Origin of the sequence: Streptomyces sp. CA-111067, from assembly GCF_050956065.1 — a bacterium.
Classification (GTDB): domain Bacteria; phylum Actinomycetota; class Actinomycetes; order Streptomycetales; family Streptomycetaceae; genus Actinacidiphila.
In genome coordinates, this window is the sequence record NZ_CP192103.1 from 7,443,891 (window position 1) to 7,559,233 (window position 115,343).

The following is a 115,343-nucleotide window of genomic DNA, read 5'->3' on the forward strand; positions in this document are numbered from 1 at the left end:
GCGAGCACCAGGAAGCCGTCCGACATCGGCGCCGAGCAGAACCACTTGTGCCCGGTCAGCGTGTAGGCGCCGTCCTCGGCCAGCGGCGTGGCCCTGGTGGTGTTGGAGCGGACGTCGGAGCCGCCCTGCTTCTCGGTCATGCCCATCCCGAACAGCGCGCCCGGTTTCCCGCCCGGCGCGACCAGCCGCTGGTCGTAGACCCGGGAGCCGAGCCGCGGCTCCCACTCGGCGGCCAGCTCCGGGTCGGTGCGCAGCGCGGGCACCGCCGCGTGCGTCATCGACACCGGGCAGCCGTGCCCGGCCTCGACCTGCGACCAGACCATGAAGCCGGCCGCCCGCCGCAGATGGCCGTCGGGGCGCGACCAGGCGTCGGTCAGACCCGCGCTGACCGCGTGGCCGAGCAGCCGGTGCCAGGCCGGATGGAACTCGACCTCGTCGATCCGGTTGCCGTAGCGGTCGTGGGTGCGCAGCACCGGGGAACTGGAGTTCGCCTGTTCCCCCCACGCCTGCGCCTGGGACGAGCCGGCCGCCAGGCCCAGCTCGGTCAGCTCGCCGGTGATCTCGGCCAGCCGGCCTGGGTCGGCGTGCCTGGCCACGGCTTCGGTGAGCGCCCGGTCGGTGCTGTACACGTCATGGCCGACCAGCGGCGGAACCTGGTTCTCGACGGTGTGAGTGGGGACTGTCATGCCCGCTAACGTAAGGGGGTGCAAGCAGCAGATGAAAGAAGCCATCGGCGGCCGGGCCGTTGGCATCGGGCCCGGGCGTTGTACCGCAACGTCTCCAAGCGGAGGATGGGCTGGCTGCTGCTGAAGGACACGGTGAACTCCTGCGTGGAGTACCGGGTCACCGGACTCGCCGCGGAGGCGGCGTTCTTCGTCCTGCTGTCGCTGCCGCCGCTGATGCTCGGCCTGGTCGGCGCGCTCGGCTACGTGGACACCGTCGTGGGCCTGGACACCATCGACCACATCCGGCAGAACATCCTCACCGCGTCCTCCACCGTGCTGTCCGACAAGGGCGTGAACCAGCTGGTCAAACCGCTGGTCGACGACGTCTTCCACCGCCGGCGGCCGGACCTGATCTCGATCGGCTTCCTGATCGCGCTGTGGTCCGGCTCCCGCGCGGTGAACGTCTTCGTGGACACCATCACGATCATGTACGGCCTGGAGGGGCGGCGCGGGATCGTCCGTACCCGGCTGATGTCGCTCGCGCTGTACGTGGTGGCGCTGATACTCGGCGCGGCGGTGCTGCCCGTGGTGGTGGCGGGACCCGACGCGGTGGTCGGGCTCATGCCGGGCGGGACCGTCGCCGTACAGGTGCTGTACTGGCCGGCCGTCCTGCTGGCCTCGATCGCCTTCCTCACCACGCTGTACCACGTGTCGGTGCCGGTGCGGTCGCCCTGGTACGAGGACGTGCCCGGTGCGCTCATCGCCCTGCTGATGTGGGTGCTGGGCAGCTTCGTGCTGCGGATCTACCTCACGCACACGGTCGAGGGCCCGACCATCTACGGATCGCTGGCCGCGCCGGTCGCCGTACTGCTGTGGATCGGGGTGTCCGCCTTCGCGGTGCTGGTCGGGGCCGCGGTGAACGCCGCCGTCGACCGGGTGTGGCCGTCGCTGAACACGGCCGCGGCGCGCGAGGAGAACGCGCGGCTGCGGGAGGCCGCGGCGGCGGAGGTGGTCGCGGCGGCGGAGGCCCGGCGGGCGGCGCGGGCGGCCGGGTACGACGAGGCGGGTCCGGAGGATCCGCCGGCCGAGTACCCGGAGCGGTGGGCGGAGTTCCTGCCGCCGAGCGATGTGCGGGCGCGGTTGCGGCCGCGGCGGCCGGGGGCGCCGGTGCCGATCCAGCCTTCGGCTGACCGGGAGCCGGGGATGCCGCCTGCGCGGCCTGGTGGGCCGCCGGGTGCGCCGGGTGCGCCGCCTGTCGCGCCGCCGGTGTATCCGCCCCGGCCGCCGGGCGGGACGGCGCCGTGGAACGGGGACGGGCAGGGCCGCTGAGGCGCGGTGTCCGTGGTTGTCAGTGGTTGGGGGCACCATGGGGATGTGGACGCCGGGTATCGGGAGTGCGCCGGGCCGGTCGCCGGGGTCACCGTGTGGACCCGGGGCGAGGGGGCCGGCGGCTACCGCGTGCTGCCCGACGGCTGCATGGACCTGATCTGGTACGACGGCGCGCTGATGGTCGCGGGCCCCGACACGGCCGCGTACGTCGCCGACGACCGCCCCGGCGGCTCGTACGCCGGCCTGCGCTTCGCCCCCGGCACCGGTCCCGCGCTGCTCGGCGCGCCCGCCCACGAGGTGCGGGACCTGCGGGTGCCGCTCGACGCGCTGTGGCCCGGCGGCCCGGCCCGCCGGCTCGGCGAGCGGGCGGCGGAAGGGGACCCGGCGGAGGCGCTGACCGATTGGGTACGGGCGCGCAGCCGCACGACCGGCCCGGCCGACGGTCTGACGGCGGCGGTGGCCGCGGCGCTGGCCGACAACCGCCCAGTGTCGGCGATCGCCGCGGCGGCGGGCCTGGGCGAACGGCAGCTGCGCCGCCGCTGCGAGGCGGCCTTCGGTTACGGCCCGAAGACGCTCGCGCGGGTGCTGCGGATGCAGCGGGCCCTGGAACTGGCCCTCGCGGGCACGGCGTTCGCGACGGTGGCGGTGACGGCGGGCTACGCCGACCAGGCGCACCTGTCCCGCGAGGTGAAGGCACTCGCGGGTGTGCCGCTGGGCGCGCTGGTGCGCGGTCAGGCGTTTCCGGCGCTCGACGCGAACAGCTCCACGGCGTTGCCGTCCGGGTCGTGCAGCACGGCATAGCGCTGCCCCCAGAAGGCGTCCCACGGCTTGAGGTGCCCCGGGTACCCCGCGCCGGTGACCTCGGCGTAGACCGCGTCCACCCCCTCCGGCGTGCCGCAGTCGAACGCGAGCGAGACCCGGGAGCCGGTGGCCGGCGTCCAGTCCGGGTCGAACGACCGGATCGTCTCGACGGTGTCCCAGGCGAGCCGGAACCCGCCTTGGAGCTCGGCGACGACATGCGGCTGGTCGGCGGCCTCGGACTCGGCGGGGAGGTCGACGCCGAGGCGGCGGTAGAAGGCGAGGGATTCGGCCATGTCGGCGACGACGAGGCCGATGAAGTTGAAACGGGGGGTGGGGTGCGGATTCATGTCTCGACGCTAACCGGCCTGCGGCCCGCAGTCTTGAACGAAACGGACAGGAGACGGCCCCTGTACCCCGGTGGCACCGGGCGGGCGGATGCGCCCCGGCATCACCGGGGGCGCGGGGCTGCGTCTGATGTGCGGCTCCGCCGCGTGGGCGCGGTGTGTCCCGGCATCACGAGGGGCGCGGGGAACTGCGCTGCCAGCCCACCACCGGCCGGGGGTCCGGCAACTACCGCAAGTGGCTTGGCGGGCGGCCCGCCTGCGGGCGCGTCCTGGCCGGGGTCCGGCCATGGGCCCTCATCGCGGCCTCGCGGTGGCGGGCCGGTGGGCGGGGCGGAGGCAGTCCAGGACGAGGTTCGCCACGCGGGCGGGGTGGGACGGGTCGGACCGTTGGGCTTGGGCGGTCAGGGCCGCCAGGACGATCGCATGGACGTCCGACGCGTCCACGTCGGGCCGTACTCTGCCGGTGCGCTGCGCCCGTGTCAGCAGCTCCGCGAAGACCTCCCGAAGCTCCGCGGCGGCCCGCAGAGTCCCGTCCCCCAGGGGCGTCCCCGCTCGGGCGAGCGTGTCCGTGAGGTCCTGCTTGGCGTCGGCGTCATCGATCATCTGGCGGAGGAATCCGAAGAACGCCGACCCGGCCTCGTCGGCCCGCAGCGCCGAGCGCGCCTGGTCGGTCAGCTGCTGGAGGTGCTCCGTGACGGCCGCCTCGAACAGCGCCTCCTTCGTGGGGAAGTGGCGGTGCACCGTGCCGGGGCCGACGCCGGCCCGGCGGGCGATCTCGTCCAGTGACACGCCGACGCCCTCGGCGGCGAAAGCGGCTCGCGCCGTCTCCAGGATCCGTGCCCTGTTGCGCCGCGCATCGGCCCGCAGCGGCCGTTCGGTGCTCATCGCCGTCACTTCCCTCAGACGTTCCGTCGCCCCGCAGACAACCGGGGCGGTCGCCCCGTATATTGAAGCGGGGCGCCAGCCCCGCTTACTCTCCCGAGGAGTGTCCCATGCCCGCCGCCACACCACGCGAAGTCGTCGAACACCTCCTTCGCCTCACCGCCGAGGGCCCCGCCGAGAGCATGGCCGACCTGTTCGCCGAGGACGCCGTGTTCGAGATGCCCTTCCTGCCGCCGGGCGCGCCCCGGCCCGAGCCGGGACGAGAGGCGTTCCGGGCCCACCTCAAGGGGGCCGTGGGCCTGCAGGAGTTCGACTCGATCGACGAACTCCATCTCCACCAGACGACCGATCCGGACGTCGTCATAGCCGAGTACCGGCTGCACGGCCGGGCCGTCCTCACCGGAAAGCGCTTCGCGTCCCACCTCGTCCTGGTCGCCCGGATCCACGACGGACTGATCGTCCGGGCCCGTACCTACGCGAACCCGCTCGACAACGCGGTCGCCTTCGACATGGTCGATGACCTGCTCACCGGGCTGACGGCGGCATAGCCCGGCGGTCGCCGCCGGACGTCCTCCGGCCGGGGCCCGCCGCGCCGGCCGGGGGTAACCGGTTTCCCGCGGAGGCGATTGGTCTGGACCGGGGTCATTGACATGAACCTGGTACAGACCTTTGAATTCCTGTGCACGCGCACGTCCCCCACCGTCGCGCACAGGGAAGGCCCCCATGACCGGATCCCGCACGTCCGTTCCGAGAACGCGAGCCCTCATACGGCTGCTCGCCCTCTTCGCCGTACTGCTCGGCCTCCAGGCCGCGCCGGCCCACCACGCCCAGGCGGCGCCGGCGTTCAAGGTGCTGGCGCTCTACGACGGCACCTACGACGCCGCCCACATCAGCTTCGTGCACGAGGCCAACGCCTGGTTCCCGCAGCACGCGGCCGAGTACGGCTTCTCGTACACCTCCAGCAACGACTGGAACCAGCTCAACGCGGCCAACCTGGCCAACTACCAGGCCGTGATGTTCCTCGACAACTACCCGCACACCGCCGCCCAGCAGTCCGCGTTCCAGACGTACATGAACAACGGCGGCGGCTGGATCGGCTTCCACGTCGCCGCGTACAACGACGCCGTGCCGAGCGACTGGTCCTGGTACCACAACACCTTCCTCGGCACCGGCACGTTCAAGAGCAACAGCTGGGGCCCGACCGCCGAGACGCTGAAGATCGAGGACGCCTCGCACCCGGCCACCGCCGGCCTGCCGTCCACCATCGCGTCCTCGGTCAGCGAGTGGTACAGCTGGCAGAACGACCTCAGGCAGAACCCGGACATCGACATCCTCGCGTCGATGGACCAGTCCACGTTCCCGATCGGCACCGACCCCAACCAGACCTGGTACAGCGGGTATTACCCGATCGTGTGGACCAACCGGAACTACCACATGGTCTACAACAACTTCGGCCACAACGCGATGGACTACGCGACCAACACCACCCTGTCGTCCACGTTCGCCAGCGCGCAGCAGAACCAGCTGCTGATCCAGGAGATCCGCTGGGCGGCCGGCCAGTCCGGCGCCGTCACCCCGCCGCCGACCGAGCCCACCGGGGCGATCCACGGCTACGGCGGCAAGTGCGTCGACATCGCCGGGGCGAGCAGCACCAACGGCGCGGCGGTGCAGCTCTACGACTGCAACGGGACGGGCGCGCAGAACTGGACGGTCAGTTCTGACGGGAGCCTGCGGGCGCTGGGCAAGTGCATGGACGTGGCCGCGGCGGGAACGGCCAACGGCACGAAGGTGCAGCTCTACGACTGCAACGGCAGCGGGGCGCAGAAGTGGACCCGGAGCGGGTCCACGCTCGTCAACGCCGGGTCCGGCAAGTGCCTTGACGCCACGGGGCCGAGTTCGGCGAACGGGACGCGGCTCCAGATCTGGACCTGCGGGACGGGCGCGAACCAGCAGTGGACGCTTCCGTCGTGATCCCCGGTTAGGGGCGCGGGGCTGTTGCCGATCTGCGGCTCACCCCGGCTTCACCAGGGGCGCGGGGAACTGCGCGACCAGCCACCGACGGCCGGGTGGTCCGGCTACTGCCGGAAGTGGCTGGGCGGTCGGCCGCCTCCGGGCGCGCTCCGGCTGAGCGCGCAGTTCCCCGCGCCCCCAACGGGGCGCCACCCGGCCGGGGAGCAGCACTCCGCCGCGGGGAGCAGCCCCCAGCCGGGCGGGCGTCAGGCGGCTAGGAAGCGTTGGAGGACGCGGCGGGAGGCCGGGAGGGGGGCGCCGGCGTCGAACTCGAGGACGGAGATCTCGCGCGTCATCGCCGCGAGCAGCTGCGCAGCAGCCTCCGCGTCGGGCCAGCCCATGACCTTCAGATCGGCCACCCCGGCCTCCGCGAGCCGCTCCCGGCGCGCCGCCATGGAACCCTGCATCGTCGGGTCCGAGCGCGCCTCGAGCGCCAGTGCCTTGACGCCCCGGTTCGCGAGGGAGACGTCGAGGTATGCCTCGGTGCTGCGGAAGAGGCGTTCGGGGCCGGGCGGCAGGCCCGCGACCGCCTCGTTGACGGCCTCCTGCACGCGGCCGTGGAAGCGCTCGTGCATGGTGTCGACGAACGCGGACCGGTCCTTGAAGTGCACGTAGAACGTGCCTTTGGCCACCCCGGCCCGCGCCACGACCATGTTCACGCTGACGCCGGCCAGGCCGTGCTGCTCCGCCAGCGCCGCGCCGGCGTCGAGTAGTGCCTCGCGTGTCTGGGAAGCCCCCGGCGTCTGCGCTCCTGCTGCCATGACCTCGGAGTATATGCCCGCGGCGAGGGCCCGGGGGCGAGCGTGATGTGCGGGGTGACCGACCGGTCGGTCACATGCTAGGGTCCCGTCCATGGCCACGATCTCCAGGTCCATCGAACCGATCGCCTACGGCGTCAACGCCGGGCAGGAGCAACAGCGATGAGAGCGGCAGTGATCGACAGAGTCGGCGCGGCACCGCGGGCCACCGTCCTCGCGGACCCGTCGCCGGAGAGCGACAGGCAGGTGGTCGTCCAGGTCGAGGCGACCGCGCTGAACGCGATCGACGTGCACGTCGCGGAGGGGCACCACCGGGCCGGGCCGCCGAAAGTGCCGTACGTTCCCGGCTTCGAGGTGGTCGGGACGATCGTGACCGGACCCGATCAGGGCCTCCGGGTGCATGCGAACGTCCCGGCGGGGCTCGTGCCCGGGGTCGACGGTGGGCTGGCCGAACTCGTACTGGCCGATCGTGCGGCCTGCATCCCCGTGCCGGACGGGCTGAGCAGCGTCGCCGCTGCTGCGATCGGCGCGGTCGGGGTCGGGGCGGATCTGTCGCTGCGCAAGGCGGGGTTGCGGGCGGGCGAGAGCGTGCTCGTGCTGGGAGCGACGGGTCCCTTCGGCGCGGCGGCGCTGCGGCTGGCGAGGCTGGCCGGCGCCGAACGGGTCATCGCGGCCGGCCGCAACCCCGAGCGGCTGGCCCAAGTCCCCGATGCGGACGCGCTGCTGGTGCTCGGCGAGGAGCCGCTGCCGGAGCGACTGGCGTCGCTCGGGGGCCCGGTGGATCTGGTCGTCGACCCGGTGTGGGGGCCGTGGGTGATGCAGGCGATGGGGTGCTTGCGGCTGGGCGGCCGCTACGTGAACGTCGGGGCGGCGGGTGGGGAGGGGGAGTTCCGGGCGGACGCCCTTCGGGCGGCGCAGTTGACGCTGATCGGTTTCAGCGGGACGACCGCGAAGCCGGAGGAGGTCTTCGCGAGCTACACCCGCATAGCCGCCTTGGCGGCGGCGGCCTCCTTCACGCTCCCCACCACGACGTACTCCCTCCCCGAGGCTCCCCACGCCTGGCAGGCCCAGGCATCCTCCCCCGGCCGAAAGATCGTCATCACCCCCTGACCCGACATCATGCATGCGCCCCGCCGGCCACGAGGGCTGCTGGTGATGCCGGTGTGAGTCGTGCGTGTGGCTCTAGCCGCGGGTCCCGGTCGGGTTGTGCCCCGTCAGGGGCGCGGGGAACTGCGCGACCAGCCACGACGTGCCCGCGGGCGGCCGACTGCCCGGCTACTTGCGGTGGTTGCCGGACCCCCGGGCGTTCAGGCCGGGTACGCGTGGGTTTGGGTGGCCTTTAGTTCGGCCCAGACTTCTGCTCCGGGTTCCAGGGCCAGTTCGGCCACTGACACCGTCGTCAGGTCGGCGGCCAGGGGCAGCCCGTCCGCCGTGCTGGTCAGGGCGACCCTGATCTGGTCGCCGTGGGACTCCATGCCCGTGATCCTCGCGGGCCACGCGTTGCGCGCGCTTGTTGTCGGGCGGGTGGTCGAGAGGGTTACCGCGCTCGGGGGGAAGGCCACGAAGGCCGGGCCGGTCAGGGATTCCGTCGTCGTCAGGGTGAGGCCGGGGGAGACCTGCACCGTGTGGGCGGAAGCCTCGCCCTGGTAGAGGTTCAGGCCCACCAGGCGGGCGATGTAGTCCGTGCGGGGGCGGCGGGCGATCTCGGCGGGGGTGCCCTGCTGGACTACCTCGCCGTGTTCGATCACCACCAGCCGGTCGGCCAGCACCATCGCGTCCAGCGGATCGTGCGTGACCAGGACCGCCACCGCCTCGAACGCGGCCAGGTGGCGGCGCAGTTCGGCGCGGACGTCGAGCCGGGCCCGGGCGTCGAGCGCCGCCAGCGGCTCGTCGAGCAGCAGCAGCCGCGGCTCGGTCGCCAACGCGCGGGCCAGCGCGACCCGTTGGGCCTGTCCGCCGGACAACCTGCGGGGTTTGACGCCCGCGTGGTCGGCCAGGCCCATCCGGTCCAGCAGGTCCGCGGCGAGCGCCCGCGCCTCCCGCTTGGGCACGCCGTGGCAGCGCGGGCCGAAGGCGACGTTCTCCAGCGCGGTCAGGTGCGGGAACAGCAGGTAGTCCTGGAAGATCACCCCGACCGGGCGTCCCTCGGGCGGGACGCGCCGGCCGGCGGCCTCCTCCAGGACGGTCCCGTCGAGCCGCAGCGAGCCCCCGGTCAGCGCGGTGAGCCCGGCAAGCGCCCGCAGCGCCGTGCTCTTGCCCGCCCCGTTCGGCCCGAGCAGCGCCACCACCTCGCCGGCCGCGGCCTCGAGCCGCAGGTCGAGCCGGAACGTCCCGCGGTCCACCACCAGATGCGCGTCGAGACCGGTGTCCGTACCGGCGGCGGACTCCGCGGACTTCCGCAGCGCGCTCACGCGATCGCCGTCCAGCGTTCCCGCAGCGCGGCCAGTACGGTGATCGAGACCGCGAGCAGCACCAGGCTCAGCGCGATGGCGGCGGCCGGGTCGTCCTGGAGCGCGAGGTAGACGGCCAGCGGCATCGTCTGGGTGCGGCCGGGGAAGTTGCCGGCGAACGTGATCGTCGCGCCGAACTCGCCCAGCGCCCGCGCCCAGGCGAGCACCGCGCCGGCCGCGACTCCCGGCGCGATCATCGGCAGGGTCACCCGGCGGAAAGCGGTGAACCGGGAGGCGCCCAGCGTGGCCGCGGCCTCCTCGTAGCGCGCGTCGGCCGCCCGCAGCGTGCCCTCTACGGTGATCACCAGGAACGGCATCGCCACGAACGTCTCGGCGACCACCACGCCCGACGTGGTGAACGGCAGCGTGATGCCGAACGCCGAGTCCAGCCAGCGCCCGACCACCCCGTTGCGGCCGAGCGCGAGCAGCAGCGCCACCCCGCCCACCACCGGCGGCAGTACCAGCGGCAGCGTGACCAGCGCCCGGACCAGGCCCCGGCCGGGAAACCGGGTACGGGCCAGCAGCCAGGCCAGCGGCACGCCGAGCACCAGCGCCACCGCCGTGGCGATCGTCGCCGTCTGGAGCGAGAGCCGCAGCGCCTGCCAGACGGCCGCGCCGGCCAGCTGGTGCGGCAGGCTCCGCCAGGGCGCCCTGATCAGCAGCGCGACCAGCGGCAGCAGCAGGAACGCCAGCCCCAGCAGGGCGGGCAGCAGCAGCGCCAGCGGCGCGCCGCCGCGGACCCGTCGAAGCCGCGGCCGGCGCGCCGCCGGTGCCGGCGCTGATGACGGTGAGGACGGTGGTGGTGGTGCGGGATCCGGTGCCGCGGAGGCCGCGGAAGGGGTGCTCACGGCTTCGTCACGGGTTGAGGAAGCCCGCTCCGGACAGCACCTTCTGGCCCTCGGCGGACTTCACCAGTGCGATGAACGCCTGCGCGCCCGCGTCGTTCGGCGCGTTCTTCAGCTCGACGATCGGGTAGTTGTTGATCGCCTTCGCCGACTCCGGGAAGTCCACGCCCTCGACCTTGCCGCCGGCGGTGTTGACGTCCGTCTTGTAGACGACGGCCGCGTCGACCTCCTTCAGCTCCACCTTGGTCAGCGCGGACTTGACGTCCTGCTCGTAGCTGACCGGGGTGAGCTTGAGGCTGCTGGCGGTCAGCGCGGTCTGAGCGGCCGAACCGCACGGCACCGTCTTGGCGCACAGCGCGACCTTCAGGCCGGGCTTGGTGAGGTCCTTCAGCGTGGCGATGTGGTCGGGGTTGCCCGGCAGGGTGGCGATCTCCAGCTGGTTGCGGACGAAGGTGGACGGCGCGCCGTCACCGTCGCCGGCGTCGGTGACCGTCTTCATCGTCTTGGGGCTCGCGGCGGCGAAGACGTCGGCCGGCGCGCCCGAGGTGATGCTCGCGGCGAGGGTGTCGCTGCCGCCGAAGTTGAACACCACCTTCGTGCCCGGGTACGTCGTCTCGAACTGCTTGCCCAGCGTGGTGAAGGTCTCCTTCAGCGAGGCCGCCGCGAAGACCGTCACGGTGCCGGAGACCTTGGGCGCGGCCGACGTCGTCGCGCTCCCGCCGGTGGCCGAGGCCGATGTCGAGGGCGGCGTGGAGGCGTCCGAGGACGAGTCGTCGTCGGATGAGCAGGCGGTGAGTGCCAGCAGCGCCACGGCGCCGATCGCGACCAGCGGCAGGGCGCGGTGACGGGCGGAACGGTTTATCACGGAGGTCTCCCAGCAGTCGGCACTTGCGATCATAGTGCCGCAGCTGCGAGGCGTAAGTCTGCTGTCGCATTGTATAAGCCGCACGATTCGGGCCATGGGCATCGCTTGTGCGATCGTACGATTGCGCCCGCCGCGAGCCTGCCGTGAGCCCGCCCTCAGGCCCCGCCCTCAGGCTCCGGCCGCCCCCGCCGCCCCCACCCGCTCGTAGCGGAGCAGCACCACCCCGTTGTCGAATCTCCGGGTGTCGGTGAGTTCGAGACCGATCCGGGTGTCCAGCTGCGGGAACATCCGGGTGCCGCCGCCGAGCACGAACGGATTGACGTAGACCTGGTACACGTCCACCAGGTCGTGCCGCACGAAGGTCGCGGCCAGGTCGGCGCCGCCCAGCGCGAGGTCGCCGCCCTCCTGTGCCTTGAGCGCCATGACGTCCTCGACCACCACCTCGCGGACGACCGTGGTGTTCCAGTCGGCGCGATCCAGGGTGCGCGAATAGACGATCTTCGGCATCTCGCGCCAGATACGGGCGAACTCCGCGACCGGCTGCTCGGCCTTCGGGTCGGCGTCCGCCGTCGGCCAGAAGCCGGCCATCAGCTCGTAGGTGCGCCGCCCGTCGAGGAACGCGCCCATCTGCTTCAGCTCGTCGTTGAAGTGCTGGTGCAGTTCGTTGTCCACCAGGTGCCAGTCGAGCCGCTGCTGCCGGTCCTCGATGTAACCGTCGAGCGACACCATCATGCTCAGCAGGATCTTTCGCATGTTCCGCCCCTTTCTCCGCCGCCCGCCAGGGCCCGCCGTCGACCTGTGACCGACGTTACGCCGGGGGTACGACAGCGGGCCGCAGCCGCGGCGCGCGGGGCGCTATCCCGCCTCGGGTCTGTCGACCGGATGGCCGCCGTCGCCCTCGATGATGTGCTCCACCTCTCCGTCCTCGTCCTTGTCCACCATGGTCACGTCCACCTGGCCGTCACCTGTGGTGTCGAACTGGTACAGGTCGGCCACGCCGTCGCCGTCGGTGTCGGTCATCCACACATCGGGCTTGCCGTCGCCGTTGGTGTCGGCGGCCAGGATCACGTGGTGCTCGTCGCCACGGGTGGCGATCGGCTCGTCTTGTGTCGTCATGCCGCCCGCTTGCCCCCGGCCCACCGTGCGAAACGGTGTTCGACCACGTGCACCGGCCACGTGCACCGGCCACGTGCACCGACGGGCTCAGACCGCCGGGCAGGTGTCGGTGCTCGACAGCAGCGCCGCCGTCGCGGTGCCCAGGGTGAGCTGGACCCCGGTCAGCAGCGTCACATGCAGGGCGTTGACCGTGATGCCCTTGCCGCCGCCGATCGCGGTCTGCTCGTTGAGCACCACCGAGCCGACCAGCGGCAGCCCGACGGTGGTGTTCGGCGGCGGGTTCGCGCCGACGGCCACCCCGGCCACCCGCAATCCGGTGAGGGTGCTGGTGCCCTGCAACGAGACCGGTCCCGGGCCGCTCGACGTGAGCACGGATCTGGCCTGGGCGCTCGTGTCGACCGCGTCGGCGCTGATCAGGCCGCCGAGCAGGCTCAGATGCGCGATGGACGCGTGCGCGGCCGCGGTACGGGTGCCGTCAGGACCGACGGTCCCGGACGCGTCGGTGCTGATCACGCCGAGCGAGCCGAGCGTGCCGAGCCCGGTACTGACCAGCCCGTGGCTGTCGCTGCCGGGCGCGGTGGTGCAGGAGTGCGCGGAGGGCGCGATCGGTCCCAGCGGCAGCAGCGGCGAGTAGACCCGGGCCGCGTTCGACCGGGCGTCGAAGACCGGCGCGGTGAACGTCACCGAGGCGCAGCCCGGCGGGTCGATGCCGACCCGGTCGGTGACCGCCCCGGCGCACAGCTGGTACGTGCCGGGGTCGGTGGAGGTGACATGGGCGGTCACCGTGCAGGACGCCTGCCCGGCGGCCAGGTCTCCGCCGACCGCGACGCTGTTGCCGGCGCCGGCCGTCAGACTGCCGTTGCCGCAGGTCGTGGTGGTTGCATCGTCCGTGAGCCGCAGCCCGCTCGGCAGCGCGGTGGTGAAGGACCAGCCGTTCTTGGCGGCCAGCTCGCTGGTGTTGGTGAGGGTGAAGGTCAGCGTGGCGGGCGCGCCGACCGGCCGGGTGGCCGGGCTGAAGCCCAGGTCGAGCTGCGGGGTGGCGTCCAGCAGCCGGACGTTGTCGAACGCGCCGTCGTTGCCGTTGCCGCTGGCCTGGTCGTTGATCAGCCTGATGCCCGCGGAGGTGCCGCTGAACAGCACCGATCCGTTGCTGGCATAGGTGCCGACCGAGACGCCGCCGACCACGGAGCCCGGGTTGGCGCAGGCGTTGATCGGCGCGGTGGAGGTGGGCAGCGCGGTCTGCCCGTCGAGCAGGTAGAAGGAAAGCAGCGGCGCGTTGGTGTAGCAACTGGTGGCGGCGACGTCCACCGAGAAGGTCAGGAACCGGTTGGCGGCCGGCAGCGGGATCGGCTCGGCGGTCTGCAACTGGACCTTGCCGCCGCCCGGGTCGGCCTGCGTGTAGGCGGTGACGGCGTGGTTGGCGGCCGGATCGGCGGCGCCCGACCAGGTGCCGAGGGCCGAGGCCAGGTTCTTCACGATCGACCAGGCGCCGGAACCGCAGCCGGCTCCCGCGGGCTCCGTCGTCGGCGCGTCGAGCGACGTCAGATAGCCGTTGCAGTTGCGCAGCCAGGCCGGGTCGGCGGTGTACGTCTGGTGGACCGGGCCGGCGCCGGTGTAGTCGGTGAGCAGGGTCGGCTGGGCGCCCTGGCCGTTCTCGAAGTCCTCGGTGAACACCGCCACCGGCGCGGCGGGGGTGCCCGGGCTGCCGGGCGCGTTGGCCGCGGCCGGGGTCAGGCCGGTCAGCCCGGTCAGTGCGACGGCGGTGAGCGCGGCCAGCGCCAAGGCCGTCGCGGCCCGCCGTCCCGTGCCCGCCGATCGTCCCGTGCCCGCCGATCGTCCGGCGCCCGCCGATCGTCCGGCGCTCTCCGGTCGTCCCGCGCGCGCTGCTGGTCCTGCGCCCGCGGATCGTCCCGCGCCCGCCCACCCGCCTGCGCTCGCCGACCGCCTGCCTGCGCCGGCCGATCTGCCTCGTCGCCGTAACCGGTGCGGTGCCTTCGTCGTCTTCACGGGATCTGTCCCTTCGCGATGGGGAGGCCCGGCGCCCGACCGGGCCCTCGGTGCCCGGTCGAGCCTCCCCACCGCCCGGTCCTCCCCAAGCCGCCGCCCGGCGGCGGCCGGAAGCACTCGGCGCGCGCATCGGCGCCCCGCACGCCCCCGGCTCACCACGAGTCCGCGGCGGGTCCCGTCAGCAGGGCGCTCCCGGCAGCCGGTACTGGGACGTGATCCGGTAGTCGCCGGGCGTCGGCACGATCAGCTGCGCCCAGTCGCCGGCCGGCCGCAGGCACGCGCCGGTCGCGTGCAGCCAGGGGGAGTAGGCGATCCTGACGATCACCGCGCCGGGCCCCGACACCCGCACCACGAGGCTGGCGCTGTCCGAGCTGATCACCGTGCCGTCCCCCGACACCAGCGGCTGGGGGTCGTGCACCCGGTAGATCCGCCAGTTCGCGTCCCGCCACACGGGGGTGAGCCAGCTGGGCGGGTGGTTGACGAGCGCCGCCTCCTCGCCCGCGTGGTCGTCCGGCTTGCCGCTGCTCAGGACGACGAAGCCCACGGCCCGGCTGTCCAGCCACGCCCGGTAGCTGGCCGCCGAGAAGGTGCCGTCGTAGAACAGCCGGCCGCGCTTCATGTCGATCTGCCGGTTCCAGCCGCGCGCCATGTTGACGTACGGGGCCAGCAGGGTGGCCTCGCGGTGGTCGCGGACCGGCACCACCTCCACCCGCGCCTTGTCGGCGCCCAGCACCCGCAACTCGGTCACCACCCCCTGGCTGTGCGCGGCCCAACTCGGCACGTCGGTGGAGACGTTCAGGTCGTCCACGGTCTTCTGCGCCAGCCAGTTGACGGACACCGCGAGCGCCGCGACCAGCGCGAGCCGCTGGAGCCGGTACCGTCCCGGGGCCAGCAGGCAGGCCACCAGCACCGCCGGGCCGACCAGTTCGGCCAGCCGTTCCACGTTCGTACCGATCGGCGACGGCACCAGGAACGTCAGCACCACGCCGACCGCGTACACCACCGCGCCGAACCGCAGCGTCCGCCAGGCGAGCGGCGCGCACAGCACCACGGCCGCGCAGCACATCACCGGTGGCCAGATCCGCCCGAAGGACATCGGCTGCTGGCCGGAGCTCGGGAAGAACACCACGGTCGCGGCCACCACCAGGAACGGCGGCAGCGCCAGCGCGACCCCGTCCCGTACGTGCCGCGCCAGCATCAGGCCGGCCCCCGCCACCCCGAGGAACAGCCCCGCCACCGGGCTGCCCGCCGTCGCCAGCGCGCTGAGCGTCACCGCGAGCAGCGGCCGCCGGTTCGGCCCGGTGACCACCAGCACCGCGCCGAGGCCGAGGGCCACACCGAGCGCGAACGTGGTCCGCCCGGAGGCCACGTTGCACCACAGCGCGAGCGAGGCGAAGAGCGCCGGCCACAGCGGCCGGTGCATCCCCGAGCGTACGAACAGCGCCGCCGCCAGCCACGATCCGGCGAGCCCGGACAGGACCGACACCGTACGCACGCCGAACCAGGCCATCAGGTACGGCGACACCAGGCTGTAGCCGGCCGTGTGCAGACCGCCGTACCAGGAGAGGTTGTACGCCGAGCCCGGGTGATGCCCCACGAATTCGGCCCACGCGTCCTGCGCGGCGAGGTCGCCGCCGCCGGTGGCGAGGCAGACCACCCACAGCGCGTACAGCGGGAGCACGGCCGCCGTGGCGATCAGCGGCACCCGCAGCCGTCGGCGCAGATCGGCGCCCCTGCCGCGGTCCGGCGCGCGCACGGTGGTACGCGTCGGGGCGAGTACGGCGGTGAGTGCGGGCATGGGCCGGGTTCCGTTCTGGGCGGCGGCAGAGAATCGGCGTCTCCTGTGAGGACGTCTGCGGCGGCCCGACCGTTGCCAGCGGCGGCGGTCGGTCCGGTTCAGCCGCCGGGCGGACCGGCCGGGCCCGGCGGACCGGGCGGCGGCGTCCGGTGGGCTCTCACACCCCTAGCGTCCTCGCCCGGCGGCGCCGGATTCCACCGGATTTCCCGGTCGTCCCGGCCATTTCGGCGCCCGGCCACCAGCCGTTCACATGCCGGTGCCGACCCGGCGTCCGACCCCGGTGCCGATCCTGCGTATACCCGCTATGTATAGTCCTCGGCGGCCCGGATGACCGGGCCGTTCAGCACCATGAACGCCACCGTGAACGTCATCACCCACGTCACCACGGGCATCATCACAAGGGGGATCGCCCGCATGCGGAGCACGACCACCGCCCGCCGGCTCCGCACGCCGGCCGTCCTGCTGGCCACGGCCGCGCTGGTACTCGGCCTGAGCGGCTGCGACGGCTACCACGCCACCTCGCCGTCGGCGGCCAGGTCCAATGCGAAGGCCACCGCCGAGCCGGCCGCCTTCGCCCAGGGCGCGAACGGCCCGGTGGACTGCCGCAAGGCCAAGTGCGTCGCACTCACCTTCGACGCCGGGCCGAGCGTGCACACTCCTGAACTGCTGGGCATCCTGAAGAAATACCACGTCCACGCGACCTTCTTCACGCTCGGCAAGAACCATGTGCGCAAGCACCCGGAGATGATCAAGGACATGGCCGCGCAGGGCCATGAGCTGGAGACCCTCACCTGGTCGCACCAGATCCTCACCAAGATCAGCAAGGACGAGGTGCGCAAGGAGATAACCGAGGGCCGGGACGCCGTCTACAAGGTGACCGGCGTCCGTCCGACGCTGCTGCGCCCGCCGCAGGGCCGCACCAGCGACGGAGTGACCAAGGTCGTCAAGAGCCTGGGCATGTCCGAGGTGGTGTGGAGCGCCGACGGCGCGGACTACAAGACCACCGACTCGGCGCTGATCGAGAAGCGGGTGCTGGACAAGACCAAGCGGGACGGGATCATCCTGCTGCACGACTGGGTGGACAAGACCAACCGCGGCTACAACGGCACGATCGCCGCGGTCCCGGGGATCATCTCGACCCTCCAGGCCCGCGGCTACACGTTCGTGACCGTCGCCCAACTCCTGGCGCCCGGCAAGCCGGTGCCCGGCAAGGTGTACAAGTAGCCGGTCACCACGGCTGGTTGACCGGCCGTCAGCGGACGACGCGGATCCAGTCGTACGGGCTGACGGCGGTGTAGGTCGTGTCGGTGCTCACCGCCACCGCCTTCCACCAGCCGGTGGTGAGCGCGGGGGCGGTCTTCTGGAACGCGCCCTTGGTGCTCGACTGCACCACGGCCGTCAGCCGCCACGCGTCGAAACTGGTCGGCCGGTACCAGATCTGGATGGGGTGCCGGCCGCGGTTCTGCCAGACGTGGTTGCCGTCCAGGAACTGCAGCGTGCCGTTCATCCGCAGCGGCCGGCCCTTGCGGGCCACGTGCGGTGTGCCGTGGAAGCCGGCGATCCGGGTCTGCACCCGGTACACCGCGCGGGCCGGTGAGGTGCCGGCGCCGCAGTAGTCGGTCTCGGCGTGCGTCCAGCGGTAACTGCCGTTGCCGCCGGTGTAGGCGGCCTGCACGGCGCCGCCGGAGTCGGCCACCGCGCTGCCGACGGTCTTCCACGCGGTGGTGCCCTGCTTGGCGAACTGCAGGGCGAGCACGGCCTTCTGCGGCGAGGCGCAGTTCTGGTTGATCCGCGCCTTCACGGTGGCCCTGCCGTTGACGTCCACGGTGGCCGACACGGCGTTGTAGTCGATCGTCACGGGGTGGTGGACGGGCAGCGGGATCTCGGTACCCGCCAGGTAGTAGTCCCGTGGCGCGGTGAAGAGGGCGAAGTCCTCGTCGATGTCGCCGACCTTGTAGCGGATGGTGAAGTTGCCCGAGGCGTCCGTGGTGGTACGGGCGTTGGACTCCGCCTCCCAGTACGCCCGCAGGAAGACCTCGGTGCCGGCCAGGCTGCCGTGCCCGGCGGGCCAGTTGACGTTGCCGGTGACGGTGAGGGTGTCGCCGGTGTGCACCCGGGTCCTGTCCAGGTGGTAGGTCAGCGTGGTGGGCACCGGGGCGGCCTGGAGCTGGATCGAGGCGTACGCGTCGTCGTTGGTGTTCGGGTTACCGTCCGGGTCGAACTGGGCGTTGAGGTAGACGAAGTGGACGACCCGGGCCAGCGAGGTGTCGCCGACGTGGTCGACCAGCGCGTCCGGGATCTCGAAGCGGCCGTTCCGGTCGGTGGTGATCGTGCCGAGCGTGCGGGTCTCGTACTCGGCCGGGTCGATCGGGTCCTGCCACGGGTTCCAGGTCTCGAAGACCACGTCCTCCGTGAGGACCACGGCGTGGCCGGGCGCCGGGCTGCCGTCGGCCGTCGAGGTCAGCGTGCCGGACAGGTCGACCGTGCGGTGGCCGTAGTCGGTGGACGCCGGATCGGTCTGGAGGGTCAACCGGTAGGGACGGGCGGGCGGTTCGTCCTGGGGAGCCGCGCCCGAGGCGTGGGCGGGCAGGGTGCCGGCCGCGACGGCGGCCAGGATGAGAGTGACGGCCGCGGCTAACCGGGCCGGGGCGGTACGTATACGCACCTGGACTCCAAGGAGGTGTGACCCGGTCGCGGTGTGCGGCGCCGTCGCCGTCCGCACCGGGCACAGGTTGGACACAGCCGGGCAGGCAAGGGTTGCCCTCGCCCGGCGGGGCTCCGGTCCGGTGGGGGCGGACGCCGGCTCCCGGCGCCCGGTGTGCGTCTACTCCCGCCGCCCCGCGGTCAGTTCGCCGTCCGGGCGGTCAGTTCGCCGTCTGGTGGGTCTGCGCCCGGCGGGCCCTGCGCCGCTTCAGCGAGCGCCGCTCCTCCTCGCTCAGGCCGCCCCACACCCCGGCGTCCTGGCCGGTGCGCATCGCCCACTCCCGGCACGACTCGATCACCGGGCAGCCCGCGCAGACGGCCTTGGCCCGTTGCGCCTGCATGAGCGCCGAACCGCCGTTGCCGACCGGGAAGAACAGCTCGGGGTCCACGTCCAGACAGGCAGCGCGGTCACGCCAGTCCATGGCTCACTCCTCAAATAGGCCCGTAGGAAATCCGTTCAGGTGTGGTTCCCCAGCGCCTGTCCGTCCTGCGGTACGGCAAACGGATCACGGCCGCCGTTCACCCGCAGGTGTCGGTCGGGGCGGCCCGGCGTCACCGGGCGGCGCCATAGGATCGGGGCGGCAAGAAAGGTCATCCGCATGAGCGCGCGTTTCCAGGAGATCGACTGGCGGCCGACGCCGATGGGCGACATCAGCCTGCGGCGGCGCCGGGATCCGGCGTCCGGCGAGGACGTCTACGAGGTCAAACTCGGCGACGAGTTCCTGATGTCCAGCCTCTTCACGGCCGGCGAGATCGCGCTCACCCGGCTCGGGCTCGGCGAACTGCCCGCCGGGCAGGGCGGGTTGGACGTGGTGGTGGGCGGGCTCGGGCTCGGCTACACCGCCCGCGCCGCGCTCGACGACCCGCGGGTGGGGACGCTGACCGTGATCGACGCGCTCGGCGAGGTGATCGAGTGGCACCGGCGCGGCCTCGTCCCGCTGGGCGCCGGACTGGCCGGCGACCCGCGCTGCCGGCTGGTGCGGGGCGACTTCTTCGCACTGGCCGCCGATCCCGGCGGCCTCGATCCCGAGGCGCCCGGCCGCCGCTTTCACGCCGTGCTGCTCGACGTCGACCACTCGCCGCGCCATGTGCTCCACCCGCGGCACGCGGCGCTCTACACACCGGGCGGCCTGCGCGCGCTCGCCGCCCTGCTGCACCCGGGCGGCGTCTTCGCCCTGTGGTCCAACGACCCGCTGGACGCGGACTTCAGCGCGGTGCTCGGCGCGGTCTTCGCCCGATCCGCCGCCCACGTCGTGGACTTCGACAACCCGCTCCAGGGCGGCAGGGCCACCAACACCGTCTACGTGGCGACCACCGAGGGCGGCCGGTGATGCGCTACACCCGGCTGGGCGGCACCGGCCTGCTCGGCGTCACGCTGACCGCCGAGCAGGCCGAGCGCCTGGAGGCCGGCTACCGGCCGCGCCCGGTGGCCGGCCTCGGCCAGTAATCGGGGTCGGCGATCCGGGCCGGAGTCCTGGGCCAGAGATCGGGGCCAGGACTCCGGCCCAACGGGCTTACTGCCCGGCCGCGTTGAGCAGATCGAGCACGCTCTGCTGGCAGCCGTAGTCGCTCGCGCCGGCGCCGCCGGCCCAGTGCGGGCCGTACTGGTCGAGGGAGTTGCGGTCCTTGGTGTAGGCCGAGTTCGCCCAGGCGGTCAGCGTGGAGGCGTACGGGTGGTCGCTCAGCTGGCCGTTGAGCTTGCCCAGCCCCCGTACGTAGGCGCCCTTGAAGCTCGGGCCGTCGCCGGTGCAGCTGTCGCCCTCGCCCGGCTCGCGCAGCACCCCGCCGCTGACCAGCCTGGTGGTGGAGGCGCCGGCCAGGGTGCGCGCGGTGGTCAGCAGCCCGGCGTCGGAGGTCGCCTTGTAGAGCTCGGTGAGACCGCCGAGGATCACACCCTGGTTGTACGTCCAGGTGGTCTGGCCGTTGTTGGCACAGGAGTCGGTCAGACCGTCGTTGACCATGTGGTCGCCGTTGATCATGCCGCTGCCCTGGAACCAGGTCCACTCGTTCTTCGCCCGGTTCAGGTACGTGGTGTCGCCGCCGATCCGGTTGTGCAGCGCGGCGGTCAGCTGCAGGAACAGCTCGTTGGTGATGGCGTTCTTGTACGAGCTGGTCTCGTTCCAGTGCACGCCGCCGCCACACGTACCGTCCCAGTAGGCGAACATGTGGTCCGCGTCGGCCTTCGCGGTGGTCAGGTAGCGCGCGTCGCCGGTCAGGTCGTACGCGTCGATCCAGGCCAGGCCCCACCAACCGGTGTCGTCCAGGTAGTCGTTGGTGAAGTTGCCCTCCTGCGCGCCGAGGTTCTTGTCGTACGTCGCCGAGATCGCATACTCGTAGCTGTTCATGCCGCTGCCGCGCGCGTTGTCGATCACGGCGGTCAGCGCGTTGGCGCCGGTCCACCAGCCGTTGCCGCCGAACAGCTTGGTGCCGCGGTCGTAGGACATCATCAGCGCGGTGGTGGCGGCCGTGCCGCGGCTCCAGGCGTTCCAGGTGGTACGGGCCCAGGACGTGCACGCGATGGCGCCCGACACCTGCCCGCAGGCGCGCAGCGCGCCGACGCCGAGGTTGTTCCAGTCGTCCACGTTGTACATCTGGGACCGCCAGCCGGCGGAGCCCGACGGGGTGCTGGTGTCGCCCAGCTTGCTGCCGTCGGACCACGTCCTGCCGCCGTCCGTCGAACGGTCCAGCCACACCTCGTCGCCCGCGCCGCCGTGGTCGATGGAGGCCCAGCCCATCGCGTCGGCGTCGTCGAAGTGCAGCGCGATGGTCCGTCCCGACAGGGCGGCGGTGACCGGGGTGCGGTCCCCGGCGGCCTGCGAGGGGTCGCGGGCGTCGCAGTATTTGTTGCAGATGGACGTGGCGGCGGCAGCCGGGGCCGCGGTGCTGGAGAGGTCCACGGCGAGCCCGATGGACAACGTTGTCAAGGCGGCGGTGAGGACCGCCGCCCGATGCTTGAGCGGTTTCATGGGGGTGCTCCAGAGGCGGTGGGACACTGGGGGGAAGTGGGGCGTCCCGTTGGGATGTGGGGGCTTTCGACGCTAGCCAGTCGTCGTGGCCACGTCAATGACCCGTGGACCGACCGGGCACGGGCGGCAGGAGTCCGGGTGGGCCCGGCGGCTCGGCGGCTGACGTGAAGGGGCGGTACGGGCCGCCGGCCCGTACCGCCCCTCAGTTGAACTGCGTTGTCCCTTCGGTCAGGTGGCGCAGGTGAGCTTCGGTCCCGCCCAGTCGCCGTGGTCGTAGGCGTTGTTGTCGCCCGCGTCGCCCACCACGAGATCCAGCGTCTGCACGCCGGTCAGGTCGGCGGTCAACTGCTGCGCCGGGTCGCCGCCCTTGACGGTTTTGGTCGCGGCCAGCGTCTTGCCGTCGCCGAGCACGCTGAACGTCATCGTGCCGCTGTTGCCCGCGTCGTCGTCGTTGCCGACGGTCGAGGTGAACGCCGTGCACTTGCCGCCGAGGTAGATGGACACGTCGCTGATCGCGTTGGTGCCCAGGCCCTTGTCGTACACCTTGCCGTCGATGCTGAGCGGCGCTCCGTCACCGGCGTTGGTACCGCCCACCGACTGGTCCCGTTCCACCGGGCCCCAACCGTTGGTCGCCGACAGGAACTCCAGGTCGCTGACGTCGTTGACCCCGGTCGGCGCCGGCGGGTTGGTCACCGCCAGCTGGGTGCTCCCGTGCAGCCACTGCGCCACCTCGTTCTGCGCGAACGTGGCGGTCGCGGTGATCGCGGAGGTCCCGGCCGCGTCGGTGGGAGCGGTCAGCTCCCACTGGGCGACGGCGCTGTGGCCCGGCTGGATCACGCCGAACACCACGGGCTGGGAGTCGGACACGAAGCCCTTGGGCGCGGAGAGGCTGACGTTGACGCCCTCCGCGGCCGGGGCCTTCTTCGGCACCGAGACGGTCGCGGTCATCGTGACCGTCTTGCCGCGCTGCACGGACTTCGCCGACGGGGTGAGGGTCAGCGCCGCCGAGGCGGCGGCGGACTTCACCTTGGTGAACGACAGGTTGTCGAACTGGTCGGTGTCGTAGGAGGTCAGCCCGAGGCCGCCCTGGCCCGCGGAGTAGCTGCTGTCCTGCACCGCGCCGAGGTCCTTGCCGTCCACCGACGCGGTGATCGTGGAGCCGCTGAACGACAGCCCCAGCCGGTGCCACTTGCCGGTGCCGAGCGCCGTCGTGGACGACCGGGTGAGCACCGTCTTGTTGCCGTCGGCGTCGGTCTTGAGGATCGTCCAGGCCCCGGTGTCGCTGATCTGGAAGGAGTAGCCCTGCTGGTGCGACTGCGGGCGGTTCTGGGTGCCCGCGCGGCCGATCAGCTCGACGGTGCCGGGCTTGGCCAGCTCGGTGTCCGCCTGGATCGAGTAGTCCGTCCAGGTCGGGTCGCCGACCAGGGTGAACGCGTCGCTGTCGTCCTGCCATTCGATCGGCTTGACCGGCGCCATCTGCTGGAGGCACATCCCGGCACGGTGGGCGCACTTCTGCACCTCGAACGAACCCTGCATGTCCGAGACGTACTTGGCCTCGGTGCCGGCGACATCGTTGTCGAAGTCGTCGCTGTAAGGGAGCTTCAGCGCGTGCGCGGCGGGGGAGGTCGCCTTCCCCTTGCCCTGGCCCTTGGTCGTGGTGACGGTGTAGACGTAACCCGGCTTCATGGTCAGGGAGTAGGAGCCGCCGGACGGGGTGATGTCCTGAGTGTGGACCATCGAGGTCGCGGTGTCGGGCGAGTTCACATCCGTCGCCCACACGTGCACGGTGCCGGTGGAGAGGCCGCCCTGCACGTGGAGGTTCGCGGTCTGCGAACTGGTGGCCGTCGTCGTCTCCAGGACCGTCGAGTAGTCCTTGCCGTTCGGCGACTTGAGGGTCACGTAGGTGCCGTTGTTCTCGTTGCCGCCGAGGTAGCCCGAGGCGGAGTCGATGAACGTCCAGCCGGGCTGGGTGAACTGGGTGACCTGCGCGGTGGCCCAGGTGCTGGCGCCGATCTGGTAGTTGCCCGACCAGGGTGACCCGGCCGTCGCCAGGCCGACGGTGTCGTAGGGCAGGTTCGGGTAGATCGCGGCGATCAGCGGCCAGTTGAAGTAGCTGGTCATGTCGGCGTCGATGTAGCCGCGGGTGATGGCCCGGATCAGCGCGGGGGCGCCGGTGTTCATGTCCTGCGAGCCGTTCTCGGAGTCCCACAGCGGCTTGCCGTTGGCCTTGGCCGCGTCCGTGCTCGAACAGGTCTTGGCGTCGCCGCCGTCACCGCCGTTGCACGAGTAGTGGGTGCCGATGATGGAGACGGCCTTGTTGAAGTCCGGGTCCTTGGCCATGTCGTCGGCGGTGCTCCAGCCGGAGTCGTCCGCGACCAGCTTGACGCCCTGGTACCCGTGCTCGTCGAGGGCCGACCGGAGCTGGACGTACCAGTCGGCGTCGTGGCCGCGCTCGTTCCAGCCGCCGAGGTAGCTGATGTTCAGGCCGTGCTGCTTGGCGCAACCGAGCCAGGAGATCAGGTAGTTGATGGTGTCGGTGGACCAGAACCCGCCGTTGATCCAGCCGGGCGCGGCCCAGGCGAGGCCGTACAGCCCGATGTTCGGGTTGCGGGCCTTGGCCTGCTCGGCGAGCCAGAACTCGTAGCCGGCGTTGCAGTTGACCGTGCCCTTGCTGTGCTCGATCGACGGCTCGGAGCCGTCGGTGGAGTTGGCGTCGCCGCCGATCTCCAGCTTGAGCAGTTGGAGGTTCGCCCCGTAGCCGGGCTTGAACATGTAGTCCAGGATCTGCTTCTGCTGGGCGGCCGGATAGTCGGTCAGCAGCCGGGAGTTGCCGCCGCCACCGCTGATCGCGCCGATCCCGTCGAACGTCCGGCCGCTCTGGGTACCGTCCACCGTGACGGACGTGTCGGGGGCGGCGTGCGCCGGAGCGCTGCTCACCGCGAGCAGTGCGGCGAGCAAGGCAAGCACCCACAATGGCGCAAGTCTCCACACACGAGGCATGGTTGACACCCTTCTTATTGGGAAGATGGCGCACAGTGTGCCGTCGTGTTGGTTTATCGGTCAATGGTTACTACAAAGAAACAGAAACAAACAGCAGTTGGGGCATGGCGGAGGCGCATGGCGGAGGAGCCGGGCGGATGCCGGGTGGGAGGCATCCGCCCGGCTCCCGTCAGCGGGCGGCGACCCCTTCCGGGGTGAGCCGCAGGGTGAGGATCTGGAACGGGCGCAGGGTCAGCCGGACCCGGCCGTCCACCTGCTGCTGCGCCTCGTCGGTCAGCGGGCGCTCCAGCAGGTCCGCGGCGGTGCACGCGGCCAGCGGGAAGCCGGGGGACAGGGTCGCGGTGACCCGGCCGCCACGGGACTCGTAGAGCCGTACGACGACATCGCCGCCGCGGTCGTCGGCGAGCTTGACCGCCGAGACCACCACCGCCTCGTGGTCCACGGCCACCAGCGGCGGCACCTCCGCGCCGCCCGGCACCGTACGCTCGGGCAGGTTGAGCCGGTAGCCCTCGCGGACGGCGTCGGAGACCGCGGCGCCGATCAGCAGGCCGTAGCGCAGCCGGTGTTCGCCCTGCTCGGCCTCCGGGTCAGGGAAGCGCGACGCCCGCAGCAGCGACAGCCGGACCGTGGTGGTCGTACCGCCGTCGGCGCGCACGTCACGGGTGATGTCATGGCCGTACGTCGAGTCGTTGACCAGGGCCGCGCCCCAGCCGGGCTCGCCGACGTGCAGGAAGCGGTGCGCGCAGACCTCGAACTTGGCCGCCTCCCAACTGGTGTTGGTGTGGGTGGGCCGCTCGACATGGCCGAACGGGATCTCCGCCGTGGAGTGCGCGGCCCGCACGTCCAGCGGGAAGGCGGCCTTCAGCAGCGTCTCCCGCTCGTGCCAGTCGATCACCGTGGCGACGTCCAGCCGGTTGCCGTCCTCCTCCAGGGTCAGCGTCTGCTCGATCCGTGACGCGCCGAACACCCGTACCACCCTGACCCCGTGGCCCGGCACGCCGTTCACGGTGACGTCCACCGGGTGCACCGACTCGGCCTCGGTCAGGTCGCGGACGGTGTTGCGGTAGAACCGGTCGAGGTCCCAGGCGTCCCACTTGTTGGGGAAGTCCTGGTGCAGTTGCAGCAGGTTGGCGGTCCCACCCGGCGGCAGCGCCTCCCGGCCGGCGGCCAGGTCGTAGGCCGAGGTGATCAGGCCGCGGCCGTCGATCCGCACCCGGACCAGGCCGTTGTCCAGCACGAAGGTGTCGCCGTCGCGGACCGGGCGGACGGTGCCGGGGCCGTGCGCGCGGGGCCCGGCGCCCATCGCCGGGATGCCGCCGCGGGCGTGCGGGGCCGAGTTGAAGACGACGCCTCGGCCGCCCCCGGTGTCGGCGCCGGCCAGCGCGCGCTGCGCCGCGTCCACCAGCGCCCCCAGCTCCGCGCTGACCCTGGCGTGGGTCGCCTCGGCCTCGCGGTGCACCCAGGCGATCGACGTGCCGGGCAGGATGTCGTGGAACTGGTGCAGCAGCACCGTCTTCCACAGCCGGTCCAGCTCCTCGTGCGGATACCGGGCGCCGGTCCGCGCGGTGGCCGTCGCGCACCACAACTCGGCCTCGCGCAGCAGGTGTTCGTTGCGCCGGTTGCCCTGCTTGGTGGCCAGCTGGCTGGTCAGCGTGCCGCGGTGGAACTCCAGATACAGCTCGCCCGACCACACCGGCGCGTCCGGGTAGTCCTCGTGCGCCTTGCGGAAGAACTCCGCCGGGCTCTCCACGGCCACCTGCGGTGAGCCCTCCAGGCTGGTCAGCCGGGCCGCCCTGGCCAGCATCTCCCGGGTGGGACCGCCGCCGCCGTCGCCGTAGCCGAACGGCACCAGCGACCGGTTGGTGCCCGCCTTCTCCTGGAAGTTCCGCTCGCTGTGCGCGACTTCGGCGCCTGACAGGTCGCTGTTGTAGGTGTCGACCGGCGGGAAGTGGCTGAAGATCCGGGTGCCGTCGATGCCCTCCCACCAGAAGGTGTGGTGCGGGAACTTGTTGGTGGTGTTCCAGGAGATCTTCTGGGTGAGGAACCAGCGCACCCCGGCCAGCTTCATCAGCTGCGGCAGCGCCGCGTTGTAGCCGAAGGTGTCGGGCAGCCACATCTCCTCGGTCTCGATGCCGAACTCGTCGAGGTAGAACCGCTTCCCGTGCACGAACTGCCGGACCAGTGACTCGCCGCCGGTGAGGTTGGTGTCCGGCTCCACCCACAGGCTGCCGGCCGGCAGGAACTGGCCGGTCCTGGTCTTCTCCTGGGCCCTGGCGAAGACGTCGGGGCGAGTCTCCTTGAGCCAGGCGAGCTGCTGCGCCTGTGACATCACGAACTTGAACCCGGGGTGGTCGTCCATCAGCCGGGTGACGTTGGCCACCGTCCTGGAGACCTTGCGCACGGTCTCGCGCAGCGGCCACAGCCAGGCCGAGTCGATGTGGCTGTGCCCGACGGCGGAGATCCGGTGCGCCCCGGTGCCGGCCGGCGCGGAGAGCGCCGGGATGAGCGCCTTGCGGGCGGCGGCGGCCGTACCGCTGACGTCCTGGAGGTCGACGGCGTCCAGGGCGGTCTCGACCGCCTGGAGCAACTGCCAGCGCCGGGTGGACTGGGCGGGCAGCTCGCGGGCCAACTGGCCGAGCACGTCCAGGTCGTGGAACAGCTCGAAGACCCCGGCGTCGAAGACCGCCAGGTCCAACCGCCGCAGCCGGTATAGCGGTTCGCCGGCCTCGGCCGCCGGGTTCCGCAGCCAGCCGGCCACGTCCCCCACCGGCGTCGGGTGGAAGGTCAGCTGCTCGGGCCCCGAGTGCATGACCACCGGATTGGCGGCGGCCTCGATGTAGAACGTGAACTCCTCGCCGCCGCGCGCCGGATCGGCCACCGGCAGATGGGTGTTGCGCGGGTTGAGGCCCTTCACGGCGGTGCCGTCCGGCCGGTAGACCAGCCCCTCGGCGGAGAAGCCGGGCTCGGTGGTGCCGAAGCCCAGGTCGAGCACCGCCTCCACCGGCAGCCCGGCCCACTCCTCGGGCACCGTGCCGCTGATCCGGAACCAGCTGGTCGACCAGGCGGGCCCCCAGCGGTCGCCCGGCCGGGCCTCCGCGTAGTTCGCGGACAGCCCGTCCGCGACCGGCACCGGCTCGCCGGGGACGTGCCAGACCCCGACCGTGAGCGGGATCGACCGGGCGTGTACGGCCGGGCGGATGCGCTCGTTCAGTACGCGGTCGAGCCGCTGTTCGGTGGCAGTGGGGTCGTTGTGCATGAAGGCGCCCTCCATGGGGTCTGCGGGTGCGATGCGACGCAGTGCGATGCGGTGCCTGCCGACGGACGCGTACCGGCGCAGGCGTGCTGGGACGCGTACGGGTCAGCCCTTCAGGGCGCCGCCCAGCGCGAATCCGCCGCCGAGCCTGCGGGCGAGGATCAGGTAGAGCATCACGACGGGGATCGAGTAGAGGATCGAGAAGGCCGACAACTGCCCGTACTGGGTCTGGTCGTGGGCGCTGAGGAAGGTGAACACGCTGACCGAGGCAGGCAGTTTCTCCGGCGAGAGCAGCAGGATGAAGGGGACGAAGAAGTTGCCCCACATCCCGATGAAGGTGAAGATCGTCACGACGATCACCCCGGGCCACATCAGCGGCAGCACGATCCGCCACAGCACCTGCATCGAGTTGGCGCCGTCGATCCTGGCGGCCTCCTCCAGCACCACGGGGACACCGTCCATGAAGTTCTTCATCAGCCAGATGCCGAACGGCAGCGCCGACGCGGCCAGGAACAGCGTGGTGCCCGGCATCGAGTCGATCAGGTTGACCCGGACGAACATGCTGTAGACCGGGATCATGACGGCGGTGATCGGCAGCCCGGTGGAGAACAGGATGGTGTAGAGGAACGGCCGGCGCAGCCGTGACCTGAACCGCGACAGCGGGTAGGCGGCCAGCACCGAGCAGACCACGCACAGCAGGGTGCCGCCGCCGCACAGCAGCAGGCCGTTGAGCATCGGCCGGTAGGTGGTGTCGGCGTTCAGCACGTGGTGGAAGTTGTCGCCGGTCGGGTGCGGCACCGACAGCTTGAAGCTGGCGTGCGCGTTGACCGACGCGAGCAGCATCCACAGCAGCGGGATCAGGTAGAGCAGCGAGAACACCAGCAGGCTGATGTTGACCACGGTCCGTCCCGTTCGCGCCCTGCCCGCCCGGGTACGGCCCGCGGCGGCCCGGGACGTCTGCGACCCGACCCGTACCGCCCCCGCCTTCTCGGTGACGGCCATCAGTTCTCCTCCACCTTCAGCATCCGGATGTACACGGCGGAGAACAGCGCGCCGACCACCAGCAGCACCAGCGCGATCGCCGTGCCGTAGCCGATCAGGCTGTTCTGGAACGCCTGCTGGTACATGAAGATCGGCAGCGTCTCGGCCTTGTTGCCGGGACCGCCGCGGGTCATGGTGTAGATCAGGCCGAACACCGAGAGCGTCTGCAGCGTGATCAGCATCAGGTTGGTCATCACCGAGCGGCGGATGACCGGCAGCGTGACCCGCCACAGCCGCTGCCACGGCCCGGCGCCGTCCACCTCGGCCGCCTCGACCAGCTCCTGCGGGACCTCGCTGAGCGCCGCGGAGAACACCAGCATCGAGAACGCCGTGCCGCGCCAGACGTTGGCGATGCAGACCGCCAGGATCGGCAGCGTGTAGAGCCAGTTCTGCTGCGGCAGGTGCAGGAAGTCCAGGATCGCGTTGAGCGAGCCCTGCTGGTAGAAGAAGGCGTACATCAGGTAGCCCGCCACCACCTCGGGCAGCACCCAGGCGGCGATCACCACCGCGCTGGTGATCGAGCGGACCGGCTTGGACGCCTTCTCCATCAGCACCGCGAGCGCCAGCCCCAGGGTGTTCTGCCCGATCACGGCCGATCCCACGACGAAGATCAGCGTCAGCTCGACGGCGTTGGTGAAGTCGGAGTCCTTGAAGGCCCGGGTGAAGTTGTCGAAGCCGACGAAGTTGGTGCCCGTCGTCCCCGTGAGCTGCATGTCGGTGAACGCGTAGTAGACGCAGTACCCGATCGGGCCGGCGATGAAGACCAGCAGCAGGATCACCGACGGCAGCACGGGCAGGCCCCGCAGCAGCGCACTCAGGGAGCCGGCCGGGCCGGGGCGCCGGCGGCTGTCCCGGCCGCCCCCCTTGCCCGCGCCGGCCCGCGGATCCGCAGCGGTGGCGCTGCTGGTCACTGGGCGCCCTGGACGGTCTTGTCGGCGCCGACCGCGGTCTTGACGTCACTGTCGAAGGTGGCGGCGGCCTTGTCGACCGACGCCTGGCCGGTGGTCACCGACTCCATGGCCTTCTGGATCGCGGTCGAGACCTGGGTGTACGCGGGCAGGCCGGGCCGGTAGAAGGTGTCCGCGACCAGGTCGCTGAAGAACTTGTTGGTGGGCAGCGCCTTGAGGTAGCCGGCGTCCGCGGCCACGTCGGAGCGCACCGGGATGGTGGCGTTCACCGTGTTCCACTGCGCCGAGGCGGCCTCGGTCTCCAGCGACTGGATGAACTTCCAGGCCAGGTTCGGGTTCTTGGACTTGGCCGGGATCGACCACGCCCAGCCGCCGGACATGCTGACCTTGCCGGTGCCCTGGCCGCTCTGGCTCGGCATCGCGGTGGACGCCATCGTCGTCGACCACGCGGGCCACGGCTTGGGGCCGGTGCGGATCCAGTTGTTGGGCATCCACGACCCGTCGATGTCGATCGCCAGCTTGCCCTGCGGGATCATCTCGGTGCCTATGGTGGCGCTGACGTTGGGGTCGAGTGCCTTCTGCGCGGACGGGGCGAGGCCGGTGTTGTAGATGGTGTGGACGAAGTCCAGGGCGTCCTTGAAGCCCTTGCTGCCGACCACCCACTTCTGCTGCTTGGTGTCGTACAGCGAGTCGTTGCCGGCCGCGGTGCCGTACAGCAGCATCTCGAAGCCCTGCATCGAGGACGCCTCGCCCGCGGCCACGCCCGTGTAGAGGTTCAGCGGGGTGACGCCGGGCTCCTTGGCCTTGATCGTGCGGGCCGCGGTGAGGATGTCGGCCCAGGACTTGGGCTGCCACGGGACGGGTATGCCGGCCTGGGAGAAGAGCTGCTTGTTGTACCAGATGCCGCGGGTGTCGGTGTTGTCCGGCACGCCGTACGTCTTGCCGTCGGGGGCGTACTTCATCGCGGCCTTGGACGCGTCGGCGTACTTGCTCCAGTCCTGCCAGGACGACAGATAGCTGTCCAGCGGCTTCAGGTAGCCCGCGGCGACATCGGTGTTGATCGTCGCGGTGTCCTCGTACACCAGGTCCGGGGCCGTCGCGGGTGAGCGCATCATCAGCTGGATCTTGGTGTAGTAGTCGTTCTCGCTCGCCGTGATCGGGACCAGTTTGACGGTGGTGCCCGGGTTGGCCTTCTCGAACGCCTTGACCATCGGGCCCAGGTAGTTGGCCTGCACCTTGTTGCTGTTGTTCAGCTGCTGCTGGTAGGCGACCTTGATCGTCTTACTGGAGCTTCCGGAGCCGGAGCCGCAACCCGACAACGATGTCGCCAGTACGGCGGTGACGGCCGCGATGCCGGCTGTTGCGAGGAGTCTCTGTCGCACGGTCAACCTCCGAGGGGAGCCCGGATCGGCCCGCAGGGCATCCCGCGGGGAGCGGAGAAACAGAGGCCAACCCTGCGGGCCGCCCCCATGGGCGGAGCGGCAAGCGCCCTCGCTTGACGGCGAAGCTAAATCCAATGGATGGAGTAAGTCAACGCTCCTGACATGTAAACTCCGGCCGCATCCGGGCCTAGAGTTCGGATCGCAGGGGGGCGCGCGAGGGGTGAGGGGGCGGGAATGGCGACTCAGGGGACGAACCTTCCGCGGGTCGGGGGATACAACCAGGCGGTCGTGCTCGACGCGATCCGCACGGCCGGGCCGGTGAGCCGGGTGGAGCTGGCGCCGCTCACCGGCCTGACCAGCCAGACCGTCTCCAACGTGGTGCGGCGGCTGCTCGCGGCCGGCCTGGTCTCGGAATCCGGCTACGCGCCGTCCAACGGCGGCAAGCGCCGCACGCTGCTGTCGCCGCGGGCCGACGGCGCCTACGCGGTGGGCGTGCAGCTCGACCCGGACGCGGCGGTGATCGTGGTCGTCGACCTGTCGGGCGAGGTGCTGGCCAGCCGGCGGATCAGGCTCGCCGACGGCTGCGATCCGGCGGACGTGGTGAGCAGGGTGGCCGGCGCGGCGGCCCGGCTCACCACCAGGACCGGGGTCGATCCGGCCCGGGTGCTCGGCACCGGGATCGCCACGCCCGGGCCCATCGACGGCTCGGGGGGCGCGGTGGTGGCACCGCCGAACTTCGCCGGCTGGGGGCGGGTGCCGCTGCTGGAGATGTTCGGTGCGGCGACGGGGATGCCGGTCGCGATGGACAACGACGCCACCGCGGCGGCGATCGGCGAGCGCTGGATCGGCGGCCGGGCCAGGGCGGGCAGCTTCCTGTTCATCTACCTGGGGACGGGTGTCGGGGCCGGCATCGTGCTCAACAACACGGTGCTGCACGGGGATTCGGGCAACGCGGGGGAGTTCGGCCACATGGCGGTGCAGCCGGGCCGGCTGACCTGCCACTGCGGCGGCACCAACTGCCTGGGCCCGTACGTCGGTCCGGGCGCGGTGATCGCCGATCTGCTGGAACGGCACGGCAGGGCGGCGGGCGACCGGATCGGCCTGACCGGCGGCCCGGAGTCGGTGCACCAGGACTGGAAGGTGCTGCGCCGGTACGTCCGCCGCGGCGATCCGGCGGCGGTCGACGCGGTACGGCGTGCCGCCCGCCTCGTCGGCCAGGCCGCCCGGGGCGCGGTGGCGCTGCTCGACGTGAGCCGGGTGGTGCTCGGCGGCGAGGCGGTACGCGGCGTCGAGCAGATCATGTGCGAGGAGATCGACGCGGCCGTGAACACCACGACCGTGCCCCGGGTGATCCGCAAGGTCGACATCGAGAAGAGCGTGATCGGCGAGGCGGTGGGCGCGGTGGGCGCGGCGTCATTGATCCTGCACGGGAACTACGCGCCGGGCTGGCAGATGCTGACCCGGCCGGGGACGTGAGGGTCCCGGTCCGGCCTTGACCCGCCGGCGGGCGGCGGCCGCCGGTGGTGCACCGGCGGGCATCCGCCCGCCCTGCCCGGCCTTTGCCGGCGCGATCGGGACGGGTCTCCGCCCGGGCGGTGGGCTGACGGTCGCGCACCGGCGGGCGGGTGCCCGCCCTGACCGGCCTGTGGCGGCGTGGTCGGGGCGGGTTGCGGGTTTGTGTGCCGCCGTGGGGCTACTTCAGGTGGCGGGTGTAGAAGCGGGTGGCGTCCTCGGACTCGAAGTGGGGGGTGCCGGTGTGGCCGCCCAGGTTGGCGTGGAGGGTTTTCTGCTTGCTGGCGAACGTGTCGAACAGGTCCAGGGCCCGCTGGCGGGGGTTGCCCTCGTCGTCCCACTGGAGCAGCATCAGCAGCGGGATGGCGACCTGGCGGGCCTGCTCGCGCTGGGCGCGGGGGACGAAGCCGCCGGCGAAGAAGCCGGCCGCCGCGATCCGCGGCTCGGCCACCGCCAGCCGGATGCCGAGAGCGGTCCATCCCGAGTAGCCGACCGGGCCGGTGACCTCGGGCAGCGAGAGCAGCGCGTCAAGCGTGGTCCGCCACTCCGGGGCCGCGTTCTCGACCAGCGGGCCGACGAGGGACTCGAAGATCTCGTCGACCGGCTCGCCCGCCCGCATCGCCTGGCGTAGGTCGGCGCGGGCCTGCTCGGCCGCCGCGGAACGGGGCCGCTCCCCGCAGCCGGCGGCGTCGATGGTGGCCACCGCGAAACCGCGCGCCGCGGTGTAGCGGCCCCGGGCCACCAGTCGGGGTTCCGCCTTGGGCAGGCCGTTGTTGTGGGCCATCAGGATCAGCGGGGCCGGCGTGGCGGGTTCCGGTGACTCCGGTGTCCACAGGGTGCCGGGGATCTCGCCGAGGATGAACTCGCGCTCGGTGACGCCGTCGCCGAGTCGCTGTTCGGACGTGAATTCCATGGTCGTGCCTTTCGGGAACGCGCTGAGATCGGCGCTCCCGGACGACCTATCGCCCGACCGTGACCCCGGAGGGAAGCACCCATGTCGATTCTGTGTTCACGGGTACCACCTCCTGGTCTTCTCGCACGGCCTCGCGGAGGCTATCAGCGGTCTCGGTGCTCGGCCAACGGGTTTTCGCGCAGGCCCACGGACCGCGGCGGCTGCCTCGGGCCCGGCCGCGGGCGCGCGGTCTCGGCAGCGGAGAGCTCCTGGAGCAGCGCGTAGGCCGCGTTGGTGAGCGCCCAGGTGCGGTCGTGCCGGGTCGCGAAGCCGATGACCGCCGTGCCGGTCGCCGGGTGGAAGCCGAGGAAGGACTGCTGGCCGAACGTCGCCCCGGCGTGGAAGAGCAGCGGGCCGGCCGCCGCCGGGTGCAGGTACCAGGTCAGGGTGTGGGTGTGCCGGTGGCCCAACCCGCGCCGCAGCGCGGGGACTTGGACCTCGCGCAGCGCTCGGCCGAGCGGGCCGCGGTCCGGGTCGAGCAGCGCTTCGGCGTAGCCGAGCAGATCCCCGGGGGTGGCCCGCACCCCGCCGGCCGGCGTGAACGCGGCCATCTCGGTGGCGGGCAGCGGGGTGCGGCCGTCCGCCCGGTGCCCGACGGCGAGCCGCGCCGGGCCGGCCGTGCCCGTGGCGGCGGGAGGGACCGCCGTGCCCGTGGCGGTCGGCGGGAGAGCCGCACCCGTGGCGGTCGCCGGGCCGGCCGTGCCCGTGGCGGCGGGAGGGACCGCCGTGCCCGTGGCGGTCGGCGGGAGGGCCGTCGTCGCGGTCAGCCCCAGCGGAATCAGCACCCGCTGGGCGAGCAGGGCCGGGTACGGGGTCGCCGTCGTGTGCTCCAGGGCCGCGCCCAGCAGCGCCAGCGCGAAGTTGGAGTACCGCCAGCGGGTGCCGGGCGCACGGCGGACGGGGGTGGCGGCGAACGCGCTCGTCAGCCGGCCGGGGCCGTAGCCGGCGTAGGCGTTGGTACGGGGGTGCAGCACCGCGGCCGGCAGCAGGTCCCGGGGCACCCGGGGGAGGCAGGAGGTGTGGGTGGCCAGGTGCCGCAGGGTGATCGCGCGGGCGTGCGGGGAGCCGAGCGGCAGCTCCGGGAGGTGGGCGGCCAGCGGGTCGTCGAGGCCGAGCACGCCGTCCGCCGCGAGCGCGGCGAGCAGCAGCACGGTGAACGTCTTGGACAGCGAGCCGAGTTCGTAGCTCAGGTCCTCGCGCGGGACGTCCGGATCGGCGGCGGCCGTGCCGCCGCTCAGCACCGTCCGCTCGCCGCCGCGGCTGACGGCGAGCACCACGTCCGGCGCCGTCACCCGGGACATCGCCCGTTCCAACGGGCCCCGGAGCGCGGCCTGTTCCGCTGTCACGCGGTGCTGTCCGCGGAGAGCGCCCGCGAGGTGGCCATCGCCGAGGCGAAGGTGGCGACCAGCGTCGGATGGTGCACCTGGTCGAACACCTCGGCGGCGTCGCCCTCCGGCATGCCGCCCTGGACGGGCATCGCCCCGGACGGCGCCTGCGCGGCGGCGTACCGCTCCCAGATCTCCGCGTCCAGCACCGGCCGCGGCAGGCAGGCGTCCACGATCAGCAGCTCGCCCAGCAGGTCCCAGTGCCGCAGGTCCGCCCAGTCGTCCAGCCAGGCCGGCAGATACGCCGCCAGGTAGTCGGCGATGGCGGCCGGCACCCGGTCGGGGTGCTCGCCCCAGTTGGTCAGGTGGAAAACGGTGTGCGTCATGTCGTACGCCACGTGGTACTGGACGGTCCACGGCTCCGGTGTGCGGCCGAGCCAGGTGCGCTCCACCGCCTGGTCGAAGTCCGCCGACGGGACGAGACCGAGCTTGCGTTCGGCGTTGAGCACCCCGAGCCGGCGGTTGGGCACCATCTCCAGCGCGCCCCAACTCGCCGTGCGGCGGACCAGTTCGACCGCGGACTCCACGCCGGGGTGCCGGTGGCCGAGCTCATAGAAGGTCGCGTAGATCTCCAGCGGCACCGGCGAGAACGGCTCGTCCCGCTGGAGGGTGGCCAGGACGTTGCCGCCGTCCAGGATGTCCCGCCAGGCGAAGTCGAGCAGCCGCAGCGACCGGTCGCGCTGCTTGGAGCCGGCCACGCCCTCCCGCGACAGTACGTGCATGTTGATCGCCAACTCGCCGACCGGCTTGAGCCGTTCGATCACCGAGCGGCTGGTGGCGCGGTCGTCATCGGTCAGTCGGAAGTGCTCGCGGTGCTCGTCGAGCCAGGCCAGCGCCCGGTCTCCGACGTGGTGCGCCAGCGCGGGCGACACGGCCGTCGCGGTCACGGTGCTGCCTCGCTCTCTGCGGTCGGCCGCCGGTCGCCGCCGCCGGTGCCGCCGACGCGGGTCAGGGTGGCGGCGAACGCGGTGACCAGGGTGGAGTGGTAGCAGGAGGTGAACGCCTCATGGGGGCGGTGACCGGGCGGCGGTCCCGCGCCGATCTCCGGCACGGCCCCGTCCGGCAGTTGGGCCGCGGCCAGCCGCAGCCAGGCCGCCGCGTCAGCCCCCGCCGCGTCTGCCGGCGGCGCGCCGGCCGCCGGGGGCAGGCAGGCCAGGACGGCGAGCAACTCGCCCGCCAGGTCCCACAGTTCCTCGGCCAGCCAGCTCTCCAGCCAGGACGGCACCCACAGCCGCAGGTAGTCCGCGAGCGGTGCGGGCATCCGCTGCGCGGCCCGGCCCCAGTCGGTGAGGTGGAAGACGTCATGCGTGATGCCGTAGGCGGCCTTGCGGTCCAGCGCCCACGGCTCCCGCAGCAGGCCGAGGCCGGTCAGCGACAGCTCGGCGTCGAAGTCGGCGTGCGGCGGCAGACCGATCCTGCGCTCCGCGTTGAGCACGCCGAGGGTCCTGGTGTGGTCCTCGCGGGCCACCCGCCAGCCGCGCAGCCCGGTGGTGGCCCGCGCGAGCTTTTCGGCCTCGGCGTTGCGCAGCCCCGCCTGGGCGAAGACCCCGTACAGCTCCACCGGGTAGGTGGCCTGCGGCTCGCCGCGGATCAGCTCGGCGAAGACCTGGCCGCCGCGGGTCTCGTCCCAGGCGAAGCCGAACAGCGCGTCGGCCTGCTCGCGGATGTCGCCGCGCGGATGGCGGGTGCGCACCAGGTGGGTCAACTCGGCCAGTTCGCCGAGCGGTTTGAGGGTGATGTTGGGGTCGGCGTCGGTGGTCACGTCCGGCGGCAGCCGGAAGCACGGCCGCATGCCGTCCAGCCACTGGAGGCCGCGGACGGTGAGGTGGTCGAGCAGTTCGGGGTCGGGCGGCGCGGAGTCGAGCAGCCCGGGGCCTGCCCGCCCCTCGTCCCTGACCCCGGCCGTCCGGTCGCCGATCACGAACCGCGCCCGTAGAAGCAGCGGGCCGCGGCCACCTGCAGCGCCACCCGGGGGTCGCCGCCGCTCATCCGGTCCACGAACACCAGACCGCTGTCGAGCCCGAGCGTCTCCGGAACCCCGGGCAGCCCGGCCAGCCAGCGGCCGAGCCCGGCCGCCTGTAGCCAGTCGCGCCGTCGTACCGCCCGTACGAAACCGCGGGACAGGTCGTCGGTGCGCCGCGCCAGCGCGCCGGCCAGCGGGGCCGCGAGACCCGGCACCGAGAGCGCCGCCAGCTGCGAGGCCCGGTGCGCCAGCTTCGGCCATGGGTCGTCATCGACCCAGGCCAGGCCGGCCGCCGGCTCGGGCGGCCAGTTCTGCCCGTCGCCGGGCAGCCTGCCCCGCGCGGCCTCCAGCAGGCCGCGGTAGCTCCACAGAGACACCTCGGTGGCGTCCGCCGCGGGCGGGTGCGCCGCCAGTGCCGCGCGGACCAGTGCCTCGTCCGGGCCGCCGGGCGCCGCCACGGCCGGGCGGCCTGCCGCGTAGGGCTGCTCCGGCGCGTACGGCGCCAGCACGTCGGCCCCCAGGACCCGGATCGCCGCCGAGGCCACCGCGCCCTCGGGTGGCAGCACCCGGGACAGCGCGTAGGAGCCGCCCCCGCCCCGAAGGGCGAGGGCGACTCCTTCAGCGACGCCGGCGACCACAGTGCTCAGCGGGGAAGTCCCCTGTGCCTGCTCTGCCAACGTCTTTCCCCTCAGTGCGAGTTCTTCTTCGTCGGACGGGGGGTGGGCGGTGAGACCAGCAGCAGCCCCGCGAGCAGGAATCCGCCGCCGCACTCCCGCGTGTCGCGGTAGATGCCCTCCGGTTCCGGGGAGTCGAGCAGGCTTTCGACCTCGACGGTGAGAGCCGCCGACTCGACGGGGGCGGTGAGATCCGAGTTCATGGAATCATCTCCTTGTTCGGCTGGACTTTCAGCATGGCCGACACCTCGAAGCACCGCAAACGGGGACAAATCGCCCAGGCGCCGATCGGCGGGATCTCCCGCTGACCTGCGGTTTTTTTCCGGAGCCCGTCAGAAGGGCGGGTTGCCGTGCTTCCTGGACGGCAGGGGCGCGTGCTTGGTGCTCAGCATCGCCAGCGAGCGGATCAGCACCTCCCGGGTCTCCGCCGGGTCGATCACGTCGTCCACCAGGCCGCGCTCGGCCGCGTAGTACGGGTGCATCAGCTCGGCCCGGTACTCCTTGACCAGCTGGACGCGGGTGGCCTCGGGGTCGTCCGCGGCCGCGATCTGCCGGCGGAAGACCACGTTCGCGGCGCCCTCGGCGCCCATCACCGCGATCTCGTTGGCCGGCCAGGCGAAGGACAGGTCGGAGCCGATGGAGCGCGAGTCCATCACGATGTACGCGCCGCCGTACGCCTTGCGCAGGATCACCTGGACCCGCGGCACGGTGGCGTTGCAGTACGCGTAGAGCAGCTTGGCGCCGTGCCGGATGATGCCGCCGTGCTCCTGCGCGACCCCGGGCAGGAAGCCGGGCACATCCACCAGCGTCACCAGCGGGATGTTGAACGCGTCGCACATCTGCACGAAGCGGGCGGCCTTCTCCGAGGAGTGGATGTCCAGCACCCCGGCGGCGGAAAGCGGCTGGTTGGCCACGATGCCGGCCACCTGGCCGTCGAACCTGGCCAGCGTGCAGATCACGCTGGTGGCCCAGCGCTCGTGCACCTCCATGTGCTCGCCGTCGTCCACGATCTCGGCGATGACCTCGCGCATGTCGTACGGGCGGCTGCCGTCCAGCGGCACCAGGTCGAGCAGCGGCTCGCCGCGCCGGTCCGGCCGGTCGCCGGTGGCCGAACGGGGCGGCAGCTCGCGGTTGTTGGCCGGCAGCAGCGACAGCAGGTAGCGGACCTCGGCCAGGCAGGTCCGCTCGTCGTCGTAGACGAAGTGCGCGACGCCGGACAGCTCGGCGTGCACGTCGGCGCCGCCCAGGCCGTTCTGGCTGATCTCCTCGCCGGTCACCGCGCGCACCACGTCGGGGCCGGTGATGAACATCTGCGAGGTCTCGCGGACCATGAAGACGAAGTCGGTGAGCGCGGGGGAGTACGCGGCGCCGCCGGCGCACGGCCCGAGCATCACCGAGATCTGCGGGATCACCCCGGAGGCACGGGTGTTGCGCTCGAAGATGCCGCCGTAGCCGGCCAGCGCGGTGACGCCCTCCTGGATCCGCGCGCCGGCCCCGTCGTTCAGCGACACCAGCGGGGCGCCGGCGGCGAGCGCCAGGTCCATCAGCTTGTGGATCTTCGCCGCGTGCGCCTCGCCCAGCGCGCCGCCGAAGATCCGGAAGTCGTGCGCGAAGGCGAACACCTTGCGGCCGTCCACCATGCCCCAGCCGGTGACCACGCCGTCGGTGTGCGGCCTGCGCTCCTCCAGGCCGAAGCCGGTCGCCCGGTGCCTGCGCAGGCCCTCGATCTCGGTGAACGTGCCCGGGTCGAAGAGGAGTTCAAGCCGCTCGCGGACCGTCAGCTTGCCCTTGGCGTGCTGGGTCTGCGTGGCCTTCGCGGCGCCGCGCCGCAACTCGGCCCTGATCTGCCCGAGTTCGCCGACCCGGTGCCGCATGGTGCCGGTGTCCTGCGTCATGGCCATCTCCCTTGGTACCTCTGGCGCCAGGCCGGCCCGGGGTGGCCGGCCGGTCCTGAACAGCCGTGGTCAACCGGTCTGGTCAACCAGTCTGGTCAGCCGGTCTGGTCGGCGACGAAGTCGCAGAGCGCGTTCAGCGCCCGCAGCGCGGGCACGGCCGGCAGGTCCGCCAGCGGCGCCCTGGCCCGGTCAAGGCGCTCGCGCATCATGGCCTCGGCCTGGGCCGGGGCCGGCGAGCGGCGGAAGAGCTTCAGCGCCCTGCGCTGCTCGGCCGGACTCGCCGCCGGGCCCGCGGCCAGCAGTTCGCGCAGCGCGGTGCCGCGCGGGCTGTGGTCGGCGAGCGCCAGCAGCACCGGCAGGCTGGCGACCCCGGCCGCCAGGTCCCGGCCCTGCTCCTTGCCCAACTGCTCGCTGGGCGCCCGCAGATCGAGCAGGTCGTCGGCCATCTGGAAGGCCAGTCCGAGCTCGCGGCCGTACTCGCCGAGCGCCCGCACCACCGGCGCCGGGGCGCCGGCCTGCTGGGCGCCGATCCGGAGCGACACGGCGATCAGGGCGGCGGTCTTGCCCGCTATCACCCGGAAGTAGTGGCCGATGGCGTCCTCGCCGGGGCCGGGCCCGGCCAGCTCGCACAGCTGCCCCGCCACCAGCTCGCCGGCCACCTCCGCGTTCAGCGCGACGGCCTCCTCGCCCAGCTCGGCGGCCAGCCGGGCGGCCTTGGCCAGCAGCAGGTCGCCGGCCAGCACCGCGAGCCTGGCGCCCCAGCGGGCGTTGACGCTGGGGACGCCGTGCCTGCTGGTGGCGTCGTCCATCACGTCGTCGTGGTAGAGCGAGGAGACATGCACGAGCTCGGTGACGACCGCGGCCCGGATCACGCCGGGCCGGGCCGGATCGCCGAACTCGGCGCCGAGCAGCACCAGCAGCGGGCGCAGCCGCTTGCCGCCGGCCACCGCCAGATGGCCGGTCAGACCGGCCAGCCTGGCGTCCGGCGGGCTGCCGGTCTGGGCGAGCAGCTGCTGCTCCGCGGCGTCCATCCCCTCGCGCAGCCGCGCCTCCAGGCCCGAGTCGTTCAGGCCGAGCCGGTGCAGCAGCGCGGGCTTGCGGACCCGGGCGGACAGCGGGACCTCGTACATCGCCTTCAGGGCCATCGAGGGGCTTCCTGTCGCCGGTCGTCTGTGGCCCGCGCGGAACGGGGAACGTGTCCGGACTCAGCCGATTCCGCCGGGATCCGGCTCACCCTCGCAAGCGATCAGGGGGCCCCACAACGCGGCTGACACCAAGTTGCCAGCGGCCCCGGGCGGTACACCGCGGGCCTTCGCAGCGGTGCCAGTGGCCCGTTCGCGGGCCCCGCCGGGCCGGCGCGTGGCCGGCCCGGCGGGACCCGCGGGGCTACTCGGGCGCGGCCCCGGCCTTCTGCTCGCCGCTCACGGCCGCCGCGTAGGCGGCGCAGCGGTCGCGCTCCTCGGGGCCCACCGGTGTCAGCAGTCCCCGCTGCGAGGCGTGCGCCCCGGCCTGGAAGCGGGAGCCGGCCCCGAGCAGTGTCATGATCTCGGCCACATAGCGCCGGTAGGTGCGTACCGACACCGACAGCTCCCGGGCGGCCACCTCGTCGGTCAGGCCGAGCCGCAGGCACCTGAGCACCTGCCGGACGGTGTCCGAGCGGGCCCGGTCGCCGAAGGAGATCCGGTCGGGGGTGACCGTCGCGCTCTTCCATATGGTGTCGGACAGCGATCCGAGCGTCCTGATCACCGGCGCGGACCTGATCATCGAGGCCCGCACCCCGACGGCCGACTCGGCGCAGACCAGCGCCGTCCTGCCGTCCACCAGCACCGCGGTCAGCGGGGACATCTTGAAGACCCGCATCCTGAGCCGGCCGCCTGCCCCGGAGAATCGTTCCGCCAGGCGGCTGTCCAGCGTGTTCCTGGTGCACAGCATGCGCACCGAGATCTGCCCCGGACCGTCGGCCAGCAGATCGCCGACGGCGGTGTTGACCGCTTTTGTGATGTCCCGGTCACCCGAGAGCAGGATATCGACGGAATGCTTCGCCTGGCCGATCAACTCCTTCGCGGAGGTCGCCACGCCGGCGCCCTCCGGACTTATTTCACTGACCAGCGAGTCTCTGGCCAGTCGGTCGCGGTGCTTTGCCATGGTGCGCTCGATGAGCGCCCTGGCCTCCAGCAGTTCCCTTTCGAAGTCGTCGCCCGCCCAATCCAGCAGGTCTTTTCCTGTGAAGTCTCCGGCAAAAGGGTCGCCGACCGCACGGTCCGCGCTTTCCCCCGTCGTCCTCGAGTTTCTCAATGCCTTGCTCCCTGGCGCCGCGTGGGGACGGTAGTCGCGAATGAGCACCGGTCAGCCGCACTCCGGAAGCAAGTGGAGTTCGGCCGCCCGCACGCCGGCCTGAAACCGGGAGTTGACGCCCAGGTCGCGCATGATCTCCGCGACATGACGGCGGTAGGTGCGCAGTGAGACCTTCATGTCCCGCGCCGCCACGGCGTCGGTGCAGCCGACGTACAGGCGTTCCAGTACGCGCTGCCCGATGTCGGTGTGCAGCCGGCCGCCGAGCCGCTCGTAGTCGTCCAGCGGCACCGCCCCGCGCCAGGCGCAGGCGAGCAGCAGCTCCAGGGTCCTGGCCGCCGCCGGGTCCTCCATCACCCGGTCGTGGCCGTCGCTCTCCTGCGCCGCCCTGACCACCGCGATCCTGCCGTCCATCACCAGGGCCTCGTCGAGATCGACCTCGGTGACCCGGACCTTGCAGTTCGGCGTGTTCGGAACCACCGTGCGGACCAGTGGTGTGTCCAGCGCCCGCGGTGTGCAGAGCAGCCTGATCGTGACGCCGCTGTCGCCCGTCCTGGAGTGCCTGACGAGCGCGGTCGCGATTTCCGCGGCCTGTTCCGCGTCCCCTGAAAGAGTGACGCTGACCCGCTGCCGTGCGCCGCCGATGAGCCGGAGTACCGCGCCCTCGGCCGGCCGCTGTTCCGCTTCCGCTTCCGCGTGGCCCGCGGTGCGCTGCGCCGACATCGAGCGATAAGCGATCACTGTCGAATCGATAAGCGATCGTGCTTGCAGGAGTTTCTGCTCGAAACCGTCCTGAAATTCATCGGTACGAGCTGTTCTGGTGAGTAATGCTGAATTCGTCGCCACACTTCCCCCGTGAAGAGTACAAGCGATTACCGGTTATTTCGACTGTTGTCGAGGTGACCGGGGCAGGTTGTTCCGAAAGCGCCCTCTGACGAACCAAGGCTCCTATGACCGTCGGTAGGGCGGCCTCGGCGCATGCCTGCCGACCGAGATTATCCATCACGTCTCGGCCAAGTCAACGAGAACAAGCCCCGGCCGAGTGAGCCCGAGAAGTAGGTCAATCCTCAACGAAAGTGCCCCGCCTATCGATGCATATGTACCCTGACGGGCGAAGGTGCCCGACTTGAGTGGAACGTCGGGGGCCTCCCGCGGGCGTCCCGCGGCCGTCCCGCCTGGCAGTTTCCTGTAGTTCGCATTGCCGGGTCCCGCGGGCCGCGGATAGACATGGAGACGGAAAATGAGATATCCGCATCGACTACCGATGGCGAGATTGTGAACAGGAACATGAACATCGGCATAACGAACGTGCCGCTCGTATGAGCATCGCGGACATGTCCAGTGGTGTCCGAGTCCTGGACAAGACGTCACTCCTGCTGAGCGTGCTGGAGAACGAGTCGGCCTCGCTGGCCGGCCTGGTGGCCAAGACCGGCCTGCCGCGGCCCACCGCGCACCGGCTCGCCACCGCCCTGGAACGGCTGAACCTGCTCACCCGGGACTCCACCGGGCGCTTCGCGCTCGGCCCCCGGCTCGCCGACATGTCCGTCGGAGCCCGGCAGAACGGCCTGGTGCCGGCCGCCACGCCGGTACTCGGCCAGCTCCGCGACCTGACCGGGGTCACCGCCCGGCTGCACAAGCGCCGCGGTGTGCAGCGGGTCTGCATGTTCTCCGCCGACTCCCGCAGCGACCGGATCGACGCGGTGCCCACCGGCACCGCATTCCCGATGCGCGGCGGCGCCGTCTCGCAGGTGCTGCTCGCCTGGGAGGACCCCGACGAGCTGTACGAGGGCCTGCGCGACAGCCGGTTCACCGCCGAGACGCTGGCCGGCGTCCGGCGCAGGGGCTGGGCCGAGAGCGTCGGCGACGAGGGCTCCGGGATCGCGTCGATCGCGGCGCCGGTGCGCGGCCGCGACCACCAGGTGGTGGCGGCGGTGGCCCTGTCGGGCCCGGTCTCGCTGCTGACCCGTTCCCCCGGCCGCCGGTACGCCGCCCGCGTCATCGACGCGGCGATCCTGGTCGGCGACCGGCTGTAGCACCGTTCGACCGGGCGGGCGGCCGTACACGTCGACGGGGGGCCGCCCGCCCCCGAACGGCCACGCGCCCAGCGCGCCGAGCAGCCACACGCGCATGGCGCCCAGCAGCCGCACGCGAAGTGCGCTGAGCGCGCCGCACCGCGAACGACGGCGGGGCGGCCGGTCCCGCCGGACCGGCCGCCCCGCCGTTCTGCGACCGCCCGACGGCCGCCACCCCCCGGCCCGTCAGGCCATCGCGTCCTGGAGGCTCTTGGGACGCATGTCCGTCCAGTTCTCGTTGATGTGGTCCAGGCACGCCTGCCGGGGCGCCTCGCCGAAGGTGACCCGCCAGCCGGCCGGCACCTCGATGTAGGACGGCCACAGCGAGTGCTGGAGCTCGTCGTTCACCAGCACGTAGAAAGTGCCGTCCTCGGACTCGAATGGATTGCTCACAGGTGTTTCTCCTCGGCGTCGATCTCTGCACTGCTGGTATTCCCCCAGTCAAGCCAGCGGGGTGACGGCGCTTCAAGGCCGGCAACAGGTAGCTGTCAGCGCGACCCGGAGACCCGGAGGCCCGGAGGCCCGGAGACCCGGAGACCCGGCGGCCCGCACCGCGGCAGCGGTCAGCGGCGGTTCGGCCGGGAGATGAAGAAGAGCACCCGCAGCACCAGCACCGCGGAGACCAGCAGCAGGTGGTAGCCGAGCAGTTCGAACAGGGTGATCTCCGGGGTGACCATCGGCCCGCGCCTGACGTTCAGCAGGATCGTTCCCATCACGCCGGTGGTCGCGCCGAGGAACGTCAGCAGCACGTCGTGCACCAGCGAGCGGACGTACTCCCGGTCCCGCGCGTCGGCGAACATCCGCACGCCGACGAACAGCCGGCCCTGCTCCAGCGCGCCGGTGACCCGGTCGAGACGGCGCGGCAGCCGGCGCAGCACCGAGAGCGCCGCGGCCAGTTCGCCGCGCACCGCGCGGGCCGCCGCGGCCGAGCCGCCGGCCGCCGACAGGTGCTCCTCGGCCACGCCGTGCGCCTCGGCCATCATGTCGAAGCCCGGCGAGAGCCTGGTCAAGGTGCCCTCCAGGGTGGCCAGCGCCCGGAACACCGCGGCCACCTCGGGCGGCACCTTCAGCCCGTACTCGGCGACCAGCCGGAACAGCGCGGCGAACACCTGGACGTCCGGGCTGCTGCCGGGCGCGAAGTGGTGCGCCAGGAACCGGCCGAGCGCCCGCTCCAGCCCCTGGTCGTCCAGCTCCTCGGGCCGTACGACGACGTCGAGCAGCGCGTCGCACAGCGCGGCGGCGTCCCCGCAGCGCACCGCGATGATGAACTCCTTGAGCGCGGACCGCAGCCGGCCGTCCACCCGGCCCACCGAGCCGAAGTCCACCAGGCCGATGGTGCCGTCGTCCAGCAGCAGGATGTTGCCGGGGTGCGGGTCGGCGTGGAAGGTGCCGTCGATCAGTATCTGCTGGAGCATGTTGGCCAGCAGCTCCCTGGCCAGGCCCGTCCGGTCGAGGCCGCGGGCGTCCATCGAGGCGTAGGCGGAGCTGATCGGCCGGCCCGGCAGCCGCTCCAGGACCAGCACCCGTTCGCCGGACAGCTCCTCGTGGGTGAACGGCAGCCGCACCTCGCCGCTCTTGGGGCGGCGGGCCCAGGCGGCGGTGATCGTGGCGAGGTTCCTGGCCTCGATCCGGAAGTCCAGCTCCTCGTGCACCGAGCCGGCGAAGCCCTGGGCCAGCTCCACCACTCCCAGCGTGCCGGCCCAGCGGGTGCGGTCCTCCAGCATCCTGGCGATCCGGCAGATGATGTCCAGGTCCCGCTCCACCAGCGGGCGGATACCGGGCCGCTGCACCTTGACGACCACCGGCTCACCGCAGTGCAGCCGGGCCAGGTGCACCTGCGCCACCGAGGCGGCGGCCAGCGGCTCCTGCTCGAAGTGCGCGAAGACCTCGCCGACCGGCCTGCCGTACGCCTCGGCGAGCAGCGCCTCCACCTCCGGCCAGGGCGCCGGCGGCACCTGGTACTGGAGCCGGCTCAGCTCGCTGACGAAGGCCGGCGGCAGCAGGTCGTCACGGGTGGAGAGCATCTGGCCGAGCTTGACGAACGTGGCCCCGGCCTCCTCCAGCGCCAGCCGCAGCGGGCGGGCCAACTGGTCGCCGCGGGAGGTGTATCCGGCCGAGCCGCGCGGCCGGCCGCGCAGATACGGGCGCAGCCCGTGCCGGACCAGGATGGAGCTGATGTGCGAGTAGCGGCGGCCCCTGATCAGCCGGGACCGCAGGCCGCGCAGCCACGCCATCGGCTGCCCGGAACCGCTGGGGACGACCACCTCGGACAGGGCGAGGAAGCCCATCGTCACCACCAGCGTGCTGCCCATCTGCACCCCGGTGAGCACCCCGCGCTGCTCGGGCCGCTGCATCACCACGCTGAACGCGGCGAGGCCGGCGATCCCGACGAGGCCGGTGAGCAGGGTGCGCACCGCCCCGATCCGCACCCCGAGCAGCCGGCGCGCGCCCACCGCGAAGGCCATGATGAACCCCACGAGGACGAGGGAGGCGCTGACGAATTCGGCGGCTTTCATAATCCTGGGCAGACCTGCGTTTCCGGGTCGTTTTCCTGGAGTGCGGCTGCCGCTCGGGAGGTGTGTCCTCCGTCACGGCCGCGTGAGGTCCGAGCCACGCTAGACGGGCCCGCACGGCGTCCCACCAGGCTTGGCAGGAACCTGTCCCGCGGCTCGACAGCGCCTGCGGGGGCTCCTGTAGACAGGCGGTATGTCCACCGCGAGCCATATCGCCGTCTTCTGCATCCCGGCGTCCGGCCATGTCCACCCCACCCTGCCGATCGTCTCGGAACTGGTCGGCCGCGGGCACCGGGTCAGCTACGCCACCACCGCCGACTTCGCCCCGAGGGTGGCGGCGACCGGCGCGACACCCGTGGTGTGCGCCTCCGCGCTGCCGTCCATGACGCGCGGAGAGAGCTATCCGCATGACGACGCGGTGGCCATGTACGACCTCTTCCTCCAGGAGGCCGTCACGTCACTGCCGGACCAGAGCGCCGCCTTCGGGGCCGACCGCCCCGACGTGATCCTCTACGACTACGCGTCCTTCAACGCGCAGATCCTGGCCCGGCGTTGGGGAATCCCCTCGGTGCGGACCTCGCCGACGCACGTGTCGGGGCCGGAGTTCGCGGACGAACTCGACCTGGTCAACTTCGCCCTGGAGCAGAACCCGGCGTGGGAGGCGCACCGCCGCGCCTTCCGGCAGTTCCTCGACGCCGGCGGCATCGACCTCGGCATCGACGAGGCCATATACCGCGGCCGGGCCGACCGCTATCTGGCGACGATCCCCCGGGAGATCCAGCGGGACGCCGACCGGCTCGACGACCGCTACACCTTCGTCGGGCCGTGCATCGACGAGCGGCCGCACGACGGGCGGTGGGAGCGGCCCGCCGACGGCCGGCCGGTGCTGCTGGTCAGCATGGGCTCGGTCCGGGCCGTGGAGACCGGCTTCTACGAGCTGTGCCTGCGGGCGTTCGGCGGCTCGCGGTGGCGGGTGGTGCTCGTCGCCGGCGCCGCGGCCGACCTGAGCGCGTTCGGCGAACTGCCGGACGGCTTCGAAGTGCACCGCTCCGTACCGCAGTTGAGCGTGCTGGCGCAGTCGGCCTGCTTCGTCACCCATGCCGGCATGGGGTCCGTGCTCGAGGGGCTGTACTACGGCGTCCCGATGGTCACCCTGCCGCAGGGGTTCGACGGGTTCGACAACGCGGCGGCGCTCGACCGGCTCGGCGTCGGCGTGACGCTCGGCTTCGACGACCTCACCGCGCCGCGGCTGCGCGCCGCCGTGGACGGCCTCGCCGACGACCCGGCGGTCCCCGGGCGGCTGGCCGCGCTGCGGACCGCCATGCGCGAGGCCGGCGGCGCGCGAGCCGCCGCCGACGTGGTCGAGCAGTGCCTCGACGGCAGCGTGCTGGTCAGATCCTCCGCCGCCGCCACCTGAACCCGCTGCCACCCGAACTTGCCGCATCCGCCGACCCGGCACATCCATCCAACGTGCGCCGACTCGACGGTGCATCCACCTGAAGGTGCATCCGGGTTCCACCGGGCGGGCTAACTCCTGGGCGCGGGACGCGACTTCGGAGGGATGAGCCGCGGCATGCCCGCCCCCTAGCGTTCGCAGAGCCGATTACTTCCACAGGAGGCTGCCCCGATGGCCCGCATGCTCGACACAGAAGTGGACACCGACGAATCCGCCGACCCGCGGGCCGCGTGGGTGGTGCCCGCCGCCTACGCCTGGGTGGCGGGATTCGGGCTGATCCACGTCGGCGCGATCATCGCCAACGGCGAGTACGCCGCCGGGATCGATCCGGGCAAGGGCGACAGCGGCCTGAGCTGCGTCCTGCCCAATGCCGTGGTCATCGCGATCTGCGTGGTGGCCGGCGGTGTCATCCACCGCACGACGAACCCGCCGCAGCCGCTGGTGCCGCCGTGGACGGTCGCCGCCGGCTCGTGGGTCGGCATGCCGCTGCTGGTGGTGCGCGGCGCGCTGACCGTCGTGGACGAGGCGGTCCGGCTGACCGGGGTGATGGAATACGGCCTCTTCAACCAGAAGGAGAACGCCACCTCGGACTGGGCGGTGTGGTCGGGCCGGGCGATCGACGCCTACTTCGTGGTGGGCTCGGTCGTGATGGCCAAAGCACTGGGCCCCTGGATGAAGAAGACCCGGCGGAAACTCGGCCGCCGTAACTCTGCGGTCTGACGCGGATCATCCAGGAGTATGACGTGGGGTGCGCGGCCGGCCTGGGACCATTGAAGTGATGAATTCATTAACCGTTTCCAGCGTTTCCGCGCGATAACGCGCCGCAAAGGAGAAGGCCGTCCCATGAGCACTGTCTGGAGAACGAGTCGCGCCCCCGAGCGCACTGTTCAGCCGCCCTCCGACGCCCTCAGGAAAACCGGCCGGGCCGCTTTCGTATGGGTCGTGGTGTTCATCGCGTTCCATGTGTACTGGGCGCTCGGCGGCACGTTCGGATTCGGCGACGCCACCGAGACCCAGCCGAAGGTGGACAGCCTGGCGAAATGGGTCTTCTCGATCGTCGTCTACATCATGTTCGCGGTCGGCACGGTCGTGCCGCTCGCGATCTACCAGGACTGGGGCCGCCGCCGGGTGCCGGCCTGGATGCTCGCCTGGTGCTGCTGGATCGGCGCCGCGATCCTGCTGCTGCGCGGCGTGTCAGGGGTGCTCGACAGCGCGCTGCGCGGCACCGGCCTGATGCACAAGGGCCTGACCGGGCTCACCTACAAGCAGGAGATGGGGGTCGCCCACCCCTCGGCGTACACCCTGTGGTCGAGCAGCGCGATCGACCTCTACTTCACCCTCGGCGGGGTCCTGTTCCTGCTCGCCGCACTGGCCCACCGCAGGTCCCGGCGCTGAGAGCGCGGCCTGGGACCGGGCGGATTCTCCGGCCCGGTCCCAGATCACCGTCGACACCCCGTCAGGAGACGTACGGCGAGGGCTCGGTCATCCAGCTGGAGAACTGCCGCATCCCGTAGAGCAGCGGGTTCCCCGGCCGGCCGGTCACATGGACGACCCGGCCGAAGACCGCCACGTGGTCGCCCACCGTGACCGTCCGCAGGACCTCGCACTCGGCCGCCGCGAACGCGTCCTGGAACAGCCACGGCTGGCCGGTGCGGGCCGCCGGCCGCCACGGGACCCGCTCGAAGCGGTCCGCGGAGCGGGAGGAGAACTCCTCGGCGGCGGCCCGGCCCTGCTCGTCCAGCAGGTTGACCATGAACGCGCCCCGCTCGATCAGCGCGCCCAGCGTGCCGCTCGCCACCTGCAGGCAGACCAGCAAGGTGGGCGGCTCCAGGGCGACGCTGGCCAGCGAGGTGCAGGTCAGGCCGTGCGGGCGGCCGGAGCCGTCGAACGCGGTGACCACGGCGACCCCGGTGCAGAACGTGCTCATGAACGCGCGGAAGTCGGCCGCCGGGGCCCGGTCGGGCCCCGGCAGGGTCCGTCCGACGTCAGTCATTGATGCTGGCGAGGTATTCGTAGACGCTCGGCAGCGCGGCCACCATCGCCTCGCCCTCGGCCTTCACCTTGGCGAACTCCCGCCGCGCGTTCGCCGGGTCCAGGTGCTTGACGGCCGGCCGCGCCGTCTCCGGGATGATGCCGAGGCCGAGGCTCATCGCGTTCCACGAGTACTGCTCGAAGCCGTGGTAGTGCGGGTAGATCGTCTCCTCGTCCAGCAGGTGCGAGGACGCGATGGCCAGCCGCTCCAGCAGCGCGTCGGGGGTCTTTCGGTCCTTGGCCTCCTTCCAGTACGCGGTGTCCTCGCGCTGGGCGCCCTTGTAGTGCAGCACCAGGAACTCCTTGACGCCCTCCACGACCCGGTGCATGCGGGTGTTGTAGTCCGAGGTCAGCTTCGGGTCCCAGGAGGAGTCGGGGAAGTGCTTCACCAGCTGCTCGATGGAGTTCTGGATGAAGAAGATCCCGGTCGACTCCAGCGGCTCGACGAAGGCGTAGGACAGGCCGATGGCCACGCAGTTGCCGATCCAGGCCCGGTCGTTGCGGCCGATCCGCATCCGGATGTGGTTGGCGTCCTGGCCGTCGGCGGCCGGCCCGAGCGCGGCCCGCAGCTCGGCCTCGGCCTCGTCCGGGCTGATGTACTCGTCGGAGTAGACGTAGCCGGTGCCGTTGCGCCGGAACAGCGGGATGTTCCACCGCCAGCCGGCGTTCATCGCGATGGCGCTGGTGTACGGGTCCATCTCGGTGGCGTCCTCGCGCGGCACCCGCAGCGCCACCGCCCGGTTGTTGGGCAGCACGTCGGCGAACGACTCGAACTTCGCGCCCATGGCCTGGTTGATCAGCATGCCCCGGAAGCCGGTGCAGTCGATGAACAGGTCGCCGGTCAGGTCGCCGTGCTCGGCGGTGCGAACGGTGCTGATCCAGCCGCGCTCGTCCTGCTCGACGGCGGTGACGTCGTCCACGATGTGCCGCACGCCGCGCTCGGTGCTGTACCCGGCCAGGTACTGGGCGACCGCGTCGGCGTCGAAGTGGTAGGCGTACGGGAACTGGTTGCGCTGCTCGGCGAGCGTGGACTTGCCGAGCGTGCCGTCCAGGCCGGAGGCGAACAGCGAGCCGTCCATCATCCGCGGCGAGCGCTTGTTGTCGCACAGCGCGGTGGTGATGAAGCAGTCGCGGTCGAAGGGCTGCCGGCGGTCGCCCAGCTCCAGCCACCAGTCGGCCAGGCTGAAGCCGTCCACGACGCGCAGCCGCTCGAACGGGTGGTAGAAGTGCTCGCCCGGCTTGCTCCAGTTCTCGAAGCGGATGCCGAGCTTGTAGCCGCCGGCCGCCTTCGGCAGCCAGTCCGCCTCGTCGAGGCCGAGGAAGTCGAAGAAGTGCCTGACGGTACTGAAGGTGGCCTCGCCGACACCGATCTTGGAGACCCGCGCGGACTCCACCAGGGTCACCTGGATTCGGTCGGCGAAGGCCGCCTTGAGATAGGAGGCGGTCATCCAGCCGGCGGTGCCGCCCCCGACTATTACTACGGAATTGATCATTCCGGACACCCTTCTGAACTGTTACGCGCCAACCGCGTACGGTGACCCCCGAAACCGCCGTACTTCCTTCGACGGGAGCAGCTTTCCTCTGCGGGAACTGGCAGCAGAATATCGGGGATTTCCGGTGTTCGACTGGGCGGCGCGAACAGTTGAACACCCATTCCGGGCAGTCGGAAAGGGCATGCCGGAACGACCGGAGCGGCGATCGTATTTCATCGCCGGGAAACCCGGTACCGGAATGGCGGGAGAAGGGCGGAGCCCGGAATGGATACGGTTCAGGGATGGCCGGACCGCGGCGGCGGATATCCGGGCCGCGGCCAGGGGCCCGGGCCCGGCCAGGGCCTCGGTCCGGGCTCCGGGAGCGGTTCTTTCTCCGCTTCGGGGTCCGCGTCGCCTTCCGGGGCGCGCACCTCGACGGCGGTGGCGAACCGCAGCCACCGCTCCGCGCACAGGCGGGCGGCCTGCGCCGCGTCGGCCGCGCGGTGCGCGGGGACTCCCGCGAGCAGGTCATGGAGCTGGTCGTCGGTCAGCAGATGGGAGGCCAGCAGGTGCAGCAGTGCGCGGCCGGACTGGGACATGCGCAGGGACGGGTCCCGGCGCATCCGGGCCAGGACGCCTTCGGGGATCAGCCCGGCGGGCGGCGGTGCGGCCGGGGGCTCGGGCTCATTGTCAGGTTCTGGGGCGTCGGTCGCCGGCGGGGAGCCGGCCGCGGCGGCTCTGAGCCCCGGCGGTACCGGGTCCTGGCCGAGCCGCATCCGGTTGCGCACGTCGCAGGCGGTGGCCAGCGCGACCCCCGCCCGGCCGGCGATCTCGCGCAGCGAGGCGCCCGGCGACTCGGCGATCACCCTGCTGGCCGCGATCCGGCCGGCCGCGCCGTTGACCGGGCGCACCCGGCCGTCCCGGCCGGTGCGGGCCGGCAGCTGGGCGGGCGCGGCGCCGGCGCGCCCGCGCAGCGCGCCCACCCGGCCGGGGGACAGGCCGGTCACCGAGGCGATCCTGCGGTCCGACCAGTGCGGGTGGCTCTCGATGATGCGCTGCGCCGCGGCGGTCCTGTCCCGCCGGGACAGCGGCATCCCGTGCTCGGCGTTGAGCTTGACGGCGAGCACGAACGCGTCGTCCGCCGAGCCCTCCACCAGCCTGATCCGGATGTGCCGGTCACCGCGCAGCGTCGCGGCCCGCAGCCGGTGCATCCCGTCCACCACGCGCATCGTGGCCCGGTGCACGACGATCGGCGGCAGCACGGCGTCCGACTCGGCGAGCGCGCGAGCATGCTCCTCGACCTCGCCGGCCAGCCGCGGCGAGTCGGCGGGTTGCAGGAACCCGATCGGAACCAGGTGCGTCCGGTGCGAGACGCGAGGCTCGTGGGCGGGCAGCCGCGACTCGTCACCGGCGGCCGACCCGCCGGCCGCCGACCCGCCGGCCGCCGACCCGCCGGCCGACGGCGACCGAGCGGCCGGAGATCCGCCGGCCGGTGTCCGCACGGCCGGTGTCCCGCCGCCGAAGGACCGGACGGTCGGTGTCCCATCGGTCGGCGGCCGGAGGGCCGGGGATCCGCCGGTCGTCGAGTCACCGGCCGGCGTCCCGCCGGCGCTTGACCGGACGGCCGCTGGTCCGCCGGTCACCAAATCACCGGCTGACGTCCGACTGGCCGCCGACCCATCGGCCGGCGTCCCGCCTGGCGATGGCCGGGTCGTCGGCGGACCGTCCGTCGCCGGGGCGGCCTCGGGGGTCTTTCCTGCCGTTTCCATGGGGCGCTGTACCGGCGGCCGTCAGGCCGCGCCACCCCAGCGGCGGGCGGTGCCGGAGGCCGGCACCTCGGACGGCGCTGCCTCCGGGGCGGCGGCTCCGCGTCTGGCCACCACGACGCTCTCGCCGGCGTTCAGCCGGACCACGCACGTGCCGGGGGCGGTGCTGCGGGTGTCCGCCGGGCGGGTCGCGCCGCGGGAGTTCTCGATCCGGATGTCGGCCTCGGCGGTGATGCCGTGCCGCAACGTCAGGGTCCGGCCCGCGCCGTCGCCGCCGCTGACCCGCACCCAGTCCGTGCGCCCCTGCGAACGTGCCGCGTCCACCACGAACGCTCCCGGCGCCCGCAGGCCGAACACCGACGCGTCCGCCCAGCGCTCCAGGACGGCGGGGAAGACGTCCACCACGTCCGGGTCGCCGGAGACCAGCAGGTCGAGCACGGCCTGCCCGGCCGCGAACGGTATCGCCGGGTCGCTCGACTGGCCCTTGCGGTAGGCGGTGTTGGGAAGCAGCCGGGTGCCGGCCGCCGGCTCCCCGTCGAGCAGCCGGTGCAGCAGAGTGGCTGCGAGGCCGCTCTCCCGTACCGCCGCCGCCATCGAGGCGCCGACCGCGTACGACCGGCCGTCCCAGTCCTGGCGCATGCTCGCCCAGTGGTCGAAGCTGCGGGTCATGACCCCGTGGTCGGCGGGCCGGCTCCATCTCTTCTCGAACAGCGGGAAGAGCCACAGCAGATGCCCCGCCCGCGCGTGCGAGCGGGCCAGCCGCACCCCCGCGCCGACCGACACCCCGCCGGCGGCGTCCTGCCCGTACGGGGTGAGCCGGGCGGCGATCTCCTGCCACCGGCCGAGGTGCGGCTCCTCGGCGCCGAGCCTGCGGGTCGAGTCGATCAGCGTCGTGGTGGCCCAGCGCAGCAGCGACAGGTCGTGGGTGGAGTCCACCACGTCCCCGTAGCCGGGGGAGTTGGTCATCGGCAGGTGGAAGCGGCCGTCGGCGCCGCTGACCAGGAAGCCGGAGTAGAAGTCGACGGCCCGGCGCAGCAGCGGGTGCAGCAGCTCGCGCAGCACCCGCTCGTCCCCGGTGTGCCGGTAGGCGTCCCAGATCTGCGGCGCGCCCCAGACCAGCAGCAGGTTCTCCGACGGGCCGGCCTTCGAGCCCGCGCCGGGGAAGGTCCAGGTCGGGCGGTCGGGGCCCGCGGACCTGCCGAGCGCCGCCACGACCCCGCCGAGGTCGGTGTGGCCGGTGCGGTTGAGCAGCGTCGGCGCGCTCTGCGGCACCGCCGCCCGCGGGGACAGCACGCTGGCGGCGGTGTACAACTGCGCCCAGTGGAACCGCTGTACGGTCCGGTCCGGTACGGACAGGTAACTGCGGGAGTAGAACTCGTGCCACCAGGACCGGTGTCGGCCGGTCAGCGCCTCCTGACCGGCCGAGAGCACGCCCTGCGCGTCGCCCTGGCCGATCGTGGCGGCGGTCGTCGTACGGGTACCGGTCCGCCGCACGGCCTGCGTGACCTCGCCGCCGTGCTGGAAGGTGACCGTCCGTTCGCCGCCCTCGGCGGTCGCCGACACCAGCAGCACCCCGTGCCCGCGCGCCACCAGCGCGGAGACCGCCACCGTGCCGGCCGTGGTGCTGACCGTTGCGGTGAGTTCGGCGTTCCACAGGTCGAGTTCGAGCCGGACGCCGGTCAGCGTGCCGTCCGGCACCAGGTCCACGAAGGCCGGTGCGCTGTCCCAGCCGGCTCCGGCGGCGCCGAGCGAGAACCGCAGCGCCTTCCCGTCGGGCCGTGAAAAGACCTGCACGGCAAGGGAGTTGTCACCGAGGAACGGCGCCTCGTACCGCTCGCGCGGTGCCCGCGGCCACACCATCCGGGCGTCCCGCAGCGAGCTCTCGTGCGCGCCGGCCGGCGCCGCGGACGGCCCGGCGGGCCCGGCCGGCTCCGCGACCGCGGACTCGGCGGCCCAGGTGGTGCCGGCCGCGGCCACGCCGGTGGCGGCCGCGCTGCGGATGAACGTCCTTCTCCCGAGTTCGGCGTCCACTGTTGGTGTCTCCTCGTCAGCGCACTGCGGTGTCGGCGTACGGCCGGGGTCCCGGACCAGTGCGGTGGCGAAGCACTGTGGCAGCCCATCGCAGTGGACCACGGCGGCGGCCCCGCGGCCCGTGCCGCTCCCGCCGACTGACCGCAAGCGGCCGGTGCCCGGCACCGCGGGCCGCCCGGAAAGGCCGGCTGGCAACTAGCGGACAACGCGAGCGGCGCGGACGGAGATTCTTCCTAGTCTCCGCCCAACTGTGCGCACACTGTCGCTTGTTCGGAGAGAAGAGAGCCGTGTCCTACCTCGGGTATCCCCGGCTGAATTTCGCGGGCACCTTCCAGGCCGATGTGCCGACCGCCAACAACATGCCGCCGTACTACGACATCAAACTGTGGGAACCCCGCCTGGCACGGCAGATGCAGCTGCCCGATCTCAACGGGCTGTGGAATCCCGGCGGAACCGGTGACGTACGGCTCACCGACGTCCGGGTGACCAGCTGCCATTCCGCGGACGGCACCAGGGTCACCGACGCGGGGAAGGACCCGCTGGTCGGCGGCCGGCTGGTGGACGACGGCCTGCGGACCAACGGGAAGTTCGTCGATCTCGACCCCAGCGACCAGACCGTCACCGAGCTGTACGCCATGCGTCCGTGCCTGCTGGACTCGGCGGGGGAGCAGGTGCTGCGCGCCGACGTCCTCACCACCTCCGTCGAGGACATCTGGCTGCGGGCGCTGACCCCGGTCGAGGTCCCGTACCCCTCGGGCGCCTACCAGTCGGTGCTGACCGGCCTGGAGTGGGCCGGCACGTCGCACTCGCCGCTGCTGCGGGCCCTGCGGGCGCAGAGCGAGGACGGCCTGCTGTCCATCAAGTTCACCATGGACTCGGTGGAGTTGGGCTTCGGAGCCCCGTCGGACAACGTGACGTTCGGCCGTATCGTCGGCGCCATCGGGCCGTACCACTCCGGCGAGCCGAAGCGGTTCGTCGCCGGCCGCCGGCTGCGCAAGGTCGGCGACACCGGGCCGCTCACCGACGCCACCTGCCGGATCGACGACGCGACCCGTACGGTCTTCGTCGACCTGGCCAACAGCGTCCCCACGACCACGCCCAACGGCCCGCTCGCCGACGTCGGGAAGCTGCACCTGGCCGTGCTCGACGAGGCCGGCGCCGCCACCGTACTGGCCCCGCTCGACGGCATGGACGACGCCGGCTTCTACGAGCGCGACGCGGGCATCGCGACCGCCCGGCTGACCAAGGACCAGGCGGCGCTGGCCGGGAGCCGCCAACTGGCCCTGGTGGACGGCTCCGCGGCTCCCGTGACGATGCTCAGCGAGAACGCCGACTCCACCTGGATCCACGTGGACGGCGGCGTGCAGAAGCTCTGCGCGGGCACCGGGGCCGGCGAGTCGGGCTCGGCCACCGTCGTCGCCACCCGGTACGGCAAGCCGGCCCGCGGCCTGCGGGTCTTCCTGACCCCGGTGCTGCCCGGGCAGCCGGTCACCGTGCCCTCCGAGGTGGTGACCGACGGCGCGGGCCGCGCCACGATGACGTTCACCTGCCGGGACCCCGGCAACCCCCGCGGGCCGATCGACGGCGACGTCGCCCAGGTGGCGTACGGCTCGGTGCACCGCCCCGGCGAGCCGCACGGGCAGGTGCACTTCCGGGTGCTCGACGCCTACCGGGCACCCGAGCACCCCACCTGGGTACGCGACGTGCAGCCGGTCTTCCAGCAGTACGCGAACCTCTACCCGGTCATGCGCGGCATCCTCGACCTGGGCAACTACAACCACGTGCTCCAGCACTCCGCGTACATCAAGCGCACCCTGCTTGCCCCGCAGGAGTCCCCGAACCACATGCCGGTCACCCGAGACCTCTCCCCAGGAAAGCGAGACATGATCGTGAACTGGCTGAAAACGTCGCCGACGCCGCCGTTGCTCGACATCGCCACGGTGGACGACCTGCGGGAAGTCCTGCAACAGGCGATGCTGGTGGAGCTCGCGACCATCCCGCCGTACCTGGCCGCGCTGGTGTCGATCAAGCCGGACCGCAACGTGAAGATCGGGCAGCTGATCCGCGGTGTGGTGATCGAGGAGATGCAGCACTTCGCGCAGGTGTGCAACCTGCTCAACGCGGTGGGCGGCGCGCCGCAGGTCGGCCGCCCCGGCCTGGTGCCGACCTACCCCGGCAAGCTGCCGGGGCCGGTGCTGCCCGACCTCCAGGTCAGGCTGCGGGCGCTCTCGCTTGAGCACGTCAAGGACGTCTTCATGGCCATCGAGCAGCCCGAACACCCGGTGGTGGACGGCGAGTTGTTCAAGGGCGCCGTCATCAAGCCCGACAGCGTCAAGCTGGACGGGGCCGGCAAGGTGCTCTCCGCCGACCCCAAGGCGATGGACACCCTGGAGAGCTGGTTCACCAAGGCCGAGCACGAGCCGCTGACGATCGGCTGGCTCTACAACCAGATCGCCAGGGCCGTGGTCAGACTCGACCGCGGCGGCAAGCTGTTCAGCGGCGACCCGGCCCGGCAGATCTCCTGGCCGGACGCCCCCAAGACGCTCTACCAGATCACCGACAAGCGCTCGGCGCTGCTGGCGATCTACCAGATCGTGGAGCAGGGCGAGGGCTCGCCGACCGACCTCGACCACGACTCGACCGCGGACGAACTCGGCCACTACTACCGGTTCGAGGAGATCGTGAAGGGCCGCGAGCTGGTCAAGAACGCCAAGGGCCAGTGGGTGTTCGAGGGCGCCGAGATCCCCTTCGACCCGGACGGCGTGTACCCGGTGGTCGACGACGCCGACACCTACCGGCTGCCGGCCGACTCCGTCGGGCGGCGCGAGTCGACGCTCTGCGACGACGCCTACACCAACCTGCTCACCTCGCTGAACCGGGTGGTCAACGGGCACCCCAAGGAGCTGGACGACGCGGTCGGCCTGATGCTGAAGGTGCAGGTGCTGGCGAAGAACCTGCTGACGATCCCGTCAGCGGACGGCGCCGCCACGGTGCTCGGCCCGGCCTTCCAGTCGCCCGCGCCGATGGAGTGACCACCCGTCCGCGAACGGCAGTCCACGACAGCGAATCGGCCGGGCGGACCCTGGATCCCAGGGTCCGCCCGGCCGATTCGCTGTCCGAGGGGCGGCGGGTCGCGCCACGCCGCTACCGCGCGGCGGCTCGCTGGTAGGCGCGGGCCGTGAGCGGCACCACGACGACCAGTGCCACGCCGAGCACCAGGCAGGACACGAAGACCGGGTGGTGCGTCGGGAACGCGTCACTGGTGACCTGGCCCTGGTTGCCCCACAGCTTGCGGCAGGAGGCCACCACCGAACTGACCGGGTTCCACTCGGCGATCACCTGGAGCCAGCGCGGCAGCCCGTCCAGCGGCACGAACGCGTTGGACAGGAAGATGAACGGCATCGTCAGCAGCATCGCCACCGAGTTGACCGCCTCGGTGCTGCGCACCACCAGGCCGAGCAGCGCGCCCAGCCAGCACATGGTGAAGCCGAGCAGCAGCAGCAGCGCGAAGCCCGCCGCGACCTTCAGCACGCCGTTGTGCGCGCGCCAGCCGATCAGCGCGCCGACCACCGACATCACGACGCAGCTCAGCGCCGTCATCAGCAGGTCGGACACCGTACGGCCGAGCAGCACCGCGAAGCGCGACATCGGCAGCGAGCGGAACCGGTCCACCAGGCCGTTGTGCAGGTCGCCGGAGACGCCGGCCGCGGTGGTGCCGATCGCGGAGAACATCACCTGGGTGAAGATGCCCGCCATGATGTACTCGCGGTAGTTCACCCCGGGCACCGACATGGCGCTGCCGAACAGGTAGCCGAAGACCAGCACCAGCACGACCGGTCCGATGGTCACGCCGATCAGCTTCTCCGGGACCCGGGCGATGTGCCGCATATGGCGCCCGGTCAGCGCCATGGTGTCGTAGGCGAGGTCGCTCATGCCTCGGTCTCCTCTTTCTCGGTCGGGCCGGTGGTGTGGCCGGTCAGGCTCAGGAACACGTCGTCGAGCGACGGCCTGCGCATCGCGAAGTCGGTCACCTTGATGCCGGCCTCGCGCAGCGCGGCGGCGGCGTCGGCGATCGTGTCGATCCCCGACTCGATCGTGGCCGACACGAGCCGGTCCTCCTCGGTGACGACCGGCTCGCCCACCGAGACCTTGGCCAGCACCCGCGCGGCCTCGGCCACCGCGGAGCGGTCCGCCACGGTCACCTCAAGACGCTCGCCGCCGACCTTGCCCTTGAGGTCGTCCGGCGCGCCCTCGGCGATCACCGCACCCTTGTCGATCACCGCGATCCGGTCCGCGAACTGGTCGGCCTCCTCCAGGTACTGCGTGGTCAGCAGGACGGTGACGCCGGCCGCGACCTGCTCGCGCACGGTCTTCCACAGCGTCATCCGGCTGGTCAGGTCCAGGCCGGTGGTCGGCTCGTCGAGGAACAGCACCGACGGCTCGCCGAGCAGGCAGGCCGCCAGGTCCAGCCGCCGCCGCATGCCGCCCGAGTACGTCTTGACCTCGCGGTCGGCGGCGTCGGTCAGCTCGAACCGCTCCAGCATCTCGGCGGCCCGCGCCTTGGCGCCGCCGCGGCCGAGCCGGAGCAGCTTGCCGAGCAGGGTCAGGTTCTCGGCGCCGGTCAGCAGCTCGTCCACCGCCGCGTACTGGCCCGCCAGGCCGATCTGCCGGCGGACCTGCTGCGGGTCCTTGGCGACGTCGATCCCGGCGACCACGGCCCGGCCCTCGTCGGCCTCCAGCAGGGTGGCCAGGATCCGGACCGCCGTGGTCTTGCCCGCCCCGTTCGGGCCCAGGATGCCCATCACGGTGCCGGCCGGCACCGACAGGTTGATGCCGTCCAGCGCCTGATGGTCGCCGTACCGCTTGCGCAGCCCCTCTGCCTCGATGGCAACGTCGTTCATTTTCCCCACCTCACGGATCTCGTCGGATGATTACGTGCTGGTACGTGCCTTGCGCCGGGCGGGCCGGCCCGTGGTCAGCCGATCCTGGCCAGGCCGCGGGCCGTGCGGCGGCGGGTGCCGCGGGAGACGGCCAGCGGGTCCCAGTCCTCGGTCCGCTCGGGCAGCAGGTCGCTGTCGCCGAGCACGGTGCCGCCGTGCACCTCGGACATCAGCCGGCGGCCGAGGATCTGCGCGGCGCAGGAGATGCCGCCGAGCGCCACTCCGGTGATGCCGCTGCCGTAACGGGTGCTGGCGCCGACCACGTGCAGCCCGGGCACGGAGGTGCGGGTGTCGGGACGGTTGCCCGCGCCGCCCCAGTCCGCGAGGCCGAACGGGGTCCCGCCGGTCGAGAGGGTGTAGCGCTCGTGGGTCAGCGGCGTGGCCGCCTCCAGGTGCACGATGTGGTCGCGGAACGGCCCGACGGCCTCCTCGGCGGCGCTCAGCATCGCCTCGGTCAGCCGGGCCTTCTGCTCCTTGTACGCGGTCTTGCGCCGGTAGCGCTCGCCGGACGCCGGCCCCTGCGCCACGCCCCAGTGGGCGTAGCTCGACGGGCACATCGTCATCACCTGGAAGTTGCTGTGCCCGGGCGGGCACACGCTGCGCGAGCCCGGGTCCTTCAGCGAGGCGAAGGACATGAACAGGAAGTCCACCGGGTCGAGTTCGCTGCCGGCCAGCCCGTCGTAGTACGCGCTGATGTCGTCGCCGCGGTACCACCACAGGTTGGCGTTCGGCCGCGGCGGCAGCTCGGTGTCCAGGGCCACGTACAGCGTGGCGAACGGCAGCCCCATCGTGGCGTTCTCGGTCTTGGCCACCAGCCGGCGCGGGAAGTGCTCGGGGCCGACCAGGTCGAGCACCGTACGGCGGTAGTCCGCGTTCGACACCACCAGCGGGGCGCTGAACGCCTCGCCGCCCTCCAGGCCGACGCCGGTCGCCCTGCCGTCCTCGACGAGGATCCGCTCCACCTTGGCGCGGGTGCGCAGCTCGCCGCCGTGCGCCTCGATCGTCTCCACCAGGGCCGCGGCCAGCATCTGGCCGCCGCCCTCGGGGTAGTACGCGCCCCTGGCGTAGTGGTCGGTGACCGTGGCGTGCATGGCCACGCTCGCCTGGTCGGGGGCCATCCCGTAGTTGGGGGACTGGGCGGCCAGTACGGTCCTGGCGCGGACCGACAGGCCGCAGTGGTCGAAGAGCTCGGTCAGGGTGCGGCGGCCCCACCGCACGGTGACCGGGGTGCGGGCGACGAGTTCGGTGATGGTCAGGTCGTTCGGCGACAGCAGCGCCTGGCGCATCTCCTCGCCGAGGCCGGAGACCACGTCCACGAACCGGTCGAGGCCCGCCGCGTCGGCCGGCAGCGCCTCCTTCAGCCGCCGCCGGTAGCCGGGCCAGCCGGCCGGCATGTCCATCGTGACGCCGGGGACGGTGATCCGGTCGAAACCGTCCTGGTCCATCTCCCGGTACTGGACCCGCTTGTCGAGCCCGAGTCCCGCGAAGATCGCGGGCAGGATGCCGTCGGGTCCGCAGTCGCCGAGATAGTGCACGCCGACATCGAATTCATAGGCACGCCGGCGGCGGAACACATGGCTGTTGCCGCCGGCCACATCGTGCTGTTCCAGGACCAGCACGCGATGGCCGCCGACGGCCAGATAAGCCGCGCACACCAGTCCGCCGAGCCCGGAACCGACGACTATGGCATCCCATTTTTCTCGGTTTTCTCGGTTCGACATTCAGGCTTCCCGTTTCTGTTCTCACGATTGGTTTGACACCGTGGCAGCAATCCCGGGCACCGGACGGACGGCTGACCGGAAACTGCCACCGCCCGGAGTTCATGGGCCTGGACACCGGACCTACGGGCCGGGAGACCGGACCTGCCGGGCTTTCAGAGCAGCCGCAGCAGGGCGCAGGCCAGCACGCCGTCCCGGTCGACCGCGGTCACCAGGGCGATCCGGCCGGCCGGCTGCGGGTCCCGCTCGGCGTGGCTGAGCAGCGCGGCGATCTGGAACACGGCGGTGGCCGCGGCCGTGTCGCCGATGGGCCCGGGCGCGGGGATCCGCAGGGGCGTGTCGCAGCTGAAGACGTCGTCCAGGGCGTCGCGCTCGTGGCCGCCCGCGAGACCCGCCGGCGCGGACGGGGAGACGGCCCAGATGTCGTCAGGGGTGAGCCCGGCGCGGGCCAGGGCGCGGCGCACGCACTCGGTGAGCGAGCCGGTGATGCCGTCCTGGCCGACCACGGCCGAGGTGACGGAGATGACCTCGGCCAGTCCGGCCCCGTCGGGCAGCGACTCGGCCGGCTCCACCCGCAGGACGGCGCAGCCCTCGCCGAGCACCGAGGCGCCCTCGTCGGCGGTGCGGGTGTGCCATTCGAGCCACGAGCGGGCGGTCGAATACTCCTCGACGGCGCCGCACAGCACGGTCTGCGCGCGGCCCGAAGCGAGCAGCCTGCGGGCGTAGTTGAGCGCCAGCAGGCCGGACGCGCGGCCGGCGGCGACGGTGGTGTTGGGGCCCTTCAGGCCGTACCAGATCGCGCACTGGCCGGCCGCGCAGTTCATCACCGTGTTGGGGAACTGCGAGGGGTCGATGTAGAACGGCGCCTCGTTGACGAAGGTGTCGCGGGTCAGGCTCATCATGCTCTGCGCGCTGCCGGTGGTGGTGCCGAGCACCAGCGCGGCGCCCTCGTCGGCGGTGAACGGGCCGTCCTGGCCGGTCTCCTCGCGCAGCAGCTCCTTGACGGTGGTGACGGCGAGGCCCGTCACCCGGTCCATCGACCTGGTGCCCTTCTTGCCCAGCACCTCGCGGACGTTGAAGTCCGGTACCAGGCAGGCCAGTTCGTCAGGGCCGGTCCACTGCTCGGCGTCCAGCGCCGAGACCGTGGCCCGCCCGCTCAGCGCGCCCTCCACGAAGGCGTCCCGTCCGATCCCGTACGGCGACACCGCCGACCAGCCGGTTATCACCGGTCCGCGTACCGCACCCGGCACCGCGGTGACCATCGCGCTCACAGCAGAATCACTCCTCATCGGTAGAAGACGCCCACCGCAAGCCGCGCCGGCGCCTGGTACGGGCCCGTGCACGTCACCGGGCCCGCACGTCGAACGTCACGCGGCGCGGCTCACAGGTAGAACACCGCGCGGTAGCCGGCCCAGCGGGCCGCCATCGATCCGCCCGGCACGCTCCGCACGCCGGGCAGCAGGGCCTCCTGGCCGGCCAACCCGTGCGCCAGCAGGTCGGGTTGCTCCGCCCACACCCCCACCCCCGACTCCATCAGCACGTCGAGGCCCTTCCTGGGGTCGGTGACGGTGCTGAACACCGTGCTGCCGAGCCGCAGCGGCGGTGCCTGCCCCGCCCGGGCCGCGTAGCTGACGGCCGGGCCGCGAAGAAGCACGTCCAGGCCGCCCAGATGGCGGTGGAAGAGGAAGGCGCAGTAGAGCGCGTCGGAGAACTGGGTCTCCACCGCGCCCCGGTGGGCGCGCTCGACGATGGCCAGGGCGCGGGCGGGTTCGGTCATCGTCACATCACCCCGAGGTAGAGCGTCTTGTCCGCGGCGGCCACGTGCTCGGCGAACTTGGCCGGCGCCCGGGTCGGCACCTGCGCGATGTGCGCCACCGCGCCCCGATCGTCGCTGCAGAACCGGCAGGCGTACCAGTGCAGCCGGCCGGGGAAGGCCGCAAGCATCTCCTGGACGACCGCCGCCATCGACGGGTACACGGTGGACCAGTTGGCCAGGTCGCGCGGCTTGCTCTCGCCGAGGCCGACCTGCGTCAGCATGGTGGCGTAGCCGCAGGCCCAGATCTGGACGGTCGCGCCGCCCTCCAGCATCGCCTGGGCCATCCGCAGCACGCTGGTGACCAGGTCGCTCTCGTGCGGTGCGCCCATCACCGTCAGCAGCACGTCGGTGTGCGGAACCTGAGTCGGCATGTCAGTGCCACACCACCCGCACGCCGGGGGCCAGCACCCGGGCCGAGATCTCGGCCATGTCCACGACCCGCGCGGCCGGCAGCAGCCCGGCCGCGGCCAGGCCGCGTTGGGCCAGCGAGAAGTCGTCCACCAGGATCTCCGCGCCGGCCGCGGCGGCCTCCTGGGCGCCGCCGGGCGCGCCGCCGACCGCCGCGCCGACGCCCTCCTGGATCAGCAGGAGCTGCACCGGATGGCCGAGCCCGGCCAGGTCGCGGGCGTCGCGGAGGAACCCGGCGCAGGCGCCGCCGGCCCACGGGCCCTTGCTCTCGATCAGCAGATGGGGAGTGCCGCCGCCGGGCCCGTCGGACACCGCGCTCCCGGCCCCGCTGCCCTCGGTCACGCGGGCACCGCCACGGCGGGCAGCCGGGTCGCGCCGATCATGTCGTTGGTGTCGAGGAAGCTGATCGGGCTGTCGTGGTCGACCCGCAGCTCGGTGAACCGGTCGAGCAGCAGGTTGAAGGCGATCCGGCCCTCCAGCCGGGCCAGCGGGGCGCCGATGCAGAAGTGGATGCCCTGGCCGAAGCCGTTGTGCCGGTTCGGCGTGCGGTCGATGTCGAAGCGCTCGGCATCGGGGAAGGCGGTGGCGTCCCGGTTGGCCGAGGACACCCAGATCTTCATGATCGAACCGCCCGGGATGAACTCGCCGCCCAGCTCGGTGTCCTCGGCGACCATCCGCAGGAAGCTGCTGAACGAGGGCCGCAGCCGGATGATCTCCTCGATGGCCTTGGGCACCAGCGTGCGGTCGGCCCGTACCCGCGCCCAGTCCTCCGGATGCTGGTCGAAGGTCAGCACGATGTTGCTGATCAGCGCCGCCGTGGTGGTGATGCCGCCCATCAGCAGCACCCCGGCGAAGCCCACGATCTCGTCGTCGGCCAGCCGGTGCCCGTCGAGTTCTGCGTCGATCAGCAGGCTGATCAGGTCGTCCTGCCGCTCGGCCCGCCGCTTGTCGATCAGATCGAAGATGTAGGCGTTCAGGGAGCGGATGTTGCGGGCGGCGTTGTTCAGGCCGTCCATGCTGTTGCTGCCGACGTGCAGCAGGTCGGCCCACTGGGCGAACTGGTCGACGTCCTTCAGGTCCGCGCCGAGGATGTCCGCGATCACCGTGACCGGGAACGGGAAGGCCAGCGACGCGGCGACGTCGAACCGCTGCCGGCCGGTGAAGCCGTCCACCAGACCGGTGGCGATCCCGGTCAGCTTCTCCTCCAGGCTGCCGATGTACCGGGCGCTGAACACCTTCTGTACCAGGCCGCGGAACTGCCGGTGCCGCGGCTCGTCCATGGCCGCGATGTTGCCCTTGAAGAAGATGTCGTAGTCCTCCTGCGGCGGGGTGAGCGAGGACAGGTCGTTGACGAACAGGGACGGGTTGGTCATCGCCTGCACCGCCTCGTCCCGCCCGAACACCGACCACAGACCGGTGGTCGGGTCGAAGCTGACCGGCTCGGTGTCCCGCATGCGGCGCAGCCAGGCGAAGAACTCCGCGTTGGGTTCGGCGCCCACCGGAAGGGCCGTGGCGTGACCGGCCGTCTCCCGCTCCGGACCCTCGTTCGCAGTCCCGCTCGCGTGCATCAGGCGTTCTCCTCTTCGTCTGCTGTGTCCGCCGCCGTGCCGGCGTCGATCTCCTGGAGCTTGTCCGCCAGGATCCGGCCGATCTCGGCGAGCGGTCCGGGCTTCATCAGGTCGGTGTGCTTGCGGTCGATCTCCCGGGTCTCGATCCGGCCGCCCACGTAGGGGCGCCAGGTCTCCGGCTTCGGGGAGATGTCGATCTTGTCGAGGGTCGCGACCACCAGCAGGATGTCGCCGCCGAAGCGACCGGGGGCGTAGCTGTTGAACAGCTCCGCGTTGTTGGCGTAGATCCGGGCGATCGCGGTGATGTGCCGCTCTTCGAGCATCGCCATCGCGCTGCCGAGCTTCTGCAGGATCTCGGTGACCTTGGCGTGCGTCAGCGGCGCCTTGCCGAGGTATCTGCGGTCGTAGCCCACCCAGTTGAGCAGATCGGCCAGGACGTCCTGCTCGTCGATCGGCGGCATCCGCTGTCCGGGGTAGGTGTCCAGGATGCCCAGCAGGTCGACCCGCTCGCCGCACCCCTGGAGCCGGGTGGCCATCGCGTGCGCGATCACCCCGCCGGCCGAGTAGCCCACCAGCCGGTACGGTCCGGACGGCTGCACCGCGCGGATCTGCTCGACGTAGTCGGCGGCCATCTGCGCGATGGACTCCGGGATCTCCTCCTGCCGGTCCAGGCCGCGGGCCTGGAGGCCGTACACCGGGTACTCCTGGCCGAGATGGCGGATCAGCCCGGAGTAGCACCAGCTCATCCCGCCGGCCGGGTGCACGCAGAAGACCGGCGTACGCGTGCCGGAGGGCTTCAGCGGCAGCAGGACGTCCAGCGCGCCGCCGCGCTCGGTGTCGTCGAGCAGGTGCTCGGCGAGCGCGGCCGGCGTCGGCGCCTCGAACAGGCTGCGGATGGTCAGCTCGACGCCGAACGTGGCCTGGATCCGCTTCAGCAGCCGGGTGGCGAGCAGCGAGTGGCCGCCGAGGTCGAAGAAGTTGTCGTCGATGGCGACCCGCTTGGTCTCCAGCACCTCGGAGAACAGCTTGCACAGGATCTCCTCCTGCGGGGTGCGCGGGCCGCGGCTGCCGGTGGCGGCGCCGGCCGGCGCCTCCGGGACGGGCAGGGCCTTGTGGTCGAGCTTGCCGTTGACGGTCAGCGGCAGGTGGTCGAGCGTGACGAACGCGGCCGGGATCATGTAGTCGGGCAGCGACGCGGCCAGGTGCCGGCGCAGCGCGGCGGTGTCGGCGGCGGCGCCCGCTGTGGGGACGAGGTAGGCCACCAGGCGCTTGTCGCCCGGGTGGTCCTCGCGGACCATGACGGTGGCCTGGGCCGTCTCCGGGTGCCCGAGCAGCGCGGCCTCGATCTCGCCGAGCTCGATCCGGAAGCCGCGGATCTTGACCTGGGTGTCGGCCCGGCCGACGAACTCCAGGACGCCGTCCGCCGTCCAGCGGGCCACGTCCCCGGTGCGGTACATCCGGGTGCCCGGCCTGCCGTGCGGGTCGGCGGGGAAGCGGTGCGCGGTGAGGTCGGGGCGGCCCAGATAGCCGCGGGCCAGGCCGTTGCCCGCCACGTAGAGCTCGCCGGCGGTGCCGGGCGGGACGGGGCGCAGGGCGTGGTCCAGGACGTACGCGCGCAGGTCCGGGATGGCCTGGCCGATGGTGCTCGCGGTGCTGGCCGCCGCCGCGGCCCGGTCCAGGGGTGCGTAACTGACGTGCACGGTGGTCTCGGTGATCCCGTACATGTTGACCAGCGCCGGGGCGGTGTCCGCGTGCCGGGCGTACCAGTCGCCGAGCCGCGCCAGGTCCAGCGCCTCGCCGCCGAACACCACGTATTTGAGGGCGAGTTGTGCCGACAGCTCCAGGTGGTCCTTGTCGGCCTGCATGAGCTGGTAGAACGCGGACGGCGTCTGGTTGAGCACGGTGACCCGCTCGCGCGCCAGCAGGCGCAGGAACTCCTCGGGGGAGCGGCTGGTGTCGTAGGGCACCACGACCAGCCGTCCGCCGTGCAGCAGCGCGCCCCACAACTCCCAGACGGAGAAGTCGAAGGCGAACGAGTGGAACAGCGTCCACACGTCCTGCTCGCCGAAGCCGAACCAGTGGTCGGTGGCGCCGAACAGCCGGGCCACGTTCTGGTGCGGCACGACCACGCCCTTGGGGCGGCCGGTGGAGCCGGAGGTGAAGATGACGTACGCGGGGTGCGCGGCCGACAGCGGCGAGGTGCGCTGGGCGTCGGTCGGGTCGGTGTCCGGGCAGCCGTCGAGCTCGCCGCCGAGGTGGGACAGGATGGTGTGGTCGAGGGTGAGGGTGGGCTCGGCGTCGCTGAGGATGGTGCTGATCCGGTCGGCCGGGTAGTCCGGGTCCACCGGGACGTACGCGGCGCCGGACTTGAGCACCGCGAGCACCGCGACGACGAGGTCGGCCGAGCGCGGCAGCACGAGCGCCACGAAGGTCTCCGGGCCGGCGCCGCGGGCGATCAGCCAGTGCGCCAACCGGTTGGCGCGGGCGTTGAGTTCGGCGTAGGACAGGGTCTCGGCGCCGAAGGCCACGGCCGTGCTCCGCGGCGAGCGCCGCACCTGCGCCTCGAACAGCTCGGGGACGGTGGTGGACGGAGCGGCGGCCACCTCGCCGTTCCACTCCTCCAGCGCCCGGCGGCTCTCGGCCGGCAGCGCCAACTCCGCCCGTCCGACCGCTCCTTCGGTGCCGCCGCGGACCAGCGCGTCGAGGAAGCCGAGGAACCGCTCCTGGTGCGCGGCGAGTTCGGCCTCGGTGTAGAGGTCGGGGTTGGCCTCGAAGCCGATCCCGATGCCGCCGCCGTCGTCCTGGTCGTAGACGACCACCGAGAGGTCGTCCACCGGGCCGAGGTTGAGGGTGTGCGCGGTGCCGCGGTGCCCGGCGAAGCGCAGCGCGTCGCCGAACATCATGATGTTGACGTGCGGGCCGACCAGCCGCTGCTCGTCGGCGAGCAGCCCGAGGTCGCGGCGGACGTCCTCGTACCGGTACCGCTGGTGGCGCATCGTGCGGCGCATCTCGCCCGCGGTGTGCGTCAGCAGGTCGCGCAGGCTCATGCCGGGCCGCACGGTCAGCCGCAGCGGCAGCATGTTGGAGACCATGCCGGGGGTGGACCGGCCGGTCCTGCCGAGCCGGGTGCTGACCGGCAGCCCGAGGATCGCCTCGCCGCCGCCGGTCAGCCCCTGGAGATAGCCGGCGAAGGCCGCGGTCAGCACCGGCGGCCAGGCCACCCCGGCCTCGTCGGCCGCGGCCCGCAGCGCCTTGACGGTCTCCGGGGCCAGCCGCGCGGTACGGCGGACCAGCCGCCTGGGCATGAACGGCTGCCGGGCGGACAGGCCGACCGGCTCCGGGCGGTCGGCCAGCCGCTCCCGCCAGTGCGCCGCGTCCAGCGCGAACCGGTCGGAGGCCCGGTAGGCGGAGTCCTCCGCGACCAGCGCGGCCAGCGGCCCGAACGGGCTCGCCGGGACGGGTGTTCCGGCCACCAGAGCCGAGTAGACCTCCGCCGCCCGCCGGCCGACCAACGCGCTGCTGAAGCCGTCGAGCGCGATGTGGTGGCAGCGCAGGTACCAGTAGTGCCGGTCGGGAGCGGCCTTGACCAGCGCGAACAGGAACAGCGGGCCCGCCGCGAGGTCGACCGGCCTGGCCAGGTCGTCCCACATCCAGGACTCGGCGGCGGCCCGCGGGTCGGCCTCGGCGCTGAGGTCCAGCACCCGCAGCGACCAGTCGGGGTCGGGCTCGACGATCTGCCACACACCGTCGGCGTCCTCGGTGAACCGAGTGCGCAGCGCGTCGGTCTCCCGCACCACCTGGTGCAGCGCGGCGTCGAACAGCCCCTCGTCCACCGGCCCGTGGATCTCCAGGTACTGGCCGCCGTTGTAGATCGGGCTGTCGGGCGACATGCGCTGCGCGTACCACATGCCGGACTGCGCGGCGGTCAGCGGCAGCCGGACCTCGGCGACGGGCCCGGGACCCGCCGCCGGTACGGGTAGGGGCTCCGGTGCGCGGTCCGGTGCCGCGTCGGGCGCGGGCTCGGGCATGCTGGTCTCCCTTGTCTCCTCGGTCGTCTGCGGGGTCACCGGGTGCTGCTCCTCAACTTGGTGCGCAGCACCGGACCGATCAGGTCCACCGCGTGCGGCTGCGTCATCTCGCCGTGCCCGCAGGCGATGTCGTGCACCTCGACCTGGCCGCCGACGAAGCGCCGCCAGGTCCGCGGGTCGATGCCGACCGGGTCGGTCGCGGCGCGGAAGAAGAGCAGGTCGCCCTCGAACCGGCCGGGGTCGAACTCCTCGCTGATCCGGATCAGGTTGCGGTAGACCGCGTAGACGTTCTCCAACTGCCCGGCGTCCAGGGCCGCCAGCGGCGACCGGGCGGCGCGCAGCGCGTCCATCACGTCGGCCACGTCGAGCGGCGGCACGCCTTCGCCGGCCGGTCCGCCGCGCGCGCCGCGGGTGCCGCCCGCGGTCTCCAGCAACTCGGTCAGGAACTGCTGCCAGTCGGGCTTCTCCGCGGCCGGGTTGACGTCCAGCGGATAGGAGTCGAGCACGCACAGCAGCCCGACCCGCTGCCCCTGCTCCTGGAGCACGGCCGCCATCGCCTGGGCGACGGCGCCGCCGAACGACCAGCCCAGCAGGTGGTAGGGGCCCTCCGGCTGTACCGACCTGATCTGCTCGACGTAGTCGGCCACCAGGTCGGCCGCGGTCTCCGGCAGCTCGGCGGGGTCGAGCAGCCCGCGGGCCTGCACGGCGTAGAGCGGCCGGTCGGGCTCGACCGCCCGCAGCAGCCCGGAGAAGGGCCAGCCGATGCCCATGCCGGGGTGGACGCAGAACAGCGGCGGCCGGTCGCCGGCCGCGCGCATCGGCAGCAGTACGTCCAGCGACTCGCCCTCGCCCTCGCCGCCGCCCGCCAGCCGCGCGGCGAGGCCGGCGACCGTCGGCGCGTCGAACAGCGTGCGGATGGTCACCTCGGCGTCCAGCGCCGTCCGGATCCGGGCGGCCAGGTCCACCACCAGCAGCGAATGCCCGCCGATGTCGAAGAAGCTGTCGTCGATGCCGACCTCGGGCAGCTCCAGAACGTCGGCGAACAGCCCGCACAGCACCTCCTCGCGGTGGTCGCGCGGCGCGCGGCGGGCCGAGGCGGCGGTGAAGTCCGGCTTCGGCAGCGCCTTGCGGTCCAGCTTGCCGTTGGAGGTCAGCGGCATCGCGGTCAGCGGGACGACGATGGCCGGCACCATGTAGCCCGGCAGCGTGTCGGCGGTGTAGCGGCGCAGCGCGGCCGGGTGCGCGTCGTCGCCCGCTCCGTCGACCGGCACCACGTAGGCCACCAGCCGGCGGCGGCCGCGCGGGTCGTCGTGGGTGACGACGGCCACCCGGTCCACCGCCGGGTGGCCGGCCAACACGGCCTCGATCTCGCCGAGTTCGACCCGGAAGCCGCGGATCTTGACCTGGTCGTCGGTGCGGGTGACGAAGTCCAGGCTGCCGTCGGCCCGCCAGGTGACCAGGTCGCCGGTGCGGTACATCCGCGTTCCGGCCGGGCCGAACGGGTTCGCGACGAAGCGCTCGGCGGTCAGCGAAGGCCGGTTGAGATAGCCGCGGGCCAGGCTGTCGCCCGCGATGTACAACTCGCCCGGGACGCCAGGCGGTACCGGGTTCAGCGCCTCGTCCAGGACGTACACCCGGGTGCCCCGGATCGGGCGGCCGATCGGCGGGGCAGTGGGCGCGGGCGACAGCGGGTCGCTGATCGTCGCGGCCACCGTGGCCTCGGTCGGCCCGTACGCGTTGATCATCCGGCGGCCGGGCGCCCAGCGGGCGACGATGTCGGCCGGGCAGGCCTCGCCGCCGACCAGCACCGTGCGCAGGCCCGAGGTCTCGACGTCCGGCAGGGTGGCCAGCACGGCGGCCGACAGCGACAGGTGGGTGCTGCCCGACTCGGCGACCAGTGCGGAGAGTTCCTCGCCGACCAGCTGCCGGGGGCCGGCCGAGAGCACCAGGGCGGCCCCGGCGGACAGCGTCATGGCGACATCGCCCACCGACGGATCGAAGTTCACCGCCACCCACTGGAAGACCCGGCTGGTCTCGTCGATGGCCAGCCGCTCCGAATGGGTCAGCGCGAAGCCCGCCAGCCCGCGGTGGGTGACGACGACCCCCTTGGGGGTGCCGGTGGAGCCCGAGGTGTAGATCACGTACGCCGGGTGGTCAGCGGTGAGCGCCGCGGTCCGCTCGGCGTCGGAGACGTCGTGCCCGGGCAGCCCCGCCAACAGGGCCTCGTCGAGCACCAGTTGGCCGGTGCCCTCCGGCAGTTCGGGACGGAACCCGCCCCCGGCCTCGGTCAGCAGCAGCGCGGGCCGGGCGTCACCCAGCATGAACGCGATCCGCTCGGCCGGGTGGTCGGGGGCGATCGGCAGGAACGCGGCACCGGCCTTGAGCACGCCGAGCATCGCGGTGATCAGGTCGACCGAGCGGGGCAGCGCCAGCGCCACCGTCTGCTCGGGGCCGATGCCCCGCCCGATCAGGTGCCGGGCGAACCGGTTGGCGCGCGCGTTGAGTTCGGCGTAGGACACCGTCGAGTCCCCGGCCACCAGTGCGGTGTTGCCAGGGGTGCGGGCCGCCTGCGCCTCGAGGAGTGCGGCGAACGTGGTGGGCGGCACGGCGTGCGCGGTGTCGTTCCAGCCGTGCAGGATCCGGTCGCGCTCGTCCGCGCCGAGGATGTCGATCGCGCTGAGCGGGCGGGCCGGGTCGGCGGCGACCGCTTCGAGGACCCGGGTCAGCCGGGCGGCCAGCGACCGGGCCGTCCCCTCGTCGAAGAGGTCCGCGCTGTACGACAGCGCGCCGCCGATCCCGGCCGGCGCCCCCGACTCGTCGTAGCCGTCCACCAGCTCGACGGACAGGTCGTAGACGCCGCTGCCGCGCTCCAGCGGCTCGGGGGCGGCGGTCAGGCCGGGGAGGTCGAGCGTCCCCCGGGCGTTGTTCTGCAGCGCCAGCATGACCTGGAAGAGGGGGTGCCGGGCGGTGGAGCGCTCCGGGTTGTGCACCTCGACCAGCCGTTCGAAGGGCAGGTCCTGGTGGGCGTAGGCGGCGAGGTCGGTGTCGCGGACCCGGGTCAGCAGCTGCTGGAAGGTGGGGTCGCCGGTGGTGTCGGTGCGCAGCACGAGGGTGTTGACGAAGAACCCGACGAGGTCGTCCAGGGCTTCGTCGGTGCGTCCCGCCGTGGGGGTGCCGAGCGGGATGTCGGTGCCGGCGCCGAGCCGGGTGAGCAGGGTGGCCAGGGCGGCCTGGATGACCATGAAGAGGCTGGCGCCGTTGCCCCGGGCCAGCGCGGTCAGTGACGCCTGGAGCTCCGGGGTGAGCTGGAAGCCCACCGAGCCGCCCTGCCCGGAGGTCTGGGCGGGCCGGGTGCGGTCGGTGGGGAGGTCGAGCTCCTCCGGCAGTTCGGCCAACTGCTCGGTCCAGTAGGCGAGTTGCTGGGACAGCGGGCTGCTCGGGTCGTCCTCGGTGCCGAGCGTGTCGTGCTGCCAGAGGGTGTAGTCGGCGTACTGGACGGGCAGCGGCGCCCACTGCGGTGCCTCGCCGCCGGTCCTCGCGGTGTAGGCGGTGGACAGGTCGCGGGCCAGCGGGGCCAGCGACCAGCCGTCGGCGGCGATGTGGTGCAGCGTCAGCAGCAGCACGCTCTGCTCGTCGTCCACGGTGAACAGGTGCGCCCGGAAGGGCAGTTCACCGCTCACGTCGAAACCGCGCGCGGCCTCCGCCGCCAGCGCGGCGGGCAACTCCGCCTCGCCCACGGCCGATCGCCGCATCGCGAAGCCGTCCGCCGCCCGCAGCACCTGCCGGGGCACCCCGTCGATCTCCGGGAAGACCGTGCGCAGGCTCTCGTGCCGGCCTGCCACGTCCCGCAGCGCCGACTCCAGCGCCGCCGCGTCCACCTGGCCGGTGAGCCGCAGCCCGAACGGCAGGTTGTAGGCCGGGCTTCCCGCGTCCATCCGGTTGATGAACCACAGCCGGCGCTGCGCGTGCGACAGCGGCATGAGCTCGGGCCGTACCGCGGGGGTGACCGGTGGCCGGGCGCTTTCGGCGCCCGCCAGTTCACCGGCGAGGCGGGCCGGCGTCGGGGCCTCGAACAGCGCCCGGATCGCCAGTTCCACGCCCAGCGCCGAGCGCACCCGGGACACCAGCCGGGTGGCGAGCAGCGAGTGGCCGCCGAGGTCGAAGAAACTGTCGTCCACCCCGACCCGGGCCACCCCCAGGACCTCGGCGAACAGCCCGCACAGGATCTCCTCCTGCGGGGTGCGCGGCGCGCGGTCGCCCAGGCCCCCGGAGATCTCCGGGGCCGGCAGCGCCTTGCGGTTGAGCTTCCCGTTGGCGGTCAGCGGCAGCTCGTCCAGCGTCACGCAGGCGGCCGGGACCATGTAGTCGGGCAGCGAGCGCGCCGCGTGCGCGCGCAGCGCCGCGGAGTCGGGGACGGCGCCGGCGGCCGGCACCACGTACGCCACCAGCCGCTTGTCGCCCGGCCGGTCCTCGCGGACCACCACGGCGACCCGGGCCACCTCCTCGCGGGCCGCGAGCACCGTCTCGATCTCGCCCAGCTCGATCCGGAAGCCGCGGATCTTGACCTGGTCGTCCACCCGGCCGATGTACTCCACCTGGCCGTCGGCCGACCAGCGGGTCACATCGCCCGTGCGGTACATCCGGCTGCCGGGCGGCCCGTACGGGTCGGCGACGAAGCGGTCGGCCGTCAGACCGGGCCTGTTCAGGTAGCCGCGGGCCAACTGCACACCGGCTATGTACAGTTCGCCCTCCGCGCCGACCGGCACCGGGCGCAGCGCCGCGTCGAGCACGTACACCCGGGTGTTGCTGAGCGGGCGGCCGATCGGCGGGGCCGCGGTGATCGGGTCGTCGCTCGCCCACATGGTGGCGTAGACCGTGGTCTCGGTGGGCCCGTAGATGTCCGCGACCCGCACGCTGGCGAAGGCCGGGGCGATCCCGGCGGCCTGCGCGGTGACCTGCTCGCCGCTGAAGACGAGGGTGTCGGCGGACATCGTGATCTCGCCCTGCGCGACCAGGTGCAGCAGCGCCGACTGCACGCCGCCGACCATCGTCGCCGGGCTGTCGGCCGGCTGGTCGGCCAGCGCGAGCAGGTCGGGCAGCACCTCCACGGTGCCGCCGCACAGCAGCGGCCCGTAGATCTCGAAGACCGAGATGTCGAAGCTCAGCGACGTGGTGAACAGCAGGTGCCCGAACCGGTCGGGGCCGAACTCCTGGATCGCGCAGTCCGCCAGGTTGGCGACGCTCTCCTGCTGGACGAGTACGCCCTTGGGACGACCGGTCGACCCCGAGGTGTAGCTGACGTAGGCCGGGTTCCGCACCCGCAGCGGCGCCACCCGGTGCTCGTCGGTCGGGTTGGAGGACGGCAGCCCGGCGAGCCGGCCGCGTACCTCCGGCGCATCGATCCGCACCGCCCGGGTGGTGGACTCCGGCGGCAGCTCGCCGGCCGTCGCCGACGAGGTGAGCACCACGGCGGGGGCCGCGTCCTGGAGCATGTAGGCGATCCGGTCGGCGGGATACCCCAGGTCCAGCGGCAGATAGCCGGCCCCGGCCTTGAGCACCGCGAAGACCGCGACCAGCAGGTCGGCGTCGCGGGGCAGCGCCAGCGCCACCAACTTCTCCGGGCCCGCGCCGACTTCGATCAGATGGTGCGCCAGCCGGTTGGCCCGGTCGTTGAACTCCGCGTAGGTCAGGGACACTTCGCCCGACACCAGCGCGGTGCTGCCGGGGGTGCGGGCCACCTGCGCCTCGAACAGCTCCGCCAGCGGCCCCTGCGGCACCTCGCGCGCGGTGTCGTTCCACTCCACCAGCACCCGGTGCCGCTCGGCCGGTTCGAGCAGGTCGATCGCGCCGACCCGGCGTCCCGGATCGGCCGCGACCGCCTCGAACACCGCGCACAGCCGGGCGCCGAGGCTCGCGACGGTCGCCGCGTCGAACAGGTCGGTCCGGTACGACAGCCGCATCAGCAGCCGGCTGCCGGACATCGCCGCGAGCGTCAGCGGGTAGTGCGTGGCGTCCCGGGCGCCCGCGCCCGACACCCGGACACCGGCGAAGTCCGGGTCCAGGACCGTCGGATCGACCGGGTAGTTCTCGAACAGGATCAGCGTGTCGAACAGCGTGCCCAGGCCGGTCTGCCGCTGGATGTCGGTCAGGCCGAGGAACTGGTAGTCCATCAGCGCGGTCTGCTGGTCCTGCAGCCGGGTGAAGAACGCGTCCAGGGTCAGCGCGGGATCGGCCCCGACCCGTACCGGCAGGGTGTTGATGAACAGCCCCACCATCGTCTCCACGCCCGGCAGTTCGGGCGGCCGGCCGGAGACCGTCGCACCGAACACGACGTCGTCGCGTCCGGTCAGCGCGCCGAGCAGCAGGCCCCAGGCGCCCTGCACGAGGGTGTTCATCGTCCAGCCGCGGCGGCGGGCCAGCGCGGTCAGCCGGCCGGTCAGCTCCTCGGGCAGCGACATCATGTGGTCGGCCGACGGGGCCGGCTCGCCGCCCGCGGCCTCCGCGACCAGCAGCGTCGGCTCGGTGACCCCGTCGAGCGCCGCCTGCCACGCCTTGCCGGCCGCCTCCCGGTCCTGCCGGGCCAGCCAGGCCAGGTAGTCGCGGTACGGGGTCACCGGCGGCAGGCCGGCCGGGTCGCCGCCGGTCGCCAGCAGCTCGTACAGCGCGAACAGGTCACCGGTGACCAGCGGCGAGGACCAGCCGTCCATCACGATGTGGTGGTTGGTCACCAGCAGCCGGTGCTCCCCGCCGCCCATCGCGACCAGGGTGAACCGGATCAGCGGCGGCCTGGCCATGTCGAACCCGCGAGCCCGGTCCTCGTCGGTGAGGCGCCGGAAGGCCGCCTCCCGCTCGGCCTCCGGCAGGCCCGACAGGTCGGACTCGGCCCACGGCAGCCGCACCTGGCGCCGGACGATCTGCAGCGGCGCCCGGTCCGCGGACTGCCGGAAGCCGACCCGCAGCACCGCGTGCCGCCGCACCAGGGCCTCCGCGGCCCGGCGCAGCGCCACCGCGTCCAGCGGCCCGTCCAGCCGGTGCGCGGTCTGCACCAGGTACGGGTCGCCCGCGCCGCCGTCGAAGGTGGCGTGGAACAGCAGCCCCTCCTGCAGCGGCGACAGCGGCAGTACGTCCTCGACCTGCGCCGCGCCGGACCGCTTGGTGGTGGTCTTCACCGTCAGCCGCTCCATTCTTCGTCGAGCTCGTCGTCCTCTGGCCCGTCGCTCTCGAGGTCGCCCGCGAGCTCGCCCTCCAGCGCGTCGATCTGCTCCTGCGTCATGGACACCAGGGCGAGGTCGGACGGGGTGGCGCCGCCGGTGCCGCCCTGCTCGACGTGCGCGATCAGGGCGTCGAGCACCCGCCCCCAGGTCTCCATCAGGTCGCGCACGTCGGACTCGGCGAACAGCGTCTCCGGCCACGACCAGGCCGCCGCCAGCCGCGGGCCGCCGGCGTGCTCCCTGGTCAGCGCGTTCAGCTCCAGGCTGTGCGCCATCGGCGCGTCCCGGTCCTGGAGGCCCGGCACGTGCTCGGGCGCCGGCGACCAGTCGGCCGGGCCTTGCGAGCCCGCCGCGACCCGGCCCAGGTAGTTGAAGCCGATCTGCCGGGGCAGCGCGTCGGAGAGCACCGCGGCGGTCTCCAGGTTCAGATGCCGCAGCATGCCGAAGCCCAGGCCCTTGTCGGGCAGCCCGCGCAGCTGCTCCTTGACCCGCTTGATCGCGTCGCCCGCGGTCTCGCCGCCGGCCCACAGGTCGTCCCAGTCGAGCGGCCCCGGGTCCAGGCGCACCGGGAAGATGCTGGTGAACCAGCCGACCGTCCGCGACAGGTCGACACCCTCGACGAACTCCTCGCGGCCGTGCCCCTCCAGGTCCACCAGCACGGCGGTGTCCTCGTCACCCGCCCGGCGCCGCCGCCAGTCCGCGACGGCCAGCGCCAGCGCGGCCAGCAGCACGTCGTTGACGCCGGCGTTGAAGGCGCTCGGCACGGTGGTGAGCAGCGAGGAGGTGGTCTCCGGCGGAAGCTCCTGGGCGACGTAGCGCAGGCTGCCCATCACATCCTGCGTCGGGTCCAGCGGCCGGTCGCCGAGCAGCACGTCGGGCGTGTCGAGGATCCCCTGCCACAGCGGCATCTCCGCCGCGCGCCTGGTGTCGTGCGCGCCGCTCACCAGGTGCTCGGCCCAGCGCTTGAACGAGGTTCCCACCGGCGGGAGTTGCGGCTTCGTGCCGGCCGACACGGCACTCCAGGCGGTGGCCAGGTCGCCGGTCAGGATCCGCCAGGTCACGCCGTCCACGATCAGGTGGTGCAGCACCAGCAGCAGCCGGCCGCGCTCGGCCGGCCCGGCGTCGAACCACACCGCCTGGATCATGGCGCCGCCCTCGGGGGCGATCCGGTCGCCGGCCGACTCGATCTCCGCGGCGAGCAGCGCGGCCCGCTCGTCGGCACCGAGCCCGGTCACGTCGAGCCGGGAGATCCGGTCGGCGGCCTTGCAGGCGCCGGCGGGCAGCACCTCCAGCTCCCAGGGGCCGCCGCCGTCCGGGCGGACCAGCCGCATCCGCAGCGCGTCATGGTGGTCGAGCAGCGCCTGCACGGTGGCCGTCAGCTGCTCGGCGGTCATCCCGGCCGGCGCGTGCAGGTACGAGGTCTGCGAGAACCTGCCGATGGGGCCGCCGCGTTCGCGCATCTCGTGGATGATCGGCGTGAGCGGCACCTTGCCGATCCCGGTGTCCGCGGCCTTGCTCACCTCGCCGCCCACCGCGCCGGCCGCGGCCGCGATGGCCTCGACCGTCTTGTGCTGGAACACCATCCGGGGCGCGATCGACAGACCGGCCTTGCGGGCCCGGCTCACCAGCTGGATGGAGACGATGCTGTCGCCGCCCAGGTCGAAGAAGTTGGCGTCGATTCCGACCTGGGGGAGCTTCAGCAGCTCCGCGAACAGCCCGCACAGGATCTCCTCCTGCGGGGTGCGCGGCGCCCGGATCGCGGCCCGCGCGGTGAACTCCGGTGCGGGCAGCGCCTTGCGGTCCAGCTTGCCGTTGGACGTCAGCGGCAGCTCGGCCAGCGACACCAGGGCGGCCGGCACCATGTACTCGGGCAGCACGTCGGCCAGCGCCTTGCGCAGCACGGCGGTGTCCACCTCGGCGCCCGCGGTCGCGGGCACCACGTAGCCGACCAGCTGCCGCCGGCCCGGCTCGTCCTCGCGGACAGTTGCGGCGGCCCGGTCCACCTCGGGCTGCGCGGCCAGCACGGCCTCGATCTCGCCGAGTTCGATCCGGAAGCCGCGGATCTTGACCTGGTCGTCGGTGCGGCCGAGGTACTGGAGTTCGCCGTCGGCCAGCCACCTGACCAGGTCGCCGGTGCGGTACATCCGGGTGCCGGCCGGGCCGAACGGGTCGGCGAGGAAGCGCTCGGCGGTCAGCGCGGGGCGGTTCAGGTAGCCGCGGCCCAACTGGTAGCCCGACACGTACAGTTCGCCGGCCACGCCGGGGGCGACCGGCCGCAGCGCCGCGTCCAGGACGTAGGCACGGGTGTTCCACACCGGGCGGCCGATCGGCGCGCTGCGGCCGTCCGTCCCTCCGGTCACGCCCCCGGTGGTGACGCGGCCTGCCACCGACTGGATCGAGGTCTCGGTCGGCCCGTAGACGTTGACCACCGAGGCGTCCCAGGCGGCGGCGACCTCCGCGGCCAGCGCCGCGGGCAGCGCCTCACCGCCGGACAGCAGCACCCGGATGCCCCGGCCGCGCTCGTCCAGCGGCATCGCCGCGAGCAGCGACGGCACGAACTGCGCGGCGGTCACCCGGTGCCGCACGATGTGCCGCATCAGCTGCTCGGGGTCCCGGCCGGTGTCCTCGGACGCCAGCGCCATCGTGGCGCCGCTCAGCAGCGACAGCCACAGCTCGGCGCCGGCCGCGTCGAAGCTGACCGACGTCCTGGCCAGCATCACGTCGGACTCGGTCAGCCCGGTCGTGTCCAGCAGCCACAGCAGCTGGTTGGTGACCCCGCGCTGGGTGACGACGACGCCCTTGGGGGTGCCGGTGGAGCCCGAGGTGTAGATCACGTACGCCGGGTGCCGGGCCTCGATCGGCGCGGTCCTGGCGTCGTCGGCCAGGTCGCCGTCCGGCTGGCTCTCGATCGCCGCGAGCGTCCGCGGGTCGTCCAGCAGCAGCGCCCCGGCCGGCTCGCCGAGCCCGGTGCGGCTCGTGGTGAGCAGCAGGGCGGGGGAGGCGTCGGTGACCATCTGGGCGATCCGGTCGGCCGGGTAGGCCGGGTCGACCGGCAGGTAGGCGGCGCCGGTCTTGGCGACGGCGACCAGCCCGGTGATCAGGTCGGCCGAGCGGGGCAGCGCCAGCGCCACCGTCTGCTCGGGACCGGCCCCGCGTTCGACCAGCAGCCGCGCCAACCGGTTGGCGCGCGCGTTGAGTTCGGCGTAGGACACCGCCGAGTCCCCGTACACCACGGCGGTGTTGTCCGGGGTGCGGGCGACCTGCGCCTCGAAGAGCGCGGGCAGCGTGGTGTCCGGCACGGCGTGCGCGGTGTCGTTCCAGTGGCGCAGTACGAGGTCGCGCTCGCCGGCGTCCAGGACGTCGATCCGGCTGAGCGGGCGGGCCGGGTCGGCGACCACGGCCTCCAGGACCCGGGTCAGCCGGGTGACCAGCGACCGGGCCGTCTCCTCCTCGAAGAGGTCGGTGCTGTACTGCAGGAACGCCGCGATGCCGGCCGGGCCGCCGTCCTCGGTGAACAGCTCGGTGAGGTCGACCGCGAGGTCCACCTTGCTGGTGGCGATGTCCAGCGGCTGGTGCGCGGCCTCGACGCCCGGCAGGCCGAGCACCGGGCTCGGGTTGTTCTGTAGCGCCAGCATCACCTGGAAGAGGGGGTGCCGGGCGGTGGAGCGCTCCGGGTTGAGGACGTCCACCAGCCGCTCGAAGGGCAGGTCCTGGTGGGCGTAGGCGGCGAGGTCGGTGTCCCGGACGCGGGTCAGGAGCTGCTGGAAGGTGGGGTCGCCGGTGGTGTCGGTGCGCAGCACGAGGGTGTTGACGAAGAACCCGACGAGGTCGTCGAGGGCTTCGTCGGTGCGTCCCGCGGTGGGGGTGCCGAGCGGGATGTCGGTGCCGGCGCCGAGCCGGGTGAGCAGGGTGGCCAGGGCTGCCTGGATGACCATGAAGAGGCTGGCGCCGTTGCCCCGGGCCAGCGCCGTCAGTGACGCCTGGAGTTCGGGGGTGAGGTCGAAGTGCACGGCGCCGCCGCGGCCCGAGGTCTGGGCGGGCCGGATGCGGTCGGTGGGAAGGGCCAGCTCCTCGGGCAGATCGGCCAACTGCTGCGACCAGTAGGCGAGTTGCTTTGCCAGCGGGCTGCTCGGGTCGTCCTCGGCACCGAGGGTGTCGTGCTGCCAGAGGGTGTAGTCGGCGTACTGGACGGGCAGCGGCGCCCACTGCGGTGCCTCGCCGATCGTCCTGGCGGCGTAGGCGGTGGACAGGTCGCGGGCCAGCGGGGCCAGCGACCAGCCGTCGGCGGCGATGTGGTGGATGGTCAGCAGCAGCACGCTGTCGGCCTCGCCCTCCCCCTCGCCGAGCGTGAACAGGTGGGCCCGCAGCGGCAGTTCGGCGCTGAGGTCGAACCCGCGGGCCGCCTCCGCGTCGAGCGCGCCGGGCAGGCCGGCCTCGGTGGTGGCGGTCCGGCCGAGTGCGAGGTCCGCCTCGGCGCGTACGACCTGCCGGGGCACGCCGTCGATCTCCGGGAAGACCGTCCGCAGGCTCTCGTGCCGGCCGGCCACGTCCCGCAGCGCCGACTCCAGCGCCGCCGCGTCCACCTGGCCGGTGAGCCGCGCGGAGAAGAAGACGTTGTACTGCGCGCTTCCCTCCGCGAGGCGGTTGAGGAACCACTGCCCGCGTTGTCCGTGCGACAGCGGGACGACCTCGGGCCGCACCATCGGCCGCACGCCGTCCCTGGCCCGGTCGGCGCCGGTCAGCCGGGCCGCGAGCCGGGTGGGGGTGGGGTCCTCGAACAGCGTCCTGATCGCGAGCTCCACGCCGAGCGCGGTGCGGATCCGGGAGACCAGCCGGGTGGCGAGCAGCGAGTGGCCGCCGAGGTCGAAGAAACTGTCGTCGGCGCCGACCCTGGCCACGCCGAGGATGTCGGCGAACAGCCCGCACAGGATGTCCTCCTGCGGGGTGCGCGGCCGGTGGGCGCCCGCGCCGCCGGCGAACTCCGGTGCGGGGAGCGCGGCCCGATCGAGTTTGCCGTTGGCGGTCAGCGGGAGTTGGTCGAGGGCGACGAACGCGGCCGGGACCATGTAGTCGGGCAGCGTCCGCGCGAGGTGGGCGCGCAGCGCCGCCGGGTCGGCGGCCCCGCCCTCGGCCGCGACGACGTAGCCGACCAGGCGCTGGTCACCGGGGGTGTCCTCGCGGGCGATCACCACGTTGTGGGCCACGTCGGGGTGCGCGGCGAGGGCGGTCTCGATCTCGCCCAGCTCGATCCGGAAGCCGCGGACCTTGACCTGGTGGTCGGCGCGCCCGACGAACTCCAGGGCGCCGTCCGCGCGCCGGCGCGCGATGTCGCCGGTGCGGTACATCCGGCTGCCGGGCGTGCCGTACGGGTCGGCGCTGAACCGGGCCGCGGTGAGGTCGGGGCGGCCCAGGTAGCCGCGGGCCAACTGCACGCCCGCGAGGTAGAGTTCGCCGGCCGTGCCGGGGGCGACCGGCCGCAGCGCCGCGTCCAGGACGTACACGCGGGTGTTCCACACCGGGCGGCCGATCGGCACCGGGCCGGTCGGGTCGTCGGCGGCGCAGGCCCAGTGGGTCACGTCGACGGCGGCCTCGGTCGGCCCGTACAGGTTGTGCAGCCCGGTGCCGCCGAGGACGGTGAAGAACCGCTCCCGCAGGTCACCGGCCAGCGCCTCGCCGCTGGAGACCACCCGGCGCAGCCCCGTGCAGCGCGCGGCGGCCGGCTCCTGGAGGAAGGCGTGCAGCATCGACGGCACGAAGTGCGCGGTGGTGACCTGCTCGGCGCTGATCAGCTCGGCCAGGTACGCGGGGTCGCGGTGCCCGCCGGGCCTGGCCACCACGAGGGTCGCGCCCTCGGTGAGGGTCCAGAAGAACTCCCACACCGAGACGTCGAAGCCGGACGGCGTCTTCTGCAACACCCGGTCGGTCTCGGTGAGTCGGTACTGCCCCTGCATCCAGGCCAGCCGGTTGGCGATGGCCTGGTGGGTGACCGTGACGCCCTTGGGGCGGCCGGTGGAGCCCGAGGTGAAGATGGCGTAGGCCGGGTGCGCGGCCGACAGCGGGGCCCGGCGCTCGGCGTCGGTCACACCGCCGTCCTGCTGGCGCGCCTGCGCGGCCAGGCAGTCGGGGCCGTCGAGCACCAGCGTCTCGACGGCGTGCCCGTCCAGGGCGCCCGTCGGGGTGGCCAGCGTGGTGAGCAGCAGGCGCGGCGCGGACTGCCGGAGGATGTAGCCGATCCGGTCGGCCGGGTAGTCCGGGTCCACCGGCACGTAGGCGGCCCCGGTCTTCAGCACCGCGAGCAGCGCCACGATCAGCTCGGCCGAGCGCGGCACGGCCAGCGCCACGAACTGCTCGGGGCCCGCGCCGCGTTCGATCAGCAGCCGGGCCAACCGGTTGGCGCGCGCGTCGAGTTCACCGTAGGACAGCCGCTCGCCCTCGAACAGCACGGCGGTGCGCTCCGGCGCCCGCGCGGCCCACGCCTCGAACAGGGCCGGCAGCGTGCCCTCCGGCACCTGGTGGGCGGTGTCGTTCCAGGTCTCCAGCACCCGCTGGCGCTCGGCCGGTTCGAGCACGTCGATCCGCCCGGTGCGCTGATCGGGGTCGGCGGCCAGCGCCGCGAAGATCCGCACCAGGCGGCCCGCGACCGCCCGCACCGCGTCCTGGTCGAAGAGGTCGGGGCGGTAGCCGAAGCGCAGCCGGATCCGCTCGCCCGGGTAGGCGATCAGGCTCAGCGGGTAGTGGGTGGCGTCGTGCCCCGAGAAACCGGAGACGCGCACGCCCCCGACGGTCTTCTCCAAGGCGTCGGAATCCAGCGGGTAGTTCTCGAAGACGGCCAGGGTGTCGAACAGCGCGCCGACCCCGGACTGCCGCTGGATCTCGGTCAGTCCGAGGTGCTGGTGCTCGATCAGGCCGGTCTGCTGGTCCTGGAGCCGGGCGAGATAGCCGCCCACCGGCTCGGCCGGGTCGAGCCTGGCCCGGACCGGCAGGGTGTTGATGAACAGCCCCACCATAGTCTCCACGCCCGGCAGTTCCGGCGGCCGGCCGGCCACGGTGGCGCCGAACAGCACGTCGTCCCGGCCGGTGAGCGAGCCGAGCAGCAGGCCCCAGGCGCCCTGCACCAGGGTGTTCATCGTCCAGCCGCGGCTGCGGGACAGCGCGGTGAGCGCGGCCGTCAGCTCCGCGGGCAGCTCGGCGGTCAGCTCGCGCGGCGCCACCGCCACCCCGCTGCTCGCGCCCGGCGCCAGCAGCGTCGGCTCGGTGACGCCGTCGAGCGCCCGCCGCCAGGCCCGCTCGGCCGCCGGACGGTCCTGCGCCGCCAGCCAGGACAGGTAGTCGCGGTAAGGGGTGACCTTCGGCAGCCCGGCGGGGTCGCCGGCGCTCTCGTACAGCGCGAACAGGTCGTTGACCAGCAGCGGGAAGGACCAGCCGTCGAGCAGGATGTGGTGCAGCGAGATCACCAGGTGGTGCCGGTCCGCGGCCAGCCTGACCAGGTTGAAGCGGACCAGTGGCGGCCGGGTCAGGTCGAAGCGCCGGGCGCGGTCCTCGTCGAGCAGCCGGGTGAGCGCCGCGTCACGGGCGGACCTCGGCAGGTCGGCGAGGTCGGTCTCCCGCCACTCCGGTGCGGCCTGCCGGGGGATCACCTGCACCGGGCGGCTGAGCTTCTCGTGCCGGAAGGCGGCCCGCAGGTTCGGGTAGCGGTCCAGCAGTGCCTGCCCGGCGGCCCGCAGCGCGGCCGGGTCGAGCGGTCCTTCGAGGTCGAAGCCGAGCTGCACCGTGTAGGCGTCGACGGCCCCCTCGTCGTACAGGCCGAGGAAGAGGATGCCCTCTTGCAGCGGGGACAGGGGCAGAACGTCAGCAAGTCCCGACGTACTCATGAGGAGTTCCTCCACTCGGATTCCAACAAGTCGATTTCGGCCTGCGACAGGGACACCAGCGGAAGGTCCGAGGGTGTCCAGCCGCTGGCACCGGCCCGGCCCGCGTGGGCGGTCAGCGCGTCGAGCGCGTCGAACCAGGACTCGGCGAGGGCGCGGACGTGCGTCTCGGCCAGCACCCCGTCCGGCCAGGACCAGACGGCCTCAAGCCGCGGCCCGTCGGCGGTGTTCCGGGTCACCGCGTTGACTTCGAGGCAGTGCGCGAGCGGCATGGCCGCGTCCGCGCCGGCGCTCAGCACGTCCGCCAGCGGGTCCGCCGTCCAGTCCGGCACCCCGGGGCCTTGCGACGTGTCGAAGCGGCCCAGGTAGTTGAACGAGATCTGCGGAGCGGGCCGGTCGGCGAGGACCGCGCCGGTCCCGGCGTTGAGGTGCCGGAGCAGCCCGTAGCCGAGGCCGTTGTCCGGCAGCGCCCGCAACTGCTCCTTGACCCGCTTGAGGGCGTCGCCCGCGGCGCTGCCGCCGGCCCTGACGTCGCCCAGGCCGATCGGGCCGGGGTCGAGCCTGACCGGGAACAGGCTGGTGAACCAGCCGACCGTACGGGACAGGTCCACCCCGTCGGCGAACTCCTCCCGGCCGTGCCCCTCCAGGTCGAGCAGCACCGCGCCGCCCGCACCGCCGCCGCCCCGCTGTCGCCGCCAGCTGCCGACGGCCAGCGCCAGCGCGGTCAGCAGCACGTCGTTGACCCGCGCGTTGAACGCGGCCGGGACCGTGGTCAGTACCGGACCCGTCCGCTCGGGCGGCAGGGTCAGGGTGAGCGACCGCGCGCTGCCCGTGGTGTCCCTGGCCGGGTCCAGCGGGCGGCTGCCGAGTAGCGGCTCGTGCTGCCCGGTCATCGCCGTCCACAGCGGGAGTTCGGCGGTCCGCCGCTCGTCGTGCGCGGAGGCCGTCAGGTGCTCGGCCCAGCGGCGGAACGAGGTCCCGACCGGTTGCAGCCCGGCCGGCCGGCCGTCGCGCGCCGCCTGCCAGGCCGCGGCGAGGTCGGGCAGCAGGATTCGCCAGGACACCCCGTCCACGACCAGGTGGTGCAGCGCGAGCAGCAGCCGCCCCGGCCGGCCCGGCCCGGCGTCGAACCAGACCGCCTGGACCATCGATCCCGTCTCCGGGGCCAGCCGGTCCAGCGCCTTGTCCGTCTCCGCCCTGATGACGGCGGGCAGTTCGGCCTCGGTGCGGGACGACACGTCGGCCCGCACCACGCAGCAGGCGGCCTCGACCGCGCCGCGCGGCCCGACCTCCAGCTGCCAGTCGCTGCCGCCCGCCGGGCGGTTCAGCCGCATCCGCAGCGCGTCGTGGTGGTCGAGCAGCGTGCCGAGCGCGGTGGTCAGGGGTTCGAGGCCGAGCCCCGTCGGCACCCGGATCAGCGTCGTCTGGCTGAACCGGCCGACCGGACCGCCGCGCTGCTGCTGCCACTTGATGATGGGGGTGAGCGGGACCGGCCCGGTGCCGCTGTCAGGCGCGGCGCCGGCGGTCCCGCCCACGGCGTCGGCCGCCAGGGTCGCCGAGCCGGCCAGCGCCTCGACCGTGCGGTGCCGGAAGACGTCCCGCGGGGTGATCACCACACCCGCCTTGCGGGCGCCGCTGACCAGCTGGATGGACGCGATGCTGTCGCCGCCCAGGTCGAAGAAGTTGTCGTCGAGGCTCACCTGCGGCACCCCGAGCACCTGCGCGAAGACCTCGCAGAGCAGCCGCTCCCGCTCGGTGCCGGGGGCCCGCCCCGAGCCGGTCCCGCCGCGGTCGGGCGCGGGCAGCGCCTTGCGGTCCAGCTTGCCGTTCGGCGTCAGCGGCAGCTCGTCCAGCGCCACCAGGGCGGCCGGCACCATGTAGTCGGGCAGGCTCTGGCCCGCGTACTTGCGCAGCACGCCGAGGTCGGGAGCCACCGCGCCGGGCGCCGGGACGACATAGCCGACGAGCTGCCGGTGGCCCGGCCGGTCCTCGTGCACCACGACCACGGCCTCGCCGACCCCGTCGTGCCGGGCCAACACCGCCTCCACCTCGGCGAGTTCGATCCGGAAGCCGCGGATCTTGACCTGGCCGTCGGCCCGCCCGGCGTAGCGCAGCTGGCCGTCCGCGGTCCAGGCGACGACGTCGCCGGTGCGGTACATCCGGCTGCCGGGCGGCCCGAAGGGGTCGGCCACGAAGCGCTCGCCGGTCAGCGAGGGCCGGTTGAGGTAGCCGCGGGCCAGGCCGGCGCCCGCGATGTACAGCTCGCCCGGCACCCCGTCGGGCACCAGCCGCAGGCCCTCGTCCAGGACGTACACCCGCGTGTTCCACACCGGGCGGCCGATCGGCGGCGCGGTGGGCGCGGGGGACAGCGGGGCGCTCATCGTGGCCGCGACCGTCGACTCGGTGGGCCCGTAGGCGTTGACCATCCGGCGGCCGGCCGACCAGCGGGCGACCAGTTCGGCCGAGCAGGCCTCGCCGCCGACGATCAGCGTGCGGAACGCGGGCAGTTCGACGGCCGGGACGCTGGCCAGCGCGGCCGGCGGGATCAGCGCGTGCGTGACCTCGTACTCCGCGAGCACGTCGGCCAGCAGCTCGCCGGCCAGCGGCCCCGGCGGCGGCACCACCAGCGCGGCGCCCACCGGCAGGGCCATGCAGACCTCCAGGACGGCCGCGTCGAAGCTGGGGGAGGAGAACTGCAGGATCCGGCTGTCCTGGGCGACGAAGAACCTGGCCACCTCGGTCGCGGAGAAGCTGGCGATGCCGCGGTGCGTCACGGCGACACCCTTCGGCAGCCCGGTGGAGCCTGAGGTGTAGATGACGTAGGCCGGGTGGTCGACGGCCAGCGGCGCGGTGCGCTCGGCGTCCTGGACGTCGTGGCCGGGCCGGGCGGCAAGCTCGGCGAACAGGTCCGCGGTCAGCACCAGTTGCTCGGTGCCGAGGCCCGCGGGCAGGTCGCGCAGGACGTCGGGCGTGGTGATCAGCAGCGCGGGCCCGGCGTCGGTCACCATGAACGTGATGCGCTCGCCCGGGTAGTCGGGGGCCACCGGGAGGTAGGCGGCGCCGGCCTTGAGCACCGCGAGCAGCGAGACGATCATCTCCACCGAGCGCGGCAGCGCGAGCGCCACGGTCTGCTCCGGGCCGATGCCCCGGGCGATCAGCAGCCGCGCCAACCGGTTGGCGCGGGCGTTGAGTTCGGCGTAGGTCAGCTGCCCGCCGGGGAAGACCACGGCGGTGTTCACCGGAGTGCGCGCCACCTGGGCCTCGATCAGCGCGGGCAGCGTGGCCGGCGGCAGCTCGCGCCGGGTGTCGTTGCGCCGTACCAGCACCCGGTCGCGCTCCGCCCCCGACAGCAGTTCGAGCCGGCCGATCCGCTGCGCGGGGTCGGCCACGACCGCGGTCAGGATCCGCACCAGCCGCCGCACCAGGCCCTCGACGGTGACCTCGTCGAACAGCTCGGTGCTGTACTCCACCACGCCCTCGACACCGGCAGGGCCGCCGTCCGCGTCCTGCCGCTCGACCAGGTCGAAGGTCAGGTCGAACTTGGCGGTGGGGGTTCGGCGCTGCTCCAGCTCCCCCTCGATGCCCGGGAGTTCGAGTACCGGGCTCGGGTTGTTCTGCAGCGCCAGCATCACCTGGAACAGCGGGTGGCGGCTGGTGGTGCGCTCGGGGTTGAGCACCTCCACCAGCCGCTCGAAGGGCAGGTCCTGGTGGGCGTAAGCGGCGAGGTCGGTGTCCCGGACCCGGGTCAGCAGCTGCTGGAAGGTGGGGTCGCCGGTGGTGTCGGTGCGCAGCACGAGGGTGTTGACGAAGAAGCCGACGAGGTCGTCCAGGGCCTCGTCGGTGCGGCCCGCGATCGGCGTGCCCAGCGGGATGTCGGTGCCCGCGCCGAGCCGGGTCAGCAGGGTGGCCAGGGCCGCCTGGACGACCATGAAGAGGCTGGCGCCGTTGGCACGGGCCAGGTCGGCCAGTCCGGCCTGGAGCTGCGGGCCGAGCCGGAAGTCCACGGTGCCGCCGCGGCCGGAGCTCTGCGCGGGCCTGGTGCGGTCGGCGGGGAGCGTGAGCTCCTCCGGCAGGCCCGCCAACTGCTGCTTCCAGTAGTCGAGTTGCCTGGCCAGCGGGCTGTCTGGGTCGTCGTCGGCGCCGAGCGTGTGGTGCTGCCAGAGGCTGAAGTCGGCGTACTGCACCGGGAGATCGGCCCAGCCGGGGGCCTCGCCGCGCAGCCGGGCGGCGTAGGCGGTGGACAGGTCGCGGGCCAGCGGGGCCAGCGACCAGCCGTCGGCGGCGATGTGGTGGATGGTCAGCAGCAGTACGTTCTCGGCCGCGCCGATCGTGAACAGGTGGGCGCGCAGCGGCGGTTCGACGGCCAGGTCGAAGCCGCGGCCGGCCTGCGCCGCGAGCGCCGCCGGCAGCCCGGGGCCGGTCACGTCGGAGGCGGTCAGCGTGGTCCGGGCGGTGGCCGGGACCACCTGCCGGGGGATGCCGTCGATCTCCGGGAAGACCGTCCGCAGGCTCTCGTGCCGGCCGGCCAGGTCCCGCAGCGCGGATTCCAGCGCCGCCCGGTCGAGCGTGCCGCGCAGCCGCAGTTCGAAGGCCAGGTTGTAGGAGGCGTCGCCCTCGGAGAACCGGTTCAGGAACCACTGGCCGCGCTGTGCGAAGGACAGCGGGACGGCCTCGGGCCGCTCCGAGCGCGCCACCCCGGCCCGCGCCAGTCCGGCGCCCGCCAGTGTCTCGGCCAGCAGCGCCGGGGTCGGGGTCTCGAACAGGCTGCGCACGGTGAGTTCGACGCCGAGCGTCGAGCGCACCCGGGAGACCAGCCGGGTGGCGAGCAGCGAGTGCCCGCCGAGGTCGAAGAAGCTGTCGTCGATGCCGACGCCGGGGGTGTCGAGCACCTCGGCGAACAGCCCGCACAGGATCTTCTCCTGCGGGGTCCGCGGGCCCCGGCCGCCCGCGCCGCCGGCCCCGGACAGCTCCGGTGCGGGGAGCGCCTTGCGGTCGAGCTTGCCGTTGACGGTCAGCGGCAGCGCGTCGAGCAGGACGCAGGCGGCGGGGACCATGTAGTCGGGCAGGGTCTTCGCGAGGTGGGCGCGCAGCGCGGAGGTGTCAGGGGCGGTCCCGGTGGCGGGCACGGCGTAGGCCACCAGCCGCTGGTCGCCCGGCTGGTCCTCGCGGACGACGACGGCGGCCTGGGCGATCTCGGGGTGGTCGAGCAACACCGCCTCGATCTCGCCGAGTTCGATGCGGAAGCCGCGGATCTTGACCTGGTCGTCGGCGCGGCCGACGAATTCGAGGACGCCGTCCGCCGTGCGGCGGGCGACATCGCCGGTGCGGTACATCCGGCTGCCGGGCTCGCCGTAGGGGTCGGCGAGGAAACGATCCGCCGTCAGTCCCGGGCGGCCCAGATACCCGCGGGCCAGACCCGCCCCGGCCACGTACAGCTCGCCTGCTTCTCCTGCCGGAGCCGGCTGCAAGGCGGAGTCCAGGACATAGGTGCGCAGGTCGGGGATGGGCTGTCCGATGACGCTGCCGGTCGCGGCGGCAGCGGTCGGACGGTCCAGGGCCACGTAGCTGACGTGCACGGTGGTCTCGGTGATCCCGTACATGTTCACCAGCACCGGGGCGGTGTCCGCGTGCCGGGCGTACCAGTCGGCCAGCCGACGCAGGTCCAGGGCCTCGCCGCCGAACACCACATATCGCAGCGCCAACTGACGGCTGATCTGCGGGTGTTCACGGTCGGCCTGCATCAACTGGTAGAACGCCGACGGGGTCTGGTTCAGGACGGTGACCCGCTCCCGGGCCAGCAGGCTCAGGAACTCCTCGGGGGAGCGGCTGACCGCGAACGGCACCACGACCAGCCGGCCGCCGTGCAGCAGCGCGCCCCACAACTCCCAGACGGAGAAGTCGAACGCGAAGGAGTGGAAGAGCGTCCACACGTCGTCCGGGCCGAAACCGAACCAGGGCTCGGTGGCGGTGAACAGCCGGGCGACGTTGCGGTGCGGCACCACCACACCCTTGGGCCGCCCGGTGGAGCCGGAGGTGAAGATGACGTAGGCCGCCGAGTCCCCGGTCAGCGGGCCGGTGCGCTCCTCGGGCGCCACCTCCTGCGGCCCGTAGGAGGACAGGTCCACCTCCAGCAGGTCCGCATCCACCACCAGCACCGGATCGGCGTCCGCGAGGATCATCGCGATCCGCTCCGCCGGGTAATCCGGATCCACCGGGACGTACGCGGCCCCGGACTTCAGCACCGCCAGCACCGCGACGACCAGATCGAGCGACCGGGGCAGCACCAGCGCGACCATCCGCTCCGGCCCGGCACCCCGCTCCATCAGGTACCGGGCCAACCGGTTCGCCCGCGCGTCGAGTTCCGCGTACGACAGCGAGTCCGCGCCGCACACCACCGCGGTGTTCCCCGGCGAACGCCGCACCTGCGCCGCGAACAGCTCCGGCACGGTGGTCGGTGACAGCGCGGACTCCTGCACATCGGACATAGCTGTACGCCTCACAATGAATCGCTGACGAGATCTGATGGCCCTATCCGGACGCTCATCGCCGGGGTGTCACTCGGAATGCGGACAGGCCGTCAGTCGTTCTGTCAGCCGCAGCCGCCGGCATGGCCAGTGTCGCCGCCGGCCGCGGAGAACTGGGGCAGCTCGGCATAGTCCTGCCAAGATCGCTCCACCTCTTCGATCTCCTGGCCCCTGAATGCGGCAACGTAAGGACGAAGTCGCTCGACACCCCAGAACTTCTCCCTTCCGTGCACGAAGAAGGGCACCCCGAACAGGCCGTCCTGATAGGAGGACGTCAGGCACTCCACACCCTGGGCGCGGATCTCGGGGTCGTCGATGGCGTCGGCCAGAAGGGCCGGGCTCAGGCCGATCTGGCCGGCGATCTCGGCCATCGTCTCGCGCTTGGTGATGTCCCGGCTCTCCTCCCAGCGGGCCCGGTAGGTGTGGTCGATGAACTCCCGGCCGCGGCCCTCACGGGCGGCCACCAGATAGGCGAGGTGGGACACCTCCCAATTGGGGTCCTTGTCGATCGGCCAGGTCATCTTCAGGCCACGTTCTTTCGACAGCCGCGCGGTGTCCTGGAGAATGTAGAAATTCTTCGCCCGGGACATCGCCACGATGGGCAGTTCGACGTCCGCCGCGTCCAGCAGCTGCTGGGTGACCGCGTCCGGCTCCCAGAACGGGATCCACTCGATGGCGTCGGCGACGTCCGCGTAACGCTCGGTCAGCTCGCGGTAGGCGAACCACGAGTACGGGCTGCGCAGCGAGAAGTACCAGCGCGGCTGCTTTTTCTTCCTTGCCATGGGAGAACTCCGGTGTGAGGTGGAGCGTCAGATGATGATGCCGCCGTCGATCTGGAACACGGCGCCGGTGATGTAGGAACTCCGCTCGGAGACCAGGAAGGACACCAGGTCGGCGACTTCCTCGGCGCGGCCGAGGCGGCGCAGCGGAATCGACTGGAGTGCCTGCTTCTTGACCTTCTCGTTGAGACCGGCCGTCATGTCGGTCTCGATGAATCCGGGGGCGACCACATTGGCCCGGATTCCGTACCGGCCGACTTCCTTGGCCAGCGAGCGGGAGAAGCCGATGATGCCGGCCTTGGAGGCGGCGTAGTTGGTCTGGGTGGCGTTGCCGTACACCCCCGCCACCGAGGAGATGTTGACGATGGAGCCGGACTTGCGCTTCATCATTTCGAAGATGACCGCGCGGCAGACGTGGTAGACGCCGTTGAGATTGGTGTCGATGACCTGGTTCCAGTCCTCGTCCGGCATCATCAGCAGGGGGTTGTCCCTGGTGATGCCGGCCGAGGTGACGGCCACGTCGACGGGTCCGAGCGCGGCCTCGGTCTCGGCGACGAACGCGCGGACGGAATTGCTGTCCGACACGTCGGTCTTCACCGCCAGCGACCGCACGCCGAGGCCGGCGATCTCCGCGTCGAGTTCCTTGGCCGCCTGGTCGTCGGAGCGGTAGCAGAAACCGATGTCGAATCCGTCCTGGGCCAGCCGCAGCGCGGTCGCCCGGCCGATTCCGCGCGAGCCGCCGCTGACCAGAGCGACCTTGGTGGCGGGGGATTCCGCGGCTTCCGCGGCCGGGGATTGCGTGTTCTCGGACATGTGCTTGCCTTTCTGCTCTTGCGGGCTACCCGTTACCCGGGGCTGTTCGTCTGCGGGTGGGCCGGCCGGAGCTGGCCGCCGGGGCGGAAGGCCATCACCATGTGCGAGAGCCGCATCACGACATCCCAGCCGACCAGGCTCTCGCCCTCGAAGATGACCGCGTCGGACAGCGCCCTGACCACCCGCACCCGGTGCTCCAGCACGTCCCCCGGGCAGACCGGGCGCAGGAACTCCACGCCCGACATCGCGCCGGCCAGCATCACCTGGTCGGACAGGCCCGCCGCGGCGGTGCCCGGCTGGACGGCGAGCAGCCCGGCGGCCTGTCCCCAGGACTCGACCAGCAGCGTCTGCGGATAGCTGAACTGCTCTTCGACCGCGTCCTCGCCCAGCGCCTGGTACCAGGGCTCGTTGCAGGTCACGGCTTTGAGGGCGACCAGGCTCTCGCCGGGGACCAGTTCGAGCACCCGGTCCACCAGCAGCATCGGATACCGGTGCGGGAGCAGCCCCTTGATCTCGGCGGCGTTGATCACGCGGCCCCTCCCGTCCCGTACCGCAGCCGGACCTTCGCGGCCACGCCGCGGTCGGTGGACGCCTGCGCCTCGCACTTCCAACCGTCGTCCAGGGCTGTCCACTTGATGTCGATGCCGAGCAGGTCGCCGGGGAACACCGCGCCGACGAAGCGCGCGGAGTCCAGCGACGTGAGGGTGAGTCCCGCGCCCGGCCGGGCGCCGCCGCCCGGCGCGGTGGCGAGCGCCGAGCGGTGCACGCACTCCACGACGCACACGCCGGGGAAGATCGGGAAGTCCGGGTAGTGGCCGGCGAACACCGGCTCCGCGGCGGCGATGTGCACTTCGGCGCGGGCTCGCGGCGCGCTCGGGTCGGCGCTGCCGGCTCGCACCACCCGGATGGCGGCGCGCACCGGACTGACTGCGCCGCCCCCGTCCACGACGTCCGCCGCGCCGCCCCCGTCCACGACGTCCGCCGCGCCGCTTCCCTCCACCGCGTTGCCGGCGGTCGCCGCCGCCGTCACGACGCGGGGAGCTTCTGCACCAGCAGGTCGTGGGCCTGCTGGAGGGAGACCACGGCGCGCAGCTCGGACTCGGCGAACTTGACCCCGTACTTCTTCTCCAGCGCGACGACGACTTCCAGCGCCATCAGGGAGTCCACCTCGAGGTCCTCCATGAAGTGCGCCTCGTCCGTGACGTCGGCGGACTCGATGTCGAGGATGCCGGCGACGGTCTCGCGCAACTCCTCCTTGTCAAGACCGGCGGCGGCACCGGTGTCAGGCGGTGAGATCGACATGGGTGAATTCCCTTCTCGGCAGGCTCGGTTGGTGGGACGGACAGGTCGGACGGGTCACAGCAGGCGCAGCAGGGCGCAGGCCAGCACGCCGTCCCGGTCCACCGAGGTGATGAGGGCGACGCGGCCGCGGGCCTGCGGGTCGTCGCGTGCGGTGCTGAGGACGGAGACGATCTGGAACGACGCGGTCGCGGCGGCGGTGTCACCGATCGGACCGGGGGAGGGGATACGGCGCGGATGCCGGCCGTGGAACACCTCCTGGTGCGCCTGCCGCTCCCGCTCGCCGGCGACGCCGGCCGGCGCGGACGGCGAGACGGCCCAGATGTCGTCGGGGGTGAGGTCGGCGCGGGCCAGCGCGCGGCGGACGCACTGGGCGAGGGAGTCGGCGATGCCGCCGGGCCCGACGACCGCGGAGGTCACGGAGATGACCTCGGCGAGCCCGGTCCCGTCCGGGAGGGTGTCGGCCGGCTCCACCCGCAGGACGGCGCAGCCCTCGCCGAGCACCGAGGCGCCCTCGTCGGCGGTGCGGGTGTGCCATTCGAGCCAGGAGCGGGCGGTCGAATACTCCTCGACGGCGCCGCACAGCACGGTCTGCGCGCGGCCCGAAGCGAGCAGCCTGCGGGCGTAGTTGAGGGCCAGCAGGCCCGATGCGCGGCCGGCGGCGACGGTGGTGTTGGGGCCCTTCAGGCCGTACCAGATCGCGCACTGGCCCGCCGCGCAGTTCATGATGGCGTTCGGGATGTGCGAGGGGTCGATGTAGAACGGCTTCTCGTGCACCAGCGTGTCGCGGGTGATGTCCATCATGCTCTGCGCGCTGCCGGTGGTGGTTCCCAGCACCAGGGCCACCCCCTCGCCCGCCTCGGCGACGGCCTCCGCGCCGCCGGCGCTCTGCGCGATCAGCTCCCTGACGGTGGTGACGGCAAGACCCGTCACCCGGTCCATCGAGCGGGTGCCCTTCTTGCCGAGCACCTCCTTGATCACGAACCCCGGTACCAGGCAGGCGTGTTCGTCGGGGCCGTCCCACTCCTGGCCGTCGAGCACCGCCACCGTGGGGCGGCCGGTCCTGGCGCCCTCGGCGAAGGCGTCCCGGCCGATGCCGAACGGCGACACCGCCGACCACCCGGTGATCACCGGGCGGCGTACCGCCGTTGCCACCGCGCTCACCGGCCTGCCGCGCTGACGGTGTCGCCGGTGTTGTTGAAGGCGTTCAGCACCCGCTCGTCGAAGGTGACGAGCCGGCCGCTGCTGCCGTTCTCCACCACGCCGTAGGCGTGCGTGATGGTGCCGGTGGCGGTCTTCACCAGGTGGCCGTCGCGGACCACGTAGTAGTCCAGGCGGGAGGTGTAGAGCAGGTTCTTGAAGATGTCGTCGACCGTGTAGACGATGTACAAGTCCTCTTCGAGCAGCGCCTCGTCCAGCAGCGTCACCTTGGAGTGGGTGACCGCCGGGATGTGGTTCTGCTCGTCCAGCAGCGTGCGGATCGAGATGCCCCGGGCGTCCACGAAGCGGTGCTTGGCCTCCTCCATCAGCCGCAGGTAGCCCGACATCTGGAGCCGGTCGAAGAAGTGCACGTACGGGTAGGGGATGCGGAACTTCCAGCCGTAGGCGTTCTGTCCGGCCAGCAGCTGGTCGAGCACCGGGTCGCGGTCGGTGGAGCCGCCGGAGACCAGCGGCTCGCCGACCGACGCCACCGCCTCGCCCGGCTCGGCCCCGCCGATCCGCGGCGTGACGAACTGCTCCAGGCCCTCGGCGACCGGCAGCCGGCGCAGCATCCGCACGTCGTTCTCGTCGTACCGCAGCGCCACCTTCACCTTGGACGTGACGGCCTTCTTCTGCGCGCCCTCCCGCTCGACGGTGACCGTGACCTTGAACGACAGCTCGGTGGCGCCGTCCTTGGTGACCGGGCTGACCTCGAAGACCGCCTCGTCGTCCACCACCAGGGCGGTCTGCAGCCGGGAGTCGATCGCGGTGACGTCGAAGCCGAGGCCGTTCTCCTCGTACAGCCGGCCGACCGGCAGCCCGCTGCGCCTGAAGTGCTCGATGACGGCCTTCTCGACCAGGTAGTTGACATGCTTGAAGCCGATGATGGTGCCGATGTTGGCACCCTCGTATCCGGGGCTCAGGACGACGGTCGTCGTCTCGTTCAGCAGGGACTTGACCGAGGTTCCGGACATCACACGCTCCTAGAGGCTTTCGAGGAATCGGCCGAGCAGCGCGGAGAACCGCTCCGGCTGCTCGAACATCGGATAGTGGCCGCACCCGCCGAGCACCCGCAGGTCGGCCGCGGGGAGGTCGGCGGCCAGCGTCTCGCTCTCCCGGGCGGCGAAGTCGTCCTGCCCGGTGACCACCAGGGCGGGCACCCCGATCAGCTCGGTACGCAGCCACGGGGTGCGCAGATAGACCTCGAAGAACCGCATCCAGCCGTACAGGCCGGCCCGTTCGCAGACCCGGCGGGCCATCAGGTGCTGGATCTCCGGGTCGATCGGCTTGCCGGGACGCAGCCGGATGCCCTCCTCGGTGATCGCGAGGAAGTCGCGCTGCATGCCGCCCACCGCGTCCCACGGGAAGTCGTCGGGGTCGCGCCGGTAGAACGGCGAGACCAGCACGATCCCCTTGATGCCGCGCGCGGCGACCGGGTCCTCGCCGCGCGCCGCGGCCCGGCTGAGGTACTCAAGCAGCAGGTTCGCCGAGAAGGAGTGCGCGATCAGCACGTCGGCGCCGCCGGGCACCGCGTCCAGGCAGGCGGCCGTCCAGTCGGGGCCGTCGTACTGCCGGCCCCACTCCCACACGTGGTCGCCGCGCCAGGGCAGCTCCGCCACCCAGGCGTCGAGCGCGGCCGGGGCGTACGGCCACAGCGGGTCCCAGACCGAACCGCCGCTGGCCAGGCCGTGCATGAGCAGGACGCGCAGCCGGGGCGCGTCGCCGGTGTGCCGCCGCTGGACGAGCAGCGGTCGTACCGGCGGCGGGCGTACCGGTGTGGTGCTGGTGGTCATCGCAGGGCGTCCGGGGCTCGCAGCACCAGTCCCGCGGTGGCGTCGTCGCCGTCCCGGCCGGCCAGCGCGTACACCGGTCCGCTGCCGCCGGCCGCGAACCAGCCGACGGCACCGGCGCATTGCAGCACCCCGAGCGCGCCCGAGGACTCGCCCCAGACGCCGGTGAGGTCGTGCCGCGGCACCTCGGGCAGCAGCTCCGCGTCGGCCGCGCCGCCGGGGCTGAACCAGACGGCCGGCAGGTCGGCGGCGCCGAGCCGGTCCAGGCACCTGCGCACGCCGGCGGTCCGCACCGTGCTGCCGACTGTCGCCAACTCCGCTGCCCCGCGGGCCGGTCCGAGTCCCGGCCGCTCCAGGACGACGGCGGCGGCGCCGTCGATCAGCCGGTCGGCGCCGGCCAGCTTGCGCACCGCCGCGTTGTCCGGCTCCACGCCGAGCACCAGTGCCCGCTCCGCACGCCCCGATTCGATCAGCGCGGCGGCCCAGCGGACCGCGTCCAGACCGCTGGTCGGGCCGTTGCAGAGCATCAGATTCGGGCCGCGCAGACCGTACTTGACGGCCAGCGTGGACGCGATCACGTTGCTCGACGCGTTCGGGGTGTCCATCGGGCTCAGGCCGCTCGCCGAGCCGTCCGCCGCGATCGTCTCCACGATGGCGCAGACGGTGTCCACGTTGCCGTAGTTGGAGGCGATCAGTACGGCGATGCTCTCGCCGGACACGGTCAGGCCGTCGTCGCCGAGCAGTCCGGACGCCCGCAGCGCCTCGTCCGCGCAGGTCAGCGCGAGCTGGGTGGCGCGGTCCTTGTACCGCAGGCCCTTCTTGCCGATCCTGGCCGCCGGATCGACGGGCTGCGAGGTGTCGGGGTCGGCGGCCAGCAGGTCCGCGGGGGTCCGTACGCCCGGCACGGCCAGGCCGACACCGGTCACCGCCGCCCGGGCCGGCGCGGAGGCCGGGGTCGGTACGGGTTCGGTCGCCACCGCGCTCATCGGCCGGCCTCCACTATCGCCACCGCGTTGATGCCGCCGAAGCCGAACGCGTCGACCTGGGCGAGGTTGGTCTGCTGCTCCACGGGGGTGTCGCGGACCAGCCGGAAGCCGGCCGCCTCGGAGGCCGGGTGGTCCAGGCCGGTGATCGGCGGCACCACGCCGTCCCGCATCGCGCGCAGCGCCACCAGCAGGTTGAGCACGCCGGAGGCGCCCGAGGTGTGGCCGGTCATCGACTTCACACCGGTCATCAGCGGGTTGCCGATGTGCGGGCCGTAGACGTCGGTCAGCGCGGTGGCCTCGGCGGCGTCGTTGAGCGGGGTGCCGGTGCCGTGCAGCATCACCAGGCCGACGTCCTCGGCCTTGACGCCCGCCCTGCTGTGCGCGTCCCTGACCGCGGCGGCGATGCCGCCCGGGTCGGGCGCGGTGGCGTGGAAGGCGTCGCAGTTGACGGCGACACCGCGGACCCAGCCGTGGACCGCGTCGCGGTCGGCCGGGGCCTGGCGGCGCAGCACGACGGCCGCCGCGCCCTCGCCCATCACGGTGCCCTTGCGGTCCCGGTCGAACGGCCGCAGCCGGTCCGGCGGATCGAGCTGCAACCGGTCCGACAGCCCGAACATGGACTCGGTGATCACGTCGACACCGGCGACGATCACGCTGTCGGCCTGCTGGGACTCCAGCAGGTCGACGCCCAGCGCCAGCGCGTACAGCGACGCGGAGCAGGCGTTGGAGATGGTGTGGGTGTCCAGCGCGCCGAACCGGTCGCGCAGCGCGGTGCCGAAGTGCATCTGCGCGGCGGAGAAGGGGTGTTCGTCCCGCCACCACAGCTCCAGCGAGCGCAGCTCGCGCAGCCCGGTGCCGACGAGGACGGGCACCTCGGACAGGTCCTCGCCGAGGCCGGCGTCCTTCGCCGCCTGGCCGACCGCGTCCAGCAGCAGGCCGGTGGCCCGGCCGGTGAAGTCCACCTGCGGGGCCGGCCTGTTGTCCACCTCGTAGAGGTGATCGGCGTTGAACCAGCTCCGGTTGAAGCCGCGCAGCGTGTGCCGGCCGTCGCGGCCGGCACACAGGCTCGCGAAGATCTCGTCGGTGTCCCGGCCGATGCTCGCCACCGCGCCCACGCCGGTGACCGGCAGCCGGCTCACCGCGGGCCCTCGTACTTGCCGAGGATCACGATCGAGTTGTTGCCGCCGAACGCCAGACCGTTGTTCTGCACGATCCGCAGGTCCGCCTCGACGGCCTGGTTCGGGACGCAGTCGACCTCGCACTCGGGGTCGGTGGTCACGTGGTTGATGGTCGGCGGGATGAACCGGTGCACGATGGCCAGCGAGCAGGCGATGGCCGCCAGCGCGCTCGCGGCCCCCATGGTGTGCCCGAGCATCGACTTGATCGAGATGGCCCGCGGCGGGCGCTCACCGTAGACCTCGCGGATCGCCCGCGCCTCGGTGATGTCGTTGGCCTTGGTGCCGGTGCCGTGCGCGGAGATCAGATCGACCTCGGACGGCTTGATGTTGGCGTTCTCCAGGGCGAGTTGCATGCAGCGCGCCACGCTGGCCTGGTTCGGCGCCACCTGGTGGTAGGCGTCGCAGTTGAGCCCGTAGCCGAGCACCTCGGCGTAGATCCGCGCACCGCGGGCCAGCGCCGAGTCCAGGCTCTCCAGCACCAGCACGCCGGCGCCCTCGCCGGTCAGGATGCCCTTGCGGTCCACGTCGAAGGGCTGGCACAGCTCCGGGGCGATGGTGCCGAGCCGGTAGAAGCCGGCGAAGGTCTTGCGGCACATCGCGTCCGCGCCGCCGCACAGCGCGAAGTCCACCTCGCCGGTGCGCACCGCGTCGAAGCCGTAGCCGATGGCGTAGTTGCCGGCCGCGCAGGCCGTCGGGATCGTCACGGCCTCGACGTCGGTGAGCCCGAGCTCATGGGCGACGGCCGCCGACAGCCGGCCGGCCCGTACCCGGCGGGCGATGGTGGAGTCCATCTGCTCGGGCCCGAACTTGATCTGGCTCTCCACCAGTTGGTCCAGGTCGAAGGACTCGCCGTCGGTGGTGCCGATGGAGATCAGGCCGCGCTGCTCGCGCAGGGCCTCCACATCGAGGTCGGCGTCCTCGATCGCCATCCGCGCCGCGGCGACCGAGAACTGGCTGGCCCGGCCGAGCTCGTCCACATCGAGCCTGCGGATCCACCGTCCCGGCTGGAAGTCCACGATCTCGCAACCGTTGGCATGGGCGAACCCCTCGGTGTCGAAGGCCGTGATCGGCTTCGCACCGCTCCGCCCGGAACGCAGCCCCTCGGCGAATTCGGTGGCTCCCACGCCGATACTGGAGAAGACCCCGAATCCGGTCAGAACCACCCTGTGAGCTGTTGTACTAGAACCATTTCCTGCGAGAGTCGTCATGGAATCCCCAACCAGCCTCGGCCTTGACAGCGAACGGAATTACCGGCCGGCGGACTCGGCGACGACCTCGTAGACGCCCTGCAGGTTCACCATGCGGGCGAGTTCCGACTGGTCGATGACGACCTTGAACTCCTTCTCCAGGGAGGCCAGGATCTCGATCGCGCGCAGCGAGTCGGCGTCGTGGTCCTCGCGGAACAGGCTGGTGTCGGTGACCTCGTCCTCTTCCAGCTCCAGGATCTCGCAGACGATCTCCTTGATCGTCGCGGCGCGCTCTGCGGTGATGGTAGGCATGGTGAAACAACCTCTCACGAATCCGGTGGTCCGCTTGTCGGAGCGAAAGCGGGATGTAATGAAGGGGCGGGGCGCCCGCCATTCACGCGGCGAGCCATACCCGGGAATGATTAGAGCATCGGTGCCGCGGCGCAATTGGCCGGCCGTCAGGAAGATGCCACGCCGATCCTGCCGCTGAGGTCGCGAATCAGCGTGGCACGCTCGGAAACGAGATAGAAGTGGCCGCCGGGGAACACCCGGAGCGAGAATCCACCGGTCGCCACTTCCGACCACCGGCCCATTTCGGTCACCCCCACATTGGGGTCCTCGTCGCCCACATAGCCCACCACGGGACAGCCCACCGGCAGCGCGGCCGGCGCCCGGTAGGTGCCGGCCACCTTGAAGTCCGAGCGGATGGCGGGCAGCACCAGGTCGCGCAGGTCGGGATCGTCCAGCAGCGCGGCATCGGCGCCGCCCAACCGGCGTACCTCGGCGGCCAGTTGCTCGTCGGTGCGCAGATGGACGTCCTTCGGGGTGACCCGGTGCGGGGCCTCCCGGCCGGAGACGAACAGCGCGGTCGGCCGCACCCCGTGCCGGTCCTGGAGGCGCAGCGCCACCTCGTACGCCAGCGAGGCGCCCATGCTGTGGCCGAACAGCGCGATCGGCCGGTCGAGGAACGGCGGCAGGGCGTCGGTGACGGCGTCCGCGAGCGCGCCCATGTCGTCGATGAACGGGTCGGCGATCCGGTCCTGCCGGCCCGGGTAGCGGGCGGCGAGCACCTCGACGTCATCGCCGAACGCGCCGCCCCAGGAGTGGAAGAAGGTGGCGGCGCCGCCCGCGTGCGGCAGGCAGACCAGCCGCAGCCGGGGCTCGGCCGCCGTGGCGTGCCGCCGGAACCAGCGGGTCTCGGTGCTCCCGGGCGCCGTCATCGGGTCACCCCTGCCGCGCGCGGGGCCGCTGCCGCGCGGCTGCCGCCGGGCACCATGGCCTGCGGGCTGTCCAGGGACACCGCCTCCACCTCGGGCGCGATCCGCCGGATCATGCCGGACAGCGTCCGGCCCGCGCCCAGTTCGACCAGCCGACGGCAGCCGAGCGGCCCGGTCAGCGTCCGCACCCCGCGCTCCCACAGCACCGGTGAGGTCAACTGCCGGGTGGAGAGGGTGGGCCAGTCGTCCCTGCCCGAGTGCGGCTCGGCGTCCACGTTGGCCACCACCGGCAACTGCCCGGCGGAGAACGGCGTCCGGTCGAGGACCTCGCGCAGCCGGTCGGCCGCGGGCGCCATGAACGGGCTGTGGAACGCGCCGCCGACCGCGACCCTGATCAACTTCGCGCCGATCCGCGGGCTTTCGGCGCCCGCCTGCTCGACGCCCTCCTCGGAGCCCGAGATGACCACCTGGCCCGGCGCGTTGATGTTGGCCACCCACAGCGGGTGGCCGGACTCCCGTACCTCGCGCACCAGTTCCGCCACCTCGTCGTGGCCGGCGCCGACCAGGACTGCCATGGTGCCGCTGCGCTCCTCGGCCGCCTCGCGCATGGCCCGGCCGCGCGCGGCGACCAGGACGGCGGCGTCCGACGTGCTCAGCGCGCCGGCCGCCACCAGCGCGGTGTACTCGCCCAGGCTGTGGCCGGCGCAGGCGACCGCGCCCTCGGTCAGGCCGAGCCGCCGCGCCTCCAGCAGGGCCAGCACCGAGACGGTGAAGATGGCCAGTTGGGCCAGATCGGTGCGGCGCAGCCGCTCGGCGGGCGCCCGCAGGACCAGCTCCTCGATGTCCTCGCCCGTGCACCGCGAGATCTCCGGTACGACCGCCCAGGCCGGGGTGGAGCGCCAGGGCTCGCCCATGCCCTGCCGCTGGGTGCCCTGGCCGGGGAACACCAGGCCGATCGGTTCCGCCGGTTCCGCTGCCAAGAGACTGCCTTCCGTCTTCCGTGCTGGTGCGCCGCGCTTGCCGTGTCGTCTTGATCTGTCGTGCTGTCGAGCTGTCCTGCTGTCGTGGTGGTGCTGTCTTGGTCCGGCGGCGACTCGGGGGGAAAGGAGCAGCCGCCGGAGGGATCCGCGCACCGGTAGTGGTCACGGAGCGCGATGCCCAGGACTCATTACCGGCCCCGGCCTGCCACGCGGGCAATGCCCGTTACAGGAAGATGCCACTGTGACCGGCGACGGCAGCCGGGCGCCGGGTCGTCCCGTAGCTTCGGCGGCGTGAGCGTGAGTGCGGGGGATACGCGGTTGACGGCGCCGCTGCGTGAGCAGGCGCCGCTTCACGAGCAGGGGCCGTTGTACGAGCAGGCGTCGCTGTGCGAGCGGTTGGCGCTGCCGGTCTCGGTGCCCGGCCGAACGGCCGTCTGGTGGTGGCGGATTCCCGGGACCGCCGATCCGCGCGATGTCGCGCTGCTCCAACCCGCCGACCACATACGGCTGTCGAGGATCCGGTCGCCCGCGCGGACGGTGGAGTTCATCACGTCACGGGCCCGGATCCGCACCGTGCTCGGCGCGCTGCTCGAAGTGCGGCCGGAGGACGTCGAGTTGGGCCGCCGGCCGTGCCCGTGCTGCGCCGACCCCGAGCACGGGCCGCCGGCGGTGCTGCGGCCCGCCACCCCGCTGTGGATCGGCGTCTCGCACACCGCGGGCTGCGGGATGCTGGCCGTCTCCGACGGCCCGGTCGGCATCGACGTCGAACGCGTCCGGCAGGTGCGTACCGACGACCTGGCCGCGGCCGTGCTCGCGCCCGCCGAGGCGGCGCACCTGCGCAGCCTGCCGGAAGGCCCTGCCAGGACCGGGGCGTTCCTGCGGGTGTGGACCCGCAAGGAGGCGGTGCTCAAGGGGGTCGGCATCGGCATCGCGACGGACCTGACCGCCGTCGAGACCCACCCGCAGTCGGAGGCCCCGGTGACGGTCTCAGCCGGACTGCCCGGCGCTCCCGTTCCCTGGTCGGTCTCCGACCTCGCCCTGCCCGGTCCCTGGCTGGCCGCCCTGGCTTGCAGGAGTTGACCCACCCGCGGCTGAACCGGCGGCCGTCCGCAGCCCGTTGCAGTGCGGAGAAGGCGGAACGGAATGCTGGACCGGCGGCGGCCGGTGCGGGAGACGGTGCTCGACTGCGCCAGGAGCTTGATCGAGCACGGCGCGCTCTGATCGCACGGCGCGCTCTGATCGCACCGGGCGCTCTTTGGGCAGGGGGCCGTCCGAGCCCGGGGCGCCCGCCGGCGTCAGATCGCCATTCGCGCCGCGATCCCGTCCAGGACGCAGTCGAGGCCCGTCTTGAACTGCCACGTCAGGTCGTCCTTGCGGGCGGCCGTGTGCAAGTACTGCTCGTAGGCCGGGTAGCGGCCGGTGCCCATCAGCCAGGTCATCTGCGGGGCCAGGCCGGTGCGGGCCTCGGTGCCGCTCGACCAGCCGCGGGCCCGCATCAGGTGCAGCAGGCTGATCTCGCTGCCGACGGCGCCGTGTACGTAGGCGGTGACCGTCCGGAGGACCGCCATCATGGTGTCGGCGTCCAGGCCGAGCCCTGCCAGCGCGGCGAACGCCCGCTCGGGGACGGCCAGTTGGTTCGGCGTCGGGGCGCCCACCACCGTGAGGGTCGCCCAGGGGTGGGCGAGCAGCATGTCCCGGGTGGTCAGCGCGAGGCTGTGCATGGCTTCCCGCCAGCCCGCCGAGTCGTCGGGGAGCGGCAGTTCGCCGTAGACGAAGTCCACCATCAGTTCGAGGAGTTCGTCCTTCCCCGACACGTAGCGGTAGGCGGCCATCGGGGCGACGCCGAGGGCGGTGGCCAGCCGCCGCATCGTGACCGCGTCGATCCCCTCGCTGTCCGCGATCCCGACCGCCGCCGCGGCGATCCGCCGCGGGTTCAGCGTGGTGCGCGGGGCGGGGGCCGGGCGGTCGAGCCGCTCCCAGAGCGAGACCGGGCTCTCGTCGGCGCCGGCGCCGTCCTTCTGCTGCTGAGCGCTCACCGGCGGAGTCCCTTCCCGAATGTCCCGGAACCTCGGCATGTGTTCCGTGTACACCTCTGCGTACAAAGTATCAGCGGTAGACGCTGTCTACCCGTGTGTGTACGTTGTATCTGAACGAATACAACGTACACAAGGAGCATTCCCGTGGCTGATCACAGCGCCGCCCCCCTGCGGGTCGCGGTCATCGTCGGCAGTACCAGGGAGGGGCGGTCCGGCCCCGTCGTGGCCGGCTGGGTGGCCGGCCACGCGAGGCAGCACGGCGAGATGGACGTGGACCTGATCGACCTCGCGGCGCACCCGCTGCCGACCGTCCTGCCGGCCTTCGGCACGATGCCGTCCGACGAGACCATCGGCCGGCTCCGCGCGGTGACCCCGCGGCTCCAGGCCGCCGACGCCTTCGTCGTCGTCACCCCCGAGTACAACCACAGCTTCCCCGCGCCGCTGAAGAACCTCATCGACTGGCACAACCAGCAGTGGCACGCCAAGCCGGTCGCCTTCGTCTCGTACGGCGGTGTGTCCGGCGGCCTGCGGGCCGTCGAGGCGCTGCGGCTGGTCTTCGCCGAGGTGCACGCCGTGACGATCCGGAACACCGTCAGCTTCTCCCACCACGGCGACAAGTTCGACGGGGAGGGCAGGGCCGTCGACCCGGACAGCGACACGGCGGCCAAGGCGCTGCTCGACCAGCTGGCCTGGTGGGCGCACGCCACCCGGGACGCCAAGTCCGCCCGCCCGTACACCGGTTGAGGCCGTGAGCGACGACATGGACGACACGGACGGCATGCCTGGCGCATCGCGGACCGACCGCGGCTCGGGCCCCGGGCCCGATCGCGGATCCGCGCGCGGGACCGACCCCGGGACCGCCCGCCAGGGCATCCCCTACCTCGGCATCTTCGGACTGATGCTGGGCATCTTCCTCGCCACGCTCGACGGTCAGATCGTCAGCACGGCGCTGCCCACCATCGCCGGCGACCTCGGCGGCCTCGACCATCTGTCCTGGGCGGTCACGGCCTACCTGCTCACCATGGCCGCGTCCACCCCGATCTGGGGCAAGCTCGGCGACCTCTACGGCCGCAAGGGCGGCTACCTGTGGGCGGTGGCGGTCTTCCTGGCCGGCACCGTGCTGTGCGGGATCGCGCAGAACATGGGCCAACTCATCGCCTTCCGCGGCCTGCAGGGGCTCGGCGGGGGAGGGCTGATGGTCGGCGCGCTCTCGGTCATCGGCGTGCTGGTGTCGCCGAGCGAGCGCGGCCGGGTGCAGTCGATCGTCGGGGTGATGCTGCCGATCGCCTTCGTCGGCGGCCCGCTGCTCGGCGGTTTCCTCACCGACTCGCTGAACTGGCGTTGGGACTTCTACGTGACCGTGCCCATCTGCGCGCTCGCGCTGTTCGCGGTGCAGCGCGGCGTCCGGCTCCACACCGAGCGGATCAGGGTCCGGGTGGACTACCCGGGCGTGGCACTGCTCACCGCGGGCATCCTGGCACTCACCCTGCTGACCAGCCTCGGGGGCGCCACTTACGCGTGGTCGTCTCCGCAGATCATCGGGCTCGGCCTGCTGGCCGTGGTGGCGCTCGGCTGGTTCACCGTGGTCGAACGGCGTGCGGCCGAACCCGTCGTCCCGCCCCGGCTGTTCGGCAACCGCGACTTCACCATGGCGCAGATCCTCAGCTTCCTGGTCGGCGCGGTGATGATCGCGCTGGTGAACTACCTTCCGCAGTACATGCAGTTCGTGCAGGGGGCCTCCTCCACGGTCAGCGGCATGCTGCTGCTTCCGTTGATGCTCGGCATGCTGGGGGCCCAGCTCGGCACCGGCCGGCTGCTCGACCGGGGCGGCTGGGAGCGGGTGCTGCCGATCGCCGGCGCGGCGGTGATGACGGTCGGCGCGCTGCTGCTGCTCGCCCTCGGTACGGACACCGCGCTCGCCGTCGCCTCGGCCGGCACCGCCGTCGTCGGGATCGGCATCGGTGTGATCATGCAGAGCACCCTGATCACCACGATGAACACCGCCGTCGCCCGCGACATGGGGGCCGCGACCGGCACCGTCACCCTCGTCCGCACCATCGGCGGGTCGCTCGGGGTGGCCGCGCTCGGTGCGGTGTTCACCCACCGGATGAACGGCGTGCTGTCCGACCGGCTCGGCGCCGCGGCCGGGCAACGGCTCACCAAGGGCGGCGAGTTGACCCCGGCCCTGCTCGACGACCTGCCGGCGACCGTGCGTGCCGCCGTCAGGTCGGCGGTCGCCGGCGGTCTGACCGGGGTCGTCATCGGCGCGGTGGCGCTGTCGGGGATCGCGTTCTGCGCGTCCTGGTTCGTCCGGGGGCCGGGCCGCCGGCCCGAGGCAGCTCGCCAGGAGAGCGGCCCGGCGGGATCCGACGGGCGGCGGCGGGAAAAACCGGTGGCGCGCCGGAGGGTGAGTGGCTAGGGTCCGTGGTGAACCCTGCGAGGGCCGGTCGGCCGTCCCGCGTGAGTCGAGCGTGTGAGCGGGAGGTGTGACGTGATGGCTGTCTCTGTGATGGGCGCTGCCCGCAATCAGCTGATCGTTCCGTTCACCTCCGTGGTCTCCGGCTGACCCCTTCTTCCTCTTCCTGCCGCGCCTGAGCGCGCGGCGCGGTGCCGGGGGCCCTGTTCGAAGGGTTTCCGTTGTCTTTCTCTTTCCTTTCGGCTTCCTCGCACGCCCTCGTGCCCTACGGGTGGGACGACGTGTGGGAGGCCGAGTTCACGCCGTACCGCGCCCAGGGCCTGGTGCCCGGGCGAGTGGTGCGGGTAGACCGCAACATGTGTGATGTGTTCACCGCGGACGGCCAGGTCCGGGTGGACTCCTCGCTGGTGTCACCGGCCGATCCGACCCGGGTCGTCTGCACCGGCGACTGGGCCGCGGTGGACACCGCGGGCGATCCGCGCTTCGTGCGCACGCTGCTGCCGCGGCGGACCGCGATCGTCCGCTCGACGTCGTCCAAGCGCTCCGAGGGGCAGGTACTGGCCACCAACCTCGACCACGTGGTGATCTGCGTGTCACTGGCCGCCGAACTGGACCTGGGGCGTCTCGAACGGTTCCTGTCGCTGGCATGGGAGAGCGGCGCCCAGCCGCTGGTCGCGCTGACCAAGGCCGACACCGTGCCGGACACCACGCATCTGCTCGCCGACGCCGAGACCGCGGCGCCCGGAGTGCAGGTGGTGGTCGTCAGCGCGGCGAGCGGCGAGGGGCTCGACGTGCTGGCCGCCGTGCTCGGCGGCGGCAGCGCGGTGCTGCTCGGGCAGTCGGGCGCCGGCAAGTCCACGCTGACCAACGCGCTGCTCGGCCGGGAGGCGCAGGAGGTGCAGGCCACCAGGGATGCCGACGGCAAGGGCCGGCACACCACGACCACCCGTGACCTGCTGCCGCTCCCGGACGGCGGGGTGCTGATCGACACGCCCGGGCTGCGCGGGGTCGGGCTGTGGGACGCCGAGGCAGGGCTCGCCCAGGTCTTCGCCGAGATCGAGGAACTGGCCGCGGAATGCCGGTTCCAGGACTGCTCGCACGAGGGCGAACCCGGCTGCGCGGTACTGGTCGCGCTGGAGGACGGCACGCTCTCGCACCGCAGGCTGGCGAGCTACCGCAAGCTGCTGCGGGAGAACGCCTGGATCGCCTCCCGCACCGACCAGCGGCTGCGCTCGGAGATGCGGCGCGAGTGGAAGCGGCGCTCAGCGGCCGGTCGCGAGATGTATGAGCGCAAGCGCGGGGGAGGGGGCGGCCACCGGCGCCAGGCCTGACGGGACGATCACGGCCGGCCGGCCCGACGGGACGACCCCGGGCCGCCGGTCGCGGAACCGTCGATCCGTCATCCGGCGCCGCCACCCCGGCCGTGGCGGCGCCGGACCGCGATCGGGCTGCCCGCGCTCCAGAACGACCCGATGACACCGGCGACCACCAGAGCGACCACCACGATCCCGATAATCACGCTGTAGGCCATGCCGGCCCTCCTCGCCTCCTGGGCGGCCTTCACCGCACCGTCACGTTCGCTGCCTGATCGTGACCTTCCCGTTGCCCGGCGTTCCCAACCCATGCTTGCCCTAGATGAGTTCGACACTTCATACCCGGCCAGAAGGTACGACTAGTACGCCCGGTGCGCCTGGGTACGAACGGGGTGGTTGAGGTCTGCCGGGACCGGTGGGACGAGGGCGTTCCGCGTCCGGTGGGTGGGGTGAACGCGCCCCGGTGGGCGGGGTGAACGTGCCCGGTGGGCGGGTGAAATGCGCGTGATGGGCGAGGTGGGCGCGCGTCAGGCCGAGGCGCGCACGATCAGGTGCGTCGGCGTCACGATCGACGACAGCGACGGCACGTTCTCCGGATCGGCCGGCCGCTCGATCGCCCGCAGCAGCAGCCGGGCCATCAGCCGTCCCATCTCCTCGATGTCCTGCCGGATGGTGGTCAGCGGCGGATCGGTCCACTCGGCGACCGAGACCATGTCGTCGAAGCCGATCACCGCGAGATCCTCCGGCACCCGCCACCCCCGGGTGCGCAGCATCCGCAGCGCGCCCGAGGCCATCACGTCGGACGCGGCGAAGACCCCGTCGAGGTCGGGGAAGCGGTGCAGCAGCTCGGTCATCGCCCGCGCGCCGCCCTCGGGCGTGAAGTCGCCCTCGACGATCATCCGCGGATCGGTGTCGGGCAGCACGTCGCGGAAGCCGTCCAGCCGGTCCACCGACGCGGTCTGGTCCAGCGGCCCGGCGATGTGCGCGATCCGGCGCCGCCCCAGGCCGAGCAGGTGGCGCACCGCGTCCCTGGCCCCGCCTCGGTTGTCGCAGTCGACGTAGAGGGTGCTGCTGTCCGACCAGTCGGGGCGGCCGCCTATCACCGTCGGCATGCCGGCCTTGCGGGCCAGCGCGGGCAGCGAGTCGTCGGCGTGCAGCGAGAAGATCAGCGCGCCGTCCACGTGGCCGCCGGCCAGATAGCGGCCGACCCGCTCGTAGTCCGCCACCCCCTCGGTCAGCAGCAGCACCAACTGGCTGTCGTGCGCGGTGAGTTCCTTGCTGATGCCGCGCACCTGCTGGGCGAAGAACGGGTCGGTGAAGAAGCGGGTCTCCGGTTCGGCGACGATCACCGCGACCGCCCCGTTGTGCCGGGTGACCAGAGTGCGGGCCGCCTGGTTCGGTACGTAGCCGAGCTCGTCGACCGCCTGCCTGACCCGTTCGACCAGCGGCGCCCGCACGCCCTCGCTGCCGTTGACCACCCGCGACGCGGTGGCTCTCGACACCCCGGCCCGCGCCGCGACGGCCTCCAGCGTGGGACGTGGCGCGAAGCTCGGGTCGGACAACGGGGGCTCCTCAGTGCGGGGATAACAGAAAATTCCGGGATCGGTACGCACAGCGTAACCGTTCACCCGGCGCCGCGTGAGAGCGCTCTCTCGTTTGTGCTCAGTCGTCGAGCCCCCAGCTGTACACCGAGTAGGGCCTGATCCGGATGAGGCCCTCGCTGACAAAAGCGTCGAACTGGTGCCGGCCGGGCACCTGCTCGGCGATCCCGCGGATCTCCACGCCGCGGACCCGCCAGGGGCTGAGGCTGGCGATGTCGTCCACGACGAGTGACACGTTCGGGTTGCCCGCGATGTTGCGCCACTTCTTGGTGGAGTCCATGGAGTAGCCGGCGATGTCGATGGTGCCGCCGTCGTCGCTGAGGAAGAAGCCGACCGGGTTGGCCTGCGGGCGCCCCTTGGCGTCCACCGTGGCCAGCCGGCCGAGGCGCTGGCCGCGCAGGTAGGTCAGCTCGGCGGGGTTGAGGCTGTCTCGCTTGCTCTGGGTTGCCATGCGGCCCACGGTGGCACGGCGGGGAGGGCGGCGCATCGGTCGTTGGGCTTAGCTCGGATGGCCGAGGGTCGAGGGTCGAGTCGGGATCGTCGGGTCGGAATCGCGGGGGCGGGATCGCGGGGGCGGGTGCGGCGCGGGTTGCGCTCCGGGCCGGGCGGGTCCGTTGCCGAGGGTGGTCAGCCGGCGAGTACGGCGCCGAGCCAGGCGCCGGTGACGAGCAGGCAGCCGAAGAGTTCGACCAGGACGGAGCCGCCGACCGTACGCATCGCGCGCCGGGTCGCCGTCCACGCCGTACGGTGCCCGCCGCCGAGCCTGGCCCGTTCCGTCAGGTAGATCGCGCAGACGAAACCCAGCGGGGCGCCGATCACCGGCAGCACGAAGAAGCCGGCGATGGACACGCAGCCGGCGATCCGCACGGTGCGCCAGCTGATCCCCGAATCCCGGATCCGGCGGGCCGGCATCAGCCACAGCACGACCTGCACCACGGCCAGCACGCCGGTCGCGGCGGCCAGTACGCCCCAGGTCAGGCTCGTGTGTTCGGAGGTGGCCCACCACAGCACGGCGGCCCAGCACATCAGTGTCCCCGGTACGCCTGGGGCCATCACACTGACGAGGCCGAGCAGCATCACCGCGCCGATCAGGCACACCTGTGCGGTCCCCATGAACCCCACCCTGCCGGAATCCGCGCGCGGGCGCCGCTTGGCGGGGGCGTTCGCGGCCATGGTGTTACCAAGATCGCACGCTGGCGCTGTGCCGTGACGGGCTCCCCGGTGCGCCGGGGGGTGCGCGCCGGGGCGGGGCCCCGGGCCCCAGGGGGGTGGGTGGGGCGTGTGGTGGGTGGTTGGGTGCGGGTGCGCTGTGGTTGGTGGCGCAGTTCCCCGCGCCCCTGCGGGGCTCGATCGGCCGTGCCCTTCGTGCGACGCTCCCAGGGCGTAACGTCGGCCGGTGCGCCTTGTCCAGGACGCCAGCCTCGTCAGGGGCGCGGGGAACTGCGCGGCCAGGCCCCGTCGGCCGGTGGGCGGGGGACGGTCGCAAGGGGCTTGGCGGGTGAGCCTGGCGGGAGGGCGGGGGCGCCATTTCCGGGCCCAGGCGCGGCCGGGGTCAGGCGACGGCCACGGAGGCCGGGGGGTCAGTGGTCCGGGCGGAACCCAGGGCAGCCGGCGCACGCTGGGGGGCAGTGGCCAGGGCGGTGGGGCAGGCGGCGGACGCCGGCGGCCAGGGCGGCGGGCCGGGGGTAGGCGGCGGCCGCGGACGCCGGGGTCAGTGGGCGGGCCGGGGCCGAGGGAGGCGGGGCCCCGGCCGGGGGGAGATCAGTGGTCCGGGCGGGAGAGCCAGTTGCGTTCGTAGGCGTGCCAGCCCAGTTGGAGGCGGGTGGTCACCTCGGCGATCTCCATCAGGCGTTTGACGCGGCGCTGGACCGTACGCAGGCCCAGGTCGAGCTGTTTCGCCGCGGCCGCGTCGGTCAGGCCCGCCAGCAGCAGCGACAGGATCTGCAGGTCCGTGCTGTCCGGCTGGGCCGGGCCCTCCTCCGTCAGGCCGTCCGCGCCGTCGAGGCGCAGCGGCATGCCCTGTCGCCACACCTCCTCGAACAGTCCCATCAGCGACTCCAGCAGCCCGCTCGCGTGCACCACGAGCGCCGCCGGCTGGGCGAATCGCCTGGTCAGCGGCACCATCGCCAGGGAGCGGTCGGCCACCACCAGCTTCGTGGGCACCCGGTCCACCACCCGCACCTGCTCGTTGCGGCCGAGCGCCGCCGACAGCTCCGTCATGCCGTCCGGCCCCGTCACCACGTCCCGCTCCAGCACCACCCGGTACGCGACGCCCCGCGCGGCGGCGTCCTGTTCCGCGTCGTTCTCCATGCCCGTGATCGCCATCGGCTTGTCCGTGACCAGAGCGCAGACCTCGCTCTCGGCGCCGAACTGCAGTTGCAGGAAGCGCTGGGCGACCGCCTGGGCGCCCGTCACCACCTCCACCAGGTCGTGCACGGCCGGCTGCGTCGCCTCCGCGCGGAACTCTGACGCCAGCACCGCCGCCGCCAGCTCCGCCTGCTCCAACTCGTGCCGCTGGCGGGTCAGCAGCGCGGACAGCGCGACCCCTGGCGGGGCCGCCACCCACCGCCCCGGGTGCGCGGAGGACTGCGCGACCAGCCCGTGCCCCTCCAGCCGGCGCAGCGTCCGGCCGGTGTCCTCCTCGGGCAGCCCGAGCCGCTGCGCGAGGTCGCCGACCTCCGCCGCGCCCAGGCCGACCAGCGCCCGGTAGGCGGCTTCCTGAATCTCGTCGAGACCTATGGCGCCCAGCAACGAAGCCCCCCTCGTCTGTCTGGCCGGTGGTGGCGGAAACGGGCCACGGCGGTTTTCCGCCGCGACCGTCCCCCGGCGATCATCTTCCCGTCCCGCGGGGCCGCTCTGCCAGCCGTAGCGGCACCGAATTCTTGATCGCCGGTGGTCGGCCCGCGGGCGGCCGGTGATCGGCCGGTGATGGGCCGCGGGGGGCCGTGAGGTGCGCGGAGCCGCGAGACGCGCCCGGGGCGGGGGCGGGGCGGGCCGGTGGTCGTACGTTTCCCGGTGGCCCGGGCGGTGGACAATAAGGGCATGAGCCAGCAGGGGGATACCCACAGGAGCCAAGAGGACGACTGGTGGCGGCAGTTGTACGACGACGAGGCCGGCGCCGGGGGTACGGCGCCGGAGCCCGACTCGATCGACGAGCACTTCGACTCGGCGCTGAGCGCTTTGTCGCCGCCGCCCGCGTCGCCGGCGGCCGATCCCTTCCGGCTCCGCCGGCCCACGCCGCCGCCGGCGCCGGCTTCTTGGCCGCGCCCGACGCGGGGCCCTGCGCGGGCGGCGGAACCGGGGGAGGGGGGTTCGCCGGGCGCGGCGAATGCGCCTGACCCGGGGGCCGGGGCGCCTGAGGTGCCCGGGCCCGGGGGCTGCGGCGCGGCGGACTCGGGGGCCGAGGATCCCGGTTACGCCGGTGCGACGAGTGCAGGGGATCCTGGTTTCGCCGGTGCGGCGAGTGCGGCGGATCCCGGTTTCGCCGGTGCGGCGAGTGCGCCTGAACGGGAGACCGGGCTGGCCGATCGGCCCCCGGCCGCACCTGCGCCTGAACGGGAGACCGGGCTGGCCGATCGGCCCCTGGCCGCACCTGCGCCTGAACGGGACACGGGGCCGGCCGCTCCGCCCCCGGCCGTACCTGCCCCGGAACGGGAGCCGGGGTCCGCCGATCGGCCCCCGTCTCCGCCTGCCCCGGCTGCGGAGCCCGCGCCGGAACGGGAGCCGAGGCGCGGTGTGGCTGCGGAGGGGGAGGCGCTCCAGCCGTGGGACGCCTGGACGGCCCGCCCGACGTACCCGTCCCCGCCGCCGCCCCCGGAGTCCCCTCCGCCGGTCCCGCCGCAGACTCCCCCCGAGCCGTCGGCCGAGGCCGAGCGCCAACGCCCCTGGGACGTATGGGCGGCCCGTCCCACGTTCGCCCCGGAAGAGCCCCGGCCGGCCGACGCGGCGGAGGCACCCCCGGAGGAACGCCCCGTGGCCACGCCGCCCCCGGCCGACCCCCGCCCGTGGGAGGCATGGGTGGCCCGCTCAGCCCTCCCCACCCCCCGCCCCGAAGCCCCCCCGGCGCCCGCCGCACCCCCGACCGAACCCCGCCCCTGGCAGGCCTGGGTAGCCCGCCCCCCGCAGCCCCCGGCCCCACCGGAGTCGTCACCGTACGACGACGTGAGGCCGCCTTCCGGCGGGGTGGACGTACCACCGAGCGAGGCGCACCGGCCGGAGGCCGTGGACGAGCCGGCGCCGGGCGAGCCGGATGTTCCCGGCACCGAACGGCGGCCGGCTGTCGGCCAGGAGGATGCTGAGGGCGCCCCGGCGGTGGCAGAGGAGTTCGGTCCGTCGGCGTACGACGTGGGCGCGTCTGAAGTGTCGCAGTCGGACGACGGTCGTGCTGACGCACGGCAGCCCGGAGTTGATCCGGCCGCCGGGAACCCGTCGGGGCCGGCGCGGGATGGTGATGCCCCAGCCGGTGCTGGGCAGTTCGGTCCTCCGACGTGGTACGACGTGGGGCCGCGAGATGTTCCGCCGTCGAGCGGACGCGCGGAGGTCGGCGACTCACGTCCGCCGTCAGCCGTGCCCTCGCAGGACGTTCAGCCGGACGAGTCCGGGCCCGACGTTTCGCGCGGCGGTCCGCAGCCAGGCACGGGTTCAGACGCCCCGGTCCCGTTGACGCCGCCCGACCCGCGACCGCCGGGAGACGCGCCCGATGACGTAGACGAGTTCGCGCCGCCGCGGCCGGGGCTGACTCCCGACGAGGCGCCGACTGCCGCGCCCGCGCCAGAACTTGAGCCGAGCGACGCCTCGACCGTCGCGGGAGAGTTCGGGCCGCACGACGAGTCCCAGCCCGTCGACCGCGCGGCGACCAGCGACTCCCGTTGGCCGTCAGCCTCGCCCGCGCGCGAGCCCGCTCCGGGTGAAGCCTCCGATGTCGCTGAGGAGTTCGGTCCGTCGGCGTACGACGTGGGCGCGTCTGACGTGCCGCAGGCGGACGGTGGTCGTGGCGACGTCAGGCAGCCCGGAGCTGACGCGGGTGCCGAGAACCCGTCGGGGCCGGCGCGGCTGGTGCGGGGTCCCGAGTCGGCTGACGTCCCGACCAGTGCTGGGCAGTCCGGCCCTCCGACGTGGTACGACGTGGGCCCGGGTGAAGCGCGGCCGCTCGGCGAACGGGAGGAGGTTGGCGCTTCGGGTGGGGGTCCGCAGCCCGACGCAGGTTCAGACATCCCGGTCTCGTCGGCGGCGGATGGCTCGCGTCCGCCGTCAGTTGATCTCGCGCCGGGCGATGTCCCGGCCACCGCTGGGGAGTTCGGCGCGTCGCCGTACGATCCGGGTGCGCGCGA

84 protein-coding genes (1 of these 84 only partly in view) are annotated in these 115,343 nt (G+C 72.7%); 17 read left to right on the forward strand and 67 right to left on the reverse strand.

Annotation, left to right across the window (positions count from 1 at the left end):
• On the reverse strand, positions 1 to 686 hold the 5' portion of the coding sequence (locus tag ACQPW6_RS32995) for an acyl-CoA dehydrogenase family protein (RefSeq protein ID WP_433893372.1). It extends 952 nt beyond the left edge of the window; 686 of the gene's 1,638 nt are visible here — the first part of the coding sequence; its start codon is at positions 684 to 686; its stop codon lies off the left edge, out of view.
• 18 nt (positions 687 to 704) lie between these two features.
• On the opposite strand from ACQPW6_RS32995, the gene ACQPW6_RS33000 reads away from it, so the two are divergent.
• Together ACQPW6_RS33000 and ACQPW6_RS33005 are read left to right on the forward strand one after the other, a co-directional pair.
• Positions 705 to 1,994 carry a YihY/virulence factor BrkB family protein gene (locus ACQPW6_RS33000; protein WP_433893373.1) on the forward strand — a complete coding sequence of 430 codons (1,290 nt, stop codon included), beginning with the start codon at positions 705 to 707 and terminating at the stop codon, positions 1,992 to 1,994.
• A 45-nt stretch (positions 1,995 to 2,039) separates the two neighbouring features.
• Positions 2,040 to 2,795 carry a helix-turn-helix domain-containing protein gene (locus ACQPW6_RS33005; protein WP_433893374.1) on the forward strand — a complete coding sequence of 252 codons (756 nt, stop codon included), beginning with the start codon at positions 2,040 to 2,042 and terminating at the stop codon, positions 2,793 to 2,795.
• On the opposite strand, the gene ACQPW6_RS33010 is transcribed toward ACQPW6_RS33005, so the two are convergent.
• Positions 2,726 to 3,142 (reverse strand): VOC family protein, encoded by a 417-nt coding sequence (locus tag ACQPW6_RS33010; RefSeq protein ID WP_433893375.1) that lies wholly within the window; start codon positions 3,140 to 3,142, stop codon positions 2,726 to 2,728. The two genes, ACQPW6_RS33005 and ACQPW6_RS33010, sit on opposite strands and share 70 nt — an antisense overlap.
• A 291-nt stretch (positions 3,143 to 3,433) precedes the next feature.
• Complete coding sequence (locus ACQPW6_RS33015) at positions 3,434 to 4,024, reverse strand: TetR/AcrR family transcriptional regulator (RefSeq protein WP_433893376.1); 591 nt, start codon at positions 4,022 to 4,024, stop codon at positions 3,434 to 3,436.
• Between the two features lie 107 nt (positions 4,025 to 4,131).
• Between ACQPW6_RS33015 and ACQPW6_RS33020 the strand changes: the two genes are divergently transcribed.
• Together ACQPW6_RS33020 and ACQPW6_RS33025 are read left to right on the forward strand one after the other, a co-directional pair.
• Positions 4,132 to 4,569: a nuclear transport factor 2 family protein gene (locus tag ACQPW6_RS33020; protein ID WP_433893377.1), complete on the forward strand. Its 438-nt coding sequence runs from the start codon at positions 4,132 to 4,134 to the stop codon at positions 4,567 to 4,569.
• A gap of 175 nt (positions 4,570 to 4,744) precedes the next feature.
• Positions 4,745 to 5,992, forward strand: coding sequence for a ThuA domain-containing protein (locus tag ACQPW6_RS33025; protein ID WP_433893378.1), 1,248 nt, complete (start codon positions 4,745 to 4,747; stop codon positions 5,990 to 5,992).
• 245 nt (positions 5,993 to 6,237) lie between these two features.
• On the opposite strand, the gene ACQPW6_RS33030 is transcribed toward ACQPW6_RS33025, so the two are convergent.
• Positions 6,238 to 6,792, reverse strand: coding sequence for a TetR/AcrR family transcriptional regulator (locus ACQPW6_RS33030; RefSeq protein ID WP_433893379.1), 555 nt, complete (start codon positions 6,790 to 6,792; stop codon positions 6,238 to 6,240).
• 171 nt (positions 6,793 to 6,963) lie between these two features.
• On the opposite strand from ACQPW6_RS33030, the gene ACQPW6_RS33035 reads away from it, so the two are divergent.
• Entirely contained in the window at positions 6,964 to 7,899 is a 936-nt protein-coding gene (locus ACQPW6_RS33035) for a zinc-binding dehydrogenase (protein ID WP_433893380.1), read from the forward strand.
• A gap of 197 nt (positions 7,900 to 8,096) precedes the next feature.
• Here ACQPW6_RS33035 and ACQPW6_RS33040 read toward each other — a convergent pair whose 3' ends face one another.
• The 7 genes from ACQPW6_RS33040 to ACQPW6_RS33070 form a co-directional block, all read right to left on the reverse strand.
• Complete coding sequence (locus ACQPW6_RS33040) at positions 8,097 to 9,200, reverse strand: ABC transporter ATP-binding protein (protein WP_433893381.1); 1,104 nt, start codon at positions 9,198 to 9,200, stop codon at positions 8,097 to 8,099.
• Complete coding sequence (gene modB / locus ACQPW6_RS33045; protein WP_433893382.1) at positions 9,197 to 10,087, reverse strand: molybdate ABC transporter permease subunit; 891 nt, start codon at positions 10,085 to 10,087, stop codon at positions 9,197 to 9,199. The genes ACQPW6_RS33040 and modB overlap by 4 nt, the downstream gene beginning before the upstream one ends.
• A gap of 7 nt (positions 10,088 to 10,094) precedes the next feature.
• Positions 10,095 to 10,946, reverse strand: coding sequence for a molybdate ABC transporter substrate-binding protein (gene modA, locus ACQPW6_RS33050; RefSeq protein ID WP_433894735.1), 852 nt, complete (start codon positions 10,944 to 10,946; stop codon positions 10,095 to 10,097).
• Positions 10,947 to 11,117: 171 nt separating this feature from the next.
• Positions 11,118 to 11,702, reverse strand: a complete 585-nt coding sequence (locus ACQPW6_RS33055; RefSeq protein ID WP_433893383.1) for a dihydrofolate reductase family protein — start codon at positions 11,700 to 11,702, stop codon at positions 11,118 to 11,120.
• A 102-nt stretch (positions 11,703 to 11,804) separates the two neighbouring features.
• On the reverse strand, positions 11,805 to 12,065 hold the full coding sequence (locus tag ACQPW6_RS33060) for a hypothetical protein (RefSeq protein ID WP_433893384.1): 261 nt from the start codon (positions 12,063 to 12,065) through the stop codon (positions 11,805 to 11,807).
• 87 nt (positions 12,066 to 12,152) lie between these two features.
• Positions 12,153 to 13,847, reverse strand: coding sequence for a choice-of-anchor P family protein (locus ACQPW6_RS33065; protein ID WP_433893385.1), 1,695 nt, complete (start codon positions 13,845 to 13,847; stop codon positions 12,153 to 12,155).
• Between the two features lie 403 nt (positions 13,848 to 14,250).
• Positions 14,251 to 15,870, reverse strand: a complete 1,620-nt coding sequence (locus ACQPW6_RS33070; RefSeq protein ID WP_433893386.1) for a hypothetical protein — start codon at positions 15,868 to 15,870, stop codon at positions 14,251 to 14,253.
• A gap of 414 nt (positions 15,871 to 16,284) precedes the next feature.
• Here ACQPW6_RS33070 and ACQPW6_RS33075 point away from each other — a divergent pair, with 414 nt between their 5' ends.
• Entirely contained in the window at positions 16,285 to 17,094 is an 810-nt protein-coding gene (locus tag ACQPW6_RS33075) for a polysaccharide deacetylase family protein (RefSeq protein ID WP_433894736.1), read from the forward strand.
• A 28-nt stretch (positions 17,095 to 17,122) separates the two neighbouring features.
• On the opposite strand, the gene ACQPW6_RS33080 is transcribed toward ACQPW6_RS33075, so the two are convergent.
• Positions 17,123 to 18,535 (reverse strand): hypothetical protein, encoded by a 1,413-nt coding sequence (locus ACQPW6_RS33080; protein WP_433893387.1) that lies wholly within the window; start codon positions 18,533 to 18,535, stop codon positions 17,123 to 17,125.
• Positions 18,536 to 18,734: 199 nt separating this feature from the next.
• Positions 18,735 to 18,995 carry a WhiB family transcriptional regulator gene (locus ACQPW6_RS33085; RefSeq protein ID WP_433893388.1) on the reverse strand — a complete coding sequence of 87 codons (261 nt, stop codon included), beginning with the start codon at positions 18,993 to 18,995 and terminating at the stop codon, positions 18,735 to 18,737.
• A gap of 177 nt (positions 18,996 to 19,172) precedes the next feature.
• On the opposite strand from ACQPW6_RS33085, the gene ACQPW6_RS33090 reads away from it, so the two are divergent.
• Positions 19,173 to 19,904: a spermidine synthase gene (locus ACQPW6_RS33090; protein ID WP_433893389.1), complete on the forward strand. Its 732-nt coding sequence runs from the start codon at positions 19,173 to 19,175 to the stop codon at positions 19,902 to 19,904.
• Between the two features lie 183 nt (positions 19,905 to 20,087).
• Here ACQPW6_RS33090 and ACQPW6_RS33095 read toward each other — a convergent pair whose 3' ends face one another.
• The 6 genes from ACQPW6_RS33095 to ACQPW6_RS33120 all read right to left on the reverse strand — a co-directional run bounded on the left by ACQPW6_RS33095 (position 20,088) and on the right by ACQPW6_RS33120 (position 31,123).
• Entirely contained in the window at positions 20,088 to 21,539 is a 1,452-nt protein-coding gene (locus ACQPW6_RS33095) for a glycoside hydrolase family 76 protein (RefSeq protein WP_433893390.1), read from the reverse strand.
• A 228-nt stretch (positions 21,540 to 21,767) separates the two neighbouring features.
• Positions 21,768 to 24,506 carry an NPCBM/NEW2 domain-containing protein gene (locus ACQPW6_RS33100; RefSeq protein ID WP_433893391.1) on the reverse strand — a complete coding sequence of 913 codons (2,739 nt, stop codon included), beginning with the start codon at positions 24,504 to 24,506 and terminating at the stop codon, positions 21,768 to 21,770.
• A 202-nt stretch (positions 24,507 to 24,708) separates the two neighbouring features.
• A complete protein-coding gene (locus tag ACQPW6_RS33105; RefSeq protein ID WP_433893392.1) occupies positions 24,709 to 27,795 on the reverse strand; it encodes an alpha-mannosidase in 3,087 nt (1,028 codons plus the stop codon).
• A 102-nt stretch (positions 27,796 to 27,897) separates the two neighbouring features.
• Positions 27,898 to 28,794, reverse strand: a complete 897-nt coding sequence (locus ACQPW6_RS33110) for a carbohydrate ABC transporter permease (protein ID WP_433893393.1) — start codon at positions 28,792 to 28,794, stop codon at positions 27,898 to 27,900.
• The gene (locus tag ACQPW6_RS33115; protein ID WP_433893394.1) at positions 28,794 to 29,744 is read right to left on the reverse strand and encodes a carbohydrate ABC transporter permease; all 951 of its coding nucleotides are present in this window, start codon (positions 29,742 to 29,744) and stop codon (positions 28,794 to 28,796) included. Before ACQPW6_RS33115 ends, ACQPW6_RS33110 begins: the two co-directional genes overlap by 1 nt.
• Positions 29,741 to 31,123, reverse strand: a complete 1,383-nt coding sequence (locus ACQPW6_RS33120; RefSeq protein ID WP_433893395.1) for an extracellular solute-binding protein — start codon at positions 31,121 to 31,123, stop codon at positions 29,741 to 29,743. The genes ACQPW6_RS33115 and ACQPW6_RS33120 overlap by 4 nt, the downstream gene beginning before the upstream one ends.
• Before the next feature lie 234 nt (positions 31,124 to 31,357).
• Here ACQPW6_RS33120 and ACQPW6_RS33125 point away from each other — a divergent pair, with 234 nt between their 5' ends.
• Positions 31,358 to 32,599 carry an ROK family transcriptional regulator gene (locus ACQPW6_RS33125; protein WP_433893396.1) on the forward strand — a complete coding sequence of 414 codons (1,242 nt, stop codon included), beginning with the start codon at positions 31,358 to 31,360 and terminating at the stop codon, positions 32,597 to 32,599.
• Positions 32,600 to 32,816: 217 nt separating this feature from the next.
• On the opposite strand, the gene ACQPW6_RS33130 is transcribed toward ACQPW6_RS33125, so the two are convergent.
• The 10 genes from ACQPW6_RS33130 to ACQPW6_RS33175 form a co-directional block, all read right to left on the reverse strand.
• Positions 32,817 to 33,548 (reverse strand): alpha/beta hydrolase, encoded by a 732-nt coding sequence (locus tag ACQPW6_RS33130; protein WP_433893397.1) that lies wholly within the window; start codon positions 33,546 to 33,548, stop codon positions 32,817 to 32,819.
• 143 nt (positions 33,549 to 33,691) lie between these two features.
• Positions 33,692 to 34,933 carry a serine hydrolase domain-containing protein gene (locus ACQPW6_RS33135; protein WP_433893398.1) on the reverse strand — a complete coding sequence of 414 codons (1,242 nt, stop codon included), beginning with the start codon at positions 34,931 to 34,933 and terminating at the stop codon, positions 33,692 to 33,694.
• Positions 34,930 to 35,859, reverse strand: a complete 930-nt coding sequence (locus ACQPW6_RS33140) for a DUF6895 family protein (protein WP_433893399.1) — start codon at positions 35,857 to 35,859, stop codon at positions 34,930 to 34,932. Before ACQPW6_RS33140 ends, ACQPW6_RS33135 begins: the two co-directional genes overlap by 4 nt.
• Positions 35,856 to 36,893, reverse strand: a complete 1,038-nt coding sequence (locus ACQPW6_RS33145; RefSeq protein ID WP_433893400.1) for a DUF6895 family protein — start codon at positions 36,891 to 36,893, stop codon at positions 35,856 to 35,858. Before ACQPW6_RS33145 ends, ACQPW6_RS33140 begins: the two co-directional genes overlap by 4 nt.
• The gene (locus tag ACQPW6_RS33150) at positions 36,890 to 37,573 is read right to left on the reverse strand and encodes a hypothetical protein (RefSeq protein ID WP_433894737.1); all 684 of its coding nucleotides are present in this window, start codon (positions 37,571 to 37,573) and stop codon (positions 36,890 to 36,892) included. The genes ACQPW6_RS33145 and ACQPW6_RS33150 overlap by 4 nt, the downstream gene beginning before the upstream one ends.
• 50 nt (positions 37,574 to 37,623) lie before the next feature.
• A complete protein-coding gene (locus ACQPW6_RS33155; RefSeq protein WP_433893401.1) occupies positions 37,624 to 37,812 on the reverse strand; it encodes a hypothetical protein in 189 nt (62 codons plus the stop codon).
• A 129-nt stretch (positions 37,813 to 37,941) separates the two neighbouring features.
• Entirely contained in the window at positions 37,942 to 39,510 is a 1,569-nt protein-coding gene (locus ACQPW6_RS33160; protein WP_433893402.1) for an acyl-CoA carboxylase subunit beta, read from the reverse strand.
• Between the two features lie 89 nt (positions 39,511 to 39,599).
• On the reverse strand, positions 39,600 to 40,649 hold the full coding sequence (locus ACQPW6_RS33165) for a polyprenyl synthetase family protein (RefSeq protein ID WP_433893403.1): 1,050 nt from the start codon (positions 40,647 to 40,649) through the stop codon (positions 39,600 to 39,602).
• A 241-nt stretch (positions 40,650 to 40,890) separates the two neighbouring features.
• Positions 40,891 to 41,649, reverse strand: coding sequence for a response regulator transcription factor (locus ACQPW6_RS33170; protein ID WP_433893404.1), 759 nt, complete (start codon positions 41,647 to 41,649; stop codon positions 40,891 to 40,893).
• 201 nt (positions 41,650 to 41,850) lie between these two features.
• The gene (locus ACQPW6_RS33175) at positions 41,851 to 42,537 is read right to left on the reverse strand and encodes a helix-turn-helix transcriptional regulator (protein ID WP_433893405.1); all 687 of its coding nucleotides are present in this window, start codon (positions 42,535 to 42,537) and stop codon (positions 41,851 to 41,853) included.
• A gap of 593 nt (positions 42,538 to 43,130) precedes the next feature.
• Here ACQPW6_RS33175 and ACQPW6_RS33180 point away from each other — a divergent pair.
• Entirely contained in the window at positions 43,131 to 43,829 is a 699-nt protein-coding gene (locus ACQPW6_RS33180; RefSeq protein ID WP_433893406.1) for an IclR family transcriptional regulator, read from the forward strand.
• 225 nt (positions 43,830 to 44,054) lie between these two features.
• Here ACQPW6_RS33180 and ACQPW6_RS33185 read toward each other — a convergent pair whose 3' ends face one another.
• A complete protein-coding gene (locus tag ACQPW6_RS33185; RefSeq protein WP_433893407.1) occupies positions 44,055 to 44,261 on the reverse strand; it encodes an MbtH family protein in 207 nt (68 codons plus the stop codon).
• Between the two features lie 170 nt (positions 44,262 to 44,431).
• Entirely contained in the window at positions 44,432 to 46,384 is a 1,953-nt protein-coding gene (locus tag ACQPW6_RS33190) for an ABC1 kinase family protein (protein WP_433893408.1), read from the reverse strand.
• A 190-nt stretch (positions 46,385 to 46,574) separates the two neighbouring features.
• Between ACQPW6_RS33190 and ACQPW6_RS33195 the strand changes: the two genes are divergently transcribed.
• The 3 genes from ACQPW6_RS33195 (at position 46,575) to ACQPW6_RS33205 (ending at position 49,232) form a co-directional block, all read left to right on the forward strand.
• Positions 46,575 to 47,798: a macrolide family glycosyltransferase gene (locus tag ACQPW6_RS33195; RefSeq protein WP_433893409.1), complete on the forward strand. Its 1,224-nt coding sequence runs from the start codon at positions 46,575 to 46,577 to the stop codon at positions 47,796 to 47,798.
• 219 nt (positions 47,799 to 48,017) lie between these two features.
• Positions 48,018 to 48,557 (forward strand): hypothetical protein, encoded by a 540-nt coding sequence (locus tag ACQPW6_RS33200; RefSeq protein ID WP_433893410.1) that lies wholly within the window; start codon positions 48,018 to 48,020, stop codon positions 48,555 to 48,557.
• Positions 48,558 to 48,680: 123 nt separating this feature from the next.
• Positions 48,681 to 49,232: a DUF3995 domain-containing protein gene (locus tag ACQPW6_RS33205; protein ID WP_433893411.1), complete on the forward strand. Its 552-nt coding sequence runs from the start codon at positions 48,681 to 48,683 to the stop codon at positions 49,230 to 49,232.
• Positions 49,233 to 49,293: 61 nt separating this feature from the next.
• Here the strand turns inward: ACQPW6_RS33205 and ACQPW6_RS33210 are convergent, their stop codons facing one another.
• The 4 genes from ACQPW6_RS33210 to ACQPW6_RS33225 form a co-directional block, all read right to left on the reverse strand.
• Entirely contained in the window at positions 49,294 to 49,830 is a 537-nt protein-coding gene (locus tag ACQPW6_RS33210; RefSeq protein WP_433893412.1) for a flavin reductase family protein, read from the reverse strand.
• On the reverse strand, positions 49,823 to 51,361 hold the full coding sequence (locus tag ACQPW6_RS33215) for a tryptophan halogenase family protein (RefSeq protein WP_433893413.1): 1,539 nt from the start codon (positions 51,359 to 51,361) through the stop codon (positions 49,823 to 49,825). Before ACQPW6_RS33215 ends, ACQPW6_RS33210 begins: the two co-directional genes overlap by 8 nt.
• A gap of 275 nt (positions 51,362 to 51,636) precedes the next feature.
• Positions 51,637 to 52,842, reverse strand: a complete 1,206-nt coding sequence (locus ACQPW6_RS33220; protein ID WP_433893414.1) for a ParB/RepB/Spo0J family partition protein — start codon at positions 52,840 to 52,842, stop codon at positions 51,637 to 51,639.
• Positions 52,843 to 53,130: 288 nt separating this feature from the next.
• Positions 53,131 to 55,137, reverse strand: coding sequence for a glycosyl hydrolase family 95 catalytic domain-containing protein (locus tag ACQPW6_RS33225; protein WP_433893415.1), 2,007 nt, complete (start codon positions 55,135 to 55,137; stop codon positions 53,131 to 53,133).
• A gap of 287 nt (positions 55,138 to 55,424) precedes the next feature.
• Between ACQPW6_RS33225 and ACQPW6_RS33230 the strand changes: the two genes are divergently transcribed.
• Complete coding sequence (locus tag ACQPW6_RS33230; protein WP_433893416.1) at positions 55,425 to 58,169, forward strand: ferritin-like domain-containing protein; 2,745 nt, start codon at positions 55,425 to 55,427, stop codon at positions 58,167 to 58,169.
• 112 nt (positions 58,170 to 58,281) lie between these two features.
• On the opposite strand, the gene ACQPW6_RS33235 is transcribed toward ACQPW6_RS33230, so the two are convergent.
• The 26 genes from ACQPW6_RS33235 to ACQPW6_RS33360 all read right to left on the reverse strand — a co-directional run bounded on the left by ACQPW6_RS33235 (position 58,282) and on the right by ACQPW6_RS33360 (position 102,647).
• Positions 58,282 to 59,070 carry an ABC transporter permease gene (locus ACQPW6_RS33235; RefSeq protein WP_433893417.1) on the reverse strand — a complete coding sequence of 263 codons (789 nt, stop codon included), beginning with the start codon at positions 59,068 to 59,070 and terminating at the stop codon, positions 58,282 to 58,284.
• On the reverse strand, positions 59,067 to 60,038 hold the full coding sequence (locus ACQPW6_RS33240; RefSeq protein WP_433893418.1) for an ATP-binding cassette domain-containing protein: 972 nt from the start codon (positions 60,036 to 60,038) through the stop codon (positions 59,067 to 59,069). The genes ACQPW6_RS33235 and ACQPW6_RS33240 overlap by 4 nt, the downstream gene beginning before the upstream one ends.
• Positions 60,039 to 60,112: 74 nt before the next feature.
• Positions 60,113 to 61,798, reverse strand: a complete 1,686-nt coding sequence (locus ACQPW6_RS33245) for a phytoene desaturase family protein (protein ID WP_433893419.1) — start codon at positions 61,796 to 61,798, stop codon at positions 60,113 to 60,115.
• A 152-nt stretch (positions 61,799 to 61,950) separates the two neighbouring features.
• Complete coding sequence (locus tag ACQPW6_RS33250; RefSeq protein ID WP_433894738.1) at positions 61,951 to 63,057, reverse strand: beta-ketoacyl synthase N-terminal-like domain-containing protein; 1,107 nt, start codon at positions 63,055 to 63,057, stop codon at positions 61,951 to 61,953.
• Positions 63,058 to 63,176: 119 nt separating this feature from the next.
• Positions 63,177 to 63,572: a hypothetical protein gene (locus tag ACQPW6_RS33255; protein ID WP_433893420.1), complete on the reverse strand. Its 396-nt coding sequence runs from the start codon at positions 63,570 to 63,572 to the stop codon at positions 63,177 to 63,179.
• A 2-nt stretch (positions 63,573 to 63,574) separates the two neighbouring features.
• Entirely contained in the window at positions 63,575 to 63,982 is a 408-nt protein-coding gene (locus tag ACQPW6_RS33260; protein WP_433893421.1) for a hypothetical protein, read from the reverse strand.
• 1 nt (position 63,983) lies between these two features.
• On the reverse strand, positions 63,984 to 64,361 hold the full coding sequence (locus ACQPW6_RS33265) for a hypothetical protein (protein ID WP_433893422.1): 378 nt from the start codon (positions 64,359 to 64,361) through the stop codon (positions 63,984 to 63,986).
• Entirely contained in the window at positions 64,358 to 65,587 is a 1,230-nt protein-coding gene (locus ACQPW6_RS33270; RefSeq protein WP_433893423.1) for a cytochrome P450, read from the reverse strand. Before ACQPW6_RS33270 ends, ACQPW6_RS33265 begins: the two co-directional genes overlap by 4 nt.
• A complete protein-coding gene (locus ACQPW6_RS33275) occupies positions 65,587 to 69,654 on the reverse strand; it encodes an amino acid adenylation domain-containing protein (RefSeq protein WP_433893424.1) in 4,068 nt (1,355 codons plus the stop codon). Before ACQPW6_RS33275 ends, ACQPW6_RS33270 begins: the two co-directional genes overlap by 1 nt.
• Complete coding sequence (locus ACQPW6_RS33280) at positions 69,651 to 76,784, reverse strand: amino acid adenylation domain-containing protein (protein ID WP_433893425.1); 7,134 nt, start codon at positions 76,782 to 76,784, stop codon at positions 69,651 to 69,653. Before ACQPW6_RS33280 ends, ACQPW6_RS33275 begins: the two co-directional genes overlap by 4 nt.
• Positions 76,785 to 76,786: 2 nt before the next feature.
• Positions 76,787 to 84,697, reverse strand: coding sequence for an amino acid adenylation domain-containing protein (locus ACQPW6_RS33285; RefSeq protein ID WP_433893426.1), 7,911 nt, complete (start codon positions 84,695 to 84,697; stop codon positions 76,787 to 76,789).
• A complete protein-coding gene (locus ACQPW6_RS33290; protein ID WP_433894739.1) occupies positions 84,694 to 91,170 on the reverse strand; it encodes an amino acid adenylation domain-containing protein in 6,477 nt (2,158 codons plus the stop codon). Before ACQPW6_RS33290 ends, ACQPW6_RS33285 begins: the two co-directional genes overlap by 4 nt.
• A 113-nt stretch (positions 91,171 to 91,283) precedes the next feature.
• Entirely contained in the window at positions 91,284 to 92,000 is a 717-nt protein-coding gene (locus ACQPW6_RS33295) for a 2-hydroxychromene-2-carboxylate isomerase (RefSeq protein ID WP_433893427.1), read from the reverse strand.
• Between the two features lie 27 nt (positions 92,001 to 92,027).
• Positions 92,028 to 92,810 carry a 3-oxoacyl-[acyl-carrier-protein] reductase gene (gene fabG, locus ACQPW6_RS33300; protein ID WP_433893428.1) on the reverse strand — a complete coding sequence of 261 codons (783 nt, stop codon included), beginning with the start codon at positions 92,808 to 92,810 and terminating at the stop codon, positions 92,028 to 92,030.
• 32 nt (positions 92,811 to 92,842) lie between these two features.
• Positions 92,843 to 93,340, reverse strand: a complete 498-nt coding sequence (locus ACQPW6_RS33305; RefSeq protein WP_433893429.1) for a 3-hydroxyacyl-ACP dehydratase FabZ family protein — start codon at positions 93,338 to 93,340, stop codon at positions 92,843 to 92,845.
• Positions 93,337 to 93,840 (reverse strand): 3-hydroxyacyl-ACP dehydratase FabZ family protein, encoded by a 504-nt coding sequence (locus tag ACQPW6_RS33310; protein ID WP_433893430.1) that lies wholly within the window; start codon positions 93,838 to 93,840, stop codon positions 93,337 to 93,339. Before ACQPW6_RS33310 ends, ACQPW6_RS33305 begins: the two co-directional genes overlap by 4 nt.
• On the reverse strand, positions 93,837 to 94,112 hold the full coding sequence (locus ACQPW6_RS33315; protein WP_433893431.1) for an acyl carrier protein: 276 nt from the start codon (positions 94,110 to 94,112) through the stop codon (positions 93,837 to 93,839). Before ACQPW6_RS33315 ends, ACQPW6_RS33310 begins: the two co-directional genes overlap by 4 nt.
• 54 nt (positions 94,113 to 94,166) lie before the next feature.
• Positions 94,167 to 95,264, reverse strand: coding sequence for a beta-ketoacyl synthase N-terminal-like domain-containing protein (locus tag ACQPW6_RS33320; protein ID WP_433893432.1), 1,098 nt, complete (start codon positions 95,262 to 95,264; stop codon positions 94,167 to 94,169).
• Between the two features lie 5 nt (positions 95,265 to 95,269).
• Positions 95,270 to 96,283, reverse strand: a complete 1,014-nt coding sequence (locus ACQPW6_RS33325; protein WP_433893433.1) for a hypothetical protein — start codon at positions 96,281 to 96,283, stop codon at positions 95,270 to 95,272.
• 9 nt (positions 96,284 to 96,292) lie between these two features.
• On the reverse strand, positions 96,293 to 97,102 hold the full coding sequence (locus ACQPW6_RS33330; RefSeq protein ID WP_433893434.1) for an alpha/beta fold hydrolase: 810 nt from the start codon (positions 97,100 to 97,102) through the stop codon (positions 96,293 to 96,295).
• A complete protein-coding gene (locus ACQPW6_RS33335) occupies positions 97,099 to 98,085 on the reverse strand; it encodes a beta-ketoacyl synthase N-terminal-like domain-containing protein (RefSeq protein WP_433893435.1) in 987 nt (328 codons plus the stop codon). The genes ACQPW6_RS33330 and ACQPW6_RS33335 overlap by 4 nt, the downstream gene beginning before the upstream one ends.
• Positions 98,082 to 99,224, reverse strand: coding sequence for a beta-ketoacyl synthase N-terminal-like domain-containing protein (locus ACQPW6_RS33340; RefSeq protein ID WP_433893436.1), 1,143 nt, complete (start codon positions 99,222 to 99,224; stop codon positions 98,082 to 98,084). Before ACQPW6_RS33340 ends, ACQPW6_RS33335 begins: the two co-directional genes overlap by 4 nt.
• Positions 99,221 to 100,471, reverse strand: a complete 1,251-nt coding sequence (locus ACQPW6_RS33345) for a beta-ketoacyl-[acyl-carrier-protein] synthase family protein (protein WP_433893437.1) — start codon at positions 100,469 to 100,471, stop codon at positions 99,221 to 99,223. The genes ACQPW6_RS33340 and ACQPW6_RS33345 overlap by 4 nt, the downstream gene beginning before the upstream one ends.
• 39 nt (positions 100,472 to 100,510) lie before the next feature.
• Positions 100,511 to 100,762, reverse strand: coding sequence for an acyl carrier protein (locus ACQPW6_RS33350; RefSeq protein WP_433893438.1), 252 nt, complete (start codon positions 100,760 to 100,762; stop codon positions 100,511 to 100,513).
• 146 nt (positions 100,763 to 100,908) lie between these two features.
• Positions 100,909 to 101,670 (reverse strand): thioesterase II family protein, encoded by a 762-nt coding sequence (locus tag ACQPW6_RS33355; protein ID WP_433893439.1) that lies wholly within the window; start codon positions 101,668 to 101,670, stop codon positions 100,909 to 100,911.
• On the reverse strand, positions 101,667 to 102,647 hold the full coding sequence (locus ACQPW6_RS33360) for an ACP S-malonyltransferase (RefSeq protein ID WP_433893440.1): 981 nt from the start codon (positions 102,645 to 102,647) through the stop codon (positions 101,667 to 101,669). The genes ACQPW6_RS33355 and ACQPW6_RS33360 overlap by 4 nt, the downstream gene beginning before the upstream one ends.
• Before the next feature lie 291 nt (positions 102,648 to 102,938).
• Here ACQPW6_RS33360 and ACQPW6_RS33365 point away from each other — a divergent pair, with 291 nt between their 5' ends.
• Positions 102,939 to 103,727: a 4'-phosphopantetheinyl transferase family protein gene (locus ACQPW6_RS33365; protein ID WP_433893441.1), complete on the forward strand. Its 789-nt coding sequence runs from the start codon at positions 102,939 to 102,941 to the stop codon at positions 103,725 to 103,727.
• Positions 103,728 to 103,942: 215 nt separating this feature from the next.
• Here ACQPW6_RS33365 and ACQPW6_RS33370 read toward each other — a convergent pair whose 3' ends face one another.
• A complete protein-coding gene (locus ACQPW6_RS33370; RefSeq protein WP_433893442.1) occupies positions 103,943 to 104,683 on the reverse strand; it encodes a TetR/AcrR family transcriptional regulator in 741 nt (246 codons plus the stop codon).
• A 144-nt stretch (positions 104,684 to 104,827) separates the two neighbouring features.
• On the opposite strand from ACQPW6_RS33370, the gene ACQPW6_RS33375 reads away from it, so the two are divergent.
• The 3 genes from ACQPW6_RS33375 to rsgA all read left to right on the forward strand — a co-directional run bounded on the left by ACQPW6_RS33375 (position 104,828) and on the right by rsgA (position 108,430).
• Positions 104,828 to 105,427 carry an NADPH-dependent FMN reductase gene (locus tag ACQPW6_RS33375; protein WP_433893443.1) on the forward strand — a complete coding sequence of 200 codons (600 nt, stop codon included), beginning with the start codon at positions 104,828 to 104,830 and terminating at the stop codon, positions 105,425 to 105,427.
• A gap of 4 nt (positions 105,428 to 105,431) precedes the next feature.
• Positions 105,432 to 107,102 carry an MFS transporter gene (locus tag ACQPW6_RS33380; protein ID WP_433893444.1) on the forward strand — a complete coding sequence of 557 codons (1,671 nt, stop codon included), beginning with the start codon at positions 105,432 to 105,434 and terminating at the stop codon, positions 107,100 to 107,102.
• 218 nt (positions 107,103 to 107,320) lie between these two features.
• Positions 107,321 to 108,430 carry a ribosome small subunit-dependent GTPase A gene (gene rsgA / locus ACQPW6_RS33385; protein ID WP_433893445.1) on the forward strand — a complete coding sequence of 370 codons (1,110 nt, stop codon included), beginning with the start codon at positions 107,321 to 107,323 and terminating at the stop codon, positions 108,428 to 108,430.
• A gap of 68 nt (positions 108,431 to 108,498) precedes the next feature.
• Here the strand turns inward: rsgA and ACQPW6_RS33390 are convergent, their stop codons facing one another.
• The 5 genes from ACQPW6_RS33390 to ACQPW6_RS33410 form a co-directional block, all read right to left on the reverse strand.
• Entirely contained in the window at positions 108,499 to 108,630 is a 132-nt protein-coding gene (locus ACQPW6_RS33390) for a hypothetical protein (RefSeq protein WP_433893446.1), read from the reverse strand.
• A gap of 309 nt (positions 108,631 to 108,939) precedes the next feature.
• On the reverse strand, positions 108,940 to 109,974 hold the full coding sequence (locus tag ACQPW6_RS33395) for a LacI family DNA-binding transcriptional regulator (RefSeq protein WP_433893447.1): 1,035 nt from the start codon (positions 109,972 to 109,974) through the stop codon (positions 108,940 to 108,942).
• A gap of 100 nt (positions 109,975 to 110,074) precedes the next feature.
• On the reverse strand, positions 110,075 to 110,464 hold the full coding sequence (locus tag ACQPW6_RS33400) for a PPOX class F420-dependent oxidoreductase (RefSeq protein WP_433893448.1): 390 nt from the start codon (positions 110,462 to 110,464) through the stop codon (positions 110,075 to 110,077).
• A gap of 176 nt (positions 110,465 to 110,640) precedes the next feature.
• Positions 110,641 to 111,126, reverse strand: a complete 486-nt coding sequence (locus ACQPW6_RS33405) for a DUF456 domain-containing protein (RefSeq protein ID WP_433893449.1) — start codon at positions 111,124 to 111,126, stop codon at positions 110,641 to 110,643.
• Between the two features lie 648 nt (positions 111,127 to 111,774).
• Complete coding sequence (locus ACQPW6_RS33410) at positions 111,775 to 112,764, reverse strand: helix-turn-helix domain-containing protein (RefSeq protein ID WP_433893450.1); 990 nt, start codon at positions 112,762 to 112,764, stop codon at positions 111,775 to 111,777.
• Between the last annotated feature and the right edge of the window lie 2,579 nt (positions 112,765 to 115,343).

Coding starts and splice junctions, on each gene's coding strand:
- ACQPW6_RS33010 (WP_433893375.1), bottom strand. CDS start 3,142: ATGAATCCGCACCCCACCCCCCGTTTCAACTTCATCGGCCTCGTCGTC.
- ACQPW6_RS33015 (WP_433893376.1), bottom strand. CDS start 4,024: ATGAGCACCGAACGGCCGCTGCGGGCCGATGCGCGGCGCAACAGGGCA.
- ACQPW6_RS33020 (WP_433893377.1), top strand. CDS start 4,132: ATGCCCGCCGCCACACCACGCGAAGTCGTCGAACACCTCCTTCGCCTC.
- ACQPW6_RS33025 (WP_433893378.1), top strand. CDS start 4,745: ATGACCGGATCCCGCACGTCCGTTCCGAGAACGCGAGCCCTCATACGG.
- ACQPW6_RS33030 (WP_433893379.1), bottom strand. CDS start 6,792: ATGGCAGCAGGAGCGCAGACGCCGGGGGCTTCCCAGACACGCGAGGCA.
- ACQPW6_RS33055 (WP_433893383.1), bottom strand. CDS start 11,702: ATGCGAAAGATCCTGCTGAGCATGATGGTGTCGCTCGACGGTTACATC.
- ACQPW6_RS33060 (WP_433893384.1), bottom strand. CDS start 12,065: ATGACGACACAAGACGAGCCGATCGCCACCCGTGGCGACGAGCACCAC.
- ACQPW6_RS33070 (WP_433893386.1), bottom strand. CDS start 15,870: ATGCCCGCACTCACCGCCGTACTCGCCCCGACGCGTACCACCGTGCGC.
- ACQPW6_RS33075 (WP_433894736.1), top strand. CDS start 16,285: ATGCGGAGCACGACCACCGCCCGCCGGCTCCGCACGCCGGCCGTCCTG.
- ACQPW6_RS33085 (WP_433893388.1), bottom strand. CDS start 18,995: ATGGACTGGCGTGACCGCGCTGCCTGTCTGGACGTGGACCCCGAGCTG.
- ACQPW6_RS33090 (WP_433893389.1), top strand. CDS start 19,173: ATGAGCGCGCGTTTCCAGGAGATCGACTGGCGGCCGACGCCGATGGGC.
- ACQPW6_RS33095 (WP_433893390.1), bottom strand. CDS start 21,539: ATGAAACCGCTCAAGCATCGGGCGGCGGTCCTCACCGCCGCCTTGACA.
- ACQPW6_RS33105 (WP_433893392.1), bottom strand. CDS start 27,795: ATGCACAACGACCCCACTGCCACCGAACAGCGGCTCGACCGCGTACTG.
- ACQPW6_RS33110 (WP_433893393.1), bottom strand. CDS start 28,794: ATGGCCGTCACCGAGAAGGCGGGGGCGGTACGGGTCGGGTCGCAGACG.
- ACQPW6_RS33125 (WP_433893396.1), top strand. CDS start 31,358: ATGGCGACTCAGGGGACGAACCTTCCGCGGGTCGGGGGATACAACCAG.
- ACQPW6_RS33130 (WP_433893397.1), bottom strand. CDS start 33,548: ATGGAATTCACGTCCGAACAGCGACTCGGCGACGGCGTCACCGAGCGC.
- ACQPW6_RS33155 (WP_433893401.1), bottom strand. CDS start 37,812: ATGAACTCGGATCTCACCGCCCCCGTCGAGTCGGCGGCTCTCACCGTC.
- ACQPW6_RS33160 (WP_433893402.1), bottom strand. CDS start 39,510: ATGGCCATGACGCAGGACACCGGCACCATGCGGCACCGGGTCGGCGAA.
- ACQPW6_RS33165 (WP_433893403.1), bottom strand. CDS start 40,649: ATGGCCCTGAAGGCGATGTACGAGGTCCCGCTGTCCGCCCGGGTCCGC.
- ACQPW6_RS33170 (WP_433893404.1), bottom strand. CDS start 41,649: ATGGCAAAGCACCGCGACCGACTGGCCAGAGACTCGCTGGTCAGTGAA.
- ACQPW6_RS33180 (WP_433893406.1), top strand. CDS start 43,131: ATGTCCAGTGGTGTCCGAGTCCTGGACAAGACGTCACTCCTGCTGAGC.
- ACQPW6_RS33190 (WP_433893408.1), bottom strand. CDS start 46,384: ATGAAAGCCGCCGAATTCGTCAGCGCCTCCCTCGTCCTCGTGGGGTTC.
- ACQPW6_RS33195 (WP_433893409.1), top strand. CDS start 46,575: ATGTCCACCGCGAGCCATATCGCCGTCTTCTGCATCCCGGCGTCCGGC.
- ACQPW6_RS33200 (WP_433893410.1), top strand. CDS start 48,018: ATGCTCGACACAGAAGTGGACACCGACGAATCCGCCGACCCGCGGGCC.
- ACQPW6_RS33205 (WP_433893411.1), top strand. CDS start 48,681: ATGAGCACTGTCTGGAGAACGAGTCGCGCCCCCGAGCGCACTGTTCAG.
- ACQPW6_RS33210 (WP_433893412.1), bottom strand. CDS start 49,830: ATGACTGACGTCGGACGGACCCTGCCGGGGCCCGACCGGGCCCCGGCG.
- ACQPW6_RS33215 (WP_433893413.1), bottom strand. CDS start 51,361: ATGATCAATTCCGTAGTAATAGTCGGGGGCGGCACCGCCGGCTGGATG.
- ACQPW6_RS33235 (WP_433893417.1), bottom strand. CDS start 59,070: ATGAGCGACCTCGCCTACGACACCATGGCGCTGACCGGGCGCCATATG.
- ACQPW6_RS33240 (WP_433893418.1), bottom strand. CDS start 60,038: ATGAACGACGTTGCCATCGAGGCAGAGGGGCTGCGCAAGCGGTACGGC.
- ACQPW6_RS33245 (WP_433893419.1), bottom strand. CDS start 61,798: ATGTCGAACCGAGAAAACCGAGAAAAATGGGATGCCATAGTCGTCGGT.
- ACQPW6_RS33250 (WP_433894738.1), bottom strand. CDS start 63,057: ATGGTCACCGCGGTGCCGGGTGCGGTACGCGGACCGGTGATAACCGGC.
- ACQPW6_RS33255 (WP_433893420.1), bottom strand. CDS start 63,572: ATGACCGAACCCGCCCGCGCCCTGGCCATCGTCGAGCGCGCCCACCGG.
- ACQPW6_RS33260 (WP_433893421.1), bottom strand. CDS start 63,982: ATGCCGACTCAGGTTCCGCACACCGACGTGCTGCTGACGGTGATGGGC.
- ACQPW6_RS33270 (WP_433893423.1), bottom strand. CDS start 65,587: ATGCACGCGAGCGGGACTGCGAACGAGGGTCCGGAGCGGGAGACGGCC.
- ACQPW6_RS33285 (WP_433893426.1), bottom strand. CDS start 84,697: ATGAGTACGTCGGGACTTGCTGACGTTCTGCCCCTGTCCCCGCTGCAA.
- ACQPW6_RS33295 (WP_433893427.1), bottom strand. CDS start 92,000: ATGGCAAGGAAGAAAAAGCAGCCGCGCTGGTACTTCTCGCTGCGCAGC.
- fabG (WP_433893428.1), bottom strand. CDS start 92,810: ATGTCCGAGAACACGCAATCCCCGGCCGCGGAAGCCGCGGAATCCCCC.
- ACQPW6_RS33315 (WP_433893431.1), bottom strand. CDS start 94,112: ATGTCGATCTCACCGCCTGACACCGGTGCCGCCGCCGGTCTTGACAAG.
- ACQPW6_RS33325 (WP_433893433.1), bottom strand. CDS start 96,283: ATGTCCGGAACCTCGGTCAAGTCCCTGCTGAACGAGACGACGACCGTC.
- ACQPW6_RS33330 (WP_433893434.1), bottom strand. CDS start 97,102: ATGACCACCAGCACCACACCGGTACGCCCGCCGCCGGTACGACCGCTG.
- ACQPW6_RS33335 (WP_433893435.1), bottom strand. CDS start 98,085: ATGAGCGCGGTGGCGACCGAACCCGTACCGACCCCGGCCTCCGCGCCG.
- ACQPW6_RS33345 (WP_433893437.1), bottom strand. CDS start 100,471: ATGACGACTCTCGCAGGAAATGGTTCTAGTACAACAGCTCACAGGGTG.
- ACQPW6_RS33350 (WP_433893438.1), bottom strand. CDS start 100,762: ATGCCTACCATCACCGCAGAGCGCGCCGCGACGATCAAGGAGATCGTC.
- ACQPW6_RS33355 (WP_433893439.1), bottom strand. CDS start 101,670: ATGACGGCGCCCGGGAGCACCGAGACCCGCTGGTTCCGGCGGCACGCC.
- ACQPW6_RS33390 (WP_433893446.1), bottom strand. CDS start 108,630: ATGGCCTACAGCGTGATTATCGGGATCGTGGTGGTCGCTCTGGTGGTC.
- ACQPW6_RS33400 (WP_433893448.1), bottom strand. CDS start 110,464: ATGGCAACCCAGAGCAAGCGAGACAGCCTCAACCCCGCCGAGCTGACC.
- ACQPW6_RS33405 (WP_433893449.1), bottom strand. CDS start 111,126: ATGGGGACCGCACAGGTGTGCCTGATCGGCGCGGTGATGCTGCTCGGC.